Annotated in this window: 86 protein-coding genes and 1 tRNA gene (2 of these 87 cut by a window edge); 46 read left to right on the forward strand and 41 right to left on the reverse strand. The window is 65.7% G+C overall.

All coding sequences use genetic code 11. The features are described 5' to 3' along the window. On the forward strand, nucleotides 1-3 hold the 3' portion of the coding sequence (locus tag LQV39_RS01030; protein WP_230019768.1) for a DUF4214 domain-containing protein. It extends 609 nt beyond the left edge of the window; 3 of the gene's 612 nt are visible here — the last part of the coding sequence; the start codon falls outside the window, past its left edge; the stop codon is at nucleotides 1-3. A gap of 153 nt (nucleotides 4-156) precedes the next feature. On the opposite strand, the gene LQV39_RS01035 is transcribed toward LQV39_RS01030, so the two are convergent. Further along, nucleotides 157-1038 (reverse strand): sulfurtransferase, encoded by an 882-nt coding sequence (locus LQV39_RS01035; RefSeq protein WP_230019769.1) that lies wholly within the window; start codon nucleotides 1036-1038, stop codon nucleotides 157-159. 292 nt (nucleotides 1039-1330) lie between these two features. Here LQV39_RS01035 and dnaE point away from each other — a divergent pair, with 292 nt between their 5' ends. Further along, nucleotides 1331-4825, forward strand: a complete 3495-nt coding sequence (gene dnaE, locus LQV39_RS01040) for a DNA polymerase III subunit alpha (protein ID WP_230019770.1) — start codon at nucleotides 1331-1333, stop codon at nucleotides 4823-4825. A 178-nt stretch (nucleotides 4826-5003) separates the two neighbouring features. Further along, nucleotides 5004-6557 carry a methyl-accepting chemotaxis protein gene (locus LQV39_RS26330; protein WP_290368532.1) on the forward strand — a complete coding sequence of 518 codons (1554 nt, stop codon included), beginning with the start codon at nucleotides 5004-5006 and terminating at the stop codon, nucleotides 6555-6557. A gap of 103 nt (nucleotides 6558-6660) precedes the next feature. On the opposite strand, the gene LQV39_RS01055 is transcribed toward LQV39_RS26330, so the two are convergent. Further along, complete coding sequence (locus LQV39_RS01055) at nucleotides 6661-7485, reverse strand: glycosyltransferase family 2 protein (protein WP_230019771.1); 825 nt, start codon at nucleotides 7483-7485, stop codon at nucleotides 6661-6663. A gap of 55 nt (nucleotides 7486-7540) precedes the next feature. On the opposite strand from LQV39_RS01055, the gene LQV39_RS01060 reads away from it, so the two are divergent. Genes LQV39_RS01060 through waaF form a run of 3 tightly spaced genes read left to right on the forward strand, consistent with a single transcriptional unit; the run spans nucleotide 7541 to nucleotide 11545 of the window. Next, nucleotides 7541-8782, forward strand: a complete 1242-nt coding sequence (locus tag LQV39_RS01060) for an O-antigen ligase (protein ID WP_230019772.1) — start codon at nucleotides 7541-7543, stop codon at nucleotides 8780-8782. Continuing rightward, a complete protein-coding gene (msbA, locus tag LQV39_RS01065; protein WP_290368533.1) occupies nucleotides 8775-10505 on the forward strand; it encodes a lipid A export permease/ATP-binding protein MsbA in 1731 nt (576 codons plus the stop codon). Before LQV39_RS01060 ends, msbA begins: the two co-directional genes overlap by 8 nt. 5 nt (nucleotides 10506-10510) lie before the next feature. After that, nucleotides 10511-11545, forward strand: coding sequence for a lipopolysaccharide heptosyltransferase II (gene waaF / locus LQV39_RS01070; protein WP_230020123.1), 1035 nt, complete (start codon nucleotides 10511-10513; stop codon nucleotides 11543-11545). 180 nt (nucleotides 11546-11725) lie between these two features. Here waaF and LQV39_RS01075 read toward each other — a convergent pair whose 3' ends face one another. Continuing rightward, nucleotides 11726-12670, reverse strand: a complete 945-nt coding sequence (locus LQV39_RS01075; protein WP_230019773.1) for a VirK/YbjX family protein — start codon at nucleotides 12668-12670, stop codon at nucleotides 11726-11728. A 222-nt stretch (nucleotides 12671-12892) separates the two neighbouring features. After that, the gene (locus tag LQV39_RS01080) at nucleotides 12893-15145 is read right to left on the reverse strand and encodes a family 1 glycosylhydrolase (RefSeq protein WP_230019774.1); all 2253 of its coding nucleotides are present in this window, start codon (nucleotides 15143-15145) and stop codon (nucleotides 12893-12895) included. A gap of 195 nt (nucleotides 15146-15340) precedes the next feature. Here LQV39_RS01080 and LQV39_RS01085 point away from each other — a divergent pair, with 195 nt between their 5' ends. After that, a complete protein-coding gene (locus tag LQV39_RS01085; protein ID WP_230019775.1) occupies nucleotides 15341-15577 on the forward strand; it encodes a hypothetical protein in 237 nt (78 codons plus the stop codon). Here LQV39_RS01085 and LQV39_RS01090 read toward each other — a convergent pair. From LQV39_RS01090 to LQV39_RS01100, 3 genes are read right to left on the reverse strand one after another with little or no spacing between them, the layout of a single operon-like run. Next, nucleotides 15574-17061, reverse strand: a complete 1488-nt coding sequence (locus tag LQV39_RS01090; protein ID WP_230019776.1) for a class I adenylate-forming enzyme family protein — start codon at nucleotides 17059-17061, stop codon at nucleotides 15574-15576. The two genes, LQV39_RS01085 and LQV39_RS01090, sit on opposite strands and share 4 nt — an antisense overlap. Next, a complete protein-coding gene (locus tag LQV39_RS01095; RefSeq protein ID WP_230019777.1) occupies nucleotides 17058-18212 on the reverse strand; it encodes an acyl-CoA dehydrogenase family protein in 1155 nt (384 codons plus the stop codon). The genes LQV39_RS01090 and LQV39_RS01095 overlap by 4 nt, the downstream gene beginning before the upstream one ends. Next, nucleotides 18209-19294, reverse strand: a complete 1086-nt coding sequence (locus tag LQV39_RS01100) for a substrate-binding domain-containing protein (RefSeq protein ID WP_230019778.1) — start codon at nucleotides 19292-19294, stop codon at nucleotides 18209-18211. The genes LQV39_RS01095 and LQV39_RS01100 overlap by 4 nt, the downstream gene beginning before the upstream one ends. A gap of 128 nt (nucleotides 19295-19422) precedes the next feature. Here LQV39_RS01100 and LQV39_RS01105 point away from each other — a divergent pair, with 128 nt between their 5' ends. The 7 genes from LQV39_RS01105 (at nucleotide 19423) to LQV39_RS01135 (ending at nucleotide 29057) form a co-directional block, all read left to right on the forward strand. After that, the gene (locus tag LQV39_RS01105; protein ID WP_230019779.1) at nucleotides 19423-21123 is read left to right on the forward strand and encodes an OFA family MFS transporter; all 1701 of its coding nucleotides are present in this window, start codon (nucleotides 19423-19425) and stop codon (nucleotides 21121-21123) included. Between the two features lie 132 nt (nucleotides 21124-21255). After that, on the forward strand, nucleotides 21256-22977 hold the full coding sequence (locus tag LQV39_RS01110) for an NAD(P)H-dependent oxidoreductase subunit E (protein WP_230019780.1): 1722 nt from the start codon (nucleotides 21256-21258) through the stop codon (nucleotides 22975-22977). Further along, nucleotides 22974-25784 carry a formate dehydrogenase subunit alpha gene (gene fdhF / locus LQV39_RS01115; protein WP_230019781.1) on the forward strand — a complete coding sequence of 937 codons (2811 nt, stop codon included), beginning with the start codon at nucleotides 22974-22976 and terminating at the stop codon, nucleotides 25782-25784. The genes LQV39_RS01110 and fdhF overlap by 4 nt, the downstream gene beginning before the upstream one ends. 4 nt (nucleotides 25785-25788) lie before the next feature. Then, nucleotides 25789-26658: a formate dehydrogenase accessory sulfurtransferase FdhD gene (locus tag LQV39_RS01120; RefSeq protein ID WP_230019782.1), complete on the forward strand. Its 870-nt coding sequence runs from the start codon at nucleotides 25789-25791 to the stop codon at nucleotides 26656-26658. Nucleotides 26659-26805: 147 nt separating this feature from the next. Then, a complete protein-coding gene (locus LQV39_RS01125; protein ID WP_230019783.1) occupies nucleotides 26806-27507 on the forward strand; it encodes an ABC transporter permease in 702 nt (233 codons plus the stop codon). A gap of 23 nt (nucleotides 27508-27530) precedes the next feature. Further along, nucleotides 27531-28223, forward strand: coding sequence for an energy-coupling factor ABC transporter ATP-binding protein (locus tag LQV39_RS01130; protein WP_230020126.1), 693 nt, complete (start codon nucleotides 27531-27533; stop codon nucleotides 28221-28223). Between the two features lie 15 nt (nucleotides 28224-28238). Beyond that, nucleotides 28239-29057, forward strand: a complete 819-nt coding sequence (locus LQV39_RS01135; RefSeq protein ID WP_374199388.1) for a substrate-binding domain-containing protein — start codon at nucleotides 28239-28241, stop codon at nucleotides 29055-29057. Between the two features lie 152 nt (nucleotides 29058-29209). Here LQV39_RS01135 and LQV39_RS01140 read toward each other — a convergent pair whose 3' ends face one another. The 7 genes from LQV39_RS01140 to hemF all read right to left on the reverse strand — a co-directional run bounded on the left by LQV39_RS01140 (nucleotide 29210) and on the right by hemF (nucleotide 35643). Further along, on the reverse strand, nucleotides 29210-30313 hold the full coding sequence (locus LQV39_RS01140; protein WP_230019784.1) for a glycosyltransferase family 9 protein: 1104 nt from the start codon (nucleotides 30311-30313) through the stop codon (nucleotides 29210-29212). A 287-nt stretch (nucleotides 30314-30600) separates the two neighbouring features. Beyond that, complete coding sequence (rng, locus tag LQV39_RS01145; RefSeq protein WP_230019785.1) at nucleotides 30601-32079, reverse strand: ribonuclease G; 1479 nt, start codon at nucleotides 32077-32079, stop codon at nucleotides 30601-30603. Between the two features lie 60 nt (nucleotides 32080-32139). Further along, nucleotides 32140-32760: a nucleoside triphosphate pyrophosphatase gene (locus LQV39_RS01150; RefSeq protein ID WP_230019786.1), complete on the reverse strand. Its 621-nt coding sequence runs from the start codon at nucleotides 32758-32760 to the stop codon at nucleotides 32140-32142. Between the two features lie 107 nt (nucleotides 32761-32867). Further along, nucleotides 32868-33338 (reverse strand): 23S rRNA (pseudouridine(1915)-N(3))-methyltransferase RlmH, encoded by a 471-nt coding sequence (gene rlmH, locus LQV39_RS01155; RefSeq protein ID WP_230019787.1) that lies wholly within the window; start codon nucleotides 33336-33338, stop codon nucleotides 32868-32870. Nucleotides 33339-33347: 9 nt separating this feature from the next. Further along, nucleotides 33348-34058 carry a ribosome silencing factor gene (rsfS, locus tag LQV39_RS01160; protein ID WP_230019788.1) on the reverse strand — a complete coding sequence of 237 codons (711 nt, stop codon included), beginning with the start codon at nucleotides 34056-34058 and terminating at the stop codon, nucleotides 33348-33350. Further along, a complete protein-coding gene (locus LQV39_RS01165) occupies nucleotides 34058-34735 on the reverse strand; it encodes a nicotinate-nucleotide adenylyltransferase (RefSeq protein WP_230019789.1) in 678 nt (225 codons plus the stop codon). Before LQV39_RS01165 ends, rsfS begins: the two co-directional genes overlap by 1 nt. Further along, nucleotides 34732-35643, reverse strand: a complete 912-nt coding sequence (hemF, locus tag LQV39_RS01170; RefSeq protein WP_230019790.1) for an oxygen-dependent coproporphyrinogen oxidase — start codon at nucleotides 35641-35643, stop codon at nucleotides 34732-34734. The genes LQV39_RS01165 and hemF overlap by 4 nt, the downstream gene beginning before the upstream one ends. Before the next feature lie 222 nt (nucleotides 35644-35865). Here hemF and LQV39_RS01175 point away from each other — a divergent pair, with 222 nt between their 5' ends. Further along, complete coding sequence (locus LQV39_RS01175) at nucleotides 35866-36159, forward strand: GIY-YIG nuclease family protein (RefSeq protein WP_230019791.1); 294 nt, start codon at nucleotides 35866-35868, stop codon at nucleotides 36157-36159. Between the two features lie 123 nt (nucleotides 36160-36282). Here the strand turns inward: LQV39_RS01175 and purD are convergent, their stop codons facing one another. The 3 genes from purD to LQV39_RS01190 all read right to left on the reverse strand — a co-directional run bounded on the left by purD (nucleotide 36283) and on the right by LQV39_RS01190 (nucleotide 39136). Continuing rightward, on the reverse strand, nucleotides 36283-37551 hold the full coding sequence (gene purD / locus LQV39_RS01180) for a phosphoribosylamine--glycine ligase (RefSeq protein WP_230019792.1): 1269 nt from the start codon (nucleotides 37549-37551) through the stop codon (nucleotides 36283-36285). Nucleotides 37552-37568: 17 nt separating this feature from the next. Then, on the reverse strand, nucleotides 37569-38294 hold the full coding sequence (locus LQV39_RS01185; RefSeq protein ID WP_230019793.1) for a YebC/PmpR family DNA-binding transcriptional regulator: 726 nt from the start codon (nucleotides 38292-38294) through the stop codon (nucleotides 37569-37571). 71 nt (nucleotides 38295-38365) lie between these two features. Beyond that, on the reverse strand, nucleotides 38366-39136 hold the full coding sequence (locus LQV39_RS01190) for a DUF2182 domain-containing protein (protein ID WP_230019794.1): 771 nt from the start codon (nucleotides 39134-39136) through the stop codon (nucleotides 38366-38368). A 143-nt stretch (nucleotides 39137-39279) separates the two neighbouring features. On the opposite strand from LQV39_RS01190, the gene LQV39_RS01195 reads away from it, so the two are divergent. The 5 genes from LQV39_RS01195 (at nucleotide 39280) to LQV39_RS01215 (ending at nucleotide 42389) form a co-directional block, all read left to right on the forward strand. Then, nucleotides 39280-40203 carry a DMT family transporter gene (locus LQV39_RS01195; RefSeq protein WP_230019795.1) on the forward strand — a complete coding sequence of 308 codons (924 nt, stop codon included), beginning with the start codon at nucleotides 39280-39282 and terminating at the stop codon, nucleotides 40201-40203. Nucleotides 40204-40213: 10 nt separating this feature from the next. Further along, complete coding sequence (locus LQV39_RS01200; protein WP_230019796.1) at nucleotides 40214-40591, forward strand: methylglyoxal synthase; 378 nt, start codon at nucleotides 40214-40216, stop codon at nucleotides 40589-40591. A 15-nt stretch (nucleotides 40592-40606) separates the two neighbouring features. Next, nucleotides 40607-41581: a quinone oxidoreductase gene (locus tag LQV39_RS01205; protein ID WP_230019797.1), complete on the forward strand. Its 975-nt coding sequence runs from the start codon at nucleotides 40607-40609 to the stop codon at nucleotides 41579-41581. Nucleotides 41582-41586: 5 nt separating this feature from the next. Further along, a complete protein-coding gene (locus LQV39_RS01210; protein WP_230019798.1) occupies nucleotides 41587-41742 on the forward strand; it encodes a hypothetical protein in 156 nt (51 codons plus the stop codon). A gap of 161 nt (nucleotides 41743-41903) precedes the next feature. Further along, nucleotides 41904-42389 (forward strand): PEP-CTERM sorting domain-containing protein, encoded by a 486-nt coding sequence (locus LQV39_RS01215; protein WP_230019799.1) that lies wholly within the window; start codon nucleotides 41904-41906, stop codon nucleotides 42387-42389. Nucleotides 42390-42457: 68 nt separating this feature from the next. Here the strand turns inward: LQV39_RS01215 and LQV39_RS01220 are convergent, their stop codons facing one another. Then, a complete protein-coding gene (locus LQV39_RS01220; RefSeq protein WP_230019800.1) occupies nucleotides 42458-43099 on the reverse strand; it encodes a DUF4136 domain-containing protein in 642 nt (213 codons plus the stop codon). A 209-nt stretch (nucleotides 43100-43308) separates the two neighbouring features. On the opposite strand from LQV39_RS01220, the gene pepN reads away from it, so the two are divergent. From pepN to LQV39_RS26335, 5 genes are all read left to right on the forward strand, one after another. After that, complete coding sequence (gene pepN, locus LQV39_RS01225; RefSeq protein WP_230019801.1) at nucleotides 43309-45963, forward strand: aminopeptidase N; 2655 nt, start codon at nucleotides 43309-43311, stop codon at nucleotides 45961-45963. A 21-nt stretch (nucleotides 45964-45984) separates the two neighbouring features. Continuing rightward, nucleotides 45985-46986 (forward strand): class 1 fructose-bisphosphatase, encoded by a 1002-nt coding sequence (locus LQV39_RS01230; RefSeq protein ID WP_230019802.1) that lies wholly within the window; start codon nucleotides 45985-45987, stop codon nucleotides 46984-46986. Between the two features lie 74 nt (nucleotides 46987-47060). Further along, nucleotides 47061-47136, forward strand: a tRNA-Thr gene (locus LQV39_RS01235). A gap of 307 nt (nucleotides 47137-47443) precedes the next feature. After that, nucleotides 47444-48226, forward strand: a complete 783-nt coding sequence (locus tag LQV39_RS01240) for a YqjD family protein (RefSeq protein ID WP_230019803.1) — start codon at nucleotides 47444-47446, stop codon at nucleotides 48224-48226. Between the two features lie 254 nt (nucleotides 48227-48480). Continuing rightward, nucleotides 48481-50175 carry a methyl-accepting chemotaxis protein gene (locus LQV39_RS26335; RefSeq protein ID WP_290368537.1) on the forward strand — a complete coding sequence of 565 codons (1695 nt, stop codon included), beginning with the start codon at nucleotides 48481-48483 and terminating at the stop codon, nucleotides 50173-50175. A gap of 106 nt (nucleotides 50176-50281) precedes the next feature. Here LQV39_RS26335 and LQV39_RS01255 read toward each other — a convergent pair whose 3' ends face one another. Together LQV39_RS01255 and LQV39_RS01260 are read right to left on the reverse strand one after the other, a co-directional pair. After that, nucleotides 50282-53398: an efflux RND transporter permease subunit gene (locus LQV39_RS01255; RefSeq protein WP_230019804.1), complete on the reverse strand. Its 3117-nt coding sequence runs from the start codon at nucleotides 53396-53398 to the stop codon at nucleotides 50282-50284. Between the two features lie 10 nt (nucleotides 53399-53408). Beyond that, nucleotides 53409-54554, reverse strand: a complete 1146-nt coding sequence (locus LQV39_RS01260) for an efflux RND transporter periplasmic adaptor subunit (protein ID WP_374199395.1) — start codon at nucleotides 54552-54554, stop codon at nucleotides 53409-53411. Between the two features lie 147 nt (nucleotides 54555-54701). On the opposite strand from LQV39_RS01260, the gene LQV39_RS01265 reads away from it, so the two are divergent. Together LQV39_RS01265 and LQV39_RS01270 are read left to right on the forward strand one after the other, a co-directional pair. After that, entirely contained in the window at nucleotides 54702-56240 is a 1539-nt protein-coding gene (locus LQV39_RS01265; RefSeq protein WP_230019806.1) for a DUF1800 domain-containing protein, read from the forward strand. Between the two features lie 21 nt (nucleotides 56241-56261). Continuing rightward, on the forward strand, nucleotides 56262-57497 hold the full coding sequence (locus tag LQV39_RS01270; protein WP_230019807.1) for a DUF1501 domain-containing protein: 1236 nt from the start codon (nucleotides 56262-56264) through the stop codon (nucleotides 57495-57497). A 297-nt stretch (nucleotides 57498-57794) separates the two neighbouring features. Here the strand turns inward: LQV39_RS01270 and LQV39_RS01275 are convergent, their stop codons facing one another. The 8 genes from LQV39_RS01275 to lplT form a co-directional block, all read right to left on the reverse strand. Continuing rightward, nucleotides 57795-58535, reverse strand: a complete 741-nt coding sequence (locus LQV39_RS01275; RefSeq protein ID WP_230019808.1) for a 2OG-Fe dioxygenase family protein — start codon at nucleotides 58533-58535, stop codon at nucleotides 57795-57797. A 23-nt stretch (nucleotides 58536-58558) separates the two neighbouring features. After that, a complete protein-coding gene (locus tag LQV39_RS01280) occupies nucleotides 58559-60577 on the reverse strand; it encodes a TonB-dependent receptor (RefSeq protein ID WP_230019809.1) in 2019 nt (672 codons plus the stop codon). A 6-nt stretch (nucleotides 60578-60583) separates the two neighbouring features. Continuing rightward, on the reverse strand, nucleotides 60584-61096 hold the full coding sequence (locus LQV39_RS01285) for a DUF6702 family protein (RefSeq protein ID WP_230019810.1): 513 nt from the start codon (nucleotides 61094-61096) through the stop codon (nucleotides 60584-60586). Next, complete coding sequence (locus LQV39_RS01290) at nucleotides 61093-63525, reverse strand: M1 family metallopeptidase (protein WP_230019811.1); 2433 nt, start codon at nucleotides 63523-63525, stop codon at nucleotides 61093-61095. Before LQV39_RS01290 ends, LQV39_RS01285 begins: the two co-directional genes overlap by 4 nt. 56 nt (nucleotides 63526-63581) lie before the next feature. Further along, nucleotides 63582-65981, reverse strand: coding sequence for a M1 family metallopeptidase (locus tag LQV39_RS01295; RefSeq protein WP_230019812.1), 2400 nt, complete (start codon nucleotides 65979-65981; stop codon nucleotides 63582-63584). Nucleotides 65982-66109: 128 nt separating this feature from the next. Beyond that, complete coding sequence (locus tag LQV39_RS01300) at nucleotides 66110-68506, reverse strand: M1 family metallopeptidase (RefSeq protein ID WP_230019813.1); 2397 nt, start codon at nucleotides 68504-68506, stop codon at nucleotides 66110-66112. Between the two features lie 186 nt (nucleotides 68507-68692). After that, entirely contained in the window at nucleotides 68693-68866 is a 174-nt protein-coding gene (locus LQV39_RS01305; protein ID WP_230019814.1) for a hypothetical protein, read from the reverse strand. 78 nt (nucleotides 68867-68944) lie between these two features. Then, nucleotides 68945-70171, reverse strand: a complete 1227-nt coding sequence (gene lplT / locus LQV39_RS01310; protein WP_230019815.1) for a lysophospholipid transporter LplT — start codon at nucleotides 70169-70171, stop codon at nucleotides 68945-68947. A 185-nt stretch (nucleotides 70172-70356) separates the two neighbouring features. Between lplT and LQV39_RS01315 the strand changes: the two genes are divergently transcribed. Beyond that, entirely contained in the window at nucleotides 70357-71535 is a 1179-nt protein-coding gene (locus LQV39_RS01315; RefSeq protein WP_230019816.1) for a diguanylate cyclase, read from the forward strand. Nucleotides 71536-71561: 26 nt separating this feature from the next. On the opposite strand, the gene LQV39_RS01320 is transcribed toward LQV39_RS01315, so the two are convergent. The 3 genes from LQV39_RS01320 to LQV39_RS01330 all read right to left on the reverse strand — a co-directional run bounded on the left by LQV39_RS01320 (nucleotide 71562) and on the right by LQV39_RS01330 (nucleotide 74913). Continuing rightward, on the reverse strand, nucleotides 71562-72830 hold the full coding sequence (locus LQV39_RS01320) for a glucan 1,4-alpha-maltotetraohydrolase domain-containing protein (RefSeq protein ID WP_230019817.1): 1269 nt from the start codon (nucleotides 72828-72830) through the stop codon (nucleotides 71562-71564). A 158-nt stretch (nucleotides 72831-72988) separates the two neighbouring features. Next, nucleotides 72989-73828, reverse strand: a complete 840-nt coding sequence (locus LQV39_RS01325; protein WP_230019818.1) for a phytanoyl-CoA dioxygenase family protein — start codon at nucleotides 73826-73828, stop codon at nucleotides 72989-72991. Nucleotides 73829-73860: 32 nt separating this feature from the next. Beyond that, nucleotides 73861-74913, reverse strand: coding sequence for a hypothetical protein (locus LQV39_RS01330; RefSeq protein WP_230019819.1), 1053 nt, complete (start codon nucleotides 74911-74913; stop codon nucleotides 73861-73863). Between the two features lie 170 nt (nucleotides 74914-75083). Between LQV39_RS01330 and LQV39_RS01335 the strand changes: the two genes are divergently transcribed. The 7 genes from LQV39_RS01335 (at nucleotide 75084) to LQV39_RS01365 (ending at nucleotide 84421) form a co-directional block, all read left to right on the forward strand. Beyond that, entirely contained in the window at nucleotides 75084-75578 is a 495-nt protein-coding gene (locus LQV39_RS01335) for a DUF3828 domain-containing protein (RefSeq protein ID WP_230019820.1), read from the forward strand. 103 nt (nucleotides 75579-75681) lie between these two features. After that, nucleotides 75682-77190, forward strand: a complete 1509-nt coding sequence (locus tag LQV39_RS01340) for a hypothetical protein (protein ID WP_230019821.1) — start codon at nucleotides 75682-75684, stop codon at nucleotides 77188-77190. Further along, nucleotides 77187-78680 carry a hypothetical protein gene (locus LQV39_RS01345; protein WP_230019822.1) on the forward strand — a complete coding sequence of 498 codons (1494 nt, stop codon included), beginning with the start codon at nucleotides 77187-77189 and terminating at the stop codon, nucleotides 78678-78680. The genes LQV39_RS01340 and LQV39_RS01345 overlap by 4 nt, the downstream gene beginning before the upstream one ends. 32 nt (nucleotides 78681-78712) lie before the next feature. Continuing rightward, nucleotides 78713-79186, forward strand: a complete 474-nt coding sequence (locus tag LQV39_RS01350) for a hypothetical protein (RefSeq protein WP_230019823.1) — start codon at nucleotides 78713-78715, stop codon at nucleotides 79184-79186. Nucleotides 79187-79204: 18 nt separating this feature from the next. After that, nucleotides 79205-82969: a tubulin-like doman-containing protein gene (locus tag LQV39_RS01355; protein WP_230019824.1), complete on the forward strand. Its 3765-nt coding sequence runs from the start codon at nucleotides 79205-79207 to the stop codon at nucleotides 82967-82969. 9 nt (nucleotides 82970-82978) lie between these two features. After that, on the forward strand, nucleotides 82979-84103 hold the full coding sequence (locus LQV39_RS01360) for a hypothetical protein (protein ID WP_230019825.1): 1125 nt from the start codon (nucleotides 82979-82981) through the stop codon (nucleotides 84101-84103). Between the two features lie 18 nt (nucleotides 84104-84121). Further along, nucleotides 84122-84421 carry a hypothetical protein gene (locus LQV39_RS01365; RefSeq protein ID WP_230019826.1) on the forward strand — a complete coding sequence of 100 codons (300 nt, stop codon included), beginning with the start codon at nucleotides 84122-84124 and terminating at the stop codon, nucleotides 84419-84421. Nucleotides 84422-84436: 15 nt separating this feature from the next. Here LQV39_RS01365 and LQV39_RS01370 read toward each other — a convergent pair whose 3' ends face one another. The 4 genes from LQV39_RS01370 to LQV39_RS01385 all read right to left on the reverse strand — a co-directional run bounded on the left by LQV39_RS01370 (nucleotide 84437) and on the right by LQV39_RS01385 (nucleotide 91098). Continuing rightward, nucleotides 84437-86506, reverse strand: coding sequence for a diguanylate cyclase (locus tag LQV39_RS01370; RefSeq protein WP_374199389.1), 2070 nt, complete (start codon nucleotides 86504-86506; stop codon nucleotides 84437-84439). Between the two features lie 171 nt (nucleotides 86507-86677). Continuing rightward, nucleotides 86678-88474, reverse strand: a complete 1797-nt coding sequence (locus LQV39_RS01375) for an ABC transporter ATP-binding protein (protein WP_230019828.1) — start codon at nucleotides 88472-88474, stop codon at nucleotides 86678-86680. Beyond that, on the reverse strand, nucleotides 88464-90215 hold the full coding sequence (locus LQV39_RS01380; RefSeq protein ID WP_230019829.1) for an ABC transporter ATP-binding protein: 1752 nt from the start codon (nucleotides 90213-90215) through the stop codon (nucleotides 88464-88466). The genes LQV39_RS01375 and LQV39_RS01380 overlap by 11 nt, the downstream gene beginning before the upstream one ends. Before the next feature lie 91 nt (nucleotides 90216-90306). Next, nucleotides 90307-91098, reverse strand: coding sequence for a phasin family protein (locus tag LQV39_RS01385; RefSeq protein WP_230019830.1), 792 nt, complete (start codon nucleotides 91096-91098; stop codon nucleotides 90307-90309). Between the two features lie 176 nt (nucleotides 91099-91274). Here LQV39_RS01385 and LQV39_RS01390 point away from each other — a divergent pair, with 176 nt between their 5' ends. The 3 genes from LQV39_RS01390 to LQV39_RS01400 all read left to right on the forward strand — a co-directional run bounded on the left by LQV39_RS01390 (nucleotide 91275) and on the right by LQV39_RS01400 (nucleotide 93802). After that, nucleotides 91275-92555, forward strand: coding sequence for an amidohydrolase family protein (locus LQV39_RS01390; RefSeq protein ID WP_230019831.1), 1281 nt, complete (start codon nucleotides 91275-91277; stop codon nucleotides 92553-92555). A 203-nt stretch (nucleotides 92556-92758) separates the two neighbouring features. Continuing rightward, nucleotides 92759-93289 carry a GNAT family N-acetyltransferase gene (locus LQV39_RS01395; RefSeq protein ID WP_230019832.1) on the forward strand — a complete coding sequence of 177 codons (531 nt, stop codon included), beginning with the start codon at nucleotides 92759-92761 and terminating at the stop codon, nucleotides 93287-93289. A gap of 6 nt (nucleotides 93290-93295) precedes the next feature. Further along, nucleotides 93296-93802 (forward strand): GNAT family N-acetyltransferase, encoded by a 507-nt coding sequence (locus LQV39_RS01400; RefSeq protein WP_230019833.1) that lies wholly within the window; start codon nucleotides 93296-93298, stop codon nucleotides 93800-93802. A 141-nt stretch (nucleotides 93803-93943) separates the two neighbouring features. On the opposite strand, the gene LQV39_RS01405 is transcribed toward LQV39_RS01400, so the two are convergent. The 3 genes from LQV39_RS01405 to LQV39_RS01415 form a co-directional block, all read right to left on the reverse strand. Further along, the gene (locus LQV39_RS01405) at nucleotides 93944-95029 is read right to left on the reverse strand and encodes an alpha/beta hydrolase (RefSeq protein ID WP_230019834.1); all 1086 of its coding nucleotides are present in this window, start codon (nucleotides 95027-95029) and stop codon (nucleotides 93944-93946) included. A gap of 12 nt (nucleotides 95030-95041) precedes the next feature. Continuing rightward, nucleotides 95042-97960: an esterase gene (locus LQV39_RS01410; protein ID WP_230019835.1), complete on the reverse strand. Its 2919-nt coding sequence runs from the start codon at nucleotides 97958-97960 to the stop codon at nucleotides 95042-95044. Nucleotides 97961-98050: 90 nt separating this feature from the next. Then, on the reverse strand, nucleotides 98051-99925 hold the full coding sequence (locus tag LQV39_RS01415) for a glycoside hydrolase family 13 protein (RefSeq protein WP_230019836.1): 1875 nt from the start codon (nucleotides 99923-99925) through the stop codon (nucleotides 98051-98053). Nucleotides 99926-100453: 528 nt separating this feature from the next. On the opposite strand from LQV39_RS01415, the gene LQV39_RS01420 reads away from it, so the two are divergent. Together LQV39_RS01420 and LQV39_RS01425 are read left to right on the forward strand one after the other, a co-directional pair. Then, entirely contained in the window at nucleotides 100454-103243 is a 2790-nt protein-coding gene (locus LQV39_RS01420) for a TonB-dependent receptor (RefSeq protein ID WP_230019837.1), read from the forward strand. Nucleotides 103244-103321: 78 nt separating this feature from the next. Further along, a complete protein-coding gene (locus tag LQV39_RS01425) occupies nucleotides 103322-104851 on the forward strand; it encodes a tryptophan halogenase family protein (protein WP_230019838.1) in 1530 nt (509 codons plus the stop codon). On the opposite strand, the gene LQV39_RS01430 is transcribed toward LQV39_RS01425, so the two are convergent. Together LQV39_RS01430 and LQV39_RS01435 are read right to left on the reverse strand one after the other, a co-directional pair. Beyond that, nucleotides 104802-105221 (reverse strand): cupin domain-containing protein, encoded by a 420-nt coding sequence (locus LQV39_RS01430; RefSeq protein WP_230019839.1) that lies wholly within the window; start codon nucleotides 105219-105221, stop codon nucleotides 104802-104804. The two genes, LQV39_RS01425 and LQV39_RS01430, sit on opposite strands and share 50 nt — an antisense overlap. A 95-nt stretch (nucleotides 105222-105316) precedes the next feature. After that, a complete protein-coding gene (locus LQV39_RS01435; protein WP_230019840.1) occupies nucleotides 105317-106216 on the reverse strand; it encodes a LysR family transcriptional regulator in 900 nt (299 codons plus the stop codon). A 118-nt stretch (nucleotides 106217-106334) separates the two neighbouring features. On the opposite strand from LQV39_RS01435, the gene LQV39_RS01440 reads away from it, so the two are divergent. The 6 genes from LQV39_RS01440 (at nucleotide 106335) to LQV39_RS01465 (ending at nucleotide 114724) form a co-directional block, all read left to right on the forward strand. Then, nucleotides 106335-108158 carry a DEAD/DEAH box helicase gene (locus LQV39_RS01440; RefSeq protein ID WP_230019841.1) on the forward strand — a complete coding sequence of 608 codons (1824 nt, stop codon included), beginning with the start codon at nucleotides 106335-106337 and terminating at the stop codon, nucleotides 108156-108158. Between the two features lie 265 nt (nucleotides 108159-108423). Next, nucleotides 108424-109743 (forward strand): MFS transporter, encoded by a 1320-nt coding sequence (locus LQV39_RS01445; protein ID WP_374199396.1) that lies wholly within the window; start codon nucleotides 108424-108426, stop codon nucleotides 109741-109743. Between the two features lie 75 nt (nucleotides 109744-109818). Then, a complete protein-coding gene (locus tag LQV39_RS01450) occupies nucleotides 109819-111450 on the forward strand; it encodes an alpha-D-glucose phosphate-specific phosphoglucomutase (RefSeq protein WP_230019843.1) in 1632 nt (543 codons plus the stop codon). A 145-nt stretch (nucleotides 111451-111595) separates the two neighbouring features. Beyond that, the gene (locus LQV39_RS01455) at nucleotides 111596-113269 is read left to right on the forward strand and encodes an alpha-amylase family glycosyl hydrolase (RefSeq protein ID WP_230019844.1); all 1674 of its coding nucleotides are present in this window, start codon (nucleotides 111596-111598) and stop codon (nucleotides 113267-113269) included. 95 nt (nucleotides 113270-113364) lie between these two features. Further along, nucleotides 113365-114033, forward strand: coding sequence for a hypothetical protein (locus LQV39_RS01460; protein WP_230019845.1), 669 nt, complete (start codon nucleotides 113365-113367; stop codon nucleotides 114031-114033). A 22-nt stretch (nucleotides 114034-114055) separates the two neighbouring features. Then, a complete protein-coding gene (locus tag LQV39_RS01465; RefSeq protein ID WP_230019846.1) occupies nucleotides 114056-114724 on the forward strand; it encodes a cupin domain-containing protein in 669 nt (222 codons plus the stop codon). 1 nt (nucleotide 114725) lies between these two features. Here LQV39_RS01465 and LQV39_RS01470 read toward each other — a convergent pair whose 3' ends face one another. Next, nucleotides 114726-115343: the 3' portion of a YeeE/YedE family protein gene (locus tag LQV39_RS01470; RefSeq protein ID WP_230019847.1), read on the reverse strand. The gene runs 600 nt beyond the window's last position; 618 of the gene's 1218 nt are visible here — the last part of the coding sequence; its start codon lies off the right edge, out of view — the gene reads right to left on this strand; it ends in the stop codon at nucleotides 114726-114728.

Genomic DNA, 115343 nt, shown 5'->3' on the forward strand with positions numbered 1-115343 from the left:
TGAATCGATATAACCGATCGTAGTGAAATTTTATTTCACGCAAGCCGCGTGAATGAAATAATCAGTCACCGCTGCAGAGCCGGCGGTGCGCCAATCCAGAAAAAGGCATCGTACGCCAGAGCGAACGATGCCTTTTTTCCTTTCACCGGGCGCAGCTCAGTGTGCGTCGGCGCCTTCTCCCCTGGCCGCTGCGGCCTGCGGCGCGGCGGCGCAGTGAGGGCAGGAGACGCCCACCACATATTCCGGCGCCAGCTGCTGGCGCGGCGTCACCACCGCGCGGCAGGCGAAGCACTGCACGGTCTCGGTCGGTTCCAGCTTCGGATTCAGGGCGGTGCGGTAGTCGAACACGAAGCAGTCGCCCGTATAGTGGTCGCCGCCGACTTCCTCGAAGTACTTGAGGATGCCGCCGTCGAGCTGGTACACGCGCTCGTAGCCGATGTTCTGCATATGGATCGCGGCCTTTTCGCAACGGATGCCGCCGGTGCAGAAGGTGACTACGGTCTTGCCCTGCAATTCATCCTTGTGCTTCGCAACGACGTCCGGGAACTCGCTGAACTTGTCGATGCGGTAGTCGAGGGTGTTGTCGAAGGTGCCGACGTCGACTTCGAAGGCGTTGCGGGTTTCCATCATCACGACCGGCACGCCGTCGTCGTCGTGACCCTGGTCGAGCCAGCGCTTGAGCGTCTTCGGTTCCACCGAGGGTGCGCGGCCCAGTTCCGGCTTGATGAGCGGCATGCGCATGGTGATGATTTCCTTCTTGATCCGCACCAGCATGCGGCGATGCGACTGCTCGCTCGAGACGCTTTCCTTCCACTCCAGGTCGGCCAGGCGGGCGTCGCTGCGCACCCAGTCCAGGTAGCGGTCGATGTATTCGCGGGTGCCCGACAGGAACATATTGATCCCTTCCGGCGTCAGCAGCACCGTGCCCCTGAGCCCGAGCTCATTGCACAGCGCCTGGTATTGCGGGCGCAGTTCTTCGAGATTGTCGAGGGTGATGAATTTGTAGGCGGCGATGTTTACGTAGGAAGTCGTTTGCATGGAAGTGCTGTCGGATCAAGGCTTTAGCCCAATATTATAAGCTGCCTGATGGGTCTATTGGTCGCGGCGGATATACAAGCACAATCGTCATTCCCAGCGTTGCCGGAAATGACTTCCCGCGAAGGCGGGAATCCATGCTGAGCCGGCTGAGCAGACTGCGTATGGATTCCCGCTTCCGCGGGAATGACGGTCTTCAGGTCAACAATGAACGACGTTGGCAATTTGGCCACGCCCGTTCTTAAAAGCAATCCCAGCGCTCCCGTCCGCCGGTCCGGCGCGGTAAAATGATGGGATGACATCCCCGACTTTCACCCACCTGCGCGTCCACTCCGAATACTCGATCGTCGACGGCCTGGTCCGCATCGACGACCTGGTGGCCGCCGCCGTGAAGGACCAGCAGCCGGCGCTGGCCGTGACCGACCTGGCCAACGCCTTCGCCCTGGTCCGCTTCTATAAAGCCGCGCGTGGCAAGGGCGTCAAGCCGATCGTCGGGGTCGACGCCTGGATCACCAACGACGAGAACCGCGACAAGCCGTTCCGCCTGCTGATCCTCTGCAAGAACAAGACCGGCTACCTGCAGCTGTGCGAGCTGCTGTCGAAAGCCTGGCTCACCAATCAATACAAGGGCAGGGCCGAGATCCGCGTCGAGTGGCTGGAAGCGCTCGCGACGTCCGTGTCGACCCTGGAGCCGGAGGTGCCGCAGGCGAACGCCCTGATCGTCCTGTCGGGCGCCCAGTTCGGCGACATCGGCCAGGCCATCGACAACGGCGACATCGAAAAAGCGGAAGCCTGCGCGCAACGCTGGTCCCGCATCTTCCCGGGCCACTTCTATGTCGAGATCCAGCGCGCCGGCCAGCCCAACCAGGAGCAGCAGGTGCGCCATTCGGTGGCGCTGGCCGGCCGCCTGGGGCTGCCGGTGGTGGCGACCCACCCGGTGCAGTTCATCAAGAAGGAAGAATTCATCGCCCACGAAGCGCGCGTCTGTATCGCGGAAGGCGAGATGCTGGCCAACGCCAAGCGCGTGCGCCGCTTCAACGAGAACATGTGCTTCAAGTCCCAGGACGAGATGGCGGAGCTGTTCAAGGATCTGCCCGGCGCGTTGGCGAATTCGGTGGAGATCGCCAAGCGCTGCAACGTGACCCTGGTGCTGGGCAAGCCGCAGCTGCCGAACTTCCCGACCCCGGGCATGACCATCGACGAATTCCTGGTCGCCGAAACCAAGAGGGGCCTGGAAGAGCGCCTGCTGCAGCTGTTTCCGGACCCGGAACAGCGCGAATCGGCGCGTCCGCGCTACGAAGCGCGCCTCGAGTTCGAGAACAACACCATCATCAAGATGAAGTTCCCGGGCTACTTCCTGATCGTGGCGGAGTTCATCCAGTGGGGCAAGAACAACGGCGTGCCGATCGGACCGGGCCGCGGTTCGGGCGCCGGCTCGCTGGTGGCCTACGCTCTCAAAATTACGGACCTCGATCCGCTGAAATACAACCTGCTGTTCGAGCGTTTCCTGAACCCGGAACGCGTCTCGATGCCGGACTTCGACATCGACTTTTGCCAGGAAAAGCGAGAGCTGGTCATTCAGCACGTGAAGGATCTGTACGGCCGCGACGCGGTCTCGCAGATCGCCACCTTCGGTACCATGGCGGCGAAAGGCGCGATCCGCGACGTCGGCCGCGTGCTCGATTTCGGCTACAACTTCTGCGACGGCATCTCCAAGCTGATCCCCTTCAAACCGGGTAAACCAGTGTCGATTGCCGAGGCGATCGAAGAGGAGCCGATGCTCAAGGAGCGCCTCGAGAACGAGGAAGAGGTCAAGCAGTTGCTCGACCTTGCGCAGCAGGTCGAAGGCATCACCCGTAACATCGGCATGCACGCCGGCGGCGTGCTGATCGCCCCCGGCAAGCTGACCGATTTCTGCCCGCTCTACACCCAGGGTGGCGACGCCGGCGTGGTGTCGCAGTACGACAAGGACGACGTGGAGGCGGCCGGCCTGGTGAAGTTCGACTTCCTGGGCCTGACCACGCTGACCATCCTCGACCGCGCCGTCAACTACATCCGCGCGCTCGATCCGCAGGACGCCGGTTTCAATCTCGAAACGCTGCCGCTGACCGACCGGCCCTCGTACAAGCTGCTGACGGAGGCGAAGACCGTCGCCGTGTTCCAGCTTGAATCGCGCGGCATGCAGGGCATGCTGAAGGATGCGCGTCCCGACCGCTTCGAGGACATCATCGCGCTGGTGGCGCTGTATCGTCCGGGCCCGATGGACCTGATCCCGGACTTCTGCAAACGAAAACACGGCGAGAAGTTCGATTATCCGGACCCGCGCACCGAGTCCATCCTGTCCGAGACCTACGGCATCATGGTCTACCAGGAGCAGGTCATGCAGATGGCGCAGATCGTCGGCGGCTACTCGCTGGGCGGCGCGGACATGCTGCGCCGCGCGATGGGTAAAAAGAAGGCCGAGGAGATGGCGGAGCACCGCGAGATATTCCGCGCCGGCGCCGCCAAGGACGGCCTGTCGACCGAGAAGGCCGACGAGATCTTCGACTTGATGGAAAAGTTCGCGGGCTACGGCTTCAACAAGTCGCACGCCGCCGCGTATGCGCTGCTGTCCTACCACACGGCCTACCTGAAGGTCCACCACACCGCCGCGTTCATGGCAGCCAACATGTCGCTGGCCATGGAAGACACGGACAAGATCAAGATCCTGGTCGAGGATTCGATCGACGTCTGCAAGCTGACCATCCTGCCGCCGGACGTCAACGAATCGCAGTTCCGCTTCACCCCGGAAGGCCCGCCGCGCTCCGTCACCGGCAAGCAGGTGTCGAACATCCGCTACGGCCTGGGCGGTGTGAAGGGCGCCGGCCAGGGCGCGATCGAAGCCATCATCGCGGCGCGCAACGAAGGCGGCAAATTCAAGGACCTGTTCGACTTCTGCCTGCGCGTGGACCGCAAGCAGATCAACCGCCGCACCATCGAATCGCTCATTCGGGCCGGCGCCATGGACTGCTTCGGTGTCGACCGCGCTGTGCTGCTGGCCTCCGTCGGCTTCGCGATGGAAGCGGCCGGCCAGGCCGCCGCCGCCGCCAACCAGGTCAGCCTGTTCGGCGGCGAGGATTCCGACCTGGTGGCCCCGCCGGAATACGTGAAGGCGACGCCCTGGACCGACCGCCAGAAGCTGTCGGAAGAGAAGACCGCGCTCGGCTACTACCTGTCGGGCCACATGTTCGACTCCTATCAGCAGGAGGTGCGGCGCTTCGCCAAGACCAAGCTGAAGGACCTGGAACCTTCGCGCGACCCGCGCATGCTGTGCGGCGTGATCACCGGCGTGCGCACCCAGCTGACCCAGCGCGGCAAGATCCTGATCGTGACCCTGGACGACAAGACCTCGGTGGTCGAGGTCACGATCTACAACGAGCTGCTGGAAGCGAACAAGAACATCTTCCGCGAGGACGAATTCCTGCTGGTGGTCGGCAAGGTGTCCGAGGACCGCTTCAACGGCGGCCTGCGCATCACGGCGGAAAAGGCATTCGGCATCGCCGAGGCGCGCATCCAGTACGGCCACAAGCTGGAGATGGACCTGGCCTGCACGATCAACCCGGCCAAGCTGGCCGAGATCCTGCAGCCTTATCGCCAGGACGGCGGCCTGCCGGTCAGCCTGCGCTTGACGCCGCAAGGAATTCCCTGCGTGGTGCAGCTGGGGGATGGCTGGCGGGTGGCGCCTTCGGATGAGCTCAAGTATGCGCTGGAGCTGCAGCTGGGGGCGAAGGAAGTCGCGGTCGAGTATTGACCAGCACGTCATCCCCGCGCAGGCGGGGATCCAAGTTTGCGAACGCTCCCGAAACTGTTGTATCGGGAGCGTTTTTAGTTTTTGAACGTAAAAATAATCGGCATCTTTAACTTCTTGCCATCGAGTTCTCATGCAGGTTGGCGATAAATTGGTCTAAAGCAATTTATCGAGCAAAGCCATGACACTCTCCTTCCGCCAAAAACTCTTCCTTCCTCTGCTGCTGAGCCTGCTCTGCCTGCTGATCGTCTTCCTCATCGACACGCTGCACAACCGCGACGTCCGCCTGGAGGAGCGCAAGACCCAGCTGGCCAACGCCGGCCAGATGGCGGCCTCGATCGCCAGGGAATACGGCGCGCTGGCCGCCAGCCACGCGCTGCCGGAAGACGAAGCGAAGCAGCAGGCGCTGGCCCGCATCAAGGCGCTGCGCTACGGCGAAACCGGCTACCTGGTGGTGTTCGACGGCGAGCAGGTGCTGATGCATCCGATCAAGGCCGCCCTGGTCGGCACGAAGATCAGCGCGACCCGCGATCCGCAAGGCCGCCAGGTCTACCTGGACGCGATCGCCGCCACGCAGGCGAGCCAGGATGGCGGCGGCTACACCGACTACCTGTGGGCCAAGCCGGGTTCGCAGCAGCCGGTGCCCAAGCTGACCTACACGCTGGCTTATAAACCCTGGGGCTGGAACATCATGACCGGCCTCTACGTCGACGACCTCGACCAGGCCTTCTACCGCAAGCTGCTGGCCTCGGCGGTCTGGCTGGCGGTGATCGGCGCGGCGCTCTCCGCCGTGGTGCTGCTCCTGATCCGCAATGTCGAACGCGCGCTGGGCGGCGACCCCGGCTACGCGGTGGCGGTGGCCCAGCGCATCGCCGGCGGCGACCTCGGCGCCGAGGTCACGGTCCGCGCCGGCGACGATGCCAGCCTGATGGCGGCCATGAAAGCCATGCGCGACGCCCTGGCCGGCATCGTGACCCAGGTGCGCAGCGGCACCGACCTGATCGCGACGGCCTCGAGCCAGATCGCCAGCGGCAACCTGGACCTGTCGAGCCGCACCGAGGAGCAGGCCAGCTCGCTGGAAGAGACCGCGGCCTCGATGGAAGAATTGACCAGCACCGTCAAGCAGAGCGCCGAGAACGCGCGCCAGGCCAGCGAGCTGGCCGAATCGGCGGCCGGCGTGGCCGACCGCGGCGGCGAGGTGGTGGCGCGCGTGGTCGACACGATGGAGGCGATCAAGACGTCGTCCGGCAAGATCGTCGACATCATCGGCGTCATCGACGGCATCGCCTTCCAGACCAATATCCTGGCGCTGAACGCGGCGGTCGAAGCGGCGCGCGCGGGCGAGCAGGGCAGGGGCTTCGCCGTGGTCGCGGGCGAGGTGCGCAACCTGGCCCAGCGCTCGGCCCAGGCAGCGAAGGAAATCAAGGAATTGATCGGCGACTCGGTGGAAAAGGTCGGCGACGGCGCGAAGCTGGTGCTGGACGCCGGCGCCACCATGCAGGAGATCGTGTCCAGCGTGAACCGCGTCAGCAGCATGATCGCGGCGATCAGCAGCGCGACCCAGGAACAGGGCACGGGCATCGAGCACATCAACCAGGCCATCGCCCAGATGGACCAGGTGACCCAGCAGAACGCCTCGCTGGTCGAAGAAGCGGCGGCGGCGTCGGAGGCGATGCAGGAGCAGGCGGCGAAGCTGGCGCAGACGGTGAGTGTGTTCCGGGTCACCGCCTGCTAATTACCTCGTCATTCCCGCGAAAGCGGGAATCCATACCGAGCGTCTTCGGCCAGCTCAGCATGGGCTCCCGCCTGCGCGGGGGCGACGATTGCACGATCGCGGTTCAGGCAACGTGCTCGCGCAACCCGATCGTCGCCTGCGTGACCTTCGCCTCGGCGCGTTCCAATACGACTTTCCTGTTACTGGACTCCTGATCCCGCTGCGCCTCGCGGTGCCACAAATGGAACACCTCGGTCGCAAACGCCCCATCCTTGCGCTTCACCCCCGCGTGAAACAGGCGCACCACGAGATCCGAATCCTCGTGGCCCCATCCCGTAAAACTCTCGTCGAAGCCGTTCACGCGTTCCAGGTCGCTGCGCCAGACCGCCAGGTTGCAGCTCTTGATGCGGCGCCAGCTGAAACCCTTGCGCACGCGCCCCAGGTCGGGCCAGCGCAGCCCTAGCTGCAGGGTCTTGTTCAGGTCGCCGCGCAGGCGCCAGGCCACGCGCTTGGCCAGGCCGGACGAAGGGATGGCGATCCCCTGGTCCAGCACGCGCCGTGTCAGGCCCTCGCTCATCAGGATGCGGCTGCCTGACACCAGGCAGCCCGGCTCCGACAGGGCGCGGTGGCGGGCGATGAAGTCGCGCTGCGGAATGCAGTCGCCGTCCAGGAAGATGATGTAGTCGCCGTGCGCCGCCAGGGTGCCGCGGTTGCGCGCCATCGCCGCGCGGAAGCCCTCGTCGGGCTGCCAGACGTGGCGCAGCGGCACCGGCGACTCCTCGGCAAGTTGTGACACAAGCTTACGCGTGTTGGCAGTCGAGCCATCATCAGCGATAATGATTTCGAAATTCTTGTCGTTCTGCATAAAACATGCCCGCACCACGGCGGCCAGCGCGTCTGGCCGGTTGTAGGTGGTGATCACGACCGAGATTGTCTGTGCATGCCTCATAAGGTCCGATGTACACTGCTGTATTCAGGGGCAAGAGTATCCCACAAGAACATCAATGAACAGTAATCCGACGAATACGAGGGGACCGGCGCAAGCCTGGACCGGTTCCCTGGCCTTCCTGTTTCCGTTTCTAAGCCTCGTCACCCTGTTCGGCGTCAGTCTTGGTAGTTTCCTCTTCCTGGCCACCGCTTTGATCTCGTTCAAGCCGTGCCGTGACGCGCTGGTGCGCCATTGGCCGCAGGTGCGCTGGGTCGTGCTAGCCTTTCTGCTGCACTTCCTGTTCGTACTGGGTTGCGCCCTCGTGCGCGGAGCGAATATGAACACGGTGGAAAAGCCTGCCCGCATGTTTTTTGCGGTCACTGCGCTGGCGGCAGTTCTGGCGGCGCGGCCGCCGCGGCGCATGCTGTGGTGGGGCGTGATCGGCGGCGCGCTGGCGGCCTTGCCCTTCGTGGCCTGGCAGCGGATCGCGCTGGGCATCGAGCGTCCGGGCGGCCTGATCAATGCGATCACCTTCGGCGACCTGGCCCTGCTGCTGGCGCTGCTGTCGGTGACGGCCGCGATCGACATGCGCGACAATACGCGCCAGGCCGGCCTGGCGGCGGTGGGTGCGATTGCCGGACTGGCGGCCTCGCTGATGACCGGCAGCCGCGGCGGCTGGCTGGCGCTGGCGGTGGCGGCGCTGCTGTTCCTGCGCCATGCGCGCCTGCTTGGCGGGCTGCGCTTGCGGGTCCTGCTGGCGGCCGGGGCGGCGGTGGTGCTGGCCACCTGGTTCGTGCCGGCCAGCGGCATGCAGGGACGCTTCGACGAAGGCGTGAGCGACGTCCGCGGCTGGTTCGAGGACGGCACCGTCTTCACGCGGGTCGGCACCCGGCTCGAATTGTGGAAGGGCGCGTCCATGCTGGTGGCCGAGCATCCGCTGCTGGGCATGGATTTTTCGGCCTGCCGCGAGCGCCTGGCCGAATTTGCGCGCGAAGGCCGGCTCGATCCTGTGGTATTGACGCTGCCGCACCTGCATAATGATGCATTGCAGGAATTGGCGACGGGCGGTGCGGTCGGCTTCGCGCTGTGGGCGGCGATCCTGGCGGCGCCGCTGGTGTTCTTCATGCGCGAGCTGCGCGCCGGTGCGGGCAGCCCGCAGTCGGCAGTGGCGCTGGCAGGGGTATTGGTTGTGACCAGCTATGTGTGCTTCGGCCTGACCGAAGTGATTTTCTGGTCGATGAAAGGCAGTCTGTTTTATGCGCTCATGGTGTTCCTGCTCATGGGCTTCTGCCTGAATGCGAAAGATAAAATTGGATAACCGTATCATCATCAAGCGCCTCTGGGCGATCCTGAAACCCTATCGCGGGCGCGCCTTCATGGCGCTGCTGGCGATGGCGCTGACGGCGTCCACCCAGCCGCTGGTGGCTAATGCCTTGAAGCTGCTGATGGACGAAGGCTTCCGCGAGACCCCGGGCTTTTCCCTGTGGTGGATCCCGGGCGTGCTGGTGTCGCTGTTCGTCCTGCGCGGCATCGGCACCTTCGCCACCGCCTACTACAACAACTGGGTGCTCAGCCGGATGACCAACGACCTGCGCGCGATGGCCTTCGCGCGCGTGCTGCGCCTGCCGGTCGCGCGCTTCCACCAGGAGTCGACCGGCAAGATCATCAACACCGTAGTGGCCGACGTGCGCCAGGTGGTGGACATGATCCAGTCCGTGTTCGTCGCTTTCGTGCGCGACACGCTGGTCGTGGCCGGCCTGCTGGCCTACCTGCTTTACCTGAACTGGAAGCTGACCCTGGTGGCGATCGTGGTCGTGCCGCTGACCGCGGTGATCGTGCGCACCACCAGCAAGCGCCTGCGCCAGCTGAACCGCGAGAACCAGCGCGTCACCGCCGAGATGACCCAGGTGGTCGAGGAAGCGGCGCGCGGCCACCAGGTGATCCGCGTGTTCTCCGGCGAACGCTACGAGAGCCGCCGCTTCTTCCTGCGCGCCGAGGCCCTGCGCGGCTTCTCGCAGCGCATGACGGTGGCCTTCGCCGCCACCACCCCGGTGACCCAGGTCGCGACCTCGCTGGCGCTGTCGCTGGTGGTGGTACTGGCGCTGCGCGCCGGCATGAGCTCGGGTGAATTCACCGCTTTCGTCGCGGCGATGCTGATGCTGCTGACGCCCCTGAAGGCGCTGGCCGAAGTCAACGGCCCGATGCAGCGCGGGATCGCCGCCGCCGAAACCGTGTTCCAGCTGATCGACGAACCGGTCGAACACGACCCCGGCACCCGCACGCTCGGCCGCACCCAGGGCCAGGTGCGCTTCGAGAACGTCGCCTTCCGCTACCCGAACGCGCAGATGCAGGCGCTGGATGGCGTCTCGCTGGACGTCAAGCCCGGACAGACCGTGGCCCTGGTCGGCATGTCGGGCGGCGGCAAGTCGACCTTCGTGAACCTGGTCGCGCGCTTCTATGAGCCGCAAAGCGGCCGGATCCTGCTGGACGGCGTGCCTTACCAGGACATCACGCTGCCCAGCCTGCGCGCACAGCTGGCGCTGGTGAGCCAGAACGTGGTGCTGTTCGACGACACCCTGAAAGCCAACATCGCCTACGGCGCCGAGCAGGTCGACTACGCGCGCCTGGCGGGAGCGATCAAGGCGGCCCACCTGGACGACGTGGTGGCGCGCCTGCCGGAAGGCGTCGAGACCGACATCGGCGAGAACGGCATGCGCCTGTCCGGCGGCCAGCGCCAGCGCGTGGCGATCGCCCGCGCGATCTACAAGGATGCGCCTATCCTGATCCTCGACGAAGCCACCTCGGCTCTCGACAACGAATCCGAGCGCGCCGTGCAGGCCGCCCTCGATACGCTGATGGCCGGCCGCACCACTTTCGTGGTCGCGCACCGCCTGTCGACCATCGAGCGCGCCGACCTCATTGTCGTGATGGAGCAGGGCCGCATCGTCGAGCAGGGCACGCACGAGGAACTGCTGGCCCGGAGCGGCACCTACGCCAACCTGTACCGCCTGCAGTTCACGACCCCGGTGGAAGCGGTATGAGCAAGATGAACGGCCAGGACCGCACCCTCGTCATCTCGCCGAACTGGATCGGCGACGCCGTGATGGCCCAGCCCCTGCTGCGCCTCCTGAAGCAGGCCCACCCCGAGCGCGCCATCGACGTGCTGGCGCCGCCGCAGGTGGTGCCGGTGTGGAAGCGCATCCGGGAAGCCGACCAGATCATGGAGACGCCGTTCCGGCACCGCGCCCTGCAGCTGGGCGAGCGCCTGAAGACGGCCAGGCAGCTGCGCAAGCGCGGCTACCGCGACGCCTACGTGCTGCCGAACACCCTGAAGTACGCGCTGATCCCCTGGCTTGCGCGGATTCCGCGCCGGGTCGGCTACAAGGGCGAGATGCGCTACGGGATGGTCAATGTGATGCACTTCGACGAGAGCCCGCCGCGCTCGATGGTGCCGTTCTACGCGGCGCTGGCGCGCGAGCCCGAACTGCCGCTGCCGGGTCAGCTGGCGCGGCCTTCGCTCGTGGTGGCCGGCGAGGAGACCGAAGCCGTCGCCCGCCATCTGGGCATCGCGCTGGACCGTCCATTGGTCGCGTTTGCCCCGGGCGCGGAATTCGGCATCGCCAAGCGCTGGCCGCCGGCCCACTACGCCCAACTGGCGGCGCGCGTGGCTGACACGGTGCCGAACGTGCAGATCGCGCTGATGGGATCGGCGAACGACGCCGAGACCTGTGAGCAGGTGCTGGCCCAGGCGGGCATCGGCACCGGCATCGTGCGCAACCTGGCCGGCCAGACCTCGCTCGACGACGCCATCGCCCTGCTGGCCCAGGCGCGCGCCGTGGTCTCGAACGACTCCGGCCTGCTGCACATCGCCTCGGCCCTGAACCGCCCGGTGGTCGCCCTGTACGGTTCGACTGACCCGGACTACGCCCCGCCGCTGTCGGAAATCGCCCGCACGATCTCGCTGCGCCTGGAATGCTCGCCCTGCCGCCAGCGCGAATGCCCGCTGGGCCACCACGACTGCATGAACAAGATGAGCGTGGACCGCGTCTGGAGCGAACTGCTGCCGATCCTGGCGCGGTAAATTCGGGGTCAGTAAATTCGGGGTCAGAGCACTTTTTCGAACAATGGCTCGCGGACAAATTCAACCCTTGTCGCGGCCGCCCTTCGCGGCGATCTTCGCGTGCATTCGTCTTCAGCTCGCAATCGCTTTCGTTGACGCAATTGTTCAAAAAAGTGCTCTGACCCCGAATTTTCCGAATTTTTAGTTGCGGGCGCGAAGGTTCTTGCAAACGCCTTCGGCCAGGCCGCGCAGCATTTCGTGGCGCTTTCTTGCTTCCGAGCGTTTTTTCGATGGGATGCTTTCCAGATCCGGCGCCGCCAGCGGGGCGCAATCCAGTTCGTAGTCGCCGCTGGCGTTCTTGACCGCGCCCAGCTCTTCCCACAGCAGGTCGTAATCGGCCAGCACGCGGCCGTGCCTGATCGCTTTGTAAATCACGCGGTTGCGGTTCGAGACCAGGTGCATGCGCTCGCAGCCGTACTCGAAGCCGAGCTGGCGCACCAGGCTCACCATCAGTTGCTTGGGACGCAGGCCGTGCAGGTCGCGGGTGGCGAGGCGGATCGCTTCGCGCGCATCGTCCGTCTTGCCGCCCTGGACGCAGCCGATGCTGAGGGCGGGGCGGCCGGCGCGCGGCGCGACCGTGAAGGCGACCGTGTAGATCACCTTGCCGTCCTGGGCCAGTTGCAGTACCAGCTCGCCCTCGCGGTCGAACATGTTCACCGTGCGCAGCTGGATCTCGTAGGGCAGGCCGCTCTTGCCTTCGCAGGCCGCCAGCATCACCGGACCCAGGCTGGCGCGCGCCAGCGTCTGGCCCAGGCCGCGGCGAAACACGAAATCGTAATGGGCCTGGATCGCCGCCAGGCGCTCTTCCGGCGCCAGCGCATGGCTGCTGTAGGGCCGGTAGACCTTGTACAGGAAGCGCGGGCAGTTGCGCACATAGTCCGAAAAGGCCGGATGGGAATTCAGCAGGCGCAGCCACGCCGGGGTCTGCAGCGGGTGCAGCAGGGCGCGCACGCGGATCTTGATGCGTTCGCGCAGCAGCGGCAGGCGCTTCAGGTGCAGCGGCACCGCGGAGTCCAGCGTGACCGAAGGCGTTGCCGTGGCGACCATGTGCTCGGACCAGGCAAAGTCATCGCGGTAGAGCTTCATGCCGGCCGCCCGGCATCAAAAGAAACAGCAAACGGCAGGGTAGGGCAGGCAGACATGGCTGTGTACACTAAATTGCGCAAAGTAACGCTATGTAACACAGTGTATCTGAGGAAATGACTAGCGTAAATATAATGCTATTCGTTAAGCATATAAACGACAACAGCCGCTCAAAGAGCTGAGCGGCTGTTGCGCTTTCGTCATATCCGGCAGTGCCGCAAGGAATTAGCTGGCGTAGTGCGCCGACTCCTCCTGGCCGAAACGCTGCTCGCCCAGCTCGCGTTCGCGCAGATAGCGTGCGAGGGCGTCGTCGAAGGACGGCAGGATCAGGCCGCGCTCGCTGGTCAGCGCGCTATGGACGGGGCGCGGGGCCGTCATCTCGAGTTCGCTGGACGGCAGCACCTGCAAGCCGGCCGGATCGATGCCGGCGGCGGCGCAGGCGCGCTGCGCCAACTCGGCCCAGCTCATGGCCTGGCCGTTGGTCAGGTGCCAGATGCCGGATTCCCTGTCGATCAGCAGGTCGAGGCAGGCGTTGACCAGGTCGGGCACATAGGTCGGCGACACCGTCACGTCGCCGGCCGCCGCGAACGGCCGGCCTTCGCTGAGTGCCGCCAGGGCCTGGGTCACGAAGTTGTGCTCGTCCCAGGGGCCGAAGAAGGAACTGGTGCGCACCACCAGCGCCTGCGGGTCGGAATCCAGCACGCGGCGCTCGGCGTCGGCCTTGCTGCGGCCGTAGGCGTTCAGCGGCGCCACCTTGTCGGACTCGACATACGGCCGTCCGGCGGCGCCGTCGAACACCAGGTCGCTGGAGAAGGTCAGGAAGCGCACCGCATGGCGGATCGCCGCCAGCGCCAGCACGGTCGGCCCGTGGGCGTTCTCGCGCATGCAGCGTTCGAACTCGTGCTCGGCATCGTCGACCCGCACGTAGCCGCTGGCATTCACGATCGCCCACGGTTTGTAGCGCAGGATCGCCGCTTCGACCGAGGCCGGGTCGGCGATGTCCATCTCCTGTCGGCTCAGCACGTGGCAGGCCAGGTTGCGCCGTTCGCAGATGCGGGCGAAGGCGCGGCCCAGGGTGCCGGTGGCGCCGGTGATCAGGATCGGCTGCGGGAAAGTCGAGCGGAAAGCGCCGCGGTCGTTGATGTCGGCCACCGCCGTGCGGGTTGCGACCGGCTTGGCCAGGAAGCGTCCGGGACGGCGCCACCAGCCCTGGCCCTGCAGCACCGGATGCGACAGCGGGCGGCCGGTGGCCAGTTCGCGCATCAGGTGCGCAACCGCGGTCTGGCGCGGCTGCGGGCCGCGGACGTCGTAGGGACCGGGCTCGTAGTAGCCGCGGCATTCGGTCACCAGGCAGTTCCAGTCGAAGGAGCCGAGCAGGGCCCAGACGGTGACGGCGCGGATGTCGGCGCCGTTCTGCTGCACCTTCTTGGCCGCATTCCAGATCTCGACCAGCCAGCGCAACTGGTCTTCGCGGTTGGCGTCGATGTGGGCTTCGGTGATCGCGATCGGCAGGCCGTAGCGGTCCCAGGTCTCCTGCAGCAGGGGGCCGATGCCCGGGGTCGGCGTGGCCAGCACGCGCGGGCATTCCATGTCGGCGTGCGGAACGCCGCGGTAGCTGGTGCGGTGCGATTCCGGATAGCGCTCGATGCGATGGTCGAGCCAGCGTTCGCTGGTGATGTAGTAGTTGACGCCCATGATGTCGGGCGGGCAGGGGTTCTCCTTGAACCACAGCAGTTCTTCGGGCGTCGCTGCCGACTCGAGCAGGTAGTCCCACAGGGCGTGATGTTCGTCGATGCGGCCGCACAGCATGTCCCAGCCCAGCCAGCGGCGCTCGTTGAAGAAGTTCGCGATCTCCGCCATTTCCGGCGTGCCGTAGGTGCGCGACAGGTCGTCGGTCTGCACCAGCTTCGCATTCGGATTGACCTTGCGGATTTCGCGCATCGCCAGCACGGTTGCGCGGCATTGCACGATCAGCGCGCGCACGAACATCGCCTCGCTGGTGCCGTGCGGGTACCAGACGCCGTTCAGGCCGGAGAAGCGGGCGGTGGTGCAGATCTCGTTGACCGGGGTGTAGTACTCGACCCACGGGTAGCGCCGGGCCACGGCGCCGGCGTATTCCGCCAGCTTTTCCGGGAAGTCCTCGGACACCAGGCTGGTGTGCCGCGGACCGCTGCCGTGGTGGACCAGGCCGACGATGGGCGTCACGCCCAGCTGCTGCAGCACGGGCAGGCGCTCGTCAGGCCACGACCAGTCGGCGCTGTCGATGCTGTCCGGCGCGGTGCGTTCCCATAACACGGGATAGCGGATCGCACGGATGCCGAGCGAGGCAAAGCGCTCGAGGTCCTGCAGCCTGGCTGCATGGCCGTTACGGTCCATCTGGGAAAAGTAATTGTCGCGTACGCGGTTGACGGTGCATTCGAGGCCGCCCCAGAGCTGGAGCGGTGAGCTTGCTGGCTGGATATGGTTATTCAGATTCATGAGTCTTCCTGCGTTTTTTGAAACAAGGTGTAAGCCTAGTCGGCAGACACAGCTTCCTTTGTGGGCCAGCGAACATATAGAGGCGATTTAGGACAAGTCCTACGTAGAGTCAGCCGTTGTCCAAGACATTATTGGGGAAAGGTGCGCGACCCATGCGAAAATGCGCTCAAATAAACGAAGAAGGAGAATGAAGCCATGTATATGGTGTACTGGAGCACCATTGAAGAAGACTGCGGCGTGCCCCATGCCGAGCCCTTCGATACCAGCGAAATGGTGGCCGCCATGAAGTTCATGGAAGCGCTGCGCGCACGCCAGCGGGCCGGCGAGGCGGTGCGTTTCATCACGATGTGCTCGGAGCATCCGGACGTGGTCGGGCATCCCGGCGTGGATGTGACCGGGCCCGATTACAACTGGAAAAAAAGGCGACGCTAGGCCAACTGCTCCAGCTTCAAACGGTGCTTGAGCACCTTGCCGCTGGCGGCCGCCGGCAGGGCTTCCATGAAGACGATGCGGGCCGGGCGTTTATAGGGCGCCAGCCGGGCAGCGGCCCAGTCGCTCAGCGCATCGGCCGACAGCACGCTGCCGGCAGCAGGCTGCACGAAGGCCACCACTTCCTCATTGCCATCCTCCTGCACCCGCCCGACCACCGCCGACTGCGTCACCGCCGGGTGCGCGTTCAGCACCGTCTCGACTTCCAGCGGATAGACCTTGAAGCCGGAGCGGATGATCAGCTCCTTGCTGCGTCCCTGAATGAACAGGGCGCCGTCCGGATCCTGGCGCGCGAGGTCGCCCGTGTCGAGCCAGCCGTCCTGACTCAGCACCGCGGCGGTGCCGGCCGGATCGCGGTAATAGCCCTGCATGACGTTGGGGCCGCGCACGAACAGCTGGCCGTCCGGCGCATCCACACGCACTTCCACCCCGGGGATCGCCTGGCCGACCGAGGTGTCGGCGCGCGGCGCGTCGAGGCGGGTCTGGCTGACGGTGGGCGCCGCTTCGGTCAGGCCGTAGCCGTTGTGCAGCGGGACGCCGAGCAAGCTTTCCACTTCGCGCTTGAGCAGCGGATCGAGCGGCGAGCCGCCGGCGTAGGCGAAGCGCAGCGTCGAGGCCAGCGGCGCCTGCACGCCGTCGAGCGCGCACAGCTCCAGCAGGCGCGCATACATGGCCGGCACGCCCTGCACGATGGTCAGCATGCCGCCGCGGATCGCGTCCAGCATGGCGCGCGGCGTGAAGCGGGCTTCCAGGCGCAGGCAGGCGCCGGCATACAAAGTCCCCAGCAGCACGGACGTCAGGCCGTAGACGTGCGAGATAGGCAGCACGCCATAAGCGACATCGCCCGGCGCCAGGCCACGCAGGCGGCTCGATACGGCGGCCACGAACAGCAGGTTGCGGTGGCTGAGCATCACGCCCTTGGGCTTGCCGGTGGTGCCGGTGGTGTAAACCAGCGCGGCGATGGGCTGCTTTGCCGCCGGCTCCGGCTCAGCGCCGTCCGCATGCAGGCTGGCCACCAGACCGCCATGCGCGTGCACGCGTGCGCCTGCCTGCGTCGCGTGCGCGGCTGCATCGGGCGAAGCCGCCGCCGTGTACAGCACGAGGCGCGCGCCGCAATGCTCGCGGATCGCCTCCAGCTCGGGACCGGTGAGCCGGGCGTTCACGTTGACCGACCAGGCATCCAGGCTGGCGATCGCGAACAGGGCGCCGACCTGGGCGATGCAGTTCTCGCTGACCAGCATCACGCGTTCGCCGGCCTGTACGCCAAGCTCCCGCAGCCAGGCGGCGCAGGCGTCGATTTCGGTTTCCAGCTGCGCGTAGCCGAGCGTGCGCCCATCTTCCTGCAGCGCCGGCGCATCCGGCGTCTCGCGCGCATGCCCGCGCACGATGGCATCGATGCGCGCCGGCAGCGCGTGTACAGCGATCATGCGCCGGCCCGCCTGATCATGTTGCGCGCAATGACCAGCTGCTGGATCTGCGACGTGCCCTCATAGATGCGAAACAGCCTGACATCGCGGTAAAAGCGCTCGGCCGCATAATCCGACACATAGCCGGCGCCGCCGTGGATCTGCACCGCGCGGTCGGCCACGCGGCCGCACATCTCGGACGCGAACAGCTTGCAGCTGGACGCTTCCAGCGTGACGTCGCGGCCTTCGTCGCGCAGGCGCGCGGCATCGAGCACCATGCTGCGCGCGGCGTAGAGTTCGGCCTGGCTGTCGGCCAGCATCGCCTGCACCAGCTGGAATCCGGCGATGGGCTGGCCGAACTGTTTTCTCTCCATCGCATAGCGCAGCGCGTCGTCCAGCATGCGCCGGGCCGCGCCCACGCACACCGCCGCGATGTGCAGGCGGCCCTTGTCGAGCACCTTCATCGCGGTCTTGAAGCCGACGCCCTCCTTGCCGCCGATGAGGTTCGCCGCCGGCACCCGGCAGTTCTCGAAGATGACGTCGCAGGTATGCGCGCCGCGCTGGCCCATCTTTTTATCGATCCTGCCCAGCGAGAGCCCGGGCGCGCCGCGTTCGACCAGGATCGCCGAGATCGCGCCCGCATCCTTGCGCGTCGCATCGGTGCGCGCCATCACGGTGAACACGCCGGCTTCGGGCGCATTCGTGATGAAGCGCTTGACGCCGTTGATGATGTAATCGTCGCCTTCGCGGACTGCGGTGGTGCGCAGCGAGGCCGCGTCGGACCCGCTGTCCGGTTCCGTCAGCGCGAAGGAGCCGATGATCTCGCCCGCGGCCAGGCGCGGTAGCCAGGCCGCCTTCTGTGCCGGCGTGCCGTCGATGACGATGCCTTGTGCGCCGATGCCGTTATTCGTGCCGACCAGCGAGCGGAAGGCCGGCGAGGCATAGGCCAGCTCCATCGCCACCAGCACCTCTTCTTCCATGGTCAGCGCAAGGCCGCCGTATGCTTCGGGGATGCACAGGCCGAACAGGCCGAGCTCGCGCATCTGGGCGACGATGTGATCCGGGATCGCATCCGTCTCGGCGACGGTTTCTTCGGACGGGATCAGCACCTCGCGCACGAAGCGGGCGATGCTGTCCTTCAGCAGGTTCAGGGTTTCATGGTCGCGGATCATGCGGGTCTTTCCGAAAAGGCTTCCTGGATCGATTCGATGCTGCCGGTGCGTTCGGCGTCGTAGCCGGGCAGGGCGTCGACCAGGCGATGGTAGCCGGGCTGGCGCAGCACCGCCAGCAGCTGGGCCATCAGGCTGTCCTCCAGCGCGTCCAGGTGCAGGGCGAAAAAATAGCGCTCGCGCAGCAGCGGGATGAAGCCGAGCTTGAACTGCTCGGCCGCGGTGCGCATGCCGATGCCGACGTCGGCCATGCCGCTGGCGATGTAGGCGGCCACCGCCGAGTGCGTGAATTCGGCGCTGTTCCAACCGTTGATCGCCTCACCGTCGATGCCGGCCCGATCGAGCATCATCTCGAGCAGCATGCGGGTGCCGGAGCCGGCCTGGCGGTTGACGAAGCGGAGCCTGGTGTTCACGAGGTCGGCCAATCCCTCGATGCCGAGCGGATTGCCGGGCGCGACCAGCAAGCCTTGCTGGCGTCCGCAAATGTGGACCAGGCAGTGCCGCTCCGGGTCCAGCCAGCGCAGGTAGCGGCGCGCCGTCGCTGCTTCGAATTCGCCTTCCGGCACGTGGAAGCCGGCCAGGTCGCATTCGCGCCGCGCCAGCGCGGCCACGGCGTCCAGGCTGGTGCGGTAGCGCAGCTCGACCGGCAGTTCCAGCTTGTCCAGGTAGCCGGTGAGGGCGGCCACCGCGAAGCCGTGGCTGGCGTCCATGCGGATCGTGCGCAGGCCGGTGCCGCGCATGCGCACCTTGCCCAGTTCCGTCTCCAGCTCGGAGGCCAGGCTGTCCAGCGTCGGCGACAGGCGCGCGGCGATGCGGCGGTCGGCCCACACCAGCTTTTGCGCGAGCATGGTCAGGCGCGTCCCGCGCCCGCGCCCGGTCTCGAGCAGGGGCTCGCCGAACAGCTCCTCGGCCTCGCGCAGCACGCCCCAGGCGTAGCGGTAGGACAGCCCGGCGGCCTTGGCCGCGGCGGCGATCGAACCATGGTCCTGGATCGCCAGCAGCAAGCCCAGCAGCGTAGCCGTGTCGAGCGGGGCGTCATTATTGAAACTTATTTCCCAATGCGGGCGGATGTGAACCTTGAGCATGGCTTATATGCTTAATAAAGCCTATTTCTGACAGGAAGACACCATGATACGCTCGGCATTGCAGTAGATGTAAGCCAGAAGTATATGCTTTTTAAAACATATTAATTCGAACAAAAAACGGAGGAGACATGGCTTTACTGGATAAGCTGGACCGGGAGCACACCATTGCCAGGCCCGGCTTCAACCGCTGGCTGGTGCCGCCAGCAGCATTGGCGATTCATCTTTGCATCGGCATGGCCTATGGCTTCTCGGTGTTCTGGCTGCCGCTGTCGAAAGCGATCGGCATCAAGGAATCGCTGGCCTGCCCGGCCGACATGAGTTTCATCGCCGAGATCACCTCCACCACCTGCGACTGGAAGATTTCGATGCTGGGCTGGATGTTCACGCTGTTCTTCGTCTTCCTCGGCCTGGCCACCGCGCTGTTCGGCGGCTGGCTCGAGCACGCGGGCCCGCGCAAGGCCGGCGTCGTCTCGGCCCTGTGCTGGTGCGGCGGCCTGGTGATCTCGGCCCTGGGCATCTACAAGCACCAGATCTGGCTGATGTGGCTCGGCTCCGGCGTCATCGGCGGCATCGGTCTCGGACTCGGCTACATCTCGCCAGTCTCCACCCTCATCAAATGGTTCCCCGACCGGCGCGGCATGGCGACCGGCATGGCCATCATGGGCTTCGGCGGCGGCGCCATGATCGGCGCACCGCTGGCCGACAAGCTGATGAAGTATTTCGCCACCCCGACCTCGGTGGGCGTGTGGGAAACCTTCCTGGCCCTGGCCGCGATCTACTTCGTGTTCATGATGGTGGGCGCGCTGTCCTACCGCGTCCCGGCCAACGGCTGGAAGCCGGAAGGCTGGACCGCGCCGGCCGCCAAGAGCGGCAAGACCATGATCACCAGCCGTCACGTGCACGTGAAGCGCGCCTGGGGCACCCCGCAGTTCTGGCTGGTGTGGCTGGTGCTGTTTCTGAACGTCTCGGCCGGCATCGGTATCCTGGCGATGGCCTCGCCGCTGCTGCAGGAAGTGTTCGGCGGCCGCCTGATCGGCGTCACCGCCGGCTTCAACGAACTGGACACCGCGCAGAAGGCGCAGATCGCCACCATCGCCGCCGGCTTCACCGGCCTGCTGTCGCTGTTTAACATCGGCGGACGCTTCGCCTGGGCCACCTGCTCCGACTACATCGGCCGCAAGATGACCTATTTCGTGTTCCTGGTGCTGGGCTTCGTGCTGTACTCGGCGATCCCGACCCTGGCCCACAACGGCCACCTGGGCCTGTTCGTGCTGTCCTTCTGCATCATCCTGTCGATGTACGGCGGCGGCTTCTCGACCGTGCCGGCCTACCTGGCCGACCTGTTCGGCACCCAGATGGTGGGCGCGATCCACGGCGGCCTGCTGACCGCCTGGGCCGCCGCCGGCGTGCTCGGCCCGACCCTGGTCAACTACATCCGCGAATACCAGATCGCGCACGGCGTCGCCAAGGCCCAGGCCTACGACACCGCCATGTACGTGCTGGCGGCCCTGCTGGTACTGGGCTTCCTGTGCAACCTGCTGGTGCGCCCGGTGGCCGACAAGTACTTCATGACCGACGCCGAGCTGGCGGACGAGAAGCGCAGCGCCCATGAGCGCGACGTTGCCGCCTCGGCCGGCAGCCGCGCAGCAGCAGCAGCAGCCAGCGGCGACACCATGGTGGCGGGCGTATCCGGCGCCGGCGTCATCGCCGCAACCCCGGTTGCCGCGGGCGGCGCGCTGGTTACGCTGCTGGCCTGGGCCGCGGTCGGCATTCCGCTGCTGATCGGTATGTGGATCACGCTGCAGAAGGCGATTGTGCTGTTCAAGTGACGTAATGCGTGGGCACGGGGTGCCCACCCTACCGGTGCCCGACCGTAAGGTGGGCGGCCTCCGCCCACGCATTCAACGAACCTCGGTATCAACGCACGATCCAAGAATTAAACGCATTACAGGACCACCGCCATGAACCATCCCGTCATCCCCATTGCCGTGCAGGGCGCCAGCCGCCAGCGCAAGCGCGAAGCCCCGAAGGGCCGCCGCGCCGATCCGCAATCCCTGCGCGAGGTGCAGGACCTGCTGGGCGATATGCCGCGCCGGCGCGACCTGCTGATCGAGTGCCTGCACAAGATCCAGGACGCGTTCGGGGCCTTGTCCGCCGCCCACCTGGCGGCCCTGGCGCAGGAGCTGAAGCTGGCCCAGTCCGAGGTCTACGAGGTGGCCAGCTTCTACCACCACTTCGACGTGCTGCGCGACGGCGAAGCGGCGCCGGCATCGCTGACGGTGCGCGTGTGTGCGGGCCTGTCCTGCGAGATGGCGGGCGCTTCATCGCTGCTGGACAGGCTGCCGGCCATCCTCGGCACGGAGGTCCGCCTGCAGGCCGCACCCTGCGTCGGCCGCTGCGAGCAGGCGCCGGCGGTGCTGGTCGGCCAGCATCCGGTGCCGCGCGCGACTGCGGAAACCGTGCTGGCCAAGGTGGTGGCGAAGGAAACCACCCACGTCCACACGAATCATGACGGCCTGGATGACTACCGCGCCAAGGGCGGCTACGCGCTGCTGCGCGACTGTGCCGAAGGCCGCCGCGACGTGGAATCCGTGATCGCGGCGCTGGAAGCCTCCGGCCTGCGCGGCCTGGGCGGCGCCGGCTTCCCGGCCGGCCGCAAGTGGCGCATCGTGGGCACCGAGCCCGGCCCGCGCCTCATGGCCATCAATATCGACGAAGGCGAACCCGGCACCTTCAAGGACCGCGTCTATCTCGAGCGCGACCCGCACCGCTTCCTGGAAGGCGCCCTGATCGCCGCCTGGGCGGTCGGCATCGAGACCATCTATATCTACCTGCGCGACGAGTACCACGGCCTGCGCGGCATGCTGGAAGCCGAACTGGAAGCCTTGCGCGCCGATCCGCCGGTCGCCAACATGCCCGAACTGATCCTGCGCCGCGGCGCCGGCGCCTACATCTGCGGCGAAGAGTCGGCCATGATCGAGTCGATCGAGGGTAAACGCGGCATGCCGCGCCTGCGCCCGCCCTACGTGGCCCAGGTCGGCCTGTTCGGCCGGCCCACGCTGGAACACAACTTCGAAACCCTGCACTGGGTACGCGACATCGTCGAGCAGGGCCCGGAACGATTCGCCAGCCACGGCCGCCACGGCCGCAAGGGCTTGCGTTCGTTCTCGGTCTCGGGCCGCGTGCGCGACCCGGGCGTCAAGCTGGCTCCGGCCGGCATCACGATCACGGAGCTGATCGCCGAATACTGCGGCGGCATGCAGGAAGGCCACCAGTTCTACGCCTACCTGCCGGGCGGCGCCTCGGGCGGCATCCTGCCCGCTTCGATGGGCGACATCCCGCTCGACTTCGATACCCTGCAGCCCTACGGCTGCTTCATCGGCTCGGCCGCCGTGGTGGTGCTGTCGAACCAGGACACGGCCAAGGCCGCGGCCCTGAACACGCTGCGCTTCTTCAAGGACGAATCCTGCGGCCAGTGCACGCCCTGCCGCGCCGGCACCGCCAAGGCCGTGGCCATCATGGAACAGCCGGACTGGGATATCGAACTGCTGGGCGACCTGTCCCAGGTGATGCGCGACGCCTCGATCTGCGGCCTCGGACAGGCCGCGCCGAATCCATTCGACTGCGTCATCAAGTACTTCCCGCATGAACTCAGTAGCCACACCTTAGGAGGCGCGCAATGAACGCCAGCCTGAAATTGGAAAGCGTCACCTTCACGATCAACGGCAGACAAGTGGAGGCCCTGCGCCACGAAACATTAATTGAGGTCGCCGACCGCGAAGGGATCGAAATCCCGCGCCTCTGCTACGCCGAAGGCATGGAAGCCGTCGGCAACTGCCGCTCCTGCATGGTCGAGATCGACGGCGAGCGCGTGCTGGCGCCGTCCTGCTGCCGCCATCCTTCGCAAGGCATGAGGGTCACGACCGACAGCGAGCGCGCGGTAAAAGCGCAGAAGATGGTGCTGGAGCTGCTGGCCTCGGACATGCCCGAAAAGGATTACACGCGCCACAACGAAGTCGACGCGTGGGCAATGAAGCTCGGCGTCGGCAAGCCGCGCTTCCCGGCCACGCGCCGCGCGCCGCAGCAGGACGCGAGCCATGCCGCCATCACCGTCAACCTCGACGCCTGCATCCAGTGCACGCGCTGCGTGCGCGCCTGCCGCGACGAGCAGGTCAACGACGTGATCGGCCTGGCCTTCCGCGGCCAGGATGCGAAGATCGTGTTCGACCAGGACGACCCAATGGGCAATTCGACCTGCGTGGCCTGCGGCGAATGCGTGCAGGCCTGCCCGACCGGCGCGCTGATGCCGGCGCGCGACGCCGCGCTTTCGGTGCCGGACAAGCAGGTCGATTCGGTCTGCCCCTACTGCGGCGTCGGCTGCCAGCTGACCTACAAGGTCAAGGACAACAAGATTCTCTACGTCGAGGGCCGCGACGGGCCCGCCAACCACGGCCGCCTGTGCGTGAAGGGCCGCTACGGCTTCGACTACGCCCACCATCCACACCGCCTGACAAAGCCGCTGATCCGCCGCGCGGGCGTGCCCAAGCTGGGTGCCTTCACGATGGACCCGAGCACGGTCATGGACGTGTTCCGCGAAGCCAGCTGGGAAGAGGCGCTGGCACTGGCCGGCGGCACGCTGGCGCGCATCCGCGATACGAACGGAAAACGCGCGCTGGCCGGCTTCGGCTCGGCCAAGGGCAGCAACGAGGAAGCCTATCTGTTCCAGAAGCTGGTGCGCACTGGCTTCGGCAGCAACAACGTCGACCACTGCACGCGCCTCTGCCACGCTTCGTCGGTGGCGGCGCTGCTGGAGGGCATCGGCTCGGGCGCGGTCTCGAATCCGGTGATGGATGTGACCCGCGCCGAGGTCGTGATCGTGATCGGCGCGAATCCGACCGTGAACCACCCGGTGGCCGCCACCTGGATCAAGAACGCGGTCCGCGCCGGCACCAAGCTGATCATGTGCGACCCGCGCAAATCGGACCTGACCCGCCACGCCCACCGCCACCTGCAGTTCAAGCCCGACACCGACGTCGCCATGCTGAACGCGATGATGCACGTGATCGTCACCGAAGGCCTGGTCGACAGGGACTTCATCGCCAGCCGCACCATCGGCTACGAGGAACTGGCGAAGAACGTCGAAGGCTACAGCCCGGAAGCGATGGCGCCGATCTGCGGCATCGATGCCGAGACCCTGCGCTACGTGGCGCGCCTGTACGCGACCTCGAAGGGCTCGATGATCCTGTGGGGCATGGGGATTTCGCAGCACGTGCACGGCACGGATAACGCGCGCTGCCTGATCGCGCTGGCGCTGATGACCGGCCAGATCGGCCGTCCCGGTACCGGCCTGCATCCGCTGCGCGGCCAGAACAACGTGCAGGGCGCTTCGGACGCCGGCCTGATTCCGATGATGTACCCGGACTACCAGCGCGTCGACAATCCGGACGCGAAGGCGCGCTTCGAAGCCGCCTGGGGCATGCCGCTGGACGAGAAGCCCGGCCTGACGGTGGTCGAGATCATGGACGACATCCTGGCCGGCGGTATCAAGGGCATGTACATCATGGGCGAGAACCCGGCCATGTCCGACCCCGACGCGAATCACGCGCGCGAAGCGCTGGCGGCCCTCGACTGCCTGGTGGTGCAGGACATCTTCCTGACCGAGACCGCCTACCTGGCCGACGTGATCCTGCCCGCATCGGCCTTTGCGGAGAAGGCCGGCACCTTCACCAATACCGACCGCCTGGTCCAGCTGGGCCGCCAGGCCATTACGCCGCCGGGCGAGGCGAAGCAGGACCTGTGGATCATCCAGCAGATGGCAAACCGGATGGGCCTGCCGTGGAACTATGGCCACGTGTCCGAGGTGTTCGACGAGATGCGCAGGCTGATGCCCAGCATCGCCGGCATCACCTGGGAGCGGCTGGAACGCGAAGACGCCGTCACCTACCCGTGCGCGGCCGAGGGCGACCCTGGCCAGCCGGTGGTCTTCGTCGAGGACTTCCCGCGCGGGCAAGGGACCGAGAAGGGCAGGGCGCGCTTCGTCCCGGCCGACATCATCCCGGCCAACGAGCGTCCCGACGCCGAGTACCCGATGGTCCTGATTACCGGACGCCAGCTCGAGCACTGGCACACCGGCAGCATGACGCGGCGCGCCGGCGTGCTGGATGCGATCGAGCCGGATCCGGTGGCGCTGGTGCATCCGCTGGACCTCGAAGCGATGGGCGGGCGTCCGGGCGACGTCATCACGATCACTTCCCGCCGCGGTGAGGTCAGCCTGTACGCACGGGCCGACGACAGCTCGCCGCGTGGCGCCATCTTCGTGCCCTTCTGCTACTACGAGGCGGCCATCAACCGGCTGACCAACTCGGCGCTCGACCCCTTTGGCAAGATCCCCGAGTTCAAGTACTGTGCGATCCGCACGACGCTGGGCGGCGAGGTGGGGCAGCAGGGTTCCTACGGTGGCGGCCAGATCCTCGCGGCCGTGGCACAATAAGCTGATGAACGAGCAACGTTATCGACCTCAGCTGTCCCAAGCCAGCGCCAGCCTGACCCATGAGGTGACGGCCATCGACGAGCGTGGCCGCCGCTCGATGCTGCACATCCCGGCCGAGCGCCCGCTGACGGTCTACGTCGACAAGCGCGAGCTCGTGACCCTGATGACCCTGGGCGGCGCGCCCGAAGCGCTGACCCTGGGCTATCTGCGCAACCAGCGCCTGGTGCGGTCGATCGAGGATATCGTGTCGATCCAGGTCGACTGGTCGGTGGACGCGGTGGCGGTGGTGACCAGGAATGGCATCGCCGGCATCGAGGAACGCACTGCGAAAAAGGTCGTCACCACAGGCTGCGGCCAGGGCTCGGTGTTCGGCGGCCTGATGGACGAAGTGGACCAGATCCAGCTGCCGCCGGAAGCGCGCCTAACGCAATCGGTGGTGTATCGCATCGTCGAAACCATCCGTACCCAGCAGTCGGTCTACAAGCAGGCCGGCTCGGTGCACGGCTGCGCGCTGTTCTCGAACACCGGCGAGCTGCTCTACTTTGTCGAGGACGTCGGCCGCCACAACGCCGTCGACGCCATCGCCGGGCTGATGTGGCTGGACGGAATGCGCGGCGAGGACAAGGTCTTCTACACCACCGGGCGCCTGACCTCGGAGATGGTGATCAAGGGCGCCCAGATGGGCATTCCCTTCCTGCTGTCGCGCTCCGGCACCACCCAGATGGGGCATATGGTGGCGGAGAAGGTCGGCATGTCGCTGCTGGCGCGCTGCACCGGGCGGCATTTCCTGCTGCTGTCGGGAGAAGAGCGGCTGGTGTTCGAACCGGAATTCCTGGACGCGCTGGAAGCGGAGCGTCAGCGGCACTATGCGTAACTTTCAGCACGTCGTTCCCGCGACCCACTACGTCGTTCCCGCGAAGGCGGGAACCCAATTTCCGCGTGAGCTAACGAAACGCTTGCAAACTTGGATCCCCGCCTGCGCGGGGATGACGGAAGCGAGCGTCGCGGGAACGACGATGTGATGCTCGACGCCACACTGCGCGCCTTCACCCTGCTGTTCACCGGCGACCCGGACCTGTGGCGCATCATCTGGGTCTCCCTGAAGACCAGCGTGCTCGGCCTGCTGCTGGCCACGCCGCCCGCCGTGCTGCTGGGCTATTTGATCGCCATGCACCGCTTCCGCGGACGCCGCATTGCGATCTGGCTGGCCCAGGCCGCGCTCTCGCTGCCGACCGTCCTGATCGGCCTCCTGCTCTACCTGCTGCTGTCGCGCCACGGGGCGATGGGCGGGCTGCAATGGCTGTTCTCGCAGCCGGGCATCATCGCCGGCCAGTTCGTGGTGGGCCTGCCGGTGCTGCTCGCCTTCACGCTGGCCGCCGTGCAGGCGATCGACCCGCGCTATGCCGAAACCGCGATTGCCCACGGCGCCTCGCGCATCCAGGTGATGGTGCGCGTGCTGCACGAGGCGCGCTTCGGCGTGATGGCGGCGGTGCTGTCCGGCTTCGGGCGCGTGATCTCGGAAGTCGGCTGCGCGCTGATGGTGGGCGGAAATATCGAAGGCGAGACCCGCACCATCACCACCGCCATCGCGCTCGAGACCAGCAAGGGCGAATTCGCGCAGGGGATCGCGCTGGGCATCGTGCTGGTGGCGATCGCGCTGCTGATGAACGGCATGCTGATGCTGCTGCAGGGCGACGCCCACGTGGCGAGGGATCGGCCATGATCCAGCACATCACGCTGCAGGGCATGCTCGGCGCCACCCCGGCGCGCACCGGCGACGAGCGCCGCAAGTCCCTGCTGGGCGTGAAGGGCCTGCGCAAGCGCCATGGCGAGCGCCTTCTGTTCGACATCGGCTGCATGGAAATCGCGACCCACAGCGCCTACGTCCTGACGGGGATGAACGGCGCCGGCAAGAGCACCCTGCTGCGCATATTGGGCGGCCTGGAACGCGCCGAGATCGACAGCCTGCGCTTCGAAGGCATGGAGGAGCGCCCCTACCCGTATCCGCGCGCGCTGCGCGAAGCCATCGTCTACGTGCACCAGCACCCGGTGATGTTCTCGACCAGTATCGCGCACAACATCGGCTATGGCCTGCAGGTGCGCGGCGTGCCGAAGCTGGAGGCCGCGCGCAAGGTCGAAGAGGCGATGGTGTGGGCCGGCGTGGCCCACCTGCAGGACGTCGAGCCGGGCAGGCTGTCGGGCGGCGAACGGCAGCGCGTGGCGCTGGCGCGCGCCAAGGTGCTGTGCCCGAAGCTGCTGCTGCTCGACGAGCCGACCTCCAACCTGGACGGCCAGGCGCGCGAGCAGGTGATCGAATTGATCCCTACCATGGTCGAAGCAGGAGGGAGCGTGGTCGTGGCCTGCCACGACCGTGACCTGATTGGACTGCCCGGCGTGCAGCGCCTCAAGCTGCGCGAGGGGCAACTCGAAGTACGTTAATCACAAGGAGTCTGCATGCAACGTCGTCTGTTCAGTCTTGCCCTCGTCATGGGCGCCACGCTCGGGATAACCTATGCGCCGGCCCAAGCCCAGCAGCAGGTCCTGCGCCTGTCCACCACTACCAGCACCGAGAACTCGGGCCTGCTGACTTATCTTCTGCCCAGCTTCGAGCAGAAGTACGGCATCAAGGTCAACGTGATCTCGGTCGGCACCGGCAAGGCCCTGGAACTGGGCAAGAACGGCGACGTCGACGTGACCCTGGTGCACGCGCGCCAGCTCGAAGACAAGTTCGTGGCCGAGGGTTGGGGCATCGACCGCCGCGACGTGATGTACAACGACTTCATCGTGGTCGGGCCGACGGCGGACCCGGCCGGCGTGAAGGGCAGCCATGACGTGCTGACCTCTTTCAAGAAAATTGCGTCTTCCAACGTCAAGTTCATCTCGCGCGGCGACAATTCCGGCACCGACGTGATGGAGAAGGCCTACTGGAAGGAAGTGGGCGCCAAGCCTGCAGGCAGCAATTACGTGTCCGCAGGCCTGGGCATGGGCGAGGTGCTGAACATGGCCGCCGAAATGAACGCCTACACCCTGACCGACCGCGCCACCTACGGCGCGTATAAAGCCAAGACCGGCCTGGCGATCCTGGTCGAAGGCGACAAGCGCATGTTCAACCCCTATGGCATCATCGCGGTGAACCCGGAGAAGCACCAAGGCGTGAACTACAAGGGGGCGACGCAGCTGATTCAGTGGATTACGTCGGCCGAGGGGCAGGCGAAGATTGCGGCCTTTAAACCGGCTGGGGAGCAGCTGTTCTTCCCGTCGGCGGGCAAGTAAATTCAACTTGGATTCCCGCCTGCGCGGGAATGACGGTCTTGGGGCCATCGGCTCTAGCGCGTCGTTCCCGCGCAGGCGGGAACCCAAGTTGCACGCAGACCGCAAAAACAAAGGGCCGCACAAAGCGGCCCCATCAACGCATCAAACCACGATCACGCCAGCGCGTGCATCACATCCTGCACCGGAATCGCCTTCACCCAATCCCTGCGCTGATGCGCCGTGATGACGGTGCTGTTGGCCTTGTCCACCGGCGCCCATTCCGGCGTCTTCTGGCGCATCAGCGCCACCACCGGCACGCCGACGGCGTTCGCCAGGTGCATCACGGCGGTTTCCACCGAGACGATCAGGTCGCACTGGGCCAGCATGGCCGGCAGCTGGAAGAAGTTCTCGTTGGCGCTGAACAGCTCGGTGCGGTCCAGCTGGCGCTCGGCCAGCATGGTTTTCACGCGCTCGACTTCCTGCGGCACCGCGTTGACGATGAAGCAGGCGTCGCGCCATTCCGGCTGGGCGCGCATGGTGGTGATCAGTTCAGCCACGCGCTCGACCGGCCAGCAGCGCTTGCGGGTCTTGGCGAAGGGATTGATGAAGACCAGCTTGCCCTGGCGCTTGTCGAAGCCCCACTCGTGCAGGCGCGCCTTGGCGCCTTCGACGAAGCGTTCGGGAATGTGGACGAAGGGGATCCGTTCGCGCGGCGGGATCTCGACCCCGGCCAACTGGCGGAACCACTCGGCGTGCACGTCGCTGATGTGCGGTGCGGCGCTGCGGTCGGCCACGTCCGGGTCCAGGGCAGCATCCAGCTTGCGGTAGGTGAAGTAATGCGGCAGGCCGGACAGGCGCATCGGCTTCTTCAGGCCGACCACGAAGCCGTCCGGGCTGATGCGGCGCGCCAGGTTGGCGTAGAAGTGCGGGCGCAGGGTGCCGAGCGAGACCACGATCGGGTAGTGCTCCTCGCGCGCTTCCTTGATCGAGGCTTCGAACAGCTCCGGCGAATAGTTCTGCTTGTAGGTCTTGTCGATGAATTCGCAGGCATCGAGCCAGTCGTACAGCACGTTCTTTTTCAGGTGCGGCCACTGCGACGCGTCGCTGGTGCGGCGGACCTCGTCGACCCACAGGTGCAGCTTCAGGTGCGGATAGGCCCGCGCGAACGCCTGGAAGCAGTTCTGCAGATACGTGTAGTCGCCCAGCGCCAGGTGGGCGATGAACAGGATCTTGTCCGACTTCTTCAGCAAGTCGGATGGAATGAGTGGGTCGTTCATTGTCTCTTACGGGGTCGCTATCAGCTCCAGGCCTACGCCGCCGCTGCCATCAGCCGCAGCGCCAAGCGGTCGGCTGGTCGCTTCTGCATGCATATGCCTGAAAACGCGATACCGCCAACTCTCGAAATATCAGCAAATTGTCACAAATTGTAGTCCAAACTCGCCAACTGCGTTGCCCGTATCTCGATTTTTAACGGTATTGTCCTGTAGCAGCAACATCCTCTGAACACGACGACAAATGCATGAGATTCAGCCGGCGAACCTGATGTGTAAAGTTCACACGTGGATCACATCAGGATCACGTCGTACTGTTCCTGGTGATAGCCTTTTTCAACTTGCAGCGAGATTTTCTTGCCGATGAAGTCGCCCAGCATCGCCAGGTGCTGCGATTCTTCTTCGAGGAAGAGGTCGACCACTTCCTGGGAGGCCAGGATGCGGAATTCGCGCGGATTGAACTGCTTGGCTTCGCGCAGCAGCTCGCGCAGGATTTCGTAGCAGATGGTGCGCGAGGTTTTGACTTGCCCCTTGCCGGAGCAGGCGGGGCAGGGCTCGCACAGGATGTGGGCCAGCGACTCGCGGGTGCGCTTCCTCGTCATCTCGACCAGGCCCAGCGCCGAGAAACCGCTGACGGACACCTTGGTGCGGTCGCGCGACAGGGTCTTCTTGAGCTCCGCCAGCACGGCGTTGCGGTGCTCGTTGTTCTCCATGTCGATGAAGTCGAGGATGATGATGCCGCCGAGGTTACGCAGGCGCAGCTGGCGCGCGATCGCGTGGGCGGCCTCGAGGTTGGTCTTGAAGATGGTGTCGGCGAAGTTGCGCCCGCCGACGAAGCCGCCGGTGTTGACGTCGATGGTCGTCATCGCCTCGGTCTGGTCGACGATCAGGTAGCCGCCCGACTTCAGGTCGACGCGGCGGCCCAGTGCGCGCAGGATCTCTTCCTCGACGCCGTAGAGGTCGAACAGCGGGCGCTCGCCGGTGTAGTGCTGCAGGCGCGACAGCACGCTGGGCGTGTAGACCTGGGCGAATTCCGCCAGCATCAGGTAGTTCTCGCGCGAGTCGACCAGGATGGCGGCGGTTTCGTCGTGCACGAAGTCGCGCAGCACGCGCTGGGCCAGGTTCAGGTCCTGGTACAGCAGGCTGGTGGCGGGACGGGTGCGGGCGCCCTGCAGGATCGCGTTCCAGGTCTTGCGCAGGTAGTCGATGTCGGCCGCCAGGTCGGCGTCGGAGGCGTCTTCGGCCTGGGTGCGCACGATGTAGCCGCCTTTTTCTTCCGGCGGCAGCAGACCCTGCATGCGTGCGCGCAGCGCCTCGCGCTCGGTTTCCTTCTCGATTTTCTGCGAGATGCCGATGTGCTTGTCCTGCGGCAGGTAGACCAGCATGCGCCCGGCGATCGAGATCTGCGTCGACAGGCGCGCGCCCTTGGTGCCGATCGGGTCCTTGATCACCTGCACGGTCAGCACCTGGCCGTCGAACAGGATTTTCTCGATGGGGGTCGGGGCGGCGTTACCGTTGCCGCCGCCATTGTTGTCGTGCGGACGGGCTTCCCAGATGTCGGCCACGTGCAGGAAGGCGGCGCGTTCCAGGCCGATGTCGATGAAGGCGGACTGCATCCCCGGCAGCACCCGCACGACCTTGCCCGAATAGACGTTGCCGGCCAGCCCGCGGGTGAGCGTCCGCTCGATGTGCAGCTCCTGCACGGCTCCCTGTACCACCAGCGCCACGCGCGTTTCCTGTGGGGTGATATTGATCAGGATGTCTTCAGTCATGAGGCTAGGGCCGTGCGTTTATTGTTCAGGATGACATCATACACGGCCACCCTTAAACAATCACAAGAACTCGACGCCGGCCTTCTTCAGCAGCTGCGCGGTCTCGAACACCGGCAAGCCCATGATGCCCGAGTGGCTGCCCTCGATATGCTCGATGAACAGCGCCGCCAGGCCCTGGATGCCGTAGGCGCCGGCCTTGTCGTAGGGTTCCGCGGTCGCGCAATAGGCCTTGATGGCGGCGGGACTCAGTTTTGTAAAACGCACGTTCGACACCTGCGTGACCTGCTCGGCCAGGTCGACGTGGTGCAGCGCCACCGAGGTCAGCACCTGGTGGGTACGGCCCGACAGGCGCTCCAGCATTGCCGCCGCCTCGTCGGCATTGGCCGGCTTGCCGAGGATCTGGCCGTCGATGGTGACGGTGGTGTCGGCCGACAGCACCGGACGCAGCGGCATGCGGCGCAGCGCCAGGATCTTCCACGCGAACGCGCCCTTTTCATGCGCCACCCGGGCCACATAATCGAGCGGCGATTCGCCCGGCCGCTCGGCCTCGCTGACGTCGGGACCGCGCGCGGCATCGGTACGCAGGCTGAGCAGTTCGAAGTCGACGCCGACCTGGCGCAGCAGTTCGCGCCTGCGAGGGCTCTTCGAGGCAAGGTAGATTTTTTTATCGAGGAGTTTCATTTCAAATAGGAGCCGTTAAACATGCGCAGGGCTAGGCGCGGCGACGCAGGCAGTGCGTTTAGCACGACAAGGAGCTGCAACAACGCCATGCGCATGTTTAACGGCTCCTAGACGCGGTGGTAGGGGTGGTTTTGGGTGATCGACCAGGCACGATATAACTGTTCCGCAAGCATCACACGCACGATTCCGTGGGGAAGCGTCATGCTGGAAATGCGGATCAGTCCATCGGCACGGGCTTTCAGTTCGGGATCGAGGCCGTCGGCGCCGCCGATCAGGAAGGCGACGTCGCGCCCATCCTGCTGCCAGGCTTCCAGCTGCTGCGACAGGCCGACGCTGGTGAGGTCCTTGCCGCGCTCGTCGAGGGCGACGATGCGCACCCCCTTCGGCAGCACGGCTTCGATGCGCTCGCGTTCGAGCGCCATCGCGGTGGCCGCGGTCTTGCTGCCGGACCGCTCGACCGGCTTGATCTCCTTGAGCACGATGCGCAGCTCGGGCGGCATGCGCTTCGTGTACTCGGCGAAACCGGTCTCGATCCAGGCCGGCATCTTGTGGCCGACCGCGGCAATGATCAACTGCATTGAAGCGGTTTACTCTTCAGTCTTCTTGATGCGGCGGATGACCTTCTTGGCCGGTGCTGCATCCGCGGCCGGAGCGGCCTTGGTTGCGCGCTTCGGTGCGGCGGCCTTGGCGGCTTTCGCGGCAGCAGCCGAGGCGGCGGCGGTCTTCGATACGGCCACTTTCACTTTGGCGCCGGTCGGGATCTTGGCGGCCGGCTTCTTCGCAGCGGTACCTGCGCCAGCGGCGGCAGTCTTCGAAGCAGCCGTGGCGCGCTTGGCGGCCGGCTTTTTCTCGACGACCGGCTTGGCTTCCGGCTGTTCCTGGTTGGCGGCCAGGTGCTTGCCCTTGCCTTTCGGCGCAGCGGCGGCTTCCAGGCCTTCCACGGTCGACTTGCGCTTGGCGGCGCCCAGCTTGACCGGCTTCTCGCCCCAGATTTCTTCGAGGCGGTAGTACTGGCGGATCGCCGGCTGCATGATGTGCACGATCATGTCGCCGAGGTCGACCAGCACCCATTCGCCGGTGTCTTCGCCTTCGAGGCCGACGACATCGCCGCCTGCTGCCTTGACCTTGTCGCGCACCGAGGCGGCCAGCGCCTTGGTCTGGCGATTCGAGGTGCCCGAGACGACCGCGATGCGGTCGAACAGGCTGGTCAGGTTGGTCGTGTCGAACAGGGCGATGTCCTGGCCCTTGACGTCTTCGAGAGCGTCGACGACGAGCGATTGCAGTTTCTTGATGTCCATTAGTTCTTGTATAAGTTGTGTTGTTGAATATAGTCTAGCACTTGCGGCGCAAGGAGCGCGCTTAGCTTTGCCCGCTCAGTTGCATCCGCCGCAGCGCCCGCGTGCAGGGCCGCGCGCAGCTCGGTGGCCGAGATATCGACCGCCAGCGTATGCGCCAGGCAGACACGTCCCGCCTTGCTTTCTCGCACCTCTTCCGGGCTGGCCAGGCGCGGCGCCAGTTCGCGCGCCACTGCGGGCGGCAGGAACGCGGCGTCCAGTTCGTAGCCGGGGCGGGCGGCGACGCCGAAATTCGCCAGCGCGAACAAGTCCTGCCAGTCGACCCAGCTGTCCAGTTTTTGAAGCTGGTCGGCGCCCATCAGGAACACGATGGAGGCGTCCGGCCCGAGTTCGGCGCGCAGCTCGCGCAGGGTTTCGACCGTGTAGGTCGGCGTGTCGCGTTCGATTTCGCGGGTGTCGATGACCGGTTCGATCGCGGCATCCTCGAAAGCCAGCTTCAGCATCGCGACGCGGTCGGCGTCACCGGCTTCCAGGCCCGCCTTCTTTTGCCACGGTTGCCCGGCCGGCATGATGCGGAGTTCACTTGGGCGCAGCAGGTGAACGAACAGATCGGCCAGCGCGACGTGGCCGTGATGCACCGGGTCGAAACTGCCTCCCAGCAGGGCGACGCAATGTGTCACGTCGCCAGCCAGTCCCGATGCGGGAGGAAGTCGCTATACAGCCTGGCCTCGGGGCTGCCCGGTTCTGGATGCCAGTCGTAGCGCCACTTCACGATCGGCGGCATCGACATCAGGATCGCCTCGGTGCGCCCGCCCGACTGCAGGCCGAACAGGGTGCCGCGGTCCCACACCAGGTTGAACTCGACATAGCGTCCGCGGCGATAGGCCTGGAAGTCGCGTTCGCGCTCGCCGTAAGACTGGTCCTTGCGCGCAATCAGGATCGGCAGGTAGGCATCGAGGAAACCGTTGCCGACCTTCTGCAGCATTGCGTACGACTGCTCGAAACCGAGTTCGTTGAAATCGTCGAAGAAAATGCCGCCGACGCCGCGCGCTTCCTTGCGGTGCTTCAGGTAGAAATAATCGTCGCACCAGCGCTTGAAGCGCGGATGCAGATCGTCGCCGAAAGGCTGCAAGGCATCATGGCAGACCTGGTGGAAATGGCGCGCATCTTCCTCGACGCCGTAATAGGGCGTCAGATCCATGCCGCCGCCGAACCACCAGACCGGCTCCTTGCCTTCCGCGGTCGCCTCGAAAAAGCGCACGTTCATGTGCACGGTCGGGGCATAAGGATTACGCGGATGCAGCACCAGCGACACGCCCATCGCTTCCCAGGCCCGGCCCGCCAGTTCCGGCCGCGCGGCCATCGCGGACGGCGGCAGGCTTTTCCCTTGCACGTGCGAGAAATTGCAGCCGCCGCGCTCGAACACATTGCCTTCTTCGATCAGGCGCGAAATCCCGCCGCCACCCTCGGCACGCTCCCAGGCGTCGCGCAAAAACGGCTTGCCATCGACTTCCTCCAGCGCCTGCACGATGCGCGCCTGCAGGTCGAGCAGCCAGGCCTTGACGGCGGCAGGGTTCGGGGTGGACATGTGGGAATGGGTGTGGGCTGAAAAATGAACGGGGGATTGTACACTACTGGCCATTGCGCCGTCATCACCAGCCCCGTCGTTCCGGGCATTGCCCGAAACGACTCCCCGCGAGCTTACCCCTCGTCATTCCCGCGAAGGCGGGAATCCAAGTTCGGCGAGCGCCTGCTGCGCACCATTGATAGCTATCAGCGACTAAATGATCGGAGATGAGACGATGCCGCGATGGACAAATCCAGCTACGTCTACATTCTGGCAAGCGAGCCTTACGGCGTTCTCTATATAGGCGTGACCTCGAATCTGGTGAAGCGCGTGTGGGAACATCGCGAGGGTGTCGTCGACGGCTTTTCCAAGCAATACGGCGTCAAGCAACTCGTCTGGTTCGAAGTCCATTCCGAGATCCTGGAAGCCATTAAGCGCGAAAAGCAGATCAAACGGTGGAACCGGGATTGGAAGGTGAATCTCATTCAGGAGAAAAATCCTGATTGGCGTGACCTCTATAATGAGATTGCCGCCTAGCATACATGTAAACTTGGATTCCCGCCTTCGCGGGAACGACGGTCTTTAGGCTGCGAGTCGTCGGAAAGTAAAATGGGGCGTCACCTTTCGGCAAACGCCCCGCTTTCAAACGCGCAGTAAAGCTTACTGCTTCACCCCACGCCACCCAATATCGCGCCGGTACTGCGCGCCATTGAAGTGGATTTTCTCGACGGTCTCGTAAGCCTGCTTCTGCGCCATCTTGACGCTGTCACCCAGGCCCACCACGCACAGCACGCGGCCACCCGAGGTTTGCAGGGTGCCGCCGACGATGCGGGTGCCGGCGTGGAAGGTGACGCATTCCGGGGTCTCGGCGGGGATGCCGTCGATGATGTCGCCCTTGACCGGGTCGTCCGGATAGCCGCCGGCGGCCATCACCACGCCCACCGCGGTGCGGCGGTCCCATTCGAGTTCGACGGTGTCGAGCGTGCCGTTGCAGGCGTGTTCCAGCACGGTCACGAAGTCGCTCTTCAGGCGCGCCATGATGGGCTGGGTTTCCGGGTCGCCCATGCGGCAGTTGAATTCCAGGGTCTTCGGCGTGCCGTTGGCGTCGATCATCAGGCCGGCGTACAGGAAGCCGGTGTAGGGGATGCCGTCCCTGGCCATGCCCTGGATGGTCGGGTTGATGATCTCGCGCATCACGCGCGCGTGCATCGATGGCGTCACGATCGGCGCCGGCGAGTAGGCGCCCATGCCGCCCGTGTTCGGGCCCTGGTCGGCGTCCTTCAGGCGCTTGTGGTCCTGCGAGGTGGCCAGGGCCAGGACGTTCTTGCCGTCGCACATGACGATGAAGCTGGCTTCTTCGCCGGCCAGGAATTCCTCGATCACGATGCGCGCGCCGGCGTCGCCGAAGCGGTTATCCGACAGCATGTGGTCGACCGCCTGGTGCGCTTCGTCCAGCGTCATCGCGACGACCACGCCCTTGCCGGCCGCCAGGCCGTCGGCCTTGATCACGATCGGGGCGCCGTTGGCGTCGATGTAGGCGTGGGCCTCGGCAGCGCCGGAGAAGGTCTGGTACTTCGCGGTCGGGATGCCGTGGCGTTCCATGAAGGCCTTGGCGAAGTCCTTCGAGCTTTCCAGCTGCGCCGCCTCGCGGGTCGGGCCGAAGACCTTCAGACCGCGCGCGCGGAAGATGTTGACGATGCCGGCCGCCAGCGGCGCTTCCGGCCCAACCAGGGTCAGGGCGATGTGCTCGGCCACCACGAAGTCGGCCAGCGCGGCCGGGTCCGTGATGTCGATATTGATCAGGCGCGCATCGCGTGCCGTCCCGCCGTTGCCGGGTGCGACATAGACCATCTGGACGCGGTCGGATTGGGCCAGTTTCCAGGCCAGGGCGTGTTCACGGCCACCAGAGCCGACTACCAGGATTTTCATGCTCAGTTTCGTCCCATTTACTCTTCGATGACGGCGTTCGTATAGATTTCCTGGACGTCGTCGAGGTTTTCCAGGACGTCGAGCAGCTTCTGCATCTTCTGCGCATCTTCGCCGGTGAAGACGGTTTCGACGTCCGGCTTCATGATCACCTCGGCGGAATCGGCCTTGAAGCCGGCCTTTTCCAGCGCGTCCTTGACGCCGCTGAAGGCGTTCGGGTCGCACAGCACTTCGAAGCCGCCTTCGTCGTCGGCGATGACGTCGTCGGCGCCGGCTTCCAGCGCGGCTTCCATCAGCTTGTCCTCTTCGACGCCGGGCGCGAACAGGAACTGGCCGACATGCTTGAACATGAAGGAGACCGAACCTTCGGTGCCCATGTTGCCGCCGTATTTGCTGAAGGCGTGGCGGACTTCGGCCACGGTGCGCACGCGGTTGTCGGTCATGCAGTCAACGATGATGGCCGCGCCGCCGATGCCGTAGCCTTCGTAGCGGATCTCTTCGTAGTTCACGCCTTCCAGGCCGCCCGAGCCGCGCTGGATCGCGCGGGTGACGTTATCCTTCGGCATATTCGCGTCGGCGGCCTTGTCGACGGCCAGGCGCAGGCGCGGGTTGGTCGCTACGTCGCCGCCGCCCATGCGGGCTGCAACCGTGATTTCCTTGATGAGTCGGGTCCAGATCTTGCCGCGCTTGGCGTCGGTGGCGGCCTTTTTATGCTTGATATTGGCCCATTTGCTGTGTCCAGCCATGTCGAGTGTCCTTACTTGGTCGGTATACTAAATCCTCGACATTTTAGCATAGCCCCCTTGCCCAAAAACTGTCAGGGAAACAACAGCGCAGTGCCCCAGGCGACCAGTCCGAGCCCGGTTGCGCAGGCCAGCAGGTGGCCGCCGGGCAGCAGCTTTTCGGCCAGGATCAGGGCGATCAGGCCGCAGATCACGGGCAGGTTCAGCACCCCGGCCGGCAGCACCAGCGCCAGCAGCAGCCAGCAGCAGCCCATGCAGTAGCGGGCATCGGTGACGCCCATCCGGAACCCGCCCCAGGCCCCGCGCCGCCAGTGGGTCAGGACGAAGGCCAGCGGCGTGCGGCAGTTGTCCAGGCAGACGTGCTTGGCCGGCGTCCACTGGTAGACACCGGCCGCCACCAGCGCCAGCGCGCCGGCGGTGGGGTGGGCGATCGCCATGCTCTCGTCCAGCGCGCCGGCGTCGTGCAGGATCCAGCCGGCCAGTGTGGCCACCAGCGCGCAGCAGCACCAGACGAACAGGTAGCCGAGCACGAACATCAGGGTGCCCGGATAGATCCAGCGTTCGCGCCACAGGCGCTTGACGCGCGCATACAGCAGCACCGAGGGCGCGGCCGCCGGCAGCATCATGGCCGCAATCACGACCACCCACAGCGCGAAAAGCAGCACCAGGTCGCCCGCGTGATAGGGCGCAGCGATCTTCTTGCCGGCCGTGGCGAGGCCGATCGGCGCCATGCGGCCGACGCGGTAGAGCAGGTAAGCCCAGCACAGGGCCGCGAGCAGTCCCAGCAGGGTGAGCACGACGGTGCGTTCGGAACCGCTGCGCCCGATGCGGCCGGCGCGGCTCATGTGACCGCGCTCCTGCATGCGATCCGGGGGTGGTTCATGAAATCCTCTGCTTCAAGTAGGTCAGCGGCGGTTGGACCACTGCGTCCCTTCGGCGTTCGCTGCCGTCCTCAGCCGGGATTCCGGATTCGCACTACAATCGTCCGATGAGCAAAATCGCAATCGACACATCCGTTGCGCCGGTCCCACGTTCTGCCCTGGTCGCCGGCCTCGCCATTGCCATCGCTGGCGCCGTTCTGTTTTCCACGAAGGCCGTAGTCGCCAAACTGCTGTACCGCTACCACATCGATGCAGTGACTTTGATCGCGTTCAGAATGCTGTTCTCGCTTCCGGTGTTTGCGGGCGTGGCGATCTGGAAGATGCGCACCCAGCCGCCCTTGTCGGTGCGCGACCGCTGGCGCCTGGTGGGCCTGGGCCTGGTCGGCTACTACCTGTCCAGCTATCTCGATTTCCTCGGGCTGCAGTACATCTCGGTGGGACTGGAGCGCCTGATCCTGTTCCTGACCCCGACCTTCGTGCTCCTGATTACCGCGGTGTTCCTGAAGCGCCGCATCGGCGCCGCCCAATGGCTGGCGCTGGGCCTGTCCTACTGCGGCATCGTGCTGGTGTTCGTGCACGACCTGGGCGCGGGCGCCGGCAGCATCGTGACCGGCTCCCTGCTCGTGCTGGGCTCGGCGGTGGCCTACGCGGCCTACCTGCTCGGCACCGGCGAGATGGTCCGGCGCATCGGCTCGCTGCGCCTGGTCGCCTACGCGATGTGCGTCTCGAGCGTGGCCTGCATCGCCCAGTTCTTCATCCTGCGCCCGGCCAGCCTGCTGGTGCAGCCGCTGCAGGTCTACGGCCTCTCGCTCGTGAACGGGATATTCTGTACCATCTTCCCGGTCTTCATGACCATGATCGCGGTGCAGCGCATCGGCGCCCCGGTCGCCTCGCAGGCCGGCATGATCGGCCCGGTGTCCACGCTGTTCCTGGGCTGGGCCATCCTGGGGGAGCCGATCACGGCCGTGCAGCTGGCCGGGACCGGGCTGGTGCTGGCGGGGATCTATCTGCTGTCGCTGAAAAAAAACTAAAGGGAACCACATGAAACCACGCATTGCGCTGATTGCCCACGACAAGAAAAAAGACGACATGATCGCGCTCGCCTTCGAATACCGCGACTTCCTGGCCGGCTGCACGCTCACCGCCACCGGCACCACCGGCGGCCGCCTGATCAACGAGCTCGGCCTCGAGGTCACGCGCATGCATTCGGGCCCGCTGGGCGGCGACCTGCAGATCGGCGCCCACCTCGTCAACGGCGAGATCGACTGCGTGATCTTCCTGCGCGACCCGATGACGCCGCAGCCGCACGAACCCGACATCAACGCCCTGGTGCGCGCCTGCGACGTGCACAACATCCCCTGCGCGACCAATGTCTCGAGCGCGCGCCTGGTGCTGACCCGATTGAGCGAAATGTCCTGACAAGGAGAATCGAAGATGGCAAAAGCAATCCGTTATGCGCGCACCGGCGGTCCCGAGGTGCTGGAGTACGTCGACGTCGAAGTCGGCGAGCCCGGTCCTGGCGAAGCGCGCGTGCGCAACCATGCGATCGGCCTGAACTTCATCGACGTCTATTTCCGCAACGGCCTGTATCCGGCGCCGCTGCCGGACGGCCTGGGACATGAAGCGGCCGGCGTCGTGGAGGCGGTGGGCGAGGGCGTACAGCACGTGAAGCCGGGCGACCGCGTGGCCTATGCGGCGCGCCCGAACGGCGCCTACAGCGAGCTGCGCGTCATGCCTGCCGATATCCTCGTCAAGCTGCCCGACGCCATCGATTTCGAGACCGGGGCCGCGATGATGCTGCAGGGCCTGACGGTGCAATACCTGTTCCGCCAGACCTATGCGCTGAAGGCCGGCGACACCATCCTGTTCCACGCGGCGGCCGGCGGCGTCGGCCTGATCGCCTGCCAGTGGGCGCGTGCGATGGGCGTGAACCTGATCGGTACGGTGGGGTCAAACGAAAAAGCGGCGCTGGCAAAAAGCCACGGCGCCGCCCACGTCATCAACTACAACACCGAGGATGTGGTGCAGCGCGTGCTCGAGATCACTGAGGGAGCGAAGGTGCCTGTGGTCTACGACTCGGTGGGCAAGGACACGTTCATCCGCTCACTCGACTGCCTGCAGCCGCGGGGGCTGATGGTCAGCTTCGGCAACTCGTCCGGCGCGGTGCCGGCGTTCGCGCTGAGCGAGCTGGTGTCGCGCGGGTCGCTGTACATCACGCGCCCTACGCTGGCAACCTATGCGGCGAAGCGCGAAGACCTGGAAGCGATGGCGGCCGACCTGTTCCAGATGGTCTCCAGCGGCCAGGTCAAGATCGAGATCCACCAGCGCTTCCCGCTGGCGGATGCGGCGCAAGCCCACATCGCGCTGGAGTCGCGGCGCACCACCGGTAAAACCATCCTGCTGCCATGAGCGCCATGAGAGAGTTCAGCGACGATAACGATCCGGCCGGCGATCCGGCGCCCATCCAGCAAGGCGACAGCCCCCGTTTCGGGCGCCTGCTGGTGGTGCTGGCCCTGGCCATCCTGCTGATCGTGGCGATTACCATGCTGTCGGAAGCCTACCTGGCCTAGCCTGTTCCGGTACGGCATGGCGCACCGGACTGTCGGAAAATTTTACAGTTCTCCTCGCATTGAAATTGTTCGTAGATGCAAATAATTGAATTGATTCAATTATTTCTTTCTGGCATGTATTGTGCTTCAGTCTGTGCGTCCGACAAGAAGGGGAGAAAAACATGACATTGACGAAAAAACTGCTCGCTGCCGCGATCCTGGTCGGCTCCGCCGCATCTGCCTTCGCCACCCCGACCTATGTCGGGTCCTGGGACCTCTTCAGCGGCGCCGAATTTGATACCAAGCCGCCGACCTATACCGCCCAGGAAGCCGCGGCGGTCCTGTTCGGCGGCCTTGCCAGCGATTACGTGATTTCGACCCTGGGCATGGATGCCGCCCTGATCAACCGGATGGGGTGGTACGACCAGTACGGTATCGGTCCGTCGCAATTCGCGCAGGACTACCGTCAGGATAGCGGCGTGCTGGGCCAGTATGACGTGCGCGGCGACACCTCGGCGATGGTCATGGATATCGCCCTCGGTTGGGGAGCGGTCAACTACGCCTTCCGCGTCGAGCACAGCGCCGACGTGCCCGAGCCGCTCAGCCTGGGCCTGATGGGCCTGGGCCTGGCCGGACTGGCCGCCGCACGCCGCCGCAAGGCCGGCTGAGGCTTTTCGCAGCAAACAAAAAGCCGGGGCGGCATGCCGACCCCGGCTTTGTCATGTGCAGACCCGGCTCAACCCTTGCGCGGCTCCTGCTTCAACTCGATCACCCGCGCGCCGCCGTTCGGGCCCGGAAAACCTTCGAAGGCGCTCTGCACCAGCGCCGGCATCACCGCCGGGGTCGACATGGTCTTGCTCACGTTGCGCACCGTGACGTCGAACAGGCGCTTGTTGTCGGCCACCGAGGTGATCGCGATCTGCACCTGGCGGTGGTAGCGGTGTTCTTCCTCGACGCTGTAGCGCGGCACCGGGCCCCAGAACGGATCGTAGAAGGGGTTGTACCAGCCGCCGCCCCAGTAGCGCCGGCGGAAGCCGCCGTAGCCGAAGCGCGCCGAATACGGATAGAAAGGCGCATACGACGGATAGACCACCTGGGTCGGCACGTCGACCGTGACGAAGCGCACCGCGACCTTCATGGCCGGGGCTTGCGGCGCCTCATGGAAACCGAGGCGCGCCAGCTGGCCGCGCACCAGGTTCTCGTAGTTTTGCAGCTCGAGCGTGTTGTCCTGCGGGGCCGGGGCCTCGAAGGCATAGCTCTTGTCGGCGATCTGCGCCGGCCATTGGTGGAAGGTGGTGACGTCGCTGCGGATCGTGGTCGCGCAGCCGGCCAGCAGCAGGCTCAGCGATGCCGCCGCGGCGATCATAATGCGTTTCATGATGTGCTCCATCTCGCTATCGTTTCTTCAATCGGAATTCTTCACGGGTACAGCTTACCCTTGCTGTTCAATTTACGGAAATACATTTACGAGCGGTTAAGACAGTTACAGTGCGATACATGAAAGCGGTTGCGAAACTTGGAGTCGAAGCGTGCCGCCGCTATTGGTAAAATAAGCATTCATTCCACCATCGTTCGCGGACCCCAACCATGCGCACCGATACGCCCCAGACTATCTACCGTAAGGACTACACGGCTCCCACCTACCTGGTCGACACCGTGGAACTCGGCTTCGACCTCGATCCCGCCCGTACCATTGTCGCCAACCGCATGACCATGCGCCGCAATCCGGACAGCATCCGGCGCGACATCGAGTTGTATGGCGAGGATATCGAGCTGGTGGCGATCCGCCTGAACGGCAGGGCCCTGGACGAGAGCGGCTATGCGATCGAGGGCAGCGTGCTGCGCATCCCTGACGCGCCGGATACCGTGACCCTGGAAATCGAGACCATCTGCGTTCCTGAGAGCAATACGACCCTCAGCGGCCTCTACGTCTCGAACGGCAATTTCTACACCCAGTGCGAGGCCGAAGGCTTCCGCCGCATCACCTTCTTCCCGGACCGCCCGGACGTGATGGCCAAGTACATGGTGATGCTGCGTGCGGACAAGGAAAAATTCCCGGTCCTGCTCTCGAACGGCAACCTGGTCGAGGAGGGCACGCTGCCCGACGGCCGCCACTACGCCAAGTGGGAAGATCCGTTCAAGAAGCCGTCCTACCTGTTCGCCCTGGTGGCCGCGCGCCTGGTCTGCCAGGAGGAAAACTTCAAGCTCCAGGATGGCCGCACGGCCCTGCTGCAGGTGTGGGTGGAAGAGGGCAACCTCGACAAGACCGATTACGCGATGCAGTCGCTCAAGCGCAGCATCCGCTGGGACGAAGAGCGCTGGGACCTCGAGCTCGACCTCGACCGCTTCATGATCGTCGCCGTCGGCGACTTCAACATGGGCGCGATGGAGAACAAGGGCCTGAACATCTTCAACACCAAGTTCGTGCTGGCCAATCCGCGCGTCGCCACCGACATCGACTTCCAGGGCATCGAAGCGGTGGTCGGTCACGAATACTTCCACAACTGGACCGGCAACCGCGTGACCTGCCGCGACTGGTTCCAGCTGTCGCTGAAGGAAGGCCTGACCGTGTTCCGCGACCAGGAATTCTCGGCCGACATGATCGGCACCGATACCGGCCGCGCCGTGACCCGCATCGACCAGGTGCGCACCCTGCGCCAGGCCCAGTTCCCGGAAGACGCCGGCCCGATGGCCCACCCGGTGCGCCCCGACTCCTTCGTCGAAATTAATAATTTCTACACCGTCACCGTGTACGAGAAGGGCGCCGAGGTCGTCCGCATGTACCAGACCCTGCTGGGCCGCGAAGGCTTCCGCAAGGGCATGGACCTCTACTTCGACCGCCACGACGGCCAGGCCGTCACCTGCGACGACTTCCGCACGGCCATGGCCGACGCCAACGGCCGCGACCTCACGCAGTTCGAGCGCTGGTACAGCCAGGCCGGCACGCCCATCGTGCAGGCCGAGACCCGCTACGACGAAGCCGCCCGTACCTATGAACTGCGCCTGGTCCAGACCTGCCCGGCGACCCCGGGCCAGGCCGAGAAGCTGCCCTTCCACATCCCGGTGGCCGTCGGCCTGCTGGGCAAGGATGGGCGCGACCTGCCGCTGACCATCGATGGCCGGCAGAAGGGCACCACCGCCGTGCTGGAGCTGCTTGACGCGGACCAGACCTTCGTCTTCACCGACGTGCCGGAGCAGCCGACGCCTTCGATCCTGCGCGACTTCTCGGCTCCGGTGGTCCTGCGGCACGGCTACAGCGACGCCGAACTGGTCCACCTGTTCAGCCACGACAGCGACCCGGTCAACCGCTGGGAAGCCGGCCAGCGCCTGGCCATGGGCCGCCTGCTGAAACTGACCGGCATGGCCGGCGCCAACGGCGGCGCGGACGGCCTGGACCTGGATGACGTCTTTGTCGAAGCGATGCGCAAGATGCTGGCCGACGAAAGCCTCGACCCGGCCTTCCGCGAACAGGCCCTGCTGCTGCCGACCGAAAGCATGATCGCCGACCAGCTTGACGTGGTGAATCCGCTCGCCATCCACACCGCGCGCCAGTTCGTGCGCGCCGACATCGGCGCCCGTCTGCGCGAAGAGCTGCTCGACCAGTACCAGGCCAACCAGACGCCGGGCGAGTACAGCCCGGACGCCGCCTCGATCGGCAAACGCGCGCTGAAGAACCTGGCCCTGTCCTACCTGTGCGCGGCGCCGGATGCGGAATCGCTGGCCCTGGCCGAGCGCCAGTTCGACGAGGCGAGCAACATGACCGACCGCGTGGCTGCCCTGAGCGCGCTGGTGCACGCCCGCGCTCCGGTGGCCGCGGAGGCTCTGCAGCGCTTCTACGACGAGTTCCAGGGCGAGGCGCTGGTGGTCGACAAGTGGTTCATGATGCAGGCGACCTCCTCGACCACCGACGTGGCCGCCGTGCGCGAACTGATGAAGCACCCGGCCTTCACCTTGCGCAACCCGAACCGCGCGCGCAGCCTGGTCGCCGCATTCTGCAGCGGCAATCCGGTGCAGTTCCACGCCCCGGACGGCAGCGGCTACGCCTTCTGGGCCGAGCAGGTGATCGCGCTGGATGCATTGAACCCGCAGGTCGCCAGCCGCCTGTCGCGCGCCATGGACCGCTGGCGCCGTTATTCGCCGGCGCTGCAGGAACACATGAAGAAGGCGCTGCAGCAAGTGGCCGGGCAGGCGAAGCTGTCGAACGACGTGCGCGAAGTCGTCAGCAAAGCCCTCGCCAATTAATTTTTCAACCAAAGGAAGTTCATGAAACGTGTCAGCCTGACCCAATACCTCGTTGAGGAGCAGCGTCTCCACAACAACATCCCGGCATCGCTGCGCCTCCTGATCGAGGTGGTGGCGCGCGCCTGCAAGACCATCAGCCACTCGGTCGGCAAGGGCGCCCTCGGCGATATCCTGGGCAGCGCCAACACCGAGAACATCCAGGGCGAAGTGCAGAAGAAGCTCGACGTGATCTCGAACGAAATCCTGCTCGAAGCAAACGAGTGGGGCGGCCACCTGGCGGCCATGGCCTCGGAAGAGATGGAATCGATCCACCCGATCCCGAACCGCTACCCGATGGGCGAATACATGCTGCTGTTCGATCCGCTGGACGGCTCCTCGAACATCGACGTCAACGTTTCGATCGGCACCATCTTCTCGGTCCTGAAAGCGCCTGAGGGCATGAGCGCGCCGACCGAAGCCGACTTCATGCAGGAAGGCGCCAAGCAGGTCGCGGCCGGCTACGCCGTCTACGGCCCGCAGACCATGCTGGTGCTGACCACCGGCGCCGGCGTCAACTGCTTCACCCTGGACCGCGAGATGGGCTCCTGGGTGCTGACCCAGAAGAACCTGCAGATCCCGGCGGAGACCAAGGAATTCGCGATCAACATGTCGAACCAGCGCCACTGGCATCCGCCGGTCCAGCGCTACGTCTCCGAAATGCTGGCTGGCAAAACCGGCCCGCGCGGCAAGGACTTCAACATGCGCTGGATCGCCTCGATGGTCGCCGACGTGCACCGCATCCTGAACCGCGGCGGCATCTTCATGTACCCGGCCGACCTGCGCGATCCTTCCCAGCCGGGCAAGCTGCGCCTGATGTACGAAGCCAACCCGATGGCCTTCATCGTCGAACAGGCCGGCGGCGCCGCCACCGACGGCCGCCAGCGCATCCTCGACATCCCGCCGACCAAGCTGCACCAGCGCGTGCCGGTGTTCCTGGGCTCGAAGAACGAAGTCGAACTGGTCACGGGCTACCACGCGGAGTGATTTTTGACTCGCAAGCAAAAATGCTGAGCCGGACTAGCAAGTTTGCGTAGTTGTTTGTTAGAATACGACTCCCCGCCGCTGTAGCTCAGTCGGTAGAGCAGCGCATTCGTAATGCGAAGGTCACCAGTTCGATTCCGGTCAGCGGCACCAGGATTCAAGATTCATCAAAAAGGGTTGCATGTTCTTACATGCGACCCTTTTTTGTTTCTATCGGCCCCTTTCCCCCGTCTTCCCACAGCTCTGTTAGTCAGCGCACAGTCCCCGTCACGCGAAAGTTATATTTTTTGTATTGCGACGCCGCGCAACCGGTGTCGAACCGGCATCGCGGCTTAACCCCAGCAAACGCGAAATGGATCATCCCCAGGCGCGGAACTCCTGAAAGTGTTCAGGGTCAATGTGTTGATGGTCGAGTATCGGTCTGTTCCGCGTTGGTCAAAATTTTACGAAGGAAGACATCATGGATAATCAAAAGTCGAGCGAAGCAAAAGGCAGCACTTCGGGCAGCAACGCAGGTAACCAGGGCAGCTCGAGCAACTCGGGCAGCCTGAACAAGAGCACCCAGCTGAACCAGGGCAAGGATCAAACCGCTTCGACCGGCTCCAGCACCGGCGGCGCCACCGCGTCGAGCACCGGCGCCGTGGGCGGCACCAGCAACGCCGGTTCGTCGTCGTCGAACTCGTCGCAGAGCACCGGTTCGATGGGCGCGATGAGCGCCGGCGGCTCGACCGCCAGCGGCACGAATAGTGCAAGCAGCGGTTCGACCGGCTTCTCCAGCGCCAACAAGGGCTCGAGCATGGGTCCGACCGGTTCGAGCGGCAGCAGCCAGAGCGGCATGGGCGCGGGCGCCAGCACCGGTTCGGGCACCGGCGGCGACATGAAGGACATGGCCAACAAGGCCCAGGGCATGGCCGAGCAGAAGGCCCAGGACCTGCACTCGAAGATCGACCAGGCCGCGGACGCCGCCAAGCCGATGGTCGACAAGGCCGTCAACAGCGTGGCGCCGGTCGTCGACCGCCTGGCCTCGACTGCCCACGCCGGCGTGGATCGCCTGCAGGGCATGCTGAGCGGCGCCGGCGACAGCCTGGGCCAGCGCAAGGTGCAGCTGACCGACGCCTACGGCGAGTACATGGACCAGGGCCGCGAGTACGTGCGCCAGAATCCGGGCACTGCCGTGGCGATTGCTGCGGGCGTTGGCTTCCTGCTGGCCAAGATCCTGGGCGGTAGCCGCCGCGATTACTGATCGATTTTTTAGCACCTGCAACAGCGACACACAAAGCCGGCGTCATGCCGGCTTTGTGTTTTCCGGGCCAGTTTTGGCTTGCGACTCATGGTTATTGCCGAAGCATCACAAATTCTCAGTAATTAATTGAAATAAAGCAAAAATTGCCTTAATCTTGGTGCGCTGCGGCAATTGCCAAAGATGCGCCGTCCCATATCCCGCCGGCCGTCCCTTACAACTCCATTCGTCATCTCCCGTGCGCAAGCAGCAGGCGCATGGCCACGCACATCCATTTTTCGGTCGATATGAACTTCCTGAATCTGAACATCGCGAACCGCCTACGTCTCGGTTTTGGCCTGCAGCTCATCTTCATCCTCGTGTTGGCGATCGTCGGCGCCAAGTCGGTGGACAAGCTCCATGACGGCACGGACGAGCTGGCCAAGCGCGCGTCGACGCGTGTGCGCCTGGCCAACGTCGCGCTCGACAACGTACGCGGCAGCATGGGCCGGGTCGGCCAACTGGTTGCCGTGACCGACCCCGCTGCCCGCGACGCCGCCGGTGCGCGCCTGGCCGCGAACATGGCGGCGGCCGACAAGGCGCTGCAGGAGCTCGAGCCGCTGCTGGTGGCGCCGGCGGGCAAGGTCCTGCTGGCGGACTCGGTAACCCTGCGCAGCGATTACCTGGCGCTGGTCGGCCAGGTGCAGGCGCTGGTGAAGGAAGACAAGCTGGACGAGGCGCGCGCCCTCGCGTTCGGCAAGACCTACGACGCCCTGCATGCGCTTGCCGCAAACCTGCGCAAGCAGATGGAATTCCAGAGCGGGCGCTTCGATGAACTGGCGGCGGAAGCCTCGGGCACCTACACGACCGCGCTGCGCGTCATCGCCATCGTGGCCGCAGTGGCCATGTTGCTGGCGATCGCCGCAGCCTTGCTGATCACCCGTTCGGTGGTGCGGCCGCTGAGCCGCGCGGTGGAGGTGGCGCGCACGGTGGCCTCGGGCGACCTGACCAGCCACATCGAGGTGCAGGGCAGCGACGAAGCCGCGCAGATGATGCTGGCCCTGAAGGACATGAACGCCTCGCTGGCCAGGCTGGTTGCCGAAGTACGCACCGGCAGCGAGGAAATCGCCACCGCCGCGAACGAGATCGCGAGCGGCAACCTGGAACTGTCCTCGCGCACGGAGCAGCAGGCCGGCTCGCTCGAAGAGACGGCGTCCTCGATGGAAGAGATGACCTCGACCGTCCGCCAGAACGCCGAGAATGCGCTGCAGGCGAACCAGCTGGCCGCCAGCGCATCCGACGTGGCGCGCCGCGGCGGTGAAGTGGTGGCGCGCGTGGTCGAGACCATGGGCGACATCGACGTCGCCTCGCGCAAGATCGTCGAGATCATCGCCGTCATCGACGGCATCGCCTTCCAGACGAACATCCTGGCCTTGAACGCCGCCGTCGAAGCGGCGCGGGCCGGCGAGCAGGGACGTGGTTTCGCCGTGGTCGCGAGCGAGGTCCGCAACCTGGCGCAGCGCTCGGCCTCGGCGGCCAGGGAGATCAAGCAGCTGATCGACGACTCGGTCGGTAAGGTGAGCCAGGGTACGCAGCTGGTCGGCCAGGCCGGCGCCACGATGGGCGAGGTGGTGAACAGCGTACAGCGTGTCACCGACATCATGGCCGAGATCAGCAGCGCCAGCCGCGAGCAGGAAGGCGGCATCACCCAGATCAATCACGCCATCACCGAGATGGATGCGGTCACCCAGCAGAACGCGGCCCTGGTCGAAGAAGCGGCCGGTGCGGCGGGCAGCCTGCAGGAGCAGGCGGAGCGGCTGGCGCAGATGGTGGCGGTGTTCAGGGTGGAGATGGCGGCTGCGCCGCGCAAGGTAGTGGCGAAGGCGGCGCCAGGGCAGCGTTTGCCCGCGGTGGTGGCGAAGCCGGCGGCTGCGAAGAAGGGTGCGGCGGTTGAGGAGTGGGAGACTTTCTAATACCGCTACCCTAAAAACCGTCATTCCCGCGCAGGCGGGAATCCAAGTTCTGCATGCGTTTCGATAGCTCGTCCAACTTGGATTCCCGCCTACGCGGGAATGACGGTCACTTGACGGCGCTTTCCTCCCGCGGCACCTCATGATGCGGATGCTTCCGCAACCTCCGCCCCATCCTCCCCATCCAGTGCTCCGCATCGTCCACATAAGTGAACACCGCCGGCACCACCAGCAAGCTCAGTAAGGTCGAAGTAATCAAGCCGCCGATCACCGCCACCGCCATCGGCGAGCGGAAGCTCGGGTCGCCGGAGAAGCCCAGGGCCAGCGGCAGCATGCCGGCGCCCATGGCGATGGTGGTCATGACGATCGGGCGCGAGCGCTTGTGGCAGGCGTCCACCAGGGCGTCGAAGCGGTTCATGCCGGCTTTCCTCGCCAGGATCGCGTAGTCGACCAGCAGGATCGAGTTCTTGGTCACGATCCCCATCAGCATGATCAGGCCGATCATGGTCGGCATCGACAGCGCATTCCGCGTCAGCAGCAGCGCGACGAAGGCGCCGCCGATCGACAGCGGCAGCGCCGCCAGGATGGTCACCGGCTGCAGGAAGTCGGTAAACAGCAGCACCAGTACGCCGTAGATGCACAGCACGCCGATGATCATCGCCAGGCCGAAGCTGGCAAACAAGGCCTGCATCTCCTGGGCGTCGCCCAGTTCCGCGATCTGCACCGAGGCGGGCAGGTTCTTGAGGGCCGGCAGGGCGCGCGCTTCCTCGTTCACTTCGCCCAGCGAGCGGCCGTTCAGCTCCACTTCCAGCGTCACGTTGCGGCTGCGGTTCAGGCGGTCGATCTGGGCCGGGCCGCTCTCCATGGTGATTTCCGCCACGTTCGCCAGCAGCACCGGGCCGTTCTTGCCCGGCACCGTCAGGCGCCCGATGGCGTCGAGGTCGGCGCGCACCGCGTCCGGCAGCTTCACGCGGATCGGCACCTGGCGCTCGGACACGTTCATCTTCGCCAGCACCTGGTCGTAGTCGCCGGCGGTGGCCACGCGCACGGTTTCGCCGATGCTGGCCGCAGTCACGCCGAGGTCGGCGGCGCGCGCGAAGTCGGGGCGCACGATGATCTCCGGCCGCACCAGCGAGGCGCTGGAGCTGACGTTGCCGACGCCGTGCAGGGTGCGCAGCTGGCGCTCGGCTTCGCGGGCGACGGCGGTCAGGGCCACCGGATCTTCGCTGCGCAGCACCAGCTGCATCTTGACGCCGGTGTCGGGCGGTCCTACCGTGAAGCGGGCGCCGGGGATGTCGGCCAGCTTTGCGCGAAGGCTCGATTCGATGGCGGCCAGCGATTCCTTGCGGTCGCTGCGGTGTACGGTGGTGAGGGTCAGCACGGCGCGCCGCGCTTCGGCCGCGCCGCCAGGGGCGAAAGCGTCGCCGCTGGAGCCGCCGCCGATGGAGCTGAACACGCCCTTTACCTGCGGGACCTGCAGCGCGGCCTGGCGCACGCGCTCGGCCACCAGGCGCGTCTCCGCCAGCGTCGAGCCGGGCGGCAGTTCGACGTTGATCTGGGTCTGGGCGCGGTCGGCGGCCGGCACGAAGCCGGTCGGCAGCAGCGGCACCAGCGAGATCGAGCCGACGAAGAACAAGGCCGCCGCCAGCATGGTGAGGCCGCGGTGGCGCAGGCACCACTGCATGATGTGCATGTAGCGCCGCATGACCGGGCCGTCCTTTTCCTCACCGTGTTTGGCCGGCTTCAGGAAATAGGCCGCCATCATCGGCGTCAGCAGGCGCGCCACCAGCAGCGAGGCCAGGATGGCCAGCACCGCGGTCCAGCCGAACTGCTTGAAAAATTTGCCGGGGATGCCGCTCATGAAGGCGGTCGGCAGGAACACCGCCACCAGCGAGAACGTGGTCGCGATCACCGCCATGCCGATTTCGTCGGCCGCTTCCAGCGCGGCCTGCATCGGCGTCTTGCCCATTTTGAGGTGGCGCGAGATGTTTTCGATCTCGACGATCGCATCGTCCACCAGCACGCCCACCACCAGGGCCAGCGAGAGCAAGGTCACCATGTTCAGCGTGTAGCCGAACAGGTACTGGCCGAGAAAGGCCGGGATCACCGACAGCGGCAGGGCGGCGGCGGCGACCAGGGTGGCGCGCCAGTCGCGCAGGAACCAGAACACCACCAGCACGGCCAGGATCGCGCCCTCGTACAGCATCTCCATCGAGGCCTTGAAGTTTTCCGTGACCGGTTCGGCGTTGTCGATCACTTCGCGCAGCACTACGTTGCCATGCCTGGCCTGCAGCTCGCGAATGGCGGCGCGGGCGCCCTCGGCGACCTCGGTCTCGCCGGCGCCGCGGGTGCGGAAGACTTCGAAGCCGACCACGCTGCGGCCATTCTGCTCGGCCAGTGCGCGCGGCTCGGCCACCGTGTCCTCGACCTTCGCGATTTCGTCCAGTCGCACGTGGCGGCCGTCCGGCAGCGGAATCTCCATGCGCGCCAGCTCCTGCGCCGTCTGTACGGTGGCGAGGGTGCGCACCGACTGCTCGGCGCCGCTGACGTCGCCGCGTCCGCCCGGCTCCTCGCGCTGCACGTTGCGCAGCTGGCGCGAGACGTCCAGCGCGGACACCCGCAGCGCCGCCATGCGGGCGTCGTCGAGCTCGACCCGCACTTCGCGAGTCACGCCGCCGACGCGCTTGACCGCGCCCACGCCCGGCACGCTGAGCAGGCGCTTGGATACCGTGTTGTCGACGAACCAGCTGAGGTCCGGCGCATCCAGCGCCGGCTTGCCGTTGGCCTGTGCCGCCTCGGCGGTGAAGGTCAGGATCACGCGGCCGGCGGTCGCGACCTTGGTCACGCTGGGGTCGCGCATCTCGGCCGGCAGGTCGGCGCGCACGCGCGCCACCGCGTCGCGCACGTCGTTGACGGCGTCTGACAAGTCCTTCTCGAGCACGAATTCGACGGTGATGGTGGCGACGCCGTCCAGCACCTTGGTATAGATGTTCTTGATGCCTTGCAGGGTCGCGACCGAGTCCTCGATCTTGCGCGCGACCTCGGTTTCCAGCTGGGCCGGCGCGGCGCCGTCCAGGGTGGCGGTGACGGTCACGATGGGCAGTTCGATGTCCGGGAAATCCTGCACCTTGTTGGCCCGGAAGGCCAGGATGCCGGCCAGCGTGAGCAGGGCGAACAGCATGATCGCCGGGATCGGGTTGCGGATCGAGAGGGCCGAGAAATTCATGCCTGCCCCTTCAGCGCTTGGCCACGGCGGTCGGCGCCGCCGGCGCGGACGGCACCGCAGCTGGCACGTTCCGCACCAGATCGCCATCGTTCAGGAAGCCGGCGCCGCTGGTCACCACCAGTGCATCCGCCGGCAGGCCGGCCACGATTTCGACGCGGTCGCCGAGGCGGCGGCCGGTGGTCACCTTGACCTGGCTGACGTGATTGTCCTGGTTCAGGCGGAACACATAAGAGAAGCCGTCGCGCACGACGACGGCCTGCTGCGGCACGGTCAGCGCGCCCGACTCGCCAAGCGTGAATGCGCCGCCAGCGAACATTCCGGCCTTGAGCGGGGCGTTCGACGAAAGACTCGGCGGCAGGTCGACATAGACCAGGGCGACGCGGCTTTGCGGGTCGACGGTCGGAGCCACGGTGCGCACCGTGCCCTTGATGGTGGCGCCGCTGGCGGCCTTGACCTCGGCCTTCAGGCCCGGCTTCATGCGCGGCAGCTCGGCGGCGGTGACCTCGGCGCGCCATTCCAGGCGGCCCTGGCGGATCATGCGGAACAGCTCCGTGCCCACGCCCGCGACCGCGCCCACGGTGGCATTGCGCGCCGAGATGATGCCGCTGTCGGGCGCCACCACCTGCGTGTACTTCAGGCGCAGCTGCTGCTGCGACAGGCTGGCGCGCGCAGCCGCCACCCGCGCCGCGGCGGTGCGCTCGGCGGTGATGTACTGGGTGACCTGCTGCTCGCTCATGGCGCCCGAGCTTTTCAGTGCGCGGGCGCGCTGGGCGTCGGCCTGGGCGGCTGCCGCATTCGCCTCGGCTTCCTGCAGCGCGGCGCGGCCCTGGGCCAGGTCGGCGTTGACGACGTCGGCATCGAACACGGCCAGCACCTCGCCCTTCTTGACGATGTCGCCGACATTGACGCGCACTTCGCGCAGGCGCAGGCCGTTCGATTCGCTGCCGATGACGGCTTCCTGCCAGGCGGCGACGTTGCCGTTGGCGTTCAGGCGCAGCGGCAGGCGCGCGGTGCTTGGCCGCGCCGTGGTCACGGTGAGGGCCGGGCGCGGGGCGGCCGCCTTCTTGTCGTCGGCGGCGCGGCTGGTGGCATAGGCGCCGGCCAGGGCTGCGAGCACGGCGAGCGGGATCAGGATGTGGGGGCGGGGGCGGGTCATCATCCTGCGAGTGTAACAAAAATGCATGCTTTGCTGCCGCCTCGTATGTACGAATCCGGCTTTACAAATCTTTACGCCTGAAAACGCAACCTGCCTACTACACTGTATCTTATGCTTGTGTGCGATATCCCATCGGAGCGTCCGTTCATGACCAAGCGCCTTCTCCTTGCTCTCCTTGCCGCGGCGTCGGCCGCCGCACCCGTGCTGCATGCCGCGCCTCTGCCTGCCGACCAGCAGGCGGTGCACGTGCTGAACCGCCTTGCCTTCGGGCCGCGCCCCGGCGACGTCGAACGGGTCCAGCGCATGGGCGTGCAGCGCTACATCGACGAGCAGCTGCATCCCGAGACCATTCCCATGCCGGCCGAATTGAACGCGCGCCTGGACGCGCTGGAGACGGTCAAGCGCAGCGCCGGCACGGCCCTCGGCGACTACATCGAGCTGCGCAAGCAAGTGCGCAACGAAGAGGAGGGCGCCAAACAGCGGCGCCGCATCGAGCAGGGCCGCGCCACGCGCGAAGAAGCCGAAGCGCGCCTGGTGCGCGCGGTCGAGAGCCCGCGCCAGCTCGAAGAGGTGATGGTCGACTTCTGGTACAACCATTTCAATGTCTTCGCCGGCAAGGGCGTCGACCGCGCGCTGGTTGCCAGTTACGAGCGCGACGCCATCCGCCCGTATGTGCTGGGTTCCTTCCGCGAACTGCTGGGCGCCACCGCCAGGCACCCGGCGATGCTGTTCTACCTCGACAACGTCAAAGGGAAAGCCCAAGGCCTGAACGAGAACTACGCGCGCGAGCTGATGGAACTGCACACGCTGGGCGTGGACGGCGGCTACAGCCAGCGCGACGTGACCGAGCTGGCGCGCATGCTGACCGGCTGGACTTTCGACCAGCGCCGCCTGGTGCGCCTGAACGAGACCTTCCGCTTCGACGCCGGCCGCCATGACAAGGGGACCAAGACCTGGCTCGGCCACGAGATCGCGCCGTCCGGCCAGGCCGAGGGCGAGTATGCGCTCGACGTGCTGGCCACGCACCCGGCCACCGCGCGCCACCTCAGCTTCCAGCTGGCCCAGTACTTCGTCAGCGATGCGCCTCCGCCGGCGCTGGTCGAGCGCATGGCCCAGGCCTGGCTGGCCAGCCAGGGCGACATCCGCACGGTGCTGAAGACGATGTTCTCCAGCGCCGAGTTCATGGATGACGCCGCGCTAGGGGCCAAGTTCAAGACGCCTTACCAGTTCGTGGTGTCGGCCGCGCGCGCCAGCAGCGCACCGCTGGCGAACGTCGGCCCGCTGGTGAACACCATGAGCCAGCTCGGCATGCCGCTGTACGGCTGCCAGACCCCGGACGGCTACAAGAACACCCAGGAGGCCTGGCTCAACCCTGACGCGCTGACCCGCCGCATCGCCTTCGCGACCTCGCTGGCCCAGGGCCGGCTGCCGCTGGCGACCAGGCCGGTGCTCGCACCGCCGCCGGCGCCGATGATGCAGAACCTGGCCGGCAGCGATGCCTCGCCGGCGATGTTCATGCCGCCGCCACGAACGCCGCCCGCGCCGCCGGTGCCGGTCGATCCGGCGCGCCTGCAGGCCACGCTGGCCGGTGCGCTGTCGCCCGCGACCCTGGACACCATCGCAAGGCATCCCGACAACCTGCGCGCGGCCATGGTGCTCGGCAGCCCGGACTTCATGCAGCATTGAGCACGCTTCGAGGAGACAAGCATGAAACGCAGGAACTTCCTGAACACGCTGGCGCTGGGCGCCGGCATCGTGCTGCCGCTGGGCCCTCACGCCTGGGCCGCGACCGGGACCGGCGAGAGCCCGACCCGCAAGAAGCTGGTGGTGGTGATGCTGCGCGGCGCGGTGGACGGTTTGAACGTGGTGGCGCCGGTGGGCGACGAGAACTATCTGCGCCTGCGCCCCGGCATCGGCCTGGCCAGCCCCGGCATGGAGAACGGCGCGCTGGACCTGGACGGCTACTTCGGCCTGCACCCGGCGCTGGCCAGCCTGCAGCCGCTATGGCAGCAGAAGAAGCTGGCCTTCGTGCACGCCAGCGGCTCGCCCGACGGCACCCGCTCGCACTTCGACGCCCAGGACTATATGGAATCGGCAACGCCGGGCCGCAAGAACACGCCGGACGGCTGGATGAACCGCCTGGTCGCGACCCTGCCGGGCACCACCACGCCGAGCCGCCTGCTGGGCATCGGGCCGGTCATGCCGCGCATCCTGGCCGGCCAGGCGGCGGCCGTGAACCTGCCGAACGTCGCCTCGGGCACCCGTGCCGACATCCTCGACCGCCCGGCGATCGGCGCCGCCTTCGACCAGCTGTACGCGAACCACCCGCGCTTCGGCCGCGCCTACGACGATGGCCGCAAGGCGCACCGCGAAGTGATGATGGCCGCCGCCGAGACCCCGCAGATGCAGGCTGCCGACCGCGGCGCGCCGCTGCCCAATGGCTTCCCGGACGATGCGGCGCGCCTGGCCACCCTGATGCGCAACGACCCGAAGATCCAGATGGCCTTCGTCGCGCTGGGCGGCTGGGACACCCACGTCGGCCAGGGCGCCGGCACCGGCCAGCTGGCGAATCGACTGGCGCCGCTGGGGCAGGGCCTGGCGGTGCTGGCCGAGCGCCTCGGTACTTTGTTCGACGATACCGTCATCGTGGTGATGTCGGAGTTCGGCCGCACCGCGCGCGAGAACGGCACTGGCGGCACCGATCACGGCCACGGCAATGCGATGTGGGTACTGGGCGGGAAGGTCAACGGCGGCCGCGTCTACGGCGACTGGCAAGGGCTGGAAGACGCGGCGCTGAACGAAGGGCGGGATTTGCCGGTCACAACCGATTTCCGTTCGGTGCTGGCGCAGGTAGCCGAACGACATTTACTTTTGAGTGACAGGCAGCTGGGACAGGTGTTTCCCGCAATGCCGCAAAAGGGGCCCTCGTTCAAGGTGGTGTGATGAGAATGTAGGAGCCATCCCACTCTGGAGCGAGGCGTAGAAGCTATCGTAGTTCTACTGTATTGCGCTGCACAATAAACGGCGCTATAGTGGAATTGTCTCCTCCAGTTTTCTCCGAAATCTGGATTCCGCCCGCTCCGCAAGGTAGCGGGCTTTTTTTTTATTCGCTGGTCGTTCCCGCGAAAGCGGGAACCCATTCTGAATAACAGAATTCAGTAACTCGGAAATACCTCGGCTGCTCCAGGAATACTGGCTTCTGATGCTCAGTATGGATTCCCGCTTTCGCGGGAATGACGGTTATGACGCGTCGTCGCCCTGGAACGCGCCCGCGCGCCAGGTCAACACCAGCGTATCCCGGTGCCCATGCTCCCCCAGCGGCTGGATCGGCGTCGATTCATGGATCACAGCGGCGTCGTCGAGCAGCAGCATGGTCCAGGGTTCGAGCATCGTGAAGCGCTGTCCCTTCGGGCCATCGGCTTCGAACACGCGGGTCTCGCCGCCCTTGATGCCCTCGCGCCCGATCAGGATCACGGCCACGAAGTCGACGCCGTCGCGGTGCGCGCCTTCCGGCGTCGGACGGCCGATGCCGTCGGCGGTGTCGATGCGGAACTGGTGCGCCTCGACATACCAGGGCTGCGGACCCTTCACCGCGGTGCAGACCGCGCCCAGTGCGCGCAGCAGGCGGTTCCAGGCCGGCTGGTCGCTGGTGGCCGCTTCGATCGGCACGAACAGGCGGTGCATGCCGCCGTGCAGGGCGTTGTACTCGACCGGCTGCCAGTGCGCGCGGTGCGGGCTCTGGACCAGCGCCGAGCCGTCGTCGACGAAGCAGGAGTGGCGCCGGCGCCGGTAGCGGCCGCCGTCCTTCAGGTAGTTGTCGAGTTCCAGGCGGTCCCAGCTCGGCGCCAGGGCCTGCAGATCGTCGAGGGAGCAGCCGGCGAGGCTGGCCACGTCTTGCGGACGCAGCAGGGCATAGCCGTCCGTGCGCAGCGCATCGACGATGCGCGACGGGTCGGAATAGGGTGGTTGCGAGGTAGTCATCCCGCTAGCGTAGCAGGTTTTCGTCACCAGTTCTTGATGAGGGTAAGGCGGAACGAGCGCGATTCGAGCGGGTGGAAGTGGACGTCCTCATGGGGCTCAAGCTCCCCCTTCAGCTGCGAGGCATAGTAGTAGTCGATGCTCGAGACGCGCTTGTTGGCCAGGTTGAAGCCCTCCAGCTCCAGCCGCAGGTCTTTCGCGATGCGGTAGCCGATGCGGCCGTTCAAGGTGGTGCTGGCATGCGAGCGCACGCTGTTGTCCTCGACCAGCGGGCGCGGGCCGAAGTAGCGCAGGCGCAGCGCGCCTTCCCAGGCGCCGTTCTTGCCGAGCTGGCTGGCGGTGATGGCCAGCTGGCCCACGCCTTCCACCGCGCCGGGAATATGCGCCTGGCCGGCCTCCACCTCGCGCGAGCGGGCATGCGCGAAGGCGGCGTCGAAGTCGATCGACAGCCACTTCACCGGCTTGTAATAGTTCGAGAACTCGATGCCGATGCGGCGGCTGGGCGAGCCGGCCTCGGTGTTGCCGGCGTCGCCGACATAGGTCAGCTCGGAGTCGAAATCCAGGCGGTACAGCGAGAGCGCGGTTTGATTCCTGGGAATCGCTTCCGTGCGCAGGCCGATCTCCATGCCGCGCGAGCGCACCAGCGGCTCGACGCTGGTGACGGCGCCCCGGGCGTCGTTGCTGTGGAAGCCCTGGCCATAATTCAGATACAGCTCGCTGCTCTTCCAGGGGCCGAACACCAGGTTCAGCGAAGGGCTGAGCAGGGTGTCGATGGCGCTGGCCGAAGCGCTGGTCAGGCTGTTCTGCACGCGGAAACGGTAGCCGTCGGCGCGCAGGCCGACGATGCTGCGGAAGGAGTCGCCCCAGCGCGTGGCGCTCTCGATCCAGGCCGCGCGGCTGGTCTCGACCACGTGGTCCTGGCGGGTGATGGAAAGCAGCTGCCGCGCCTGGGTGTGCAGCAGGCCGTTGAAGATATTGTCGTTCTGGGCCTGCAGGCCGACGCTGAGGTCGGACGTCACCGTGTCGCCGCGATGCGCGTGCCAGGTGTGCTGGGCGTTGACGCCGCCGGTGACGCGGCGGTCCGGCTGGGCGAACTGGTCGCCGTGCACCGGGTCGTCCATGAAGTAGGTGAAGTTCGACCACAGGTCCAGCTGGTTGCGGATGATGTAGGCGTTCAGCTTCGTGGCCGAATCGGCCGTGGTCTGGCGCCACACGCCGGACAGGCTGTAGCGGCGCGCTTCGCCGCCATCGGTATCGTCGACCAGGCCGAAGCGGCCGATGCGCCCGTCATCCACCGCCCGCTCGGGGATCTGGTCGGTGGAATTCCAGCGGCCGTGGTAGGCCATCGCCGTCACGCTCCAGCCGTTGTTGGCATAGCCGCGGCTGTAGCGCAGCACGCCGTTCACCTTCTGGTAATCGTCCGGGCGGGTGAACGGGCCGTCGTTGTGCAGTAGTTCCAGCGCATAGGTGAGGGCGCCCCCTAGCGCATCCTTCGAAGCCGCCAGCGCCGTGCGCGCATAGCCGTTCTGGCCCACGCTCAGGGTCGCGACGTCGCGCACCAGGCGGTTCGCATAGGTGATCGAAGCGCTGCCGGCCGAGGCGAAGTCGCCCTCGCGCGCCGAGTACGGGCCCTTGCGGTAGTCGAGGCGGGCGGTCAGTTCCGGGATCAGGAAGTTCAGGTCGGTCCAGCCCTGGCCATGGGCGTGCGAGCGCTGGTTGACCGGCATGTCGTCGACATAGGTGGCGAGATCGGTGCCGTGGTCGAGGTTGAAGCCGCGCAGGTAGAACTGGTTGGCCTTGCCTTCGCCGCTGTGCTGGCTGGCGATCAGGCCGGGCGCCGCTTCCAGCAGCTCGCCGGGACGGTAGATGGTGCGCATCTCCAGTTCTTTCTGGCTGACGCTGCCGGCATTCGCGGAGTCGGCGATGCCGAGCTGGCTGGCGCGCGCGCCCTCGACCAGCACGCGCTGGATCACCGGGTCGTCGGCGTGGGCGAGGGTGTGGGCAAATAGCGCGGCCAGCGCGCAGGGCAGGACTCGGAGACGCATAAGGGCTTAATGAACGTTGAATTCGGACTGGCTGCTGCTGAAGCCGAAGGTGCGCAGGCTGCCCGCCACCGTCAGGTTCACGGTGTTGAGCTGGTCCGGCATGAAGTCGGTCAGCACCGCGTCGTGGATGATCTCGACTTTCGCGGCCGGCGTCTGCGGCGCTTCCTGGTAGATGGTGACGCTCTGGGCGTCGGCCGTCATGCCGACCCAGTTCAGCGGCAGGCGGCGCTTGTCCTTGTCCGCCAGCCAGAACTGCTTTTCCACGTACTTGCGGAACACGGCCTGGTCGTCCGGATCGGACAGGTCGAACTGGCGCTGGTACAGATTGGTCAGCAGCGCCTCGACGTCGTGCGCCATGTAGGTGTGCACGACTTCAGTGCTGCCGCTCCGCTCGTTGTAGCTGATGTCGGTGATCCCGGCGTGGAAGTTATGGGCCAGCAGCGGCGCCGGCGCCAGCGCGCAGGCGCCGGCCAGAGCGGCGGCGGCTGCACACTGTGCGATGAAGCGTTTCAGTTTCATTCTACTTTTCTGCCTGCCTCGATGGACTGCTCCTGGGCCTTCACGGCTTCCTTGCTGTCCTTCTTCGGCTCTTTCGTCTTCAGCTTTTCGCTGTAGTCTTTCATCATGTCATCCGATGGGCGCTGGCTCTTGAACAGTTCCAGGCGCGATTGCGCCGGCTTGCGCGGCCAGGCATTGTCGCTCTGGTCGACGTCGGCGGTCTCCCAGTACGGGTCCTGCACCAGGCTGCTCATCGGTTCGTCGGTGATGATCAGTTTCGTGATCTTCTTCGGGTTGTAGCGCCAGACTTCGGCCGGCACGCGCTCGATGGTCTTCTTGCCGCTGGCCAGGGTGATCTCCAGGATCAGCGGCGTCACCAGCCCGCCCTTGTTGCTGAAGTCGACCAGGTAGAGATGCTTGCCTTCTTTCAGCAGCGCCTTTTCCCAATCCTCCAGGCCTTCCACGGTCTCATTGTACTTGTTGCGGTCCTTGTTGGTGACCGTGAACTCGTCGTGTTCGTTGTAGAAGTCCTTCAGTTCCGGATGCGAATCCAGGCGGCGCGGCAGCGTGCCCTTGTTGCGCTGGTCGGTGATCGAGACCGGCTGCGCATCCTTCTGGGCGCGCTTCCAGGCTTTTTCAAGTTCCGGATCCTTGGTACCGACGGTGTACTCGCTGATGCCGTCCACGCTCACATCGACGTGGTCGGTGGTGTAGAACCAGCCGCGCCAGAACCAGTCGAGGTCCGTGCCGGAGGCATCTTCCATGGTGCGGAAGAAGTCGGCCGGGGTCGGGCGCTTGAACTTCCAGCGCTGCGCGTATTCCTTGAACGCGAAGTCGAACAGTTCGCGGCCCAGCACCGTCTCGCGCAGCACGTTCAGTGCGGTAGCCGGCTTGGCGTAGGCATTGTTGCCGCGCTGGGTGACCGATTCGGAGCCGGTCATGATCGGCACCTGGTTGCGGCTCTTCATGTAGTCGGTGATGTTGCGCGCTTCACCGCGGCGGGCCGGGTAGTTCTCTTCCCACGCGGTCTCGGCCAGGAATTCCATGAAGGAGTTGAGGCCCTCGTCCATCCAGGTCCACTGGCGCTCGTCCGAGTTGACGATCATCGGGAAGTAGTTGTGGCCGACCTCGTGGATGATCACGCTGATCAGGCCATACTTGGTGCTGCGCGACCAGGTCAGCTCGCCGGTCTTCTTGTCCTTGGTCGGGCGGCCGCCGTTGAAGGAGATCATCGGGTACTCCATGCCGCCCACCGGACCGTTCACGGAAATCGCGACCGGGTAGGGATAGTCGAAGGAATACTTGTTGTACTGGTCGATGGTGTGGATGATGGCCTGGGTCGAATACTTCTCCCACAGCGGATTGCCTTCCTTCGGGTAGTAGGACATCGCCAGCACGTCGGTCTCGCCCTTCTTGAAGCCCTGCGCATCCCAGATGAACTTGCGGCTGGTGGCCCAGGCGAAGTCGCGCACGTTTTTAGCCTTGAAGCGCCAGGTCTTGGTCGTCGTGGCGCGGCCTTTTTCGCGCGCTTCAGCCTCAAGCTGGCTGGCGATGACGACCGGCTGCTTCGCGGTGCGGGCCTGCTTCAGGCGATCGCGCTGGGCGGCGCTGAGGACGTCGCCTTCGTTCTGCAGTTCGCCGGTGGCGGCCACGATATGGTCGGACGGCACCGTGATCTCGACGTCGTAGTCGCCGAATTCCAGCGTGAATTCGCCGTCGCCGCGGTACTGCGTGTTCTGCCAGCCGTGGGCGTCGTAATAGGCGGCCATGCGCGGGTAGAACTGGGCGATCTCGAACAGGTCGTTCTTGTCCTCCTTGGTTTTCTCATCCACGAAGCGCTCGAAGCCCATGCGGCGGCCCAGCACATTCGTCTCCGGCACATTGAAGGACCACGCCATGTTGAAGGACACGCGCGCGCCCGGCTTGAGCGGCTGCTCGAGGTCGATGCGCATCATGGTCTTGTTGATCACGTAGCGCAGCGGCTTGCCGTCGGTACCGGTGACGCTGGCGACCTTGAAGCCGCCGTCGAACTTGCGGCTCTCGACCAGGAAGCGCGCCGCCTCGTACTGCAATCCGGTCTGGCCGCCGGCGCCGGCCGTGCGCCATGCCTCGCGCGACGGGTAGCTCGAGATCATGCGGTTGTCCGAGTCGGCGCGGAACATGTTCTGGTCCAGCTGGACCCACAGGTAGTTCAGGGTGTCCGGCGAGTTGTTGTGGTAGGTGACGGTCTCGCTGCCGGTGATCGCGCGCTTCGCTTCGTCCAGCTGGGCGCGGATCTTGTAATCGGCGCGCTGCTGCCAGTAGGCGTGGCCCGGCGCGCCCGAGGCGGTGCGGGTATCGGTGGGCGTCGGCAGCAGCTCGTCGAGCTGGCGGAACTTGTCGTCGAATTGCTGGGCGAAGGCGGTGCCGGTGATCGAGGCGATCAGGGTCAGAGTAGCGAGATGTTTCATGTTCGTAGGGTGGACACCATGTGCCCACCATGTGCGTTGAATTACGGTTATTTGGCTTACTTGGCGATCGGCTTTTCTTCGTCCTTGGCCTTGTCGTCCTTGGTCTTCAACTTCTCATTGAAGTCCTTCATCATGTCGTCACCACCGCCACGCTGGGACTTGAACAGTTCGAGGCGCGTCGGCGTCGCCTTGCGCGGCCAGGCGTTGTCGCTCTGGTCGGTGTCGGCGGTTTCCCAGTACGGGTCTTCGACCAGGCTGGTCATCGGCTCGTCGGTGATGATCAGCTTCGTGACCTTCTTCGGGTTGTAGCGCCAGATTTCGGCCGGCACGCGCTCGACATACTTCTTGCCGCTGGCGAGGGTGATCTCCAGGATCAGCGGCGTCACCAGGCCGCCCTTGTTGCTGAAGTCGACCAGGTAGAGGTGCTTGCCTTCCTTGAGCAGCGCCTTTTCCCAATCCTCCAGGCCTTCGACGGCTTCCTGGTACTTGTTGCGGTCCTTGTTGGTAACCGTGAATTCGTCGTGCTCGTTGTAGAAGTCCTTCAGCTCGGGGTGCGAATCGAGGCGGCGCGGCAGGGTGCCCTTGTTGCGCTGGTCGGTGATCGAGACCGGCTGCGCATCCTTCTGGGCGCGCTTCCAGGCCTTCTCGATTTCCGGATCGCGGCTAGAGACGGTGTACTCGCTGATGCCGTCGATGCTCACGTCCACATAGTCGGTGGTGTAGAACCAGCCGCGCCAGAACCAGTCGAGGTCCGTGCCCGAGGCATCTTCCATGGTGCGGAAGAAGTCGGCCGGGGTCGGGCGCTTGAACTTCCAGCGGCGTGCGTATTCGCGGAAGGCGAAGTCGAACAGTTCGCGGCCCAGCACCGTCTCGCGCAGCACGTTCAGCGCGGTGGCCGGCTTGGCATAGGCATTGTTGAGGAACTGGACGATCGATTCCGAGTTGGTCATGATCGGCACCTGGTTCTGGCTCTTCATGTAGCTCGCGATCAGGCGCGACTCGCCCCACTGGACCGGGAATTTCTCTTCCCAGGCTTCCTCGGCCAGGAATTCGAGGAAGCTGTTCAGGCCCTCGTCCATCCAGGTCCACTGGCGCTCGTCCGAGTTGACGACCATCGGGAAGTAGTTGTGGCCGACCTCGTGGATCACCACGCCGATCAGGCCGTACTTGGTGCTCTTCGAGTAGCTGATTTCGCCGGTCTTCTTGTCCTTGCTCGGACGCGGGCCGTTAAACGAGATCATCGGGTATTCCATGCCGCCGCCGACGTCGAAGTTGACGGAGATGGCGACCGGGTAGGGATAGTCGAAGGAGTACTTGCTGTACTGGTCGAGGGTGTGCACCACGGCCTGGGTCGAGTACTTGCCCCACAGCGGATTGCCTTCCTTCGGATAGAAGGACATCGCCAGTGCGTCGGTACCGTCCTTCTTGTAGCCTTGCGCATCCCAGATGAACTTGCGGCTCGAGGCGAAGGCGAAGTCGCGTACGTTCTTCGCGCGGAAGCGCCAGGTCTTGCTCGTCTCGGCGTGGGTCTTTTCCTTGGCTTCCGCTTCGGCCTGGGTCACGATCAGCACCGGCTGTTTGGCGGTGCGGGCCTGATCGAGGCGCTGGCGCTGGGCCGCGCTGAGCACGTCGCCCGGATTCTGCAGCTCGCCGGTGGCGGCCACGATGTGGTCGGCCGGGACGGTCAGCTCGACGTCGTAGTCGCCGAATTCCAGCGTGAACTCGCCGGCGCCGAGGAACTGCTTGTGCTGCCAGCCGTGGGCGTCATAGTAGGCGGCCATGCGCGGGAACCACTGGGCGATCGCGAACAGCTCGTTCTTGTCGTCGAAGCCTTCGTAGCCCGAGCGGCCGTGCACGATCTTCTGGTTGTTGATGTTGTAGTGCCAGTCGACCGAGAAGGACAGCTTGGCGCCCGGCTTCATCGCCTGCGGTAGGTCGATGCGCATCATGGTGCCGTTGATGACGTAGTGGAGCGGCGCGCCGCCGGCATCCTTCACCGCCGTGATGTTGAAGCCGCCGTCGAACAGGCGCGATTCCAGCATGGTGCGCATGCCGTCGAACTTCACGCCCGTCTCCGGGGTCGCCCGGGCCCAGGCCTCGCGCGAAACCACCGTCGCCGAGGTGCGCGCGTTCGAGTTCGGCTTGAACAGGTTCTGGTCCAGTTGCAGCCACAGGTAGTTCAGCGTGTCCGGCGAGTTGTTGTGGTAGGTGACGGTCTCGTTGCCGGTGATGGCGTGCCTGGCTTCGTCCAGCTTTGCACGGATCTTGTAGTCGGCGCGCTGCTGCCAGTAGGCGTGGCCCGGCGCGCCCGAGGCGGTGCGGGTGTCGGTGGGCGTGGGCAGCAGCTCGTCGAGCTGGCGGAATTTGTCGTCGAATTGCTGGGCGAAGGCAGTGCCGGTAACGGTGGCGATCAGGGCGAGGGCAGCGAGGCTGGCGGGCAGGCGCTTGAGGTTCATGGTGTCGTTATATTTATATGTATGTTTTTGCGGTCCAAAACGGAGGATGGGCACGCCGTGTTCCACGCGTGACGCCGGCATCATGCTGACGTCCGCGTGGGCACGGGGTGCCCACCCTACGGTGCTTCTTATTTGCTTGCTGCTGCGGCGCCCTGGTCTGCGGCTGCCTTCACTTCCGGCTTGGCGTCCTTGGCGCCCTTGTCGTCTTTCGACTCCTTGGACTCCTTGGTCTTCAGCTTCTCGTTATAGTCCTTCATCATGTCCTCGCCGCCACCGCGCTGGGACTTGAACAGTTCCAGGCGCGACGGGGTTGCCTTGCGCGGCCAGGCGTTGTCGCTCTGGTCGGTGTCGGCGGTTTCCCAGTACGGGTCCTGCACCAGGCTGGTCATCGGCTCGTCGGTGATGATCAGTTTCGTGATCTTCTTCGGGTTGTAGCGCCACACTTCGGCCGGCACGCGCTCGATGTACTTCTTGCCGCTGGCCAGGGTGATCTCCAGCACCAGCGGGGTCACCAGGCCGCCCTTGTTCGTGAAGTCGACCAGGTACAGGTGCTTGCCTTCCTTCAGCAGCGCCTTTTCCCAGTCTTCCAGTCCTTCGACGGCTTCGTTGTACTTATTGCGGTCCTTGTTGGTGACCGTGAACTCGTCGTGCTCGTTGTAGAAGTCCTTCAGTTCCGGATGCGAGTCCAGGCGGCGCGGCAGGGTGCCCTTGTTGCGCTGGTCGGTGATCGAGACCGGCTGCTCGTCGTGGCGTGCACGCTTCCAGGCCTTTTCGATTTCCGGATCCTTGGTACCGACGGTGTATTCGCTGATGCCGTCCACGCTCACGTCGACGTGGTCGGTGGTATAGAACCAGCCGCGCCAGAACCAGTCGAGGTCCGTGCCCGAAGCGTCTTCCATGGTGCGGAAGAAGTCCGACGGGGTCGGGCGCTTGAACTTCCAGCGGCGTGCGTATTCGCGGAACGCGAAGTCAAACAGTTCGCGGCCCAGCACCGTTTCACGCAGCACGTTCAGGGCGGCGGTCGGCTTGGCGTAGGAGTTCGGTCCCAGCGCCGAGATGGACTCGGAGTTGGTCATGATCGGCTGCTGGTTGGCGCTCTTCATGTAGTCCACGATCGAACGCGGCTCGCCGCGCGACTGCGGATAGTTCTCTTCCCATGCCTGCTCGGCCAGGTACTGCACGAAGCTGTTGATGCCTTCGTCCATCCAGGTCCACTGGCGCTCGTCCGAGTTGACGATCATCGGGAAGTAGTTGTGGCCCACTTCGTGGATCACGACGCCGATCAGGCCGTACTTGGTGCGCTTCGAATAAGTCAGCTCGCCGGTCTTCTTGTCCTTGGTCGGACGCGGGCCGTTAAACGAGATCATCGGGTATTCCATGCCGCCCACCGGGCCGTTCACGGAAATCGCGACCGGGTACGGGTAGTCGAAGGAGTACTTGTTGTACTGGTCGATGGTGTGGATGATGGCCTGGGTCGAATACTTCTCCCACAGCGGATTGCCTTCCTTCGGGTAGTAGGACATCGCCATCACATTGGTCGCGTCCTTCTTGAAGCCCTGGGCGTCCCAGATGAACTTGCGGGACGAGGCCCAGGCGAAGTCGCGCACGTTCTTCGCGCGGAAGCGCCAGGTCTTGCTGCCGCTGGCGCGGGTCTTTTCCTTGGCTTCCGCTTCGGCCTGGGTCACGATGACCACCGGCTGCTTCGCGGTGCGGGCCTGCTCGAGGCGCTGGCGCTGGGCCGCGCTCAGCACGTCGCCCGGATTCTGCAGCTCGCCGGTGGAGGCAACGATGTGGTCGGCCGGGACGGTCACGGCCACGTCGTAGTCGCCGAACTCCAGCGTGAATTCGCCGGTGCCCAGGAACTGCTTGTGCTGCCAGCCCATCACGTCGTAGTAGGCCGCCATGCGCGGGAACCACTGGGCGACTTCGAACAGGTCGTTCTTGTCGTCGAATTTCTCGTAGCCCGAGCGGCCGCCGAGCACCTTCTGCTCGTTGATGTTGTAGCTCCACTCGATCGCAAAGGAGACCTTGGCGCCGGACTTGAGCGGCTGCGGCAGGTCGATGCGCATCATCGTGCGGTTGATGACGTAGTGGAGCGGGGCGCCGCTGCCGTCCTTGACCGACTTGATGTTGAAGCCGCCGTCGAAAGTACGGGCGGTCATCATGGACTGCATCTGGTCGAACTTCATGCCGTCGTCCGGGCCGCGCGGCTTGTCCCAGGCGTCGCGCGAGCGGACGGTGGCGCCGGTGCGCGAATCCGAATTCGGCTTGTAGATGTTCTGGTCGAGCTGGACCCACAGGTAGGTCAGCGTGTCAGGGGAATTGTTGTGATACGTGATCGTCTCGGCGCCACTGATCGAACGGTTCGCCTCGTCCAGCGTGGCGCGGATCGAATAATCGGCGCGCTGCTGCCAGTAGGCGTGACCCGGCGCGCCGGAGGCGGTGCGGATCGTGGTCGGGGTGGGGAGAAGTTCGTCGAGCTGGCGGAATTTGTCGTCGAAAGGTTCCGCTGCAATTGCTGACATGGTGAGGCATAGAGCCGCCAAGCCGATCGGCAAACGTATCATATTTACCCTGCTTTAGAGGTTGAAAGAAAGAAAATATTCTAGTCTTCCCTCTAAAGCAATTGTTCGCTTGATTTGTAACAAGCTTGTTACAAAGCATCAAAACGCGTGACTGTGGCGTTTTGGGTACTCTTGTATAGGCAGGCTTCAGGCGCCGGTACTATGCACCCCGTCGATGAAGCCGTGGATGAAGTCGCTGGACCCGGCCCCGAACCAGAGCAGCAGGGCAGCGCCGAGCAGCAGGTTGCGGTTCGCGCCGCGGAATCCCGCAACGAGAAGAATGAATCCGAGGACTTGGATGACCAGTGAGATGACGGCCATGGCTGCCTCCATATGCATGAGTTGACGATAATTTATTATAGGCAAACCTAATATATCGATGTCAACTATTGGCAAAGCTCATGCATGTTGCGCCGTGTTTGCCACGGCGCGCAAATAGAGGGTGGCAAGGGCGATCAGAATGCCGAGCAACACCAGCACCGTGTTCATTTCCAGTTTCACCTGCAGCGCCATCGCATAGCTGGCCGTCATCGCCAGGATGGCCAGGTTCTCATTGAAATTCTGCACCGCGATCGATTGCCCGGCGCTCATCAGGCTGTGGCCGCGGTGCTGCAAAATCGCGTTCATCGGTACCACGAACAGGCCGGCCAGCATGCCGATCGCCAGCAGCAGGGGCAGAGCGACCTGCACCGTGTGCACGAACACCATCGCGCACAGGGCGACGCCCAGCACGATCCCGACCGGCATCACCGACATCGAGCGCACCAGCGGCACCGTCTTGCCGGCGATCGCTGCGCCGATCACGACCCCGAGCGCGAACACGCCCTGCAGCGCCGCCGCCTTGTCCAGGCCGAGACCGAGCGCCGACTGGGCCCAGGCCAGCAGCAGGATCTGCAGCACCATGCCGGCGCCCCAGAACAGCGAGGTGACGCCCAGCGAGACGCGGCCCTCGCGGTCGCGCCACAGGGTCGAATTGCAGCGGTAGAAGTCCAGCAGCAGCGAGGGCAGGGAACGGCGCGCCTTCGCATAGCGCGTGCCGGCGTTCACCACGCACAGGTTCAGCACCCCGGCGATGAAATAGGTCAGCACGATCACGGCCACCGCCGCGCGCAGCGGCGTCCCGGCCATGCCGGGATAAGCGGGCGCCATCTTCAGCAGCCAGGCGATGGTGTGCTGGTTGGCGGAAATGAGCCCGCCGAGGATGGTGCCGAGGATCATCGCGACCACGGTGGTCCCTTCGATCCAGCCATTGGCCGCCACCAGGCGCCGGGCCGGCAGGACTTCGGCGAGGATCCCGTATTTGGCCGGCGAATAGGCCGAAGCGCCGAAGCCGACGATGCCATAGGCGAGCAGGGGATTGGCCTTGGCCAGGATCAGCGAGCAGCCGAACATCTTGATCGTGTTCGTCACCAGCATCACGCGGCCCTTCGGAAACATGTCGGCAAAGGCGCCGGCGAACGGGGCCAGCAGGATGTACGAGAGCACGAAGCCCATCTTCAGCATCGGCGTCATCCATTCCGGGAAAGCCAGGGTCGTCACCAGCGACACGCACAGGATGAACAGCGCGCTGTCGGCGAGCGAGGAAAAGAACTGGGCCCCAACGATGGCGAAGAAGGCGGGTTTCATGGGCGCGGGCGGGTGATCGGTCTGACCTTATATCACAGCCTTAACGGGCTCCGGTTTCGCTTGGATCATGCGTGCCGCATATAAAAGAATTGGTCATTGAAACAATGTGTGAGATTTACCTTATGACAATAGTTTTATACTCAGGGAATTAATCCTTACCGCATGGTCCGTAGTCGAGGCAAAGCATGGATTCGTTCACACTCGTCGTGGCTTCCGCGCTGGTGGCAGGCATCATGGCCGCCAGCATGCTGCTCCTGTACCGTGCCAGCTCGCGCCAGCGCTGCCTGCTCGACTGGTCGCTGAGCGGCCTGTGCTTCCTGGCGAGTAATCTCATCGGCGCGGTGGCCCTGAAATACCGGCTCGACACCGTGCTCGCGCCGGCCGTCGCCAACATGTTCTACATCGCCGGGCATGCCGGCATCCTGGTCGGCGTGCGCCGCCACCTGTTCCTGCGGCCGCGCTACGATCTTGCGGGCCTGCTGGCGCTGGCCGTGCTGTGCGTGCACGCCCTGCCGTACACGCAGGGTTCGGTCCTGCACCGCCTGTTCCTGTTCACGCCCGTGGTGGTCGGCATCAACCTGGGCGTCGTCTGGCTGCTGCGGCGCCAGCCCGACGACGGCGTCAAACGGGCCTACCTGCCGCTGATGGCGCTGGAATTGCTGTTCGCGGCCCAGATGGCGTTGCGCTTGATTTTAGAGTTCATGGGCAGCCAGTTCCTGCAGACCTCCGGCTCGCTGTTCGTGCTGGTGTTCCTGTCGGTGTCGACCATGGCCTGCGCGCTGATCGTCACCCACCAGCAGGAACTGGCCTTGCGCCGCGCCTCGCTGACCGACGTCCTGACCGGCTGGCTGAACCGCCGCGCCCTGCACGACATCGCCAGGCGCGAATTCCGCCGCTGCCGGCGCAACGCCACGCCGCTGTTCTTCATCACCTTCGACATCGACCACTTCAAGTCCATCAACGACCGCTACGGCCACAGCGTCGGCGACGCCGCGATCTGCCACGTGACCACGCTGGCGGCGCGCGCCCTGCGCGGCTACGACGCTATGTTCCGCATCGGCGGCGAAGAATTCGCGGTCGTGGTCGGCGGCGGCGCCCTGGCGGACGTGCAGGGCATCGCACAGCGCCTGCGCGAGCTGGTGGCGAATACGCCGCTGCTGGCGCAAGGCCTTTCCGTGCCGATGACGGTCAGCGTTGGCGTGGCCGCGGCACGGGACGCCGACGCGCAATGGGAAGATGTGCTCAAGCGCGCCGACGAGGCCATGTACCACGCCAAACAGCACGGCCGCGACCGCGTGAGCGTACATGGAATCGACCTGGCGGAGCAGAAGAAAGCCGTACGCTTGCACGCGGTAGTGAACTGACGCCTGGCGGGTGCGGGTCTGGCGGCTTACTTCATCCAGACCGCGTAGTTGGTGCCCGAGGTCTGCAGGGTCCAGCCGGCGCCCGGGCTCCAGCTGTTCGGGCCGATCTTCATCGCCAGCTGGTGCGTGCTGCCGGTGACGATGGCCGCATACAGCCCCTGGGCCGCCTGCTGGATCGCCACCGCCGAGGTCGAGTTCACGCCGGCAGCCTTGCGCGCCTTCATCAGCGCCGCGATCTGCGTCTTCAGGTTCCAGTTGTAGATGTGCGGGTAGAACACGGTCGGGATGCCCGGGTGGCTGAGGATGTAGGCGTAGCCCTCCATCACCTTGCCGCACGGGGCGGGCCACAGGTTCTGGCCGCTGCCGCAGCTTTCGGCCGGGCCGGTGTCGTGGTTGTCGACGAAGGTCACCGACATCGCCGGCCACCAGCCGATCGCGCCTTGCGGCTTGCCGTCGGTGGCCTTCAGGCGCCAGTAATTGCCGTTCGCGAGGGCGTCGTTGAGGATGCCCTTGGTGGTGAAGTCGAAGGCGCCGCAGCTGTTGCTGGTGGCGTTAATCCAGTTCATGATCGCCTGGCGGTTGGCGTCGATGTTGTTGATGTCGAAGTTCGGCCACAGCTCGCCCACGCAGAACTCGGCGCCGAAGGCGTTCGCGTACTGGCCCACGTAATTGGCGCCGAAACCCTTTACGTAATCGAAGCGCAGGCCGGAAAAGCCGACCGGCTTCAGGGTGTAGTTCAGCCAGTTGACGATGCCGTTCTGGACTTCGCCGACGTTCGTGTGCGCGATATCGCGGCCGCCGCTGAAACCGTCGCCGGTATCGCCCGCGCCCAGGCCGCAGTTGCACTCGTCGTTGTTGACGATGGTGTAGGTGGTCCAGTTCGGATTCGTGAAATCGGACCAGCCGGTGGTGCCGACGCGGTGGTTGACGACCACGTCGGCGATCGCCTTCACGCCCTTGCTCTTGAAGGCGCTGATCACATTGGTCAGCTCGGCCATGCTGCCGTAGCTGGAATCGAGCTTGTTCAACTGGCGCGGCAGATAGCCTTCGCGCGCCGCCGAATCCGAGGGCGGCGGGAACCACACATGGGTAAAGCCCATCGTGCTCAGGTCGCCCACATTGGCCATCAGGGTGTTGTACCAGTCCGGGCCGGCATAGGCCGCCGAGTTCCAGTGGAAGCCTTGCAGCAGGATGGCGTTGCTGCCGCCCGCCTGCTGGGCCGGGGTGGCGGCGCCGGCCTGGGCGGCGCCCAGCAGCATGCCTGCGGCCAGGGCGGCCGCGATCGCGTTTTTCATTGTTCTCCTCCGTTGTCGTACGTATTGGTTTAGGTACTTTTACTACGGACCGGAGGTTTTGCTTTGTGATGTCTCCTCATCTCCGGTGAGGAGATTGTTGAATATGCTTATTTGTGTGTCAATCGAATTCGGATTAGCTGTGTAGTTTTAATACTATCTCATTCGAAACCACGCACCGGCAAGCTCGCATCCCGCTGGATCCAGTTGCGCGCCGAGTATGCGGTGCGCGCATCCGTCACGTGCAGGGTGAACGCATGCCGCGACACCGCCGACCTGTTCGGCGCGCTGTAATGCGGCAGCAGCCCATGGAAGCACACCAGGCTCCCTGCCTTGGCTTCCAGCGGCACTGCAGTCGAGTCGTCCGGCCAGGGCGTCGAGTCCAGCTTTTCCATGGCGATGCGATCGCCATCGCGCAGGAAGCGCTCGCGCAAGGGCCCGCGGTGGCCGCCCGGTTCCACCCACAGGCAGCCGTTGTCGACGGTCGCGTCTTCCAGTGCGAACCAGAAGGTGGTCACGCTGATCGGCGTGGAGTCGAAGAAGGTCGCGTCCTGGTGCCAGCGCACTTCGCCGCCGATGCCGGGCTGCTTGAAGATGTACATCGACTGCCAGACCTGCGGCTGTTCGAGCCCCAGGTCGCGCGCCACCGCCGCCAGCCTGGCATCGCGGGTAAAGGCTTCGAAGACCGGGTCGAGATCGTGCATGGCGTGGCCGATCTTGTTGATCGACAGCGCCTTGGCCTGCTTGAGTCGGCCGTGTTCGTCGAAGGCTTCCTCTTCGAAGAAGCAGCGCACGGTATTGTCGGAGCCGAGGAACCAGGCGTCGCTGGCGTTCTCCTGGTCGCGCGTGGTGAAGACGGCGCGCGACTCGGCGGGGTCGAAGGCGTCGACGATGTGCTCGGCGCGTGCGCGCAGGCGCGCGATTTCTTCGGGCGCCTTGAAATTCGGGATGACGATGTAGCCGTCGCGCTGGTATTGGTCGCGCTGTTCCTGGGTCAGCATGGCTTTGGACTCCGTTGAATGACCGCGCTATTTTACGACGCCTCTACGGTCCACCCGCCGCCGGCATACACCCGCTCACCATCCAGGTACACCGCATCCGTCACTACGAACACGTCGATGTGGTAACGCGCATCCTTGCGCTTGAAGCCCGGCTTTGCATACACGCCGTGCTTGGCGCCCAGCGACAGGTGGATGCCGCACATGCGCTCGTAGGTGCCGATGTCGTCGACGCGGCGCTCGCGCGAAAAGGCGCGGTTCATGCCGAAGCCCAGCTCGCGCACCCAGACTTCGCCCTCGTCGCGGCGGATGATGTCCAGCACCTGCTGGAATTCGGGCGTCGCGTTCTCGGCATCGACCACGCGGCCGCGCTCGATCACCAGCGTGACCGGCGACGCCGGGCGGTTCACGAGATAAGACGTATCGCCGAACACATGCACCTGGGCGCGGCCGCTGACGGCTTCCAGGTCCCGCGCTTCGGTGAACACTTCGCCGATCGGGAACTGGCCGCCGACGTTGTTCATCGCGCTGTAGTCGCCGACGTTCAGCTTGGCCGGTTCGAGCGGCGAATCGAACACCAATACATCACCGCCGCCATGCACTTCGGCACGCGAAGCCGTATCGATGCGGCGCTTCAGCGCATGCCCGACGCCGCGGAAGTACTGCGGATCATAGGCCAGCGCTTCGATGTAATGGTCGCCCTGCGCGCCCGGCATGCGCGACAGGTGCACGTGCTCGATCACCTTCAGGCCCAGCTTGAACAGCTCCACGCGCAGGCGGAAGCCGTCGAGGCGGAAGTTGGTCGACTGCACCAGCACCACCAGGTCGCCTTCGGCATAGTTCTTGAAAGCCCCCAGCACCACGTCCGGCGTCACGGCGTCGAAGTCGATGAAGTCGGCGCCCAAGAGGTTGCGGCGATAAGCCTCGACCAGCGCCCGCGCCAGGGCCGTGCGGCGGTCGTACACCACCAATGCGCACTGTCCCGGTTCGTGTTCGAGCGCGATTGCGAGCACGTCGCGCAGGTGCGCGGTGGCGGCGTCGATGGCGGAAGAGGGTAGGTCGGCGGTGGGAAGCTCGGTGGCGGTCATGGCGGGAATACGTTCGGAAGCAACCCGTCATTATAGCCGCGCTCCCGGTTGCCTGGATGCCCACGGCGATGCTTGCGGCAGCTCACGGCCACCCGCTCCGCTTTGCTGCACAGTTTGTCTGTCGGGAGCCTATCATGTTGATTCTAAAAGGAAAATTTCCAATCTTTAACTTGCTGCCGCTGCTGCTGGCGCTCTTGCTGGCGCTTGCCGCGCCGGCACGTGCGCTGGAGGCGAAAGCGGGCGCACGCGCGCCGGACACCGTCGCCACGGAGTTCTACGGCTGGTACCTGGAGACCCTGAGCGCCGACCAGGATCCCCTCAGCGACCGCTACGACACCTTCACCCGCTACGTAGCCAAGGAGCTGGCGGCGCGCCTGGTCGAGCGCCTGCAGGGCGGCAAGCTGCCGCAGCGCGATTACTTCACCCAGTCCGCCAGTTACCGTCCGGCCTGGCAACGCAGCGTGCGTGCGGCCGTGATGCGCCAGCGCGCGGGCGCGGCGGACGTGCTGGTCACCCTGGGTGACGGCATCGAGGCGCGCGGCGAGGAAGGCGGGCCGCGCCAGGTGCTGGTCTTGTCCATGGTGCTCGAAAACGGCGTATGGAAAATCCGCCAGGTGGCGGCCGTCGATGCAGCAGGAAGTTCCCCTGAACAGCCCGTCATTTGATCCGTGAAGCACCGCCCCGCGCTCCTTTCGTGAACGGCGCGCCGTGGCCCTATTGCTGGCGCTATGATTCCAAAAGTGCAACGGCAACGGCAATGGCGAACCAATGGCATACAGATGGGAAACTCCGGCCAGTGTCTGGCTGGAAGACGAGAGCAGTGGGCAGTTCGAACTGGCGGCCAGCGAAGGCCTGGGCCGGATCGACTGGAGCAGCCATGCGCGTGGACGCGTGGCCGACTTCGCGCACCTGCTCGGCGCCTCGCTCCCTCGCGCTTGTGCCGACAATCAGGGCGAGGGTTGCGAGCACTCGCCCATCTATCCCGAAGGCTTCTCCTTCTGCCCCGTCTGCGGCAAGCCCCTGACGCGCCTGGCCGGCATGGCGCAGCGCCAGCCCGACTGGTGGGGGCCGCATGCCGACCAGCTGCTGCCGCGCCACGTGCCGCACGGCCTGCCGGTGACCTCGCTGCCGCTCGGCGACAGCCTCGAGGAACGTCCCGCAGCCCCCGTCGTCGGCCGCTTCGACAGCGCGATGCCGCCGCCGCCGAACTCGCAATGCATCTTCATCGCCGCCGGCTACGGTTTTCCGGAGCAGCGCCTGCTGGCCCTGGCGCCGGGCCGTGGTGTGCTGCAGTACTGGGATCCGCTGGGCGAGCTGTGGCATGTGCTGGTGCCGGAAGAGGGCAGCGCCGACCTGCGCTTCGGCGCCTCCGACTATGGCTGGCTGCCGGCCGCGGAGCCGCGGCGCGGCGAGGTGGGCCTGGTGCCGACCGCGCAAGGCCTGTACCGCCTGTGGATCAACCCGATCAACGAGACCTACCGGCTTGAACCGGTGCTGGCCGCGCCGATGGCCGCGGCGCCGGGTGCGATGCGCCGCCAGCTGGCCTGCCTGGTGCGCGGGCATGCAGGCGTGCTGGTGCTGTCCTCGCTGGGCGCGGACCTGGCGCCGGGGCCGCAATACGAATGCGGCGCGCTGCCGCTGTCCGGCTGGAGCCGCCCGATCGGCTACGACGGCCAGTTATGCTGGCTGCACGACGAGGGCCAGCTGCTGTGGCGCCCGGGCGAGGCGCCGCGCTTCCTGCCCTGGCCCGACACCTGGCTGCCGCGCCTGCAGTTCGGCGGGCCGACCCTGAGCCGCGACGGCCGCATGTGGCTGATCGGGCATGATGGACTGTCCTACTGCTTCCTCGAACTCGGGGTCGAGAAGCCGCAGCGCGAGCCCATCGACGGCGCCCGCCTGGGCTTTGCCAACCTGCTGTTCCGGCGCGGCCACCCGGTGGTCGACGAGCCCTGGTCCGGCGAACATGTCGAGGACCAGAACGAAGACGATTCGCTGGTGCTGCCGCTGCTGCGCAGCTTCAACAACAACCGCGCCCAGCCCAGCGGGCTGGTACTGCGCTTCCACAAATACACCGGCCGCGCCGAAGAAGCGCTGGCCGACCGCGTGATCGCCCGCACCACGGTCGAATGGATAGGCCGGCGCAACGTCATCCTCGACGAGATCGCACGCCTGTCGCGTCCGCTCGAGTGCCTGCCCTTCGTGTATGCCAATCATCTGTGGCTGCACCACCCAGACTGGAACCGGATCCGCGGCTGGAACCTGGAAGAGCTGACGTGAGGCGGGCGCTCGCACGGTTGGCGGTGCTCGCAGCCGGCCTGCTCGGCTTCGGCGCGCCTGCCTTCGCCATCCCGCACGTGGTGCTGGTGCAGAACTCGGGCTGGATGGAACCCTTTTATACGGATCCGAAATCGGCCTTCAAGCCGCTGGTGACGGCGCTGGTCGCCAATGTCGTGCAGCCCGGCGACGCCCTGGTGCTGGCCGCCTTCAACCAGTCGCTGCCCGGCGCGCCCTCGCCGAAGGGATTGCTGTCCGAGCAGGTCGATGCGAAGACGGTCCACGCCCACGTCGAAGCCGCGCTGTCCGGCCTGCAGACGGCGCGCAAGCCCAACGGCCAGGCGCTGGCCGACACCGACCTTGGTGAGGCCGTCGACGCCGCCCTGAACCAGGTCCTGGCCGGCAAGCCGGGGCTGGTCTGGCTGGTGACGAACAACCGCAACAGCCCGAACAACGACCAGGCGACGGCCGCGCGCAACCGCGAGTTCTACGCCCTGATCCACCGCGGCGCCGCGATCGACAAGGCCGTGGCCTTCCCGCTGCGCATGCCGGTAGCGGGCGCTCACTACAGCGCGAACGGCCTGATGGTCTATGTGTTCGCGGCCGGGAAGGAGGGCGGACGGGCGCTCGACGCCCTGCTGGCCTCCGGCCGCGTGCAGCGCGTGATCACCGAGCCGCCGGCACGCCTGAAACCGCTGGACCGCGACACCGTGCGCCTGGTGCCGCGCCGCGTCGAGGGCGCCCCCGGCGTCTCGCTGGCGATGGATGCGGGCGGCCGCCTGCATGCCGACGTCGAGCCGGATGCGGTGGCGCCCGGCACGCGCATCCAGTGGCAGCTGCAGAACACGATCTACCCCTACACCATCGCCGGCGCCACGATCAGCGCGCGCTCGATGCTGGCCGGCGAAAACCGTCCCATCGAACTGGCGCGCCACGAAGTCAAGCAGCTGGCGCCGGGCAAGACCGAGCCGCTGGCCTCCAGCATGCAGCTGCCGGTGGCCAAGCTGCCCGGCAAATGGTCGATGGAGGCGCTGAAATCGGCCGGTTCGGCCTATGTGCTGCCGGGCCAGATCGAACTGCACCTGGCCGGCCAGAAGCTGGTGCTGTCGCAGGCTTTCCGCGAGCGGATGGCGGAACTGTTCCCTGGCGACCCGCTGCCGGAGATCTTTACCCCGCCCAGCGAGATCCAGGCCTCGACCGCGGTGCTGCCGCTGGAGGTGAGGGTTCACTACGGCGCCGGTCCGCTGCTGGCCGCGATCGCCGGTGCCCTGGCCCTGCTGGCGGCGGGGGCGGGTGGCGCTTGGGCCTATGGCCGCCCGCGCCGCGTGCAGCTGACGGTGGAAGATGAACTGCGCACCGTGCACACGCGGGCCGGGGCGACGCAGCCGATTTACGACAAGGCGGGCCAGCAGGTGGCCAGCCTGAAGACCACGCTGTTCGGCCACCAGCTGATCGACCTGCGCGAAGGCGCCCAGGTCAGGCTGGGCCGCTGAAGTCACCATAAAAACAGACCCGAGAGGACCCCATGCAAGATCAGAAGGCTTCACCGACAACGACCGATCCCGGCTTCAAGCTGCCCGGCCAGACCGCGCCGGCCGCGCCGACCGCGCCACAGGATTCGATGCCGAAGACCACGCCCGACACCGCCAACCAGCCGGTCGAGATCGCGCCCGGCGGCGCCACCAATCCCAGCGCGGCGCCGCTGCGCGACACCTCGGGGCGCGACCTGGCGATCGGCGGCGCGGTGCTGCTGGTGCTGCTGGTGATTTACTTCTTCGTGCGGAACGCCTACGTGCACCACCTGGTGGTCAAGCGCGTGGCGCCGTCCGCGGCCGGCAGCGCGGGCTGGCTGATGTTCGTCGGACTGGCTTTCCTCTCGTTTGCGGCGGTGCTGGCGATCATCAACGCCGCCAAGTATCTGACGCTGGCGATCACGGGGCCGCTGGTGGTCATTGGTGTGGTCGCACTCATCGCGGCGCTTTTCATTGGCCGCCGCTGATATCAAGGAAGAACGAACATGGCAGATTTTCCCGATCCCTCGGCCCTGAATAAAAAAGCCGAACTCAAAGTCGACCTGCGGCCGACGCTATTCATCGGTTCCGGCGGCACCGGCATGGAAGTCATGATGCGGATCCGCCGCCGCATCCTGTCGGCGGTCTGGAACCGCCAGCATCCGACCCGGGTGGAGTCGATTGCCGACTTCCCGGTGGCGCGCTTCCTGCACTTCGACCTCGACAACCAGGCCATCATCGACGAAGGCAAGTCGCAGCAGACCGACCCCTGGTACGAGCTGGTCAAGCTGTCCGACGAAGAACGCCTGGTCGAGCCGCTCGACCTGCCGCAATACCACGAGTCCGACGACAGCCTGGCGCGTTTTCCGCTCATCGAAAGCTGGATGCCGCTGCGTCCCAAGAAGCTGCGCTCGCTGGGCATCGACCCGTCGAAAGGCGCGGGCCAGATCCGCGCGCTGGCGCGGCTCTACCTGTTCGATAAATATCCCAAGCTGAGGGGCCGCATCAAGGGCGCGCTGAACTTCCTCAGCTCGAACGCCGGCATCGAGCGCAAGGAGAACTACCAGCGCCTCGGCCTGCAGGTCGACACCTCGAAATTCCGCATCGTCGTCATCGCCTCGAACGCGGGCGGCACCGGGGCCGGCAGCGCCATCGACCTGGGCTGGATCGCCAAGGCCATCGCGCGCCAGGAAGTGTCGGACAGCCAGGTCGACCTGGTGATGTTCCTGCCTTCGGGCTATGCGAAGGCGAATAAAGAGCGCACCGAGGCGAATGCCTACGCGACCCTGATGGAGCTCGAGACCACCATGCGCGACATGAACGCGCGCGTGCAGTGGATGGACCCGGACAGCGTGGTCGGCCGCGGCGCGCCTTTCGACGACGTCTACTTTGTCGACACCGCCAACCTGGCCAACAAGGCGACCCAGGACGTGAAGGACGTCTATCAGATGGTGGCGGATACCCTGTTCGAGGATTTCGCCTCGGCGGACTTTGCCAACCGCAAGCGCTCGGTGGCGGTCAACCAGCAGCAGCACAAGCTGGGACCCTACAATCCGCGCGTGCCGGAGCAGCGCTTCGGCGACATGCGCCTGTCCTATTCGAAGGTCTATTCCGCCTTCGGCCAGGCCGTGCTCGACACCCAGCAAAGCCTGCGCGACGACATCCGCGCCTACGAACTGGCGGCGCTGATGGTGAAGGCCTTCTTCGGTCTCGCCGGCAGCGACGGCTCGGCCGCGCGCCGCGCCACCGATGCGGAGCGCGACAGCTTCATGCGCGAGCAGATGGGCATGGGCGAGCATCCGTTCTCGGAATTTCCCGACTTCCGCAAGGGCACGGTGGATGTGACGCCTTTCCAGGAATACGCGCTCACCGACATGCTCTTGATGGACAAGGACCAGCGTTCGCTGCTGGAGCGGGTCGAGAGCAAGGTGCAGGTCGAGGTCGACCGCATCATGGCGTCCTATGATTTGAAACTGTGGCGCGAGAAGGTGGTCGAGCTGCTGCCCAACCTGGAGCGCGACGCCATCCGCGAAGCCGGCGCCACCGCCGAAACCAGCGAAGACCGCATCAAGCGCCACACCGGTGAGCTGCTGGCCAACCTGCGCCTGAACGTGCGCGGGCGCCTCTACATGCTGCTCGACGACCGCAAGCAGGGCGGCCTGGAGTTCGTGCTCTCGCTGCTGGAGCAGGTGAAGAGCAGGCTGGCCCAGCGCGACCTCGCCAACGCCCAGCGCAACGGCAAACGCTACCGCGACATCCGCGATGCCCTGCGCACGCGCCAGGTCGAGGAATCGCTGAACAATTTGTCGCAGGCCGCCGGCCGCCTGTTCGGCAAGGATGCGCAGGCGCGCGAAGTCATGAACCATTTAAAGCGCGACATCGCGGACTACCTGCGTTTCCATTTATTGGCGGTCGCTTCGGGCCAGGCCATCGACGTCATGAACAGCATGTCGGCCTGGCTCGGCAACCCGCAGGGCACCGATGAACATGGAAACGCCCAGTGGAGCGGCATCGCCGGCGAATTCCAGGAAGGCCGGCGTTCGGTACAGGCCATGCTGGCGGCCTGCGACCAGCGCATCGGCCAGCTGCGCGCCGACGCCCGCATTGACCACGCCACCTACATCAAGCTGGCCAGCGACGTGCTGCCGCAACCGGTGCGGCTGACCAGCGACGTCAGCGGCTGGTCCGAAGAGGTGCTGCTGGAATTCGGCGGTTCGGCCAGGCTGTTCCCGCAGCTGGGTGACGAGCGCCTGCGTGCAGATCTGTTATTGAAACTGTTCCGCCGCGCGCAGACCCAGCTCTCCAGCATGCAGGCGGCCGGTCTGGAGCCGGCGCAGGCCATCGATCCGCTGCTGGAGCGCCTGAACGCGATGTCGCCGCAGGAGCGCCACCGCGTGTTCAGCGAATGGATACGGAGTAGCATGCCCTGGATTAATGCGCGCTTCTCGGCCGAGTTCACGCCCAGCGCCGACCAGTTCAAGTGCTTCGTCGGCGTCGGCGACCCGGCCGCCTGGCGCAAGCTGGAACCGGAGATCCGCGCCGCGGTGCCGACCGGCTTCCTGCACGGCGACGCCGTCGCCATCGTCAACACCGGCGTGGCGGGGCGGGCGGTCTGCTACATCGAGCTGTCCGGCTACCCGATGACGGTGCTGCGTGGCCTGCCGACCTGGCGCGCCTCTTACCAGATCGAGAACCCGAAGATTCCGACGCATCTGCATTTTGACTCTACGCGCTTCCGCCATCCGATCTCGCCTTCGATGGACGAGCTGAATCGCCTGGCCGACGACTACGAATGGTTCCTGCAGGCGGTGGCGCTGGGCGTCATCCGCCGCAAGCAGGACGCCGGCGACCGCGAAGCCGCTTTCCAGCCGCGCGGCCAGTATCTGTTCGAAGTCGAGCAGGGCTCGGGAGAATGGCTCCAGATCGGCAACGAGTACGCGATCCGCTCGAACGGCCTGCCGCCTTATTACCGCGAGCAGGTGATCGCCGCCGTGCGGCAGCGCCTGGGCACGATGGGGCCTTACCGGCTGGCGCTGCTGGCGGCGCTGATGCGCCACTACCAGCTGCGCGTCTACGAGCCCAAGCTGGAAGTCGACGAGACCGGCGCCCAGCTGCCCTCGCCGTCGCTGCCGACGATTACGGCGCGGCGCCTGTACGACCAGTGGATGCGGCGCGCAGCCTCGCTCCATCCCGAGCTGTCGCCGGCCCAGGTGGAGGCGGCGCTGGCACAGCTCGACCTGTGGAGCGAGACGGTGCCGGATTCCGCCAGCGACGCCTATCACTGGGAAGTCGAGCGCCCGGTCGACAAGCGCGTGATCCGGCCCGACTTCCTGGCCAGCGAGGCGCGCGCGCTGCAGGCGCTGGAGCGGCGTTCGGCGTCGCCGGCGGCCACCGCGCCGGGATTGGTGTCCGCGGACATGGCGCATGGCGCGCCGTCCGCCGCGACCATCGTCAGCCCAAGCATGCGTGCCCCGGCAGGATCGGACCTGCACCCCTCGGCCGGCAGCCCTGCGGCTTTCGTGGTGGGCGCAAGCCCGATGGCGGCGCGCTATAAACTGTTCGTGAACGGCGCCCAGCGCGGCCCGTATGCGCTGGAAGAGGTCGCGCAGGCGCTGGCGCGCGGCGAGATCGACCAGGGCACGCGCATCTGGAACATGCAGTGGAATCCGCGCCAGGACAAATGGAAGACGGTCGGCGAGATCCCGGAACTGGCGGCCGCCTTCGACACCGCCATCCCCGATCCCGAGGACGGGATCCCGGACCCGGAATAAAGGAGCAACGTGCACGACCAGGCAATCTACCGCTGTATCAACGAGGCTTGCGGCCGGCCCACGCCGCGGCCCGTGCATTACTGTCCCTGGTGCGGGACAGCGCAGCTGCGCGCGGGTGCGCAGGGCATGCCGGCCGGCGCGGACGTGACGGCATCGCCGGCGTCCGCTGCGGCCGTCGCGGCGGCGGCCGGTGCGAGTGCGGCCGCCGCGCTGTCCGGCTGGTCGGATGCGCCGCCGGAGCTGCCGTCCGCAGGCGCCGGCGCTGCATCGCCGCCGCCTGAGACGCCACGTCCGAACGCGGCACCGCTGTCCACGTCCGCGCCCCCGAGCGCAAGCGCTTTCGGTCGCAGCGGCAAGCCCGGCGCGGGCAGCCCGCCGCCTCCGCCACCGCCACTGCCACCGCCGCCGCCACGCCAGGAAGTCCCGCGCCCGCCGCTGGCCGCGCACCCGCCCAGGCGCTCGCCGATCCGCCTGCGCTGGTGGATCCTGGCCCTGGTCGCGTTATGGGGCCTGTGGCTGGTGGCCAAGCCCTCGACCAGGAAGATCGAGCGCCAGATCGACGCCGCGATCGCCCTGGCGCGCGAATGCAAGGGCAGCGAGGCCCAGGCCGACCTGATCGCGCTGCGCAAGACGCGCGCCACGGCGGAGCAGCTGCAGCGCCTGCAGCAGGCGCTCAACGACGAAGCCGCCAAATGCACGAAGCGCCGCCAGCGCGGCAAGGCCTGGAGCGACGCCAGCAACGCGGTCGAGGCGGCGCTGGCGGCGGCCAGCTGGGACAAGGCCAGGACCCGCCTGCAAGCCTTCACCAAACGCTGGGGCGAGGACGAGGACACGGCCGCGATGAAGGAGCGGATCGAGGCCGCGCGGCGCGACGCCGCGCATCCGCTGGCGGTGCCGCGCAACGCGGTCGGTTCCTCGGGTCGCGGCGCGACCGGCTCCGGCGGCGGCCGGTCGTCGCAGGAAACGGCCCAGTCCGCGTACAACCTGATCCAGAGCGCGGAACGCGACCTGGCAAACGGGAATTACGGCGCCGCCGTCGACAAGATGACGCTGTGCCTGACCATGGTCGATGCCGGCAACCGCGAGTGCCGCGCGCTGAAGACCCAGGCCGAGCAGCAGGCAAAGTTCCAGTAACCGGAGAGGGGGTGCATCATGAATCGCATATCGGCTATCGCTTTATTGTCCGCCGCCTTGCTGGCCGGCTGCAACCAGTCGCCCGCCGACGGCATGGGCCCGGCGCAGAAAGCCGGCAAGGTCGTCGACGAGGCCGGCGCCAGGGTGCAGACGGCGGTCCAGGACCAGGTGGTCAAGGCCGATGCCGCCGCCGAGCGGGCGCGGGAGAAGGCGAAGGAAGCGGCGGCGCAGGCCAGGGACAACCTGGACCGGGCGACTGCGAAGGTGGGGGAGAAGGTGGAGCAGGCGGGCGAGAAGATGCAGGAGGCTGCGCGCTGAGGCCGCCGCGGGCGATTACGAAACCGCCCTTAACTCCTGCCAGTTCCCCTGCACCACCGACAGCTCCACGCTGCCCGCCCGCCACGCAGCCTCGATATCCTGCTCGATCTCTTCCATGCTCATGCGGGTATCGCCGGCAAAGCCCTGCACGCCGTAGGCGCGGTTGCGGCCGTGGCCCTTGGCGAGGTAGAGCGCCATGTCGACCAGGTTGACGGCGCGTTCCCAGGACATCGACTTGCCGCCCGGTGCCAGCGGGAAGGGCGCGAAGCCGATCGAGACGTTCACCGACAGTTTGGTGCCCTGGTAGTCGATGCTGCGGGCCGGGATGCCGCTCAGCAGGCGGCGCGCGACGTCGTCCAGGCTGCTGCGCGGCACCGACGGCAGGAAGGCCAGGAATTCCTCGCCGCCCCAGCGCACGATCATGTCGGTCTCGCGCAGGATCTCGCGCAGGGCGTCGGAGATTTCGCGCAGCACCGCATCGCCGGCGCCGTGGCCGTAGGTGTCGTTGATGTGCTTGAAGTGATCGACGTCCAGCAGGTAGAGGGCGCTGACCATTTCCTCGTTCGCGTCCTTGCCGGCGCCGCGCTGCGCGATCTCCTGGTGGCCGCGCATGAATTCCTGGAAGTGGCGGCGGTTGTACAGGGCGGTCAGCGGGTCGCGCGCGCTCTGCTGCTTGAGCTCCAGGTTTTTTTCCTCGAGCTGGGCATTCGCCTGGCGCACTTTGCGGTACAGGAAGTAGACGATCACCGCGGACAGCGCGAACACCAGCGCCAGCAGCCACCAGACGCGCTGCTGCAGGCGGCGGTTGTCGATCTCGGTGCTCTTGACCTGGTTTTCCTGGCGCAGCAGCTCGATCTGGCGCTGGCGCTTGTCGGCTTCGTATTTTTCCTGCAGCTCGACCATCGCCTTCTGGCGGCGCTTCTCGAACAGTTCGTTCGACAGCGTGCGTTCGCGGTGGTAGGCCTGCACGGCGCCCGCCAGGTCGCCTGCACGTTCGAGCGCATCGCCGTATTCGGTCAGGACAATCTGAAGATCCGGCATGTGGCCGGACTTCTCGTACCACGCCATGCCTTCCTCGATGGACATTTTGCCTTCCGCCAGCCGTCCCATCGCCAGGTAAGCCTGGCCGATGTTGACGCGCGCGGTGGCCATGGTCGGTTCGTTCTTGATGCGGCGCGACTGTTCCAGCGCCTGCTGGGCAGATGCCAGGGCATTCTTGTAATCGCGCTGCTTCAGGTAGAAGTCGGACAGGTTGACGTAAGTCGTGGCGATCATCGAGTCGGCATTGGCCCTGCGCGACAGTTCGAGCGCCGCCTGCAGGGCATTGAGGCCGCGCTGGACATGGCCGGAATCGATTGCCACGCCGTAATCCGTGGTCTTCAGGATGGCCAGGCGGCCCGGCGAATCCAGTTGCTCCGCCGCGCGGTAGGCTTCGTCCAGTGTTTCGAAGGCCTTGGCATGCTCGCGCATCTGGTTGTACAGGTAGGCCAGCGAATTCAGCGCCATGACGGTGTACAGCGGATTGCCGCTCTGGCGCGCCAGCGTGGCGGCTGCCTGCATCTTGCTTAGAGCGGTCGGGAAATTGCCATCCTCGGCGTACGACTCGCCCGACGAGATGGTGGCGCGCAGCCGCAAGTCGAGGTCCGGGCTGGACGCCGCCAGCTTTTCGGCCTCCCACACCAGTTGGTGCGATTGGCCCATCTCGTTGATGGCGAACAGGGCATAGGCTTTCGCCAGCAAGGCTTTCGCGATCGCGCGCTGGTCGCCGCTCTGGCGCGCCAGTGCCAGCGCTTGCTCGCACAAAGGCATGGCCCGGTCGTTGTCACCCACCCGGTAGTGGGCAATGCAGGACAGGCTGAGGAATTCCGCGTACTCCGCGGCAGGCGCTCCCTTTTCCTTGGGCGCCAGCTCATGCAGCATCGTCAACCCGCGTTGCGGATTGATGCGAATGGTTTCCTGCACCTCGGTCAGGCGTTGGGGAAGCAGCCCTGGATCGGCGGCAACGGTGCCTGACGCGCACAAAAGCGCGAACAGCAGCTTGATGCTGCGCCGGTGGTGCGATCCGCGTTTCAGGCCTGCCAACATAGTTCCCCAGGGACGTGTCGATTGCGTCCCACTCGGGACTCAACCAACCATTGTACGCCGGTTGCTACAAAGAAATACAAATTTCGCCCACTATATGCGAAAAAGATACAGAGGTATTCCTATGCCTTATAAGTTGTATATACAGGTACTATGCGATGCGTGTTCAATTGCTCAGGCGGCAAGCTGCTGCAGCAGATAAAGCCGCTGGTACAGCCCGCCTTCGATGCGCATCAACGCCTCATGGCTGCCGGCCTCGCTGATGCGGCCGTGGTTCAGCACGACGATGCGGTCGGCGTCGCGGATGGTCGACAGGCGGTGCGCGATCGCGATCACCGTCACCTTGCCGCGCAGCCCGACCACGGCCTGCTGCACGATCTGCTCGGTCGCGCTGTCGATGCGGGAGGTCGCTTCGTCCAGCAGCAGGATGCGCGGCTTGCCGGCCAGCGCGCGGGCGATCGCGATCAGCTGCTTCTGGCCGGACGACAGGCGCGAGCCGCCTTCGCCCAGCGGCGTGTCGTAGCCCTGTTCCAGCGCGGCAATGAAATCGTGGGCATGGGCCGCGCGCGCCGCCGCTTCGATGGCCTCTTGCGGCAGGCCGCGTCCCATGTCGATGTTCTCGCGCGCCGACGCCGCCAGCAGGAAGGGATCCTGCGGCACCAGGCCGACCTCGTTGCGGAAACGCTCGTTGGCGATGCCGGCCAGCGGCTCGCCGTGGATCTCGATGCTGCCTTCCTTGACGGGGTAGTAACGCAGCAGCAGCGACAGCAGGGTCGACTTGCCGCTGCCGGTGTGGCCGACGATGCCGAAGAAGGCGCCCTGCGGAATCTCCAGCGACAGGCGGTGCAGCACGGTGACGCCATCGACGTAGCCGAAGCTCAGGTCGCGCACCCGCACCGCCGGCGCGCCTTCGACCTGGTTCGCCGGCGTATCCGCCGGGCGGCCGCCGCTGCCGCTGCGCATGCCGTGTTCGGGCGCGCTGGTTTCATCCAGCAGGTGCGCCACGCGCGCGGTCGCGACCACCGCCTGCTGCAGGCCGCTGAACTGCATCGTGATCTGGATGAGCGGCTCGACCACCCGCGCGATATAGCTGATGAAGGCGTACAGCACCCCGACCTCGACCGCGCCCATGCTCTGGCGGCCGAAGCTGAAGATCACCACCGCCAGCAGGATCACGTTGAGGAAGTCGAGGGCGGGACGCAGCAGGAAGGCGTTCGCGCGCAGCTCGGCCACGCGCGCCGTGTAATGCTGGTCGTTGGTGGCGGCGAAGCGCTGGCCGAAGCGGTGCTGTGCATTGTTCGCCTGCAGCACGCTCATGCCGCCTATCGATTCCGCCATCTGGGCGTTGATGTCGCTGCGCAGGGCGCGGGCGCGCGTGACGGCCGGCGCAGAGAGACGCTGGTAGAGCCAGATGATGCCGAGCACCGCCGGCAGCAGGGCCAGCACGATCAGCATCAGATGCCAGTCCAGCCAGGCCATCGCAATCGAGGTCCCGACCAGCACGATGGTGGAGTCGAGGATCACGAACAGCACCTGGATGTACAGGGTCTTGACGGCCTCGGTGTCGTTGGTGACGCGGCTCACCAGCTGGCCGGTGATGGCGCGGTCGAAGAAGGCCATCGGCAGGCGCAGCACGTGGCCATATACCCACTCGCGCAGCCGCTGCACCGAGCGCATCGCCAGGCCGGACAGGCGCACCAGCTGCAGGAAACGCAGCCAGGACGCGGCCCAGCCGGTGAGCAGCACGCCGCCCAGCAGGATGCCCATGCGGGTCCAGTCCAGGTGATGCGGCAGCAGGTGCTCGTCGATCAGCTTCTTGCCGAGCAGCGGGCCGAGGACTTCGAGACCGGCGGCCAGGATCAGCCAGCCGGTGGCCCAGCCCAGGTGGGCGCGGTCCGGATGCGCGGCGCGGCGCAGCAGGCCGGCCGCCTGCCTGGCCTGGGCCGGCGTGGTTTTTTCTTTAGACTGCATCGAGGCTGGCCTCCAGTTGTTGATAGCGCCACTGGCTGGCATACCAGCCGTCCAGCGCCAGCAGCGCTTCGTGGCTGCCCGATTCGGCGATGCGGCCATCCTTCAGCACGATGATGAGATCGGCCTTGACCACGGCCGACAGGCGATGGCTCGCAATGACCGCGGACAGCTCGGGACGCGAGGCGCGCAGCTCGTCGAGGTGCTCGAGGATGCGGGTTTCGGTGCCGGTGTCGACCGCGGATAAAGCGTCGTCGAGCAGCAGCAGCGGGCTTTGCGCCAGCAGCGAGCGCGCGATCGCCACGCGCTGGCGCTGGCCGCCGGACAGGGTGATGCCCTTTTCGCCGACCGGGGTGTCGTAGCCGTTCGGGAAGCGCAGGATGTCGTCGTGGATGTCGGCCATGCGCGCCGCGTGCTCGATCTCCTCGCGCGAGGCGCCGGGCTTGCCGAGGGCGATGTTTTCGGCAATCGAGGCCGAGAACAGGAAGGACTCCTGCGGCACCCAGCTGATCCCGGCGCGCAGCGTGGCCAGGGTGTATTCGTCGAGGGCGTGGCCGCCCCAGCTGACGCGCCCGTGCTGCGGCTCGGCCTGGCGCAGAAGAACGCGCAGCAGGGTCGACTTGCCGGCGCCGGTGGGGCCGACCAGGCCCAGGGTCTGGCCGGGTTCCAGGCGCACCGATACCTGCTTCAGCGCCGGGATATCCTGGCCGGTGTAGGCGAAGCTCAGGTCCTGCAGCACCAGCGGTCCGCGCTGCAGTTGCGCGATGGTGCCATGGTCGTCGATCGTGAGCGGCGCCTCCAGCAGCGGCTCCAGGCGCGCCAGCGCGGCGCGTCCGCGTTCGATCAGGGACAGCACCCAGCCGGCCGCGAACATCGGCCAGATCAGCTGCCCGAGATACATCGTGAAGCTGGTCAGCGAACCGATGGTGAGTTGGTTGTTCCACACCAGGTAGCCGCCCAGGCCGAGCGTGAGGCCGGTGGCGGCCGTGAGGGTCAGGCCGACCGCCGGCTCGTAGGCCGCTTCCCATTTCTGCGCCGTCAGGCTGGCGTCGGCGGCGCGCGCGGCCAGCTCGCCGAACTGCCTGGCGCTGCGCTGCTCCAGGCCGAGGGCGCGCAGGGTGCGCACGCCGGACAGGGTTTCCTGCACGTGGTCGTTGAGCGCCGAGAAACGCTTTAGCGAATCGCTGGACGCGGTGTGGATGTGGCTGGAGATGCGCCAGAAGGCCAGCGCCATCAGCGGGAAGGGCAGCAGGGCGATCAGGGTCAGGCGCCAGTCGACGCCGAGGAACATGATGCCGAGGACCATGACCAGGGTCAGGGTGCCGTCGAAGCCGGCCAGCATGGCTTCGCCGGCGGCCTGCTCGATGGCGTCGATGTCGTTGGTGGCAAGCGCCATCAGGTCGCCGGTGCGCTGGCGCTGGTAGAAGGCCGGGCCCTGGGCCGAAAGACGCGCATACAGGCGGGTGCGCAGCTCGACCCCGAGGCGGTAGGCGGCGGAATACAGGCGCAAGCGCCAGGCCACGCGCAGCACATAAATCGCCAGGCCCAGGCCGAGCAGCTGCAACAGCTGGAAAGTGAGGTCCTGGCCCTGCAGGCGGTGCGCCGCCAGGGCGTCGATGGTGGCGCCGACCTTGCGCGGCACCAGCACCGAGCACAGGGCGACGCCGAACAGCATCACCGCCGACGACGCGTACGAACGCCAATGCCGGCGCACGAAGCCGCCGATCAGCCTAGCCAAACCCATTGCGTGTCCTGTTCTTCGATCGTGTTGCGAGGACCGCTAATGTACTATTTTTGCCAGGCGCCTGCAGACCGGCTGTGCTTCGAGCTGCGGCTCACTTCCTGCGCGAGGAGCGCGATGCCTTCGGCGGCGGCGCGATGACCGGCGCGATGCTTTCCGGCGGCGCTACCTGGGGCAGTTCGACCTGGCCTTCCGCCGCTTCCAGCGGCACGGTGGAAGCGATCGGATGCGCGGCGCTTGCCGGCTTCGGCGACACCTCGTTCAGGGCCTTCGCCAGCGTGGTCGGTTCGGCCGGGGGCGCATCGTCGGCGATGGCGGTCTCGATGGCGGCTTCGAATTGCGCGGTTTGCGCGTCAGCCTGTGCGCCGGCTTGTGCCGAGGCCGGGGCAGGCTCCGCGCGCGCCACGGTGCCGGCTTCGATCGCGGCTTCGGCATGCGCGGCCCCAATGTCCACGGCTGCGGCGGCGATCTCGCTGCCGATCGTGGCGGCGGCGTCGGTGGCAATCGAAGCCTGCTCGATCACCTGGGTGTAGCTGGTCGGGACGTTGGCGGTGGGCGCGGGAGAGGCCAGCAGCGGGATGGATGCCGGCAGGGTGCGCACGCCGGCGGCGAGGCCGGCCAGTTCGCGGCCATACGAGAACAGGGCCTGCCACTGTCCCTGGGCGGCGGAGCCGAGGGAGAACAGGTCGCGCGGGTCGCGCACCTCGAGCAGCTGCCTGAAAGCGCCGGCGGCCTGCTCGACGGAGGCGCGCGAGGTGCGCACGTTCAGCGCGGCCAGCTGGCCGGCGCTGTCGAGTGCGCGGGTGGTGAAGGAGCGGAAGAAATCGAGCTGGGCTTCGAACTGTGCCTGGCGGACGGTGGACAACTGGTCGGAAAATTGAGTCATCGGTATCCCTTTATATTCAGTTATGACGCACTGCAATAAGATCTAGTGTAAAGGCGTTCCCTAGCGTTTGAAAGTGATATTTGTGTTGTTTTTGCAAGGAAATCTTGCGATGCAGCATGAATTATTAATTTGCATCATTCGAAGTACAATAAGTCGTCCTCATCAGGAGAAACCGTATGGATCTCGTCATCCGCAACGCCTCCCTGGCCGATGGCCGCCACGGGATCGACATCGCCATCGAGGGCGAGCGCATTGCCGCGGTCGGCCCGCAGCTGCCGCAGCGCGGTCTGCGCGAGATCGACGCCGGCGGCGATCTGGTCAGCCCGCCTTTCGTCGACGCCCACTTCCACATGGACGCCACCCTCAGCTACGGCCTGCCGCGCGTGAACGAATCCGGCACCCTGCTGGAAGGGATCGCGCTGTGGGGCGAACTCAAACCCCAGCTGGCCCAGGAAGCGCTGATCGAACGCGCGATGGAGTACTGCGACTGGGCGGTGGCGCGCGGCCTGCTGGCGATCCGCACCCACGTCGATATCTGCGACGACCGGCTGCTCGCCGTCGAAGCCCTGCTGGAAGTGAAGCGGCGCGTGGCGTCGTATATCGACCTGCAGCTGGTGGCCTTCCCACAGGATGGCCTGCTGCGCAGTCCCGGCGCCTTCGAGAATCTGAAGCGCGCGATCGCGATGGGCGTGGACGTGGTCGGCGGCATCCCGCATTTCGAGCGCACCATGGCGCAGGGCGCGGAATCGGTGCGCCTGCTGTGCGAGTTCGCGGCCGGAAAGGGCCTGATGGTCGACATGCACTGCGACGAAACCGACGATCCGCTGTCGCGCCACATCGAGACCCTGGCTTATGAAACCCAGCGCCTCGGCATGCAGGGCAGGGTGACCGGCTCGCACCTGACCTCCATGCATTCGATGGACAATTACTATGTCAGCAAGCTGATTCCGCTGATTGCCGAATCGGGCGTGGCGGCGATTGCGAATCCCTTGATTAACATTACCCTGCAGGGCCGCCACGATACCTATCCAAAGCGGCGCGGCATGACCCGGGTGCCGGAGCTGCTGGCGGCCGGGGTGCCGGTCGCCTTCGGCCACGACTGCGTGATGGACCCCTGGTACGGGCTCGGTTCCGGCGACATGCTGGAGGTGGCGCACATGGGCCTGCACGTGGCCCAGATGACCGGCCAGGCCGCGATGCGCCAGTGCTTCCTGGCGGTGACGGAAACGCCGGCGCGCATCCTCGGCCTGCAGGGCTATGGCATCGTCCCGGGCGCCAGCGCCGACCTGGTGCTGCTCGACGCCGGCGGCCCGGTCGAGGCGATCCGCCTGCGCGCCGCGCGCCGCCTGGTGCTGCGGCGCGGCAAAGTGCTGAGCGAAGCGCCGCCCGCGCGTGCGTCGCTGAACCTGCCGGGCAGGCCGCAGAGCGTCGATTTCAGGCTGACCCGCAAAGAGTAGGAACGTTTTGCGAAGTCCTGCCTATACAAGTCAAGGCAGGAGAAAATACGTAAACATGGCGGACAAGCATGCTAAACATTCAGAAAAAGTTGCTTACCGTAACTCAGTTTCCATGTGTAAATGCGGTTACATTTTTCTCTAGCCGCGCAGTCAATTCCCGGTTTAGAATCTTGCGCTTTCGTTACCCTCCAGCGGACTCAGCAGTGAGAGACATCCAGATTCGACCAGCGCGCGACGCCGACTTCAACGCCATGTGGACCATCTTCCAGGCCCATGTCGCCACGGGCGAAACCGTCGCCCATGGCGGCTCGACCAGCCGCGAGGACAGCCATGAATACTGGTTCGCGCCGAGTGCGACCACCTTCGTGGCGACCAAGGGAGGCGAGCGGATACTCGGGATGTACAAGCTGCAGCCGAACCACTTCGGACGCGGCAACCACGTCGCCAACGCTTCCTACATGGTGAGCCCGAACGCCCAGGGCGTGGGCGTCGGCCGCATGCTGGGTGAGCACAGCATCGAGGAAGCGCGCCGCCAGCGTTACCTGGCCATGCAGTTCAACTACGTGGTCAGCACCAACAGTCCCGCCATCACCCTGTGGAAGCGGCTGGGCTTTGCTATCGTCGGCACTTTGCCCAAGGCCTACCGCCACCGCCGCCTGGGTTATGTCGACGCCTATGTGATGTACAAATTACTGGAAGACCCGGCGCGCTGGGAGCTTCCCGAGGAAGACTGACACCTGATGGAGATCCTCCGTACCGAACGCCTGCGCCTGCGCACCGCAACGCCAGACGACATCGTGTTCTATCACGCGCTGGTCAACGACCCCGCCTTCATCGAGCATATCGGCGACCGCGGCATCCGCACGCTGGACGATGCCCGGCAGGCCTTGCTGGCCGGGCCGGTCGCGATGCAGGAAGAGCGCGGGCATTCGCTGTACGTGGTCGAGTTGAGCGAGTGCGGATCGCCGATCGGCATGTGCGGCCTGATCAAGCGCGACACGCTGGAAGAGATCGACATCGGCTACGCCTACCTGCCGGACTGGCGCGGCCAGGGCTATGCCTACGAGGCGGCGCGGGCGGTGCTGGACTATGCGCCGACCATCGGCATTCGCAAGCTGGTGGCGATCACGTCGCCCGCCAACGTGGCGTCGAATGGCTTGCTGCGCAAGCTGGGGCTGGAGTTTGTCGAGTTCAGGCATCTGGTGCCCGGGGATGCGGGGACCAATTTGTACAGTATCGAGTTCTGACGCCGTTCCCGCTCACACCTCGTCGTTCCCGCGAAGGCGGGAACCCAAGTTTGCATGAATAGCCACTTTATTTAGTGCTGGTGGCACGCGTCGGACTTGGGTTCCCGCCTGCGCGGGAACGACGGTTTTTAGGCCGCGTGATTATTGTTTGACGCTACCCCAAGGGAAGAACCAGGTCAGCGGCTTCTCTACCCGCGCCGCCCATGAAGCCTCGTTGTGGCGCCCGCCGTCGGCCTTGAAGAACATGAGGTCCTCGTTCTCGCGGTAGCCCTTCGCCCGCATGGCTTCCAGCATCTTCGTCGTATCGTCGAGTCCATCGTCGACCGTGCCGGCGTCGAGGTAGAACTTGACCGGCAGGCGCGCCGGTACTTTGGCGATCAGGGCGCCCTTGTTCCACCAGAAGGAGCTGGACACGCCGCCGGCCTTCGAAAAGGTCTCCGGATAGCGCTGCGCGATCGCGACCGAGGCGATGCCGCCGAGGGACGAGCCCATGATCGCTGTATTCTCCTTGCCCGGCAGCGTGCGGTAAGTGCGGTCGACGTAAGGCTTGACCGTGTCGACGATGAAGGCGCCGTAGGCATCGAGCTTGCCGCCGCCGTATTTCGGGTCGCAGCAGGGCGTGTATTCGGGGATGCGGTCCGGCGTGTTGTCGATGCCGACCACGATCACCTCGTCGGTGATGCCCATCGCGATCAGGCGGTTCATGGTCTCGTCGATGCCCCATTCGACGCCATAGGCCGCGGTCTTCGCGTCGAACAGGTTCTGGCCGTCGTGCATGTAGAGCACCGGGTAGCGCTTGGCCGGGTTCTCCGCATAGCTGGGCGGCAGCCAGATGCGCAGCGCGCGCCTGTTGTTCAGCTGCCTGGACTCGAAGTCCTTCACGATCGTCAGCTTGCCGAAGGGGGCGCCGAAGAAGGGGTAGATGTCGACCGTGCTGCCCGGCGCCAGCTTGTAGGCGCCGCCGATCGAGACCTTGTCCTCGCCCAGCGTGGGCTTCATCTGTACCGCGCCCAATTCGTCCGGCCAGGTATAGGTCCAGACGTTGACCGGGCCTTCCGGGCGCTGTGCCGGCACGCCTTTCGACCAGCTCATCGGCCCTTTGTCGCCGATGACGCGGATGTCTTCCTTGCCGGCCGGGTAGTGGATGCGCACCGTGGTGGCGCCGGCCTGCTGGGCCGTGAGCGCCAGCAGCATCGCCGCCGCGGCCGTGTTCATGAATCGTTTCATAGGTTTCCCGTGTCAGCGCACGCGCAGCAGGCGCACGCCATAAATGTCGAAGCGGTTGGATGTCCCCTCGGCGCCGCCGGCCGCACTGAAGCTGCTGTTACTTTGCAGGTAGCTCATGTTATAGAAGTCGCTCATCTCGATCCGATACGCACGGCCTGCCTTCAGGCGGGCCGCCAGCGGCGTCGAATACACGATGGGCGTATGCGCTTTCTCGATGCGCGCGTGCGGTAGCTGCACCACGCCCTGCGCGACGATGGCGCCGGACTCATCCTTCACCGCGAGCCATTTTACGCCACCGCTGATGCCCAGGTTCACCTGGTTGGCGCCGTTGTGGTAGCGGACCTGGACGGCGTAGCCGCCGGCATCCGGCAGCTTGATATCCCTGACGCTGAAGCGGTCCTGCGGCTTGCCCCAATTGGCCAGGTGCGGCTCGTCGAAGCGCGGCGAGGGGCCGGCCAGTGCGACGCTTGCGTTCACGCGCGGATCGGTTGCCGGGATTTCGACGCCGGCATCGAGGCAGCGCGGGCGGCTGTGGTGGCTGCGGTTGCCCGAGCCTTCGAATACCGCTTCGACCGCGTAGCAGGCGGTGGCGCTGGCGCGGCGGTCGGTCCAGAGGCCTGCCGGCAGCTTCGATGCCACCAGCTTGCCGTCGCGGTAGATGTTGTAGTGGAGCTTGCCGGTGTCCTTCGCTTCGATGCTCAGCATTGCGTTGCCGGCTGCATTGCGCTTCAAATCGGCGATGACCGGTTCGTGCGGCCCGAACACCGCCGGCGTCTCGACGTAGGGATCGGCGTTCACGCGGCGGATCGCCTGTTCGCCGGCGTCGAGCTTGCCCAGCACGATCTCGACCTGGTTGTCGGCCGTGAGTTCGCTCCATTTGATATTCGCGCCGGCCGGTTTGCCGTTCAGGAGAATGCGCTCGACGGCATACACGCCATTGGCCTCCTTGCCGGCCACCGCGGGCAGGCGCAGCTTGATGTTGAGGGCGTGGCCCTGCAGGCGCAGGTTGGTGAGCGCGATCTCGTTGGCGGCCGCGAACATCCCGCCGCGCAGCTTCGCCGTGACGAAAGGCTGCAGGGCGATGCCCTCGTTGGTGGCCGAGACGCCGAAAACGTTGCGCACCACCATGCCGATATAGGCGCCGACGGACCACAGCTGGCGCTTCGAGTTGATGACCGGTCCGATCAGCTTCGGATGGGCTTCGTCCAGCAGCAGAGGCTGGCCGGACAGCCACTCCAGGTTCTCCATGTTCGACAGGTTAAGCGCCGCGCCGCGCATCAGCGAATCGTAGGCGGCGTCGGCGACCGCCACGTTGCGCCCTAGCACAGCGGCGCGCAGGCCGTAGGCCGTCACGAAAGGCCACATGGCGCGGTTGTGGTAGACCGGCATGTCGAGCTGCTGCGGCCAGATCACCGGCGCGCCCATCGGGCCGTGCGGATAGCTGGCCAGGATGCGCTGCGCGCGCTTGCCGTCGGCGATGCCGGTGACGATGGCCAGCGACTGCCCCAGCCAGTCGAACTTGTGCATCGGCGCGCCGTCGAAGTGGGCGGCGGTGAGGCTGCTGTACATGCCGGCGTCCTCGAGCCACAGGCGGGCATTGATCGCGCGTTTCAGTTCGCGCGCCCATTCGGCGTAGCGTTTCGCACGCGCCTCGTCCTTCTGTTCGTGCGCCAGCATGGCCGCCAGCGTGAGGGCCTTGTAGTGGCCGGCGTTGGTGGACAGGGCCTTGCTACTCGCCATCGAGGCCAGGTCTTCCGGAATCCACGAAGCGTAGCTCTGGTCGCGCCAGTCGAGGAAGGATTCCTCGCCCGTGTACAGGCCGGTGGCCTTGTCGAAGGCGGCGATACGGTCGTTGTCGATCGTATTCGACAGCGCCTTCAGCGCGGCGGCGGCGAAGGCCGGGCGCTCGGCGGGCGGCAGGGATTTCAGCACTTCCTCGGCGGCGAAGGCCCAGGTGATGCGATCGGTGCTGACCGGCCAGCTGCCGCCGCTGCCTGTGTCCTGCGCGATCTGCAGGCCGTCCTTTGTTCCGGCCACTTGCGGCGCCTGCTGGATGCCATCGCGCCAGCCGGACAGTTTGAAGAGCAGCGAATTGCGCACCCGCTGCGGATCCAGCATCGCCAGGCCGAGGTCGGCGGCATAGGACAGGTCGCGGGTCCAGACGTAGTGCCACTTCTCGCCGGTCTCGAAGCAGTCGCAGGGAATGGCGTTGTTGCCGTTGTAGTTACCGTCGCGGATTTCCTTGACCGAGTCCAGGCGCATCTCGTGGGCCGCCAGCGCGAACAGGGCGTCGAATGCCAGGTTGCCGCTGCGGACCTGGGGCAGCGTCGCATCCTCTTTATAAGTGGTGTACTGCGGACCGGGGTCGCGCAGCTGCATGGTGGTCGAGTGCGCGTAGCTGCGCAGCGGTGCCTGCGGATCCTGCACCGAGAAGCGCGCCGTCTCCTGCTTGCCGTCCCAGGTCGGGAAGCTCAGGGATGCCGTCGCGCCCGCGCCCGCGTGCGGATCGGCAGCCGGGCCAGACGCCGGCGTCTCGACGCGGCTCACGCTCAGCACAGGCTTCGCAGGGTCGGACACGTCCACGCGGAAGCGGAAGGTGGCAGTCTGCCTGGTGAACAGATAGTCCTCGGGACCGGCTTCAAGGGCCAGCGGGTAGCTTGTGCCGAGCGCCACCGCTACGCTGGCCGAAGGATTCGCAACCCACTCGGCGTTCCAGTCCTTGCTGCCGATCTTGAAGGCGTGGTTGCCGGGGCTGACCAGGATGTCGGTTTCGTAGATGCCCTTGCCTTTATAGGCGAGCTGGTTGTCCGTGCCCCAGCCGTTGAAGGCGCCGCGGACGTAGATGTCGTAGCGCAGGGGAGGGGCTTCCGCGGCGATGGCCGGGATGGATTGCGCGAGCAGGGCCGCGATGAGAAGAGCAGATGGTTTCATAGGTAGAACGGGCACTCCGTGCCCACCAAATCGTTGGCTACATGGTGTGCACGTAAATCAGTCCCCCGGACTGATTTACCCCACCCTACGTCAAATCTCGAGGATCCAGGTCGCCTTGGCCGGCAAGCGGATTTCGTCTTTCAAAGAATAGGTCTTGCCGGTCAGGACATCAGTACCCGACACCACCCCCGACAACATCTCCCGGAAGCGCCCAGCATCCAGCACCACCTCCTTGTCATTGGCATTGAAAGCCACCATCACCTTCTTCTGCCCGTCATAACGGAAGTAGACATAGGTATTGTTCTCCGGCCCATAGTGCATCAGCTTCCCGCGATGGATGACGGGGCTGTTCTTGCGCCAGTTGACCAGCTTCTTCACGAACGCCTGCGCCTCGCGCTGGCGCGGCGTCAGGCCAGCACCAGTGAAGGCATTGACCTTGTCGCCGGCCCAGCCGCCGGGGAAGTCGTGGCGGTAGCTGTTGTCGTCGCGGTGCCTGGTCTCGCTGGTCATCAAGAGTTCGTCGCCGGTATAGAAATGCGGGATGCGCGGCATCGTCATCACGAAGGCGATGTCCATCTTGTAGCGGTCGAAGTCTTCGTTGACCACGCTGTAGATGCGCGCCATGTCGTGGTTCGCCTCGAACAGCACCAGGCGGCTCGGGTCCGGATACAGGTAGTCGAGCGACAGGGTTTCGTAGACGTCGCTGAAGATGTTCTTGCCGTCCTTGTCGGCCAGCGCCGTGCGCATTGCCTCGGTCAGCGGGAAGTCCATCATGCTCGGCATCGAGCTGACGTAGCCGTCGAAGTTGACTTTACCGCGCTGCCAGTGCGAGACCACGGCCGGCAGCTTGCTCCATTCCTCGCCCACCATGTTCAGCTGCGGGTACTCGGCCATCAGGCGCTTCGTGTACTCGGTCAGGAAGGCGCCGTCGGAGTAGCCGAAGGTATCGATCCGCAGCCCGCTCAAGCCGGCGTACTCGATCCACCAGATGTTGTTCTGGATGAGGTAGTTCGCCACCAGGGGATTCGTCTGGTTCATGTCCGGCATGCCCGGGCTGAACCAGCCGGTGGTGAAGTTGCTGGCGTCTTCCTTCGAAGCGTACGGGTCCTGCACGGCGGTGCGGTGATGATTGGTACTCACGAACTTGCCGGGGTGGTTGATCCAGTCCGGCGTCGGCAGGTCCTTCATCCACCAGTGGTTCTTGCCGATGTGCGAGAGCACCACGTCCTGGATCAGGCCGATGCCGTGCTTCTTCGCTTCCCGGGACAGGCGCAGGTAATCCTCGTTGCTGCCGTAGCGCGGGTCGATCCTGTAATGGTCGGTGGCGGCGTAGCCGTGGTAGGAGGCGCCCGGCATGTCGTTCTCGACCAGCGGCGTCGGCCACAGCTGGGTGAAGCCCAGGCCCTGGATGTAGTCGAGGTGGTCGATCATGCCCTGGATGTCGCCGCCGTGGCGGCCGTGGCCCAGCTTGCGGTCCAGCTTATCGGCCAGGCCGGCCACGCTGTCGTTTTTCGTATCGCCGTTGGCGAAGCGGTCCGGCATCAGCTGGTAGATCGCGTCCTGGGTGTCGAAGCCCTTGCGCTGGGCGGAGCCGTTCTCGCGCGCCAGCAGGCGGTAGGTGGTGCTGGCGCTGTGGCCACCATCTTTACCGCGGAAATCGATGCGGATGCTGCCCGGCGCCGCTTTCTCGCCGACGACCAGGTCGATGAACACATAGTTGCGGTTGGCGACCCGCGTCACCTGGGCGATGCGCACGCCCGGGTAATCCAGCGCCGGTTCGAGCTCGGCGATGGCGGGACCGTGCACCATCAGTTGCAGGCGCTGGTCGTGCATGCCGGCCCACCAGAAGGGCGGCTCCACGCGGTCGATGGCGGGCGCCTGGGCGTAAGCCGTGCCGGTGGCGAACAGGGCGGCGCCGATGAGGATGAGGATGCTGGACAGGGTGGGGCGGAAGGGGGCGGGCATGGAAAGCGTCTCCGTAAGTAGCGCAACTACATCGGCGGGCGGACAGAAGTGTCCTGAAAAAGCTGCCGGATTTGCATTGTTGCCCCGAGAATACTACAGTGAGGATGGCGCTTCAACGATAATGACCAGGTAAATCTCTAGTTTTGCTACAGCATTTCAGCAGCATAAATACAGCGTGTCGAGCGCATACCTTGACATAAGCTGAAAATCTACTACGAAAATTTGCACCAGGACGGTGCAAAAGCAAGCACTGTTGGTGCAAAGTAAGCCGTTTGTAGTACGACTACATCGTCTGTATGCACCCTTTGTAGCTCGAATACAACGATATTCGCCTTCACTCTTAGAAAACCACGTAAAAATCCGAGATTCCCGTAGTCCCGGACAAGTCTCGTTGACAGTGCATCTAGTTTTAGTACAGAATCGTTGGCAGAACGTCTAAGAAACGTTTGCTTCTTGGCTCCCGTAGTGATGGCTCTCCGGCTAGTGTTTTCGGGAAAAAACATAGATTTGTACGATTTGAGGGGACAAATGAACCTTATCAATAAGCGCACGGCGCGCACTGTGCCGGGCACCATCGCATTCAAGCTCAGCCCCGTCGCAGCAGGCTGCGCCGTTTTCATGGCGCTGACCAGCCACGCCGCGCTCGCGCAGGAAACCAGCACCCAGGACGCAGCCGCGACCGGCGCTACCAATTCCGCGATCCAGACCGTGCAGGTGACGGGTATCCGCCGCGGCATCGAGGCGGCGATCTCCGTCAAGAAGAACAGCGACTCCATTGTCGAAGCGATTTCGGCTGAAGACCTCGGCAAGCTGCCGGACCAGTCGATCGCAGAATCCCTCGCGCGCCTGCCGGGCGTGACCACGCAGCGCGACGTGCACGGCAACGCATCGATCATCTCGATCCGCGGCATGTCCGGCGACTTCTCGACCGGCCTGCTGAACGGCCGCGAACAGGTTTCGACCGGCGACTCGCGCACCATCGAATTCGACCAGTACCCGGGTGAGCTGCTGTCTGGCGTCACCGTGTACAAGACCCCCGACGCAGCCGTCGTCGGCCAGGGCCTGTCGGGCACCGTCGACCTGCGCACCGTGCGTCCGCTGGACTTCAAGGGCCGCACCATGGCGGTCAACTACCGCCGCGAAAAGAGCGGCCTGGGCCTGGACTACTCGAAGGGCAGCGGCAACCGCTTCACCTGGTCCTACATCGACCAGTTCGCCAACCGTCAAATCGGTATCGCATTCGGCTTCGCCCGTCTGCAGGGCACCGGTCCGGCCAACAGCCGCTTCAATGGCTGGGGTGGCGGCACGACGACCTACAACGGCCAGACCGTGAACATCCCGCAAAATGGCGCGGAAGGGTTCACGGAGACCTATCGTCAGGCGCGTAACGGCCTGATGGGCGTGGTCGAGTTCCGTCCGAGCCGCGAGTTCACCAGCACGCTGGACCTGTTCTATTCGCAGTATGACCGCAGCACCCGCAACGTCGGCATCCAGATGCCGCTGAACGACGGCGGCAGCGTGTACGACGCGGCAAGCACCCTGGTCAACCCGGTCATTTCGGGCGGCAACGTGATGAGCGGTTCGGTCAACAACGTGCGTCCGATCATCCGTAACGACAACGAAGTCTGGAACGACCGTACCCGTTCGATCGGCTGGAACAACAAGCTGAAGCTGAACCAGGACTGGACCGCGTCGCTCGACCTGTCGTTCAACGACGCCAAGCGCGAAGGCGTCAACCTCGAGACCTACGCTTCGACGGCCGTGAACAACCCGACGACCATCGGCTTCACCCGCGGCAGCCTGGGCTACACCAGCAGCGTTGACCTGAGCAATCCGGCCAACATCGTGCTGACCGACCCGCAGGGCTGGGGCGGCACCGACATCCAGGCCGGTTACGTCAAGTTCCCGCACGTGTATGACCGCCTGGGTGCTGTGCGCTTCGATGTGTCGCGCGACCTGCCGGAAGGCCTGCCTTTCAGCAAGTTCTCCGCCGGCGTGAACCTGTCGAACCGTTCGAAGACCCGTTCGTACCAGGAAGGCCTGCTGTCGATCAAGGGTGACACCAGCCGCTTCGCAACCGCGCCGGTCCCGGCGGGCAGCAGCACGATGGTGGCCGGCCTGACCGGCATCAACGTGGTCAGCTACGACCCGGTCGCCGCCCTGAACAGCGTCTACACCGTGAGCGCGAAGCAGCACCCGGACATCTACAACAAGGACTGGGTGGTGCGCGAGAAAGTCGACACCGCGTTCACCAAGCTGGGCATCGATACCCAGGCCTTCGGCATCCCGCTGCGCGGTTCGGCCGGCCTGCAATACATCCACACCCAGCAGGAATCGACCGCCTTCTCGGTGGACAAGATCCAGGGTTCGGACGACCTGCACCGCCCGACCGCTACCGTTACCGACGGTACCAGCTACAACGACGTGCTGCCTAGCCTGAACCTGATCGGCGACCTGGGCAACCAGCAAGCCTTGCGCTTCTCGCTGGAAAAGATCATGGCGCGCCCACAACTGCAGCAGATGCGTGCTTCGGGCGGCTTCGGCTACGATGCGTCCAAAGATATGCTCAGCGGCAGTGGCGGCAACCCACGGGTAAAGCCGTTCCGTGCCAAGGGTGCCGACCTGTCGTTCGAAAAGTACTGGGACAGCCAGGCCTACGTGAGCGCCGCGGTGTTCTATCGTAAGCTGGACAGCTACATCATCAACACCGATGCCTCCATGGACTTCACCCCGTATCTGGTGGGTGGGTTCGTACCGAAGAGCCCGATTACTGGGGCGCCTCTGACGACCGGTACCTTCAACACGCCGATGAACGGCACGGGCGGCAACATCAAGGGTGTAGAGCTGGCTGCTTCGCTGCCGCTGAAAGTCCTGACCCGTTACCTGGACGGCTTCGGCGTCGTGGCCAACGTGGCGCAAAACGCCAGCTCGGTGGCGATTCCGAACACGACCGACAACGGCACCGGTGGCAACATGGCGCTGCCAGGCCTGTCGAAGCGCACCGCCAGCCTGACGGTGTACTACGAGAAGAACGGTTTCTCGGCACGTGCGGCTGAGTCCTATCGTGGCGACTTCATCGGCGATGTTGCCACCAACACCGGTGACCGCCAGCTGACCTTCATCGAAGGCACCAAGGTTCTCGACCTGCAGTTCGGCTATGAGATCCAGTCGGGTCCGGCAAAGAACCTGTCGTTCCTGCTGCAGATGAACAACATGTCGAACTCGCACTTCAAGCGTTATCGTGACAAGAAGGACAACGTCATCGAAGACCGTCCGCTGGGCCGCAGCATCCTGTTCGGCCTGAACTACAAGATGTAATATCATGCTGTTGGCTCGACGCTGACAACGCCCCTTGCCAGGTATCCCGGCAAGGGGTTTTTTTGTATCCTGCAAACCATGACTACACAGACTCCAATTCAACAACTCGTGATCGTCGGCGGCGGTACCGCCGGCTGGATGGCCGCCGCCGCGCTGGCCCGCCTGCTGCAGGGCAAAGTCGCCATCCGCCTGGTCGAATCTGACGAGATTTCCTCCGTCGGCGTCGGCGAATCGACGATCCCGATGATCCGCCTCTTCAACGACGTCCTCGGCATCAACGAAGACGAATTCGTGCGCGAGACAAAAGCCACCTTCAAGCTCGGCATCGAGTTCAAGGACTGGAGCCGTCCCGGCGCGCGCTACATGCACGGCTTCGGCCGTTTCGGCCAGGACCTGTGGACGGTCGACTTCTTCCAGTACTGGCTGAAGGCCTGGCAGGCAGGCATTGCTCCCGACCTCGAACACTACTCGATCAACCGGATGGCGACGCGTACCAACAAGTTCATGCGGCCATCGAGCGAAACTCCGAATTCACCGCTGGCCGAGATCATGTATGCCTTCCATCTCGACGCCGGCCTGTACGCGCGCTACCTGCGCAAGTACGCCGAAGCGCTTGGCGTGCGCCGCACCGAGGGCAAGGTGGTGGAAGTCCGCCAGCGCCCTGGCGATGGCTTCATCGAGTCGGTGGTGCTCGAGCGCGGCGAGGTGGTGGCCGGCGACCTGTTCCTCGATTGCACGGGCTTCCGCGGCCTGCTGATCGAGCAGACCCTGAAGACCGGTTTCCAGGACTGGAGCCACTGGCTGCCGTGCGACCGTGCCTGGGCAGCACCCTGCGCGCTGTCCGGCGAGCTGCAGCCCTACACGACCGCCACCGCGCGGCCGGCTGGCTGGCAATGGCGCATCGGCCTCCAGCACCGCACCGGCAATGGCCACGTGTATTCGAGCCGCTTCATGAGCGACGACGAGGCGGCCGGCATCCTGATGGCGAACCTGGACGGCGAGGCCCTGGCCGAGCCGAAGCTGCTGCGCTTCACGGCCGGCAAGCGCAACAAGGTATGGAACAAGAACGTGGTCGCGCTCGGGCTGTCTTCGGGCTTCCTCGAGCCGCTCGAATCGACTTCGATCCACCTGGTCCAGTCGACCCTTTCGCGCCTGCTGGCCTTCTTCCCGGACACCGGCTTCCACCAGGCCGACATCGACGAGTTCAACCGCCAGTGCGATTTCGAGGTCGAGCGTATCCGCGACTTCATCATCCTGCACTACCACGCTACGGAGCGCGCGGACACGCCGTTCTGGGACCATTGCCGCACGATGGACATCCCGGACACGCTGCGCCGCAAGGTCGAGTTGTACAAGTCCCGAGGCCGGGTAGTGCGCGAGAACGAGGAGCTGTTCACGCCGATCGGCTGGCAGCAGGTACTGCACGGCCAGGGCGTGCGCCCGGCCGGCTACAACCCGTTGGTCGACCTGATGGAAGAAAAGGAGCTGCGCAACATGCTCGGGGATATCGAGCGTGTAATCGGCAAATGCGTGGATGTCATGCCGACCCATCAGAAGTTCATCGAGGCGGTTGTTGCGGCGGGCCAGCCAGGTACTGCTCATCGCTGACTTTCTCCAGCCACACCACGTTCACGCCATCCAGCGCTTCCTGGATGGCGATGTGCGTCATCGAGGTCGTTGGCGAGGCACCGTGCCAGTGTTTATGGCCGGGCGGGCACCAGACCACGTCGCCGGCGTGGATCTCGACGATCGCTTCGCCTTCGCACTGGGTCCAGCCGCAGCCGGCCGTGACGACCAGGGTCTGCCCCAGTGGGTGGGTATGCCAGGCCGAGCGCGCGCCCGGCTCGAAGGTGACGCTGGCGCAGGACACGCGCGAGGGCGCCGGCGCGCTGTTGAGCGGATCGATCCGCACGGTGCCGGTGAAGTATTCTTCCGGGCCTTTCATCGAGGGCTGCGAGCCCACACGTTTGAGTTGCATGCTTATTCCTTTCGTTGTGCCGGAGACTTGCCACTATAGCCAGCAACGACTCATGAGAATAGGCGGCTCTTACTCAATGCCGATATGAGGAAATTTCACGAATCGCCGCGCCAGCGCAGCGCATCGACCACCAGCGCGAAGGCCGGCGAGGCCTGGCGCCGGCTCGGATAGTAGAGGTGGTAGCCGGGGTAGGTAGGGCACCAGTCTTCCAGCACCCGCACCAGCCGGCCGGTGGCGACGTGCTCCTCGACCATGTCGTCGGGCAGGGTGGCCAGGCCGGCGCCGTCCAGTGCCGCCTGCAGCTTCTGCGGCGTCGTGTTGAAAATGGCCTGGCCCTCGACCTGCACCTGCAGCTCCTTGCCGTCCCGGCTGAACTCCCAGGGCGCCAGGCCGCCGTAGGTCGCCAGGCGCAGGTTGATGCAGTTGTGGCGCGTCAGTTCCTGCGGGGTCTGCGGCAGCGCCCGGCCTGCCAGGTAGGCGGGAGAACCGACCACGGCCCGCTTCATGTCCGGCGAAATGCGCACCGCGATCATGTCGCGCGCCACCTGGTCCCCGGTGCGCACGCCGGCGTCGAAGCGCTCGGCGACGATGTCGATCAGGCCGTAGTGGATGCCGATCTCGACCTTGATGTCGGGGTAGGCCGCCAGCACCACCGACAGCTTCGGCCACAGGATGGTGGACGCCGCATGGTCGTGGGTTGTGATGCGGATCGTGCCGGCCGGCTTGTCGCGCGCTTCGCCCAGTGCGTTCAGGCCGGCTTCGATGGCCTCGTAGTGCGGCTCCAGCGAGGCGTACAGCTTTTCGCCGGCCTCGGTTGGCGCCACGCCGCGCGTGCTGCGCGCCAGCAGGCGCACGCCGAGCCGGGATTCGAGTCCGCGGATGGTATGGCTGAGCGCCGACTGCGACACGCCTAGCTGCGCCGCGGCGCGCGTGAAGCTGCGTTCGCGGGCGACAAGGATGAAGGCTTGCAGGTGATTGAAGTCGGGACGGGCCATGGCTGGGGAGTGTAGCAGCGTCGTATTCCGGGTGCATCGGCAGCAAATAATCCGGGCTTCCAAGCCCGCGAAAGAGTAAACTGTAGGATTGCCTTGAATTTTTAAGAGAATTTCCTACATGCATGACACCCAGCTCCCGACGTTTGCCGACCTGAACCTCCCCGCACCGATCCTGAAAGCGCTGAAGGACGTCGGTTACGAGACGCCTTCGCCGATCCAGGCCGCCACCATTCCGCTCCTGATGGAAGGCCGCGACATCCTCGGGCAGGCCCAGACCGGCACCGGCAAGACCGCGGCGTTCGCGCTGCCGGTCCTGTCGCGCATCGACGTCAAGAACCCCGCCGTGCAGGCGCTGGTGCTGGCGCCCACGCGCGAGCTGGCGATCCAGGTGGCCGAAGCTTTCCAGAGCTACGCCGCGCACCTGAAGAATTTCCACGTGCTGCCGATCTACGGCGGCCAGGCCTACGGTCCGCAGCTCGCGAGCCTGCGCCGCGGCGCGCAAGTCGTGGTCGGCACCCCGGGCCGCGTGATCGACCACCTCGACAAAGGCACGCTCGACCTGTCGCAGCTGAAAACCCTGGTGCTGGACGAGGCCGACGAGATGCTGCGCATGGGCTTCATCGACGATGTCGAGCGCATCCTGCAGGAGACGCCGGAAACGCGCCAGACCGCGCTGTTCTCGGCCACCATGCCGCCGCAGATCAAGCGCATCGCCACCACCTACCTGCGCGAGCCGAAGGAAGTGACGGTGGCCGCCAAGACCACCACCGCCACCAACATCACCCAGCGCTACTGGCTGGTGGCTGGCCTGCAGAAGCTGGAAGCGCTGACCCGCATCCTCGAAGCCGAGCCTTTCGACGGCATGATCATCTTCGCCCGCACCAAGCTGGGCACCGAGGAACTGGCGAGTAAACTCCAGGCGCGCGGCTTCGCGGCCGCCGCCATCAACGGCGACCTGGCCCAGGCGCAGCGCGAGCGCACCATCGAGCAGCTCAAGAATGGCAAGATCGACATCCTGGTCGCCACCGACGTCGCCGCGCGCGGCCTGGACGTCGAGCGCATCAGCCACGTGATCAACTACGACGTGCCCTCGGACCCGGAAAGCTATACCCACCGCATCGGCCGCACCGGCCGTGCGGGCCGCAGCGGCGAGGCGATCCTGTTCGTCACTCCGCGCGAGCGCGGCCTGCTGAAGGCGATCGAGCGCGCCACCCGCCAGCCGGTCGCCCAGCTGACCCTGCCGACCATCAAGGCCGTCAACGACGTGCGCATCGCGAAGTTCAAGGACCAGATCGGCGAAGCGCTGGCCGCCGGCGGCCTGGAGATGTTCCGCAACCTCATCGAGGAATATGAGCGCGACCACAATGTGCCGGCGATCGACATTGCCGCCGCCCTGGCCAAGCTGAATCGCGGCGACGAGCCGCTGCTGATCGAGAAGCCGGACCGCGAGCCGAAGCCAGAGTGGAAGGAACGCGAGCCGCGTCCGGAATGGCGCGACGATGCGCGTCCGGCCCGCGCCGGCCGTGAAAGCTTCGGCCGCGAGAGCTTCGGCAGCGAGGAGCGCCCGGCGCGCCCGACCCGCGAAGGTTTCGCCCAGCCGCGCGAGAGCTTCAAGAAGGAGCGCGTGATGCGCGCGCCGGAACCGGGTATGGCAACCTACCGCATCGAAGTCGGCCACGCCAACAGCGTCAAGCCGGGCAACATCGTCGGCGCCATCGCCAACGAGGGCGGCATCCCGTCCAAGGAAATCGGCCGCATCGAGATCTACGACGACTACTCGACCCTGGACATGCCGGCCGACCTGCCGCAGGACCTGCTGCAGCATTTGCAGAAGGTGTGGGTGGCGGGCCGCCAGCTGAACATCACGCGGGATGGCGAGGAGCCGATCAAGGCGGCGCCGAAGAAGAAGTTTGGGGAGAAGAAGCCTTTCAAGAAGGGCTGATCCTGTCGTTACACTGTTAACGTCGTTCCCGCGCAGGCGGGAACCCAAGTTTGCCGAGTAGCCCCTGGCTCAAGCGCAGGTGGCAGCTCAACGAACTTGGGTCCCCGCCTTCGCGGGGACGACGCGAATCGTCTGTTGTTTAACTACACGATTTCATCGCCGCCCTAGGCATTGTCTGGATTGACACTCTACAATGCCCATGTTACTTTGCTACATGGAGGTAGTCTGGCACCAGTCCAGGCACCGTTAGGGGACACAGATGGAAATGCACACTCACTCGCTCAAGCCGCGCCTGTCGTTCTGGCAGCTGTGGAACATGAGCTTCGGCTTCTTCGGCATCCAGTTCGGCTTCGCGCTGCAGAACGCGAATACCAGCCGGATCTTCTCGACCCTCGGCGCTTCGCCCGACGACCTGGCGCTGTTCTGGCTCGCCGCGCCCGTCACGGGCCTGCTGGTGCAGCCGGTAATCGGCTACCTCAGCGACAACACCTGGCACCCGACCTGGGGCCGCCGCCGTCCCTTCTTCTTCCTCGGCGCCATCTTCGCCGCGCTGGCCCTGTTCCTGATGCCGAATTCCGCCGCCGTCTGGATGGCAGTGGCCGTGCTGTGGATGATGGACGCTGCGATCAACGTGTCGATGGAGCCCTTCCGCGCCTTCGTCGGCGACAAGCTCGATACCTCGCAGCAGACCGCCGGCTTCGCGATGCAGACCTTCTTCATCGGCTGCGGCGCGGTGATCGCCTCGCTGCTGCCGATGTTCTTCTCGGACTACCTGGGCGTGTCCAACGTGCCGGTGAACGGCGCGATTCCGGATACCGTGCGCTATTCCTTCTATGTGGGCGGCGCGGTGTTCCTGGCCGCCGTCAGCTGGACCGTGTTCACGGCCACCGAGCTGCCGCCGCCGGACCTCGACAGCTTCAAGGCCCAGCGCCAGCACGCACGCAGCTTCGGCGTGGCGCTGCGCGAGATCGTCGGGGGCCTCGGCCAGATGCCGAAGACCATGGTGCAGCTGGCCTTCGTCCAGTTCTTCAGCTGGATCGCGCTGTTCGCGATGTGGATCTACACCGGCACCGCGATCGCCGACAATGTCTACGGCACCGTCGATGCCCAGTCGGTCGCCTACCAGGAAGCCGGCAACTACGTCGGCGTGATGTTCGCCGTGTACAACGGCGTGTCGGCGCTGGCCGCCTTCCTGCTGCCCATTCTCGCGCGCGCCACCAGCCGCAAGGCCTGCCACACGATCTGCCTCGCCATCGGCGGCATCTCGCTGGCCAGCCTGTTCCTCATCCACGAGAAGGCTATGCTGATGGTGCCGATGATCGGCGTCGGCATCGCCTGGGCCAGCATCCTGACCATGCCTTACGCGATCCTGGCCGGCGCGCTGCCCGCCAACCGCATGGGCTATTACATGGGCCTCTTCAACTTCTTCATCACGATCCCGCAGATCGTCAGCGGCCTGTTGCTCGGCTTCTTCACCAAGCACTTCTTCGGCGGCCACACGGTGCTGACCCTGGTGCTGGGCGGCGCCTGCATGGTGCTGGCGGCGGCATTGACGCTGTTCGTCACCGACAAAGCCGAGAAGTAAGCTGCGCCACCATTTCGGCTCCTGTCCTATCATGAAGGTTTGACAACAAACCACGCATCGATACAGGAGCACGAGATGACGATTCAGACAGTAGCGACCACGCCGTTTGCCGGGCAGCGCCCCGGCACCTCGGGCCTGCGCAAGAAGGTCACCGAGTTCCAGCAGCCCGGCTACCTCGAAAACTTCGTCGAGGCGATCTTCCTGACCCTGGGCGATTGCAGCGGCCGCACCCTCGTGCTCGGGGGCGACGGCCGCTTCTACAACCGCACCGCAGTCCAGGCCATCCTGCGCATGGCCGCCGCGCACAAGGTGGCCCGGGTACTGGTCGGCCGCGGCGGCATCCTCTCGACGCCGGCGGTCAGCTGCGTGATCCGCAAGCACGGCGCCTTCGGCGGCATCGTACTGTCGGCCAGCCATAATCCCGGCGGCCCGGACGGCGACTTCGGCATCAAGTACAACATCGAGAACGGCGGCCCCGCGCCGGAGAAGATCACCGAAGCGATCCATGCGCATACCCAGACCCTGAGCGAATACCGCATCAGCGATGCCGGCCCGGTCGACCTCGACCAGCCCGGCACGACCCAGCTTGAAGAGATGGCGGTCGAGGTCATCGACCCGGTGGCCGACTACGCCGAACTGATGGCGCGCCTGTTCGACTTCGACGCGATCCGCGCCCTGTTCGGCCGCGGCTTCACGATGCGCTTCGACGGCATGAGCGCCGTCTCCGGCCCCTACGCGAAAGCCATCATCGAAGGCATGCTGGGGGCGCCCGCGGGCACCGTCATCAACGACGAACCGCTGGAAGACTTCGGCGGCCACCACCCGGACCCGAACCCCGTCAACGCGGCCGAACTGGTGGCGCTGATGAACGGCCCCGATGCGCCGGAATTCGGCGCGGCCTCCGACGGCGACGGCGACCGCAACATGATCGTCGGCCGCAATCTTGCAGTCGCACCCTCGGACAGCCTGGCCATCATCGCCGCCAACGCGACGATGGCGCCGGGCTACCGCGCCGGCATCAAGGGTATCGCGCGCTCGATGCCGACCTCGCAGGCCGCCGACCGCGTCGCCGAAGCCCTGGGCATTTCCTGTTTCGAAACGCCGACCGGCTGGAAGTACTTCGGCAACCTGCTCGACGCCGACCTGGCCACGCTGTGCGGCGAGGAGAGCTATGGCACGGGCTCGAACCACATCCGCGAAAAGGATGGCCTGTGGGCCGTGCTGTTCTGGCTGAACCTGATCGCGGCCAGCGGCAAATCGGTCAACCAGCTGGTACAGGAACACTGGGCCCGCTTCGGCCGCAATTACTATTCGCGCCACGACTACGAAGCCGTGGACGCTGCAAGCGCCGACAAGATGATGGTCGACCTGCGCCTGAAGCTCTCGTCGCTGGCCGGGCGAACCTTCGGCGAGTTCCGCGTCGCGCAGGCCGACGACTTCGTCTACACCGATCCGGTCGACCACTCGGTCGCCAGCAAGCAGGGCATCCGCATCATCATGAGCGACGGCTCGCGCATCGTGCTGCGCCTGTCCGGCACCGGCACCGAGGGCGCGACCGTACGGGTCTACCTCGAACGCTACGAGGCCGACCCGTCGCGCCATAACCTGGACACCCAGGAAGCGCTGGCGCCCTTGATCGTCATCGCCGAGCAGGTGTCGGAACTGAAGCAGCGTACTGGACGCCAGGAGCCGAGTGTGATCACTTGATCCCGTCACCCACGCACACCCACCCGTCATTCCCGCGAAGGCGGGAATCCAAGTTCGTAGCGGACTGCCGGCTTCATTGCGGCCATTCACGCAAACTTGGGTTCCCGCCTCCGCGGGAACGACGTCACTTAAAAAAGGACCCTGAATGAAATTCTCCGCCCTTGCCGTTTCCCTGATGCTCGCCTTCGGCGCCGCGTCCGCCGCCCCGGACCTAACGCCCGTCAAAGGCAAGCCCTTCACCTGGGAGAACGCGACCGTCTACTTCCTGCTGACGGACCGCTTCAACAACGGCAACCCGGCCAATGACCATGCCTATGGCCGCAAGGACGACGCAGCCGTCGCGCGCGGCTTCATGGGCGGCGACCTGGCCGGGGTCACGCAGAAGATCAAGGACGGGTACTTCACGGACCTGGGCGTGGACGCGATCTGGATCACGCCGCCGGTGGAGCAGATCCACGCGCCTACCGATGAAGGTACGGGCAAGACCTACGGCTTCCACGGCTACTGGGCGCGCGACTTCACGGCCGTCGACGCCAATCTCGGCACCGAGAAGGACCTGCACGAGCTGGTGGACGCCGCCCACGCGCGCGGCATCCGCGTCCTGCTGGACGTGGTGATGAACCAGACCGGCCCGGTGACGCCGCAGGATCCGGTCTGGCCGGCCGAGTGGGTGCGCACCTCCCCAAGCTGCACCTACAAGGACATGGCGAGCACCATCAGCTGCACGCTGGTGAAGAACCTGCCGGACTTCCGCACCGACAGCAACGAGAAAGTGGACCTGCCGCCGGCATTGGTTGCGAAGTGGAAGAAGGAAGGGCGCTACGAGCGCGAGACGGCGGAGCTGAACGACTTCTTCAAGCGCACCGGCTACCCGCGCGCGCCGCGCTACTACCTGATGAAATGGCACAGCGACTGGGTGCGCAAGTACGGCTTCGACGGCTTCCGCGCCGACACCGTCAAGCACGTCGAGCCGGGCGCATGGAAAGACCTGAAGAAGGTCGCCAGCCAGGCCTACGAGGACTGGAAGAAGGCCAATCCGGCCAAGCGCGTGCCCGGCGATCTGCCTTTCTTCATGACTGCCGAGACCTACGGCTACTCGGTCAAGGCAGGCCGCGAGTTCACCTACGACGGCGGCAGCAAGGTCGATTATTACAGCAACGGCTTCGACAGCATGATCAACTTCAGCATGGTCCGCGATGCCGGCCAGGGCTACGAGCAGCTGTTCTCGTCCTACTCGGCGGCGCTGCACGGCCCTTTGACCGGCTACTCGGTGCTGAACTACCTGGACTCGCACGACGACGGCAATCCCTTCGACGCGCTGCGCCAGCGCCCGATGGAAGCGGCGAATAAACTGCTGCTGGCGCCGGGCCAGGCCCAGATCTACTACGGCGACGAAACCGCGCGCGTGCTGAAGATCGAGGGCGCGGAAGGCGACGCCAACCTGCGCTCCTTCATGAACTGGGACCAGCTGAAGAACAACACCCGCGTCGGCTTGTTCGGCGTGGCCGAAGTGCGCGAGCACTGGGCGCGCCTGGGCCGCTTCCGCCACGCGCACCCGGCGGTGGGCGCCGGCGTGCACCAGATGCTGCAGGCCAGCCCCTACGTGTTCAAGCGCACCTATGAAAAGAACGGCGTGACGGACCGCGTGGTGGTGGCGCTCGACCTGCCGCAGGACCGCACGGTGGCGATTCCGGTGGCCGGCGTGTTCATGGATGGCCAGACCGTGCGCGATTCTTACACCGGCAAGACCGCCGTGGTTGCGAAAGGCAAGGTGCAGTTCGAGCTGCGGGCGCCGGTGGCGCTGATCGCGCTGGACTGATCCTTCGATCCGGGTTCCCTCAGTTGAGGGCACGAAAGCGGCGGTTCGTTCCATCGCGATTGTGCCCCCTTCATGTTTTCCCTACCGTGGAAAGCATGACGACCCCACATCTCCTAAACGTCCTCGTTCACATCCTGGCCGGCAGCGCCGCCATCGTCCTCGGCCTCTACCTGCTCGGCAAACCGAAGGACGCCATTCACCACCGCCGGCGCGGCCGCGTGTTCGTGCTTCTCACCGCCGTGGTTTGCCTGAGCGCTGCGGTCGGCAATGCGGTCTTCCGCTTCCTGCCGCTGTTTGCGGTCTTGACCGTGCTGGTGTCCTATCAGCTGCTGAGCGGCTGGCACGTCATCTACACGCGGGCGAACGGTCCCGACAAAGTGGACGCGGGCCTGCTGCTGGGCGCCGTGGCCATGACCGCCATGCTGGTGCGCCGCCTGTTCGCCGATGGCGCGATGGTGGGCGCGGCGGCATCGGTCCTGTATTCGACGCTGGCTGCGGTAATGATCCTACTGGCCTACGATGCGGTGCGCTGGCTGTTCCCGCGGTGCTGGCATGCGGCACTGTGGCGCTATGAGCATATCTACAAGATGCTCGGTTGCCTGTTCGGGATGCTGTCGGCGGCCGTCGGGAATACCGTGCGAGTGGGGCAGCCCTGGTCGCAGCTGGCGCCGTCGGTGCTCGGCATGATCGTCGTGCTGTGCTGCTGGGTGCGCATCTATCGCGCGCAGCGGAGGGCCTTGGAAATGCGGCCGCGGATGGTCTAGACTTGCAGGCAGGAGGAAGCCCATGCTCATCAACGCCGATTTTTCGCTGCCCGTCATCATCGAACCCAGCCAGTACCAGTGGGCCGCCTCGCCGCAAGCGGGCGTCGAGCGCATGATGCTGGACCGGATCGGCGCGGAGAAAGCGCGCGCCACCAGCATCGTGCGCTACGCACCCGATTCCCATTTTCCGCCGCACCAGCACCCGGGCGGCGAAGAGATCCTGGTCCTGGAAGGCACGTTCTCCGACGAGACCGGGGATTTCCCGGCCGGCTGGTATCTGCGCAACCCGGACGGGACTTCGCATCAACCGTCGAGCGCCGAGGGAGCGCTCATCTTCGTTAAGCTGCGCCAGATGGCGCCGGGGGACGATCGTGTCGTGCGCATCGATACGCGCAAGGCGTCGGCCTGGCAGCGTCACGAGGACCGGATGGTTTGCCCACTGTTTTCAAGTCCTGCCGAGCAGGTGTGCCTGCAGCGTGTGCAGGCAGGAGGACGCATCCTGATGGACGCTGCCGACGGTGCGGAACTGCTGGTGCTCGAAGGCCGGATCGTCGATGGCGACCGGCGCTACAAGCCCGGCACCTGGATACGGCTGCCCGCCGGCGACCGGCCCGGTTTCACGGCAGGCGAGAAGGGCGTGCGCTTTTATCTGAAGACCGGACACCTGGCGCATCCGGTCATGGCCGAGTAGCTCAGCAGCCGGTCTGCTTGATACGCTCGACTTCCAGCCCGAACAGCGGACGCAGACGCGTGCCGAACACGTTGCCGGCAAACGCCGCCACCAGCCACAGCCAGCCGTGCAGGCTGCCCGACACGATGCCGCTGAAGTAGGCGCCGATGTTGCAGCCGTAGGCCAGGCGCGCGCCGTAGCCCAGCATCAGGCCGCCGACGACGGCCGCGATGAAGGAGCGCAGCGGCAGCTTCCACTTCGGCGCGTAGCGGCCGGCCAGCGCGGCCGCCAGCATGGCGCCGAGCACGATGCCGATGTCCATCACCGAGGTCACGTCCTTCCACACCGGCGCGGCCAGCGCGGCGGCATTCGCCTTGGTCGACCAGTAGGTCCAGCTGGCGGTGTCGATGCCGATGGCCGACGCAGCTTTCGCGCCCCACAGCGCAAAAGCCGAGGTCACGCCCCACGGACGGCCCGACAGCGCGAGCGTGGCGAAATTGAGCAGCACCAGCGCGATGGCGCCGGCCACCAGCGGCCAGGGGCCGTGCAGCCAGGTCGATGCGCGTTCGGCCGGGAGCTTGGGCGCGACCAGCTTGCCGTGGCGGCGCTTCTCGACCACCACCGTGATGGCGGCGATGGC

This window comes from Massilia sp. Bi118, from assembly GCF_918697865.1.
Classification (GTDB): Bacteria; Pseudomonadota; Gammaproteobacteria; order Burkholderiales; family Burkholderiaceae_D; genus Telluria.

Coding starts and splice junctions, on each gene's coding strand:
- LQV39_RS01035 (WP_230019769.1), bottom strand. CDS start 1,038: ATGCAAACGACTTCCTACGTAAACATCGCCGCCTACAAATTCATCACC.
- dnaE (WP_230019770.1), top strand. CDS start 1,331: ATGACATCCCCGACTTTCACCCACCTGCGCGTCCACTCCGAATACTCG.
- LQV39_RS26330 (WP_290368532.1), top strand. CDS start 5,004: ATGACACTCTCCTTCCGCCAAAAACTCTTCCTTCCTCTGCTGCTGAGC.
- LQV39_RS01055 (WP_230019771.1), bottom strand. CDS start 7,485: ATGAGGCATGCACAGACAATCTCGGTCGTGATCACCACCTACAACCGG.
- LQV39_RS01060 (WP_230019772.1), top strand. CDS start 7,541: ATGAACAGTAATCCGACGAATACGAGGGGACCGGCGCAAGCCTGGACC.
- waaF (WP_230020123.1), top strand. CDS start 10,511: ATGAACGGCCAGGACCGCACCCTCGTCATCTCGCCGAACTGGATCGGC.
- LQV39_RS01075 (WP_230019773.1), bottom strand. CDS start 12,670: ATGAAGCTCTACCGCGATGACTTTGCCTGGTCCGAGCACATGGTCGCC.
- LQV39_RS01080 (WP_230019774.1), bottom strand. CDS start 15,145: ATGAATCTGAATAACCATATCCAGCCAGCAAGCTCACCGCTCCAGCTC.
- LQV39_RS01085 (WP_230019775.1), top strand. CDS start 15,341: ATGTATATGGTGTACTGGAGCACCATTGAAGAAGACTGCGGCGTGCCC.
- LQV39_RS01090 (WP_230019776.1), bottom strand. CDS start 17,061: ATGATCGCTGTACACGCGCTGCCGGCGCGCATCGATGCCATCGTGCGC.
- LQV39_RS01095 (WP_230019777.1), bottom strand. CDS start 18,212: ATGATCCGCGACCATGAAACCCTGAACCTGCTGAAGGACAGCATCGCC.
- LQV39_RS01100 (WP_230019778.1), bottom strand. CDS start 19,294: ATGCTCAAGGTTCACATCCGCCCGCATTGGGAAATAAGTTTCAATAAT.
- LQV39_RS01105 (WP_230019779.1), top strand. CDS start 19,423: ATGGCTTTACTGGATAAGCTGGACCGGGAGCACACCATTGCCAGGCCC.
- LQV39_RS01110 (WP_230019780.1), top strand. CDS start 21,256: ATGAACCATCCCGTCATCCCCATTGCCGTGCAGGGCGCCAGCCGCCAG.
- fdhF (WP_230019781.1), top strand. CDS start 22,974: ATGAACGCCAGCCTGAAATTGGAAAGCGTCACCTTCACGATCAACGGC.
- LQV39_RS01120 (WP_230019782.1), top strand. CDS start 25,789: ATGAACGAGCAACGTTATCGACCTCAGCTGTCCCAAGCCAGCGCCAGC.
- LQV39_RS01125 (WP_230019783.1), top strand. CDS start 26,806: ATGCTCGACGCCACACTGCGCGCCTTCACCCTGCTGTTCACCGGCGAC.
- LQV39_RS01130 (WP_230020126.1), top strand. CDS start 27,531: ATGCTCGGCGCCACCCCGGCGCGCACCGGCGACGAGCGCCGCAAGTCC.
- LQV39_RS01135 (WP_374199388.1), top strand. CDS start 28,239: ATGCAACGTCGTCTGTTCAGTCTTGCCCTCGTCATGGGCGCCACGCTC.
- LQV39_RS01140 (WP_230019784.1), bottom strand. CDS start 30,313: ATGAACGACCCACTCATTCCATCCGACTTGCTGAAGAAGTCGGACAAG.
- rng (WP_230019785.1), bottom strand. CDS start 32,079: ATGACTGAAGACATCCTGATCAATATCACCCCACAGGAAACGCGCGTG.
- LQV39_RS01150 (WP_230019786.1), bottom strand. CDS start 32,760: ATGAAACTCCTCGATAAAAAAATCTACCTTGCCTCGAAGAGCCCTCGC.
- rlmH (WP_230019787.1), bottom strand. CDS start 33,338: ATGCAGTTGATCATTGCCGCGGTCGGCCACAAGATGCCGGCCTGGATC.
- rsfS (WP_230019788.1), bottom strand. CDS start 34,058: ATGGACATCAAGAAACTGCAATCGCTCGTCGTCGACGCTCTCGAAGAC.
- hemF (WP_230019790.1), bottom strand. CDS start 35,643: ATGTCCACCCCGAACCCTGCCGCCGTCAAGGCCTGGCTGCTCGACCTG.
- LQV39_RS01175 (WP_230019791.1), top strand. CDS start 35,866: ATGGACAAATCCAGCTACGTCTACATTCTGGCAAGCGAGCCTTACGGC.
- purD (WP_230019792.1), bottom strand. CDS start 37,551: ATGAAAATCCTGGTAGTCGGCTCTGGTGGCCGTGAACACGCCCTGGCC.
- LQV39_RS01185 (WP_230019793.1), bottom strand. CDS start 38,294: ATGGCTGGACACAGCAAATGGGCCAATATCAAGCATAAAAAGGCCGCC.
- LQV39_RS01190 (WP_230019794.1), bottom strand. CDS start 39,136: ATGAGCCGCGCCGGCCGCATCGGGCGCAGCGGTTCCGAACGCACCGTC.
- LQV39_RS01195 (WP_230019795.1), top strand. CDS start 39,280: ATGAGCAAAATCGCAATCGACACATCCGTTGCGCCGGTCCCACGTTCT.
- LQV39_RS01200 (WP_230019796.1), top strand. CDS start 40,214: ATGAAACCACGCATTGCGCTGATTGCCCACGACAAGAAAAAAGACGAC.
- LQV39_RS01205 (WP_230019797.1), top strand. CDS start 40,607: ATGGCAAAAGCAATCCGTTATGCGCGCACCGGCGGTCCCGAGGTGCTG.
- LQV39_RS01210 (WP_230019798.1), top strand. CDS start 41,587: ATGAGAGAGTTCAGCGACGATAACGATCCGGCCGGCGATCCGGCGCCC.
- LQV39_RS01215 (WP_230019799.1), top strand. CDS start 41,904: ATGACATTGACGAAAAAACTGCTCGCTGCCGCGATCCTGGTCGGCTCC.
- LQV39_RS01220 (WP_230019800.1), bottom strand. CDS start 43,099: ATGAAACGCATTATGATCGCCGCGGCGGCATCGCTGAGCCTGCTGCTG.
- pepN (WP_230019801.1), top strand. CDS start 43,309: ATGCGCACCGATACGCCCCAGACTATCTACCGTAAGGACTACACGGCT.
- LQV39_RS01230 (WP_230019802.1), top strand. CDS start 45,985: ATGAAACGTGTCAGCCTGACCCAATACCTCGTTGAGGAGCAGCGTCTC.
- LQV39_RS01240 (WP_230019803.1), top strand. CDS start 47,444: ATGGATAATCAAAAGTCGAGCGAAGCAAAAGGCAGCACTTCGGGCAGC.
- LQV39_RS26335 (WP_290368537.1), top strand. CDS start 48,481: ATGGCCACGCACATCCATTTTTCGGTCGATATGAACTTCCTGAATCTG.
- LQV39_RS01255 (WP_230019804.1), bottom strand. CDS start 53,398: ATGAATTTCTCGGCCCTCTCGATCCGCAACCCGATCCCGGCGATCATG.
- LQV39_RS01260 (WP_374199395.1), bottom strand. CDS start 54,554: ATGACCCGCCCCCGCCCCCACATCCTGATCCCGCTCGCCGTGCTCGCA.
- LQV39_RS01265 (WP_230019806.1), top strand. CDS start 54,702: ATGACCAAGCGCCTTCTCCTTGCTCTCCTTGCCGCGGCGTCGGCCGCC.
- LQV39_RS01270 (WP_230019807.1), top strand. CDS start 56,262: ATGAAACGCAGGAACTTCCTGAACACGCTGGCGCTGGGCGCCGGCATC.
- LQV39_RS01275 (WP_230019808.1), bottom strand. CDS start 58,535: ATGACTACCTCGCAACCACCCTATTCCGACCCGTCGCGCATCGTCGAT.
- LQV39_RS01280 (WP_230019809.1), bottom strand. CDS start 60,577: ATGCGTCTCCGAGTCCTGCCCTGCGCGCTGGCCGCGCTATTTGCCCAC.
- LQV39_RS01285 (WP_230019810.1), bottom strand. CDS start 61,096: ATGAAACTGAAACGCTTCATCGCACAGTGTGCAGCCGCCGCCGCTCTG.
- LQV39_RS01290 (WP_230019811.1), bottom strand. CDS start 63,525: ATGAAACATCTCGCTACTCTGACCCTGATCGCCTCGATCACCGGCACC.
- LQV39_RS01295 (WP_230019812.1), bottom strand. CDS start 65,981: ATGAACCTCAAGCGCCTGCCCGCCAGCCTCGCTGCCCTCGCCCTGATC.
- LQV39_RS01300 (WP_230019813.1), bottom strand. CDS start 68,506: ATGTCAGCAATTGCAGCGGAACCTTTCGACGACAAATTCCGCCAGCTC.
- LQV39_RS01305 (WP_230019814.1), bottom strand. CDS start 68,866: ATGGCCGTCATCTCACTGGTCATCCAAGTCCTCGGATTCATTCTTCTC.
- lplT (WP_230019815.1), bottom strand. CDS start 70,171: ATGAAACCCGCCTTCTTCGCCATCGTTGGGGCCCAGTTCTTTTCCTCG.
- LQV39_RS01315 (WP_230019816.1), top strand. CDS start 70,357: ATGGATTCGTTCACACTCGTCGTGGCTTCCGCGCTGGTGGCAGGCATC.
- LQV39_RS01320 (WP_230019817.1), bottom strand. CDS start 72,830: ATGAAAAACGCGATCGCGGCCGCCCTGGCCGCAGGCATGCTGCTGGGC.
- LQV39_RS01325 (WP_230019818.1), bottom strand. CDS start 73,828: ATGCTGACCCAGGAACAGCGCGACCAATACCAGCGCGACGGCTACATC.
- LQV39_RS01330 (WP_230019819.1), bottom strand. CDS start 74,913: ATGACCGCCACCGAGCTTCCCACCGCCGACCTACCCTCTTCCGCCATC.
- LQV39_RS01340 (WP_230019821.1), top strand. CDS start 75,682: ATGGCATACAGATGGGAAACTCCGGCCAGTGTCTGGCTGGAAGACGAG.
- LQV39_RS01350 (WP_230019823.1), top strand. CDS start 78,713: ATGCAAGATCAGAAGGCTTCACCGACAACGACCGATCCCGGCTTCAAG.
- LQV39_RS01355 (WP_230019824.1), top strand. CDS start 79,205: ATGGCAGATTTTCCCGATCCCTCGGCCCTGAATAAAAAAGCCGAACTC.
- LQV39_RS01365 (WP_230019826.1), top strand. CDS start 84,122: ATGAATCGCATATCGGCTATCGCTTTATTGTCCGCCGCCTTGCTGGCC.
- LQV39_RS01370 (WP_374199389.1), bottom strand. CDS start 86,506: ATGTTGGCAGGCCTGAAACGCGGATCGCACCACCGGCGCAGCATCAAG.
- LQV39_RS01375 (WP_230019828.1), bottom strand. CDS start 88,474: ATGCAGTCTAAAGAAAAAACCACGCCGGCCCAGGCCAGGCAGGCGGCC.
- LQV39_RS01380 (WP_230019829.1), bottom strand. CDS start 90,215: ATGGGTTTGGCTAGGCTGATCGGCGGCTTCGTGCGCCGGCATTGGCGT.
- LQV39_RS01385 (WP_230019830.1), bottom strand. CDS start 91,098: ATGACTCAATTTTCCGACCAGTTGTCCACCGTCCGCCAGGCACAGTTC.
- LQV39_RS01390 (WP_230019831.1), top strand. CDS start 91,275: ATGGATCTCGTCATCCGCAACGCCTCCCTGGCCGATGGCCGCCACGGG.
- LQV39_RS01400 (WP_230019833.1), top strand. CDS start 93,296: ATGGAGATCCTCCGTACCGAACGCCTGCGCCTGCGCACCGCAACGCCA.
- LQV39_RS01405 (WP_230019834.1), bottom strand. CDS start 95,029: ATGAAACGATTCATGAACACGGCCGCGGCGGCGATGCTGCTGGCGCTC.
- LQV39_RS01410 (WP_230019835.1), bottom strand. CDS start 97,960: ATGAAACCATCTGCTCTTCTCATCGCGGCCCTGCTCGCGCAATCCATC.
- LQV39_RS01415 (WP_230019836.1), bottom strand. CDS start 99,925: ATGCCCGCCCCCTTCCGCCCCACCCTGTCCAGCATCCTCATCCTCATC.
- LQV39_RS01420 (WP_230019837.1), top strand. CDS start 100,454: ATGAACCTTATCAATAAGCGCACGGCGCGCACTGTGCCGGGCACCATC.
- LQV39_RS01425 (WP_230019838.1), top strand. CDS start 103,322: ATGACTACACAGACTCCAATTCAACAACTCGTGATCGTCGGCGGCGGT.
- LQV39_RS01430 (WP_230019839.1), bottom strand. CDS start 105,221: ATGCAACTCAAACGTGTGGGCTCGCAGCCCTCGATGAAAGGCCCGGAA.
- LQV39_RS01435 (WP_230019840.1), bottom strand. CDS start 106,216: ATGGCCCGTCCCGACTTCAATCACCTGCAAGCCTTCATCCTTGTCGCC.
- LQV39_RS01440 (WP_230019841.1), top strand. CDS start 106,335: ATGCATGACACCCAGCTCCCGACGTTTGCCGACCTGAACCTCCCCGCA.
- LQV39_RS01445 (WP_374199396.1), top strand. CDS start 108,424: ATGCACACTCACTCGCTCAAGCCGCGCCTGTCGTTCTGGCAGCTGTGG.
- LQV39_RS01450 (WP_230019843.1), top strand. CDS start 109,819: ATGACGATTCAGACAGTAGCGACCACGCCGTTTGCCGGGCAGCGCCCC.
- LQV39_RS01455 (WP_230019844.1), top strand. CDS start 111,596: ATGAAATTCTCCGCCCTTGCCGTTTCCCTGATGCTCGCCTTCGGCGCC.
- LQV39_RS01460 (WP_230019845.1), top strand. CDS start 113,365: ATGACGACCCCACATCTCCTAAACGTCCTCGTTCACATCCTGGCCGGC.
- LQV39_RS01465 (WP_230019846.1), top strand. CDS start 114,056: ATGCTCATCAACGCCGATTTTTCGCTGCCCGTCATCATCGAACCCAGC.